General features: G+C 58.7%; 115 protein-coding genes (2 of these 115 only partly in view). 36 read left to right on the top strand and 79 right to left on the bottom strand.

Features of this window, described 5'->3' with window-relative positions:
* The 3 genes from AB5Z05_RS21345 to purH form a co-directional block, all read right to left on the bottom strand.
* Window positions 1–211, bottom strand: partial view of a cytochrome b562 gene (locus AB5Z05_RS21345; protein ID WP_005349056.1) — the 5' portion only. The gene continues 164 nt to the left of window position 1, outside the view; the window shows 211 of its 375 coding nt (coding positions 1–211); the start codon lies at window positions 209–211; its stop codon lies beyond the left edge, outside the window.
* 277 nt (window positions 212–488) lie between these two features.
* Window positions 489–1775 carry a phosphoribosylamine--glycine ligase gene (purD, locus tag AB5Z05_RS21340; protein WP_005341242.1) on the bottom strand — a complete coding sequence of 429 codons (1287 nt, stop codon included), beginning with the start codon at window positions 1773–1775 and terminating at the stop codon, window positions 489–491.
* A gap of 114 nt (window positions 1776–1889) precedes the next feature.
* Window positions 1890–3482 (bottom strand): bifunctional phosphoribosylaminoimidazolecarboxamide formyltransferase/IMP cyclohydrolase, encoded by a 1593-nt coding sequence (gene purH / locus AB5Z05_RS21335; RefSeq protein WP_042084461.1) that lies wholly within the window; start codon window positions 3480–3482, stop codon window positions 1890–1892.
* Between the two features lie 416 nt (window positions 3483–3898).
* Between purH and zntR the strand changes: the two genes are divergently transcribed.
* Complete coding sequence (gene zntR, locus AB5Z05_RS21330) at window positions 3899–4333, top strand: Zn(2+)-responsive transcriptional regulator (protein ID WP_368152943.1); 435 nt, start codon at window positions 3899–3901, stop codon at window positions 4331–4333.
* A 235-nt stretch (window positions 4334–4568) separates the two neighbouring features.
* Window positions 4569–4808 carry a ribosome alternative rescue factor ArfA gene (locus AB5Z05_RS21325; protein ID WP_330124873.1) on the top strand — a complete coding sequence of 80 codons (240 nt, stop codon included), beginning with the start codon at window positions 4569–4571 and terminating at the stop codon, window positions 4806–4808.
* Window positions 4809–4925: 117 nt separating this feature from the next.
* Here AB5Z05_RS21325 and hemW read toward each other — a convergent pair whose 3' ends face one another.
* Together hemW and rdgB are read right to left on the bottom strand one after the other, a co-directional pair.
* Window positions 4926–6071 (bottom strand): radical SAM family heme chaperone HemW, encoded by a 1146-nt coding sequence (gene hemW / locus AB5Z05_RS21320; protein ID WP_368152942.1) that lies wholly within the window; start codon window positions 6069–6071, stop codon window positions 4926–4928.
* Between the two features lie 90 nt (window positions 6072–6161).
* Window positions 6162–6758: an RdgB/HAM1 family non-canonical purine NTP pyrophosphatase gene (rdgB, locus tag AB5Z05_RS21315; RefSeq protein ID WP_362786350.1), complete on the bottom strand. Its 597-nt coding sequence runs from the start codon at window positions 6756–6758 to the stop codon at window positions 6162–6164.
* A gap of 238 nt (window positions 6759–6996) precedes the next feature.
* Here rdgB and AB5Z05_RS21310 point away from each other — a divergent pair, with 238 nt between their 5' ends.
* The 3 genes from AB5Z05_RS21310 to AB5Z05_RS21300 all read left to right on the top strand — a co-directional run bounded on the left by AB5Z05_RS21310 (window position 6997) and on the right by AB5Z05_RS21300 (window position 9903).
* Window positions 6997–8160, top strand: a complete 1164-nt coding sequence (locus AB5Z05_RS21310) for a multidrug effflux MFS transporter (protein WP_042053392.1) — start codon at window positions 6997–6999, stop codon at window positions 8158–8160.
* 135 nt (window positions 8161–8295) lie between these two features.
* Window positions 8296–9345 (top strand): oxidoreductase, encoded by a 1050-nt coding sequence (locus AB5Z05_RS21305; RefSeq protein WP_368152941.1) that lies wholly within the window; start codon window positions 8296–8298, stop codon window positions 9343–9345.
* A 309-nt stretch (window positions 9346–9654) separates the two neighbouring features.
* The gene (locus AB5Z05_RS21300) at window positions 9655–9903 is read left to right on the top strand and encodes a hypothetical protein (protein WP_368152940.1); all 249 of its coding nucleotides are present in this window, start codon (window positions 9655–9657) and stop codon (window positions 9901–9903) included.
* A gap of 62 nt (window positions 9904–9965) precedes the next feature.
* On the opposite strand, the gene rimJ is transcribed toward AB5Z05_RS21300, so the two are convergent.
* Together rimJ and AB5Z05_RS21290 are read right to left on the bottom strand one after the other, a co-directional pair.
* Window positions 9966–10517 (bottom strand): ribosomal protein S5-alanine N-acetyltransferase, encoded by a 552-nt coding sequence (gene rimJ / locus AB5Z05_RS21295; RefSeq protein ID WP_139430045.1) that lies wholly within the window; start codon window positions 10515–10517, stop codon window positions 9966–9968.
* Window positions 10517–11071, bottom strand: a complete 555-nt coding sequence (locus AB5Z05_RS21290) for a GNAT family protein (protein WP_323911614.1) — start codon at window positions 11069–11071, stop codon at window positions 10517–10519. Before AB5Z05_RS21290 ends, rimJ begins: the two co-directional genes overlap by 1 nt.
* Window positions 11072–11417: 346 nt before the next feature.
* Here AB5Z05_RS21290 and AB5Z05_RS21285 point away from each other — a divergent pair, with 346 nt between their 5' ends.
* Entirely contained in the window at window positions 11418–13193 is a 1776-nt protein-coding gene (locus AB5Z05_RS21285) for a M4 family metallopeptidase (RefSeq protein WP_368152939.1), read from the top strand.
* 32 nt (window positions 13194–13225) lie between these two features.
* Here AB5Z05_RS21285 and AB5Z05_RS21280 read toward each other — a convergent pair whose 3' ends face one another.
* Window positions 13226–14119: a LysR family transcriptional regulator gene (locus AB5Z05_RS21280; protein ID WP_005349020.1), complete on the bottom strand. Its 894-nt coding sequence runs from the start codon at window positions 14117–14119 to the stop codon at window positions 13226–13228.
* Window positions 14120–14211: 92 nt separating this feature from the next.
* Between AB5Z05_RS21280 and mdtH the strand changes: the two genes are divergently transcribed.
* Both mdtH and AB5Z05_RS21270 read left to right on the top strand, forming a co-directional pair.
* Window positions 14212–15408, top strand: coding sequence for a multidrug efflux MFS transporter MdtH (mdtH, locus tag AB5Z05_RS21275; protein WP_005340523.1), 1197 nt, complete (start codon window positions 14212–14214; stop codon window positions 15406–15408).
* Between the two features lie 139 nt (window positions 15409–15547).
* A complete protein-coding gene (locus AB5Z05_RS21270) occupies window positions 15548–16459 on the top strand; it encodes a bifunctional helix-turn-helix transcriptional regulator/GNAT family N-acetyltransferase (protein ID WP_005340520.1) in 912 nt (303 codons plus the stop codon).
* Between the two features lie 249 nt (window positions 16460–16708).
* Here AB5Z05_RS21270 and prfC read toward each other — a convergent pair whose 3' ends face one another.
* Entirely contained in the window at window positions 16709–18298 is a 1590-nt protein-coding gene (gene prfC, locus AB5Z05_RS21265; RefSeq protein WP_156152975.1) for a peptide chain release factor 3, read from the bottom strand.
* Window positions 18299–18727: 429 nt separating this feature from the next.
* Between prfC and AB5Z05_RS21260 the strand changes: the two genes are divergently transcribed.
* Entirely contained in the window at window positions 18728–19450 is a 723-nt protein-coding gene (locus tag AB5Z05_RS21260) for an SDR family oxidoreductase (protein WP_335819441.1), read from the top strand.
* 141 nt (window positions 19451–19591) lie between these two features.
* Here the strand turns inward: AB5Z05_RS21260 and AB5Z05_RS21255 are convergent, their stop codons facing one another.
* From AB5Z05_RS21255 to AB5Z05_RS21245, 3 genes are all read right to left on the bottom strand, one after another.
* Window positions 19592–21439: a diguanylate cyclase gene (locus AB5Z05_RS21255; RefSeq protein WP_368152938.1), complete on the bottom strand. Its 1848-nt coding sequence runs from the start codon at window positions 21437–21439 to the stop codon at window positions 19592–19594.
* Window positions 21440–21665: 226 nt separating this feature from the next.
* Window positions 21666–23120 carry an ATPase RavA stimulator ViaA gene (gene viaA / locus AB5Z05_RS21250; RefSeq protein ID WP_368152937.1) on the bottom strand — a complete coding sequence of 485 codons (1455 nt, stop codon included), beginning with the start codon at window positions 23118–23120 and terminating at the stop codon, window positions 21666–21668.
* A gap of 9 nt (window positions 23121–23129) precedes the next feature.
* Window positions 23130–24743 carry an ATPase RavA domain-containing protein gene (locus AB5Z05_RS21245; RefSeq protein WP_368152936.1) on the bottom strand — a complete coding sequence of 538 codons (1614 nt, stop codon included), beginning with the start codon at window positions 24741–24743 and terminating at the stop codon, window positions 23130–23132.
* 314 nt (window positions 24744–25057) lie between these two features.
* Between AB5Z05_RS21245 and AB5Z05_RS21240 the strand changes: the two genes are divergently transcribed.
* Both AB5Z05_RS21240 and rimI read left to right on the top strand, forming a co-directional pair.
* Window positions 25058–25492 carry a DNA polymerase III subunit psi gene (locus tag AB5Z05_RS21240; protein WP_368152935.1) on the top strand — a complete coding sequence of 145 codons (435 nt, stop codon included), beginning with the start codon at window positions 25058–25060 and terminating at the stop codon, window positions 25490–25492.
* Window positions 25493–25601: 109 nt separating this feature from the next.
* On the top strand, window positions 25602–26051 hold the full coding sequence (rimI, locus tag AB5Z05_RS21235; RefSeq protein WP_005340505.1) for a ribosomal protein S18-alanine N-acetyltransferase: 450 nt from the start codon (window positions 25602–25604) through the stop codon (window positions 26049–26051).
* Window positions 26052–26089: 38 nt separating this feature from the next.
* Here the strand turns inward: rimI and AB5Z05_RS21230 are convergent, their stop codons facing one another.
* Entirely contained in the window at window positions 26090–26635 is a 546-nt protein-coding gene (locus AB5Z05_RS21230; RefSeq protein ID WP_216954873.1) for a hypothetical protein, read from the bottom strand.
* A gap of 185 nt (window positions 26636–26820) precedes the next feature.
* On the opposite strand from AB5Z05_RS21230, the gene AB5Z05_RS21225 reads away from it, so the two are divergent.
* On the top strand, window positions 26821–28611 hold the full coding sequence (locus AB5Z05_RS21225; RefSeq protein ID WP_255912012.1) for a long-chain fatty acid--CoA ligase: 1791 nt from the start codon (window positions 26821–26823) through the stop codon (window positions 28609–28611).
* Between the two features lie 81 nt (window positions 28612–28692).
* Here the strand turns inward: AB5Z05_RS21225 and gshA are convergent, their stop codons facing one another.
* The 4 genes from gshA to AB5Z05_RS21205 form a co-directional block, all read right to left on the bottom strand.
* Window positions 28693–30297: a glutamate--cysteine ligase gene (gshA, locus tag AB5Z05_RS21220; RefSeq protein WP_368152934.1), complete on the bottom strand. Its 1605-nt coding sequence runs from the start codon at window positions 30295–30297 to the stop codon at window positions 28693–28695.
* 61 nt (window positions 30298–30358) lie between these two features.
* A complete protein-coding gene (locus AB5Z05_RS21215; protein ID WP_106843913.1) occupies window positions 30359–33172 on the bottom strand; it encodes a pitrilysin family protein in 2814 nt (937 codons plus the stop codon).
* Window positions 33173–33199: 27 nt separating this feature from the next.
* Window positions 33200–33637: a YqaA family protein gene (locus tag AB5Z05_RS21210; protein ID WP_368152933.1), complete on the bottom strand. Its 438-nt coding sequence runs from the start codon at window positions 33635–33637 to the stop codon at window positions 33200–33202.
* Window positions 33634–34611, bottom strand: a complete 978-nt coding sequence (locus AB5Z05_RS21205; RefSeq protein ID WP_368152932.1) for an NADP-dependent oxidoreductase — start codon at window positions 34609–34611, stop codon at window positions 33634–33636. Before AB5Z05_RS21205 ends, AB5Z05_RS21210 begins: the two co-directional genes overlap by 4 nt.
* Before the next feature lie 56 nt (window positions 34612–34667).
* Between AB5Z05_RS21205 and AB5Z05_RS21200 the strand changes: the two genes are divergently transcribed.
* Window positions 34668–34835 (top strand): hypothetical protein, encoded by a 168-nt coding sequence (locus AB5Z05_RS21200; protein ID WP_005308905.1) that lies wholly within the window; start codon window positions 34668–34670, stop codon window positions 34833–34835.
* A 54-nt stretch (window positions 34836–34889) separates the two neighbouring features.
* On the opposite strand, the gene AB5Z05_RS21195 is transcribed toward AB5Z05_RS21200, so the two are convergent.
* Window positions 34890–35900, bottom strand: a complete 1011-nt coding sequence (locus AB5Z05_RS21195; protein ID WP_368152931.1) for a Preprotein translocase subunit SecY — start codon at window positions 35898–35900, stop codon at window positions 34890–34892.
* A 255-nt stretch (window positions 35901–36155) separates the two neighbouring features.
* Here AB5Z05_RS21195 and AB5Z05_RS21190 point away from each other — a divergent pair, with 255 nt between their 5' ends.
* The gene (locus tag AB5Z05_RS21190; RefSeq protein WP_021229026.1) at window positions 36156–36452 is read left to right on the top strand and encodes a hypothetical protein; all 297 of its coding nucleotides are present in this window, start codon (window positions 36156–36158) and stop codon (window positions 36450–36452) included.
* Window positions 36453–36471: 19 nt separating this feature from the next.
* Entirely contained in the window at window positions 36472–36822 is a 351-nt protein-coding gene (locus AB5Z05_RS21185) for a hypothetical protein (RefSeq protein ID WP_064338790.1), read from the top strand.
* Between the two features lie 49 nt (window positions 36823–36871).
* Here the strand turns inward: AB5Z05_RS21185 and AB5Z05_RS21180 are convergent, their stop codons facing one another.
* The 4 genes from AB5Z05_RS21180 to rpsF all read right to left on the bottom strand — a co-directional run bounded on the left by AB5Z05_RS21180 (window position 36872) and on the right by rpsF (window position 38860).
* Window positions 36872–37612 carry a ferredoxin--NADP reductase gene (locus AB5Z05_RS21180; protein ID WP_368152930.1) on the bottom strand — a complete coding sequence of 247 codons (741 nt, stop codon included), beginning with the start codon at window positions 37610–37612 and terminating at the stop codon, window positions 36872–36874.
* 101 nt (window positions 37613–37713) lie between these two features.
* Window positions 37714–38160: a 50S ribosomal protein L9 gene (gene rplI, locus AB5Z05_RS21175; protein WP_005340490.1), complete on the bottom strand. Its 447-nt coding sequence runs from the start codon at window positions 38158–38160 to the stop codon at window positions 37714–37716.
* Between the two features lie 52 nt (window positions 38161–38212).
* Entirely contained in the window at window positions 38213–38443 is a 231-nt protein-coding gene (gene rpsR, locus AB5Z05_RS21170; protein WP_005308890.1) for a 30S ribosomal protein S18, read from the bottom strand.
* 30 nt (window positions 38444–38473) lie between these two features.
* Window positions 38474–38860: a 30S ribosomal protein S6 gene (rpsF, locus tag AB5Z05_RS21165; RefSeq protein WP_005308887.1), complete on the bottom strand. Its 387-nt coding sequence runs from the start codon at window positions 38858–38860 to the stop codon at window positions 38474–38476.
* A 237-nt stretch (window positions 38861–39097) separates the two neighbouring features.
* On the opposite strand from rpsF, the gene AB5Z05_RS21160 reads away from it, so the two are divergent.
* The 3 genes from AB5Z05_RS21160 to AB5Z05_RS21150 all read left to right on the top strand — a co-directional run bounded on the left by AB5Z05_RS21160 (window position 39098) and on the right by AB5Z05_RS21150 (window position 41898).
* On the top strand, window positions 39098–40321 hold the full coding sequence (locus tag AB5Z05_RS21160) for an Nramp family divalent metal transporter (RefSeq protein WP_005358049.1): 1224 nt from the start codon (window positions 39098–39100) through the stop codon (window positions 40319–40321).
* Between the two features lie 111 nt (window positions 40322–40432).
* Entirely contained in the window at window positions 40433–41290 is an 858-nt protein-coding gene (locus AB5Z05_RS21155; protein ID WP_368152929.1) for a hypothetical protein, read from the top strand.
* Window positions 41291–41454: 164 nt separating this feature from the next.
* The gene (locus tag AB5Z05_RS21150; protein ID WP_129504743.1) at window positions 41455–41898 is read left to right on the top strand and encodes a PACE efflux transporter; all 444 of its coding nucleotides are present in this window, start codon (window positions 41455–41457) and stop codon (window positions 41896–41898) included.
* Between the two features lie 128 nt (window positions 41899–42026).
* On the opposite strand, the gene hupA is transcribed toward AB5Z05_RS21150, so the two are convergent.
* On the bottom strand, window positions 42027–42299 hold the full coding sequence (gene hupA / locus AB5Z05_RS21145) for a nucleoid-associated protein HU-alpha (protein ID WP_005340484.1): 273 nt from the start codon (window positions 42297–42299) through the stop codon (window positions 42027–42029).
* Between the two features lie 337 nt (window positions 42300–42636).
* On the opposite strand from hupA, the gene AB5Z05_RS21140 reads away from it, so the two are divergent.
* Entirely contained in the window at window positions 42637–43119 is a 483-nt protein-coding gene (locus AB5Z05_RS21140) for an Rsd/AlgQ family anti-sigma factor (protein WP_005348975.1), read from the top strand.
* A 100-nt stretch (window positions 43120–43219) separates the two neighbouring features.
* Window positions 43220–43600 (top strand): PilZ domain-containing protein, encoded by a 381-nt coding sequence (locus tag AB5Z05_RS21135; RefSeq protein WP_216949671.1) that lies wholly within the window; start codon window positions 43220–43222, stop codon window positions 43598–43600.
* An 81-nt stretch (window positions 43601–43681) separates the two neighbouring features.
* Here AB5Z05_RS21135 and radA read toward each other — a convergent pair whose 3' ends face one another.
* On the bottom strand, window positions 43682–45049 hold the full coding sequence (gene radA / locus AB5Z05_RS21130; protein WP_005340481.1) for a DNA repair protein RadA: 1368 nt from the start codon (window positions 45047–45049) through the stop codon (window positions 43682–43684).
* A 100-nt stretch (window positions 45050–45149) separates the two neighbouring features.
* Here radA and AB5Z05_RS21125 point away from each other — a divergent pair, with 100 nt between their 5' ends.
* A complete protein-coding gene (locus AB5Z05_RS21125) occupies window positions 45150–47528 on the top strand; it encodes a PilZ domain-containing protein (RefSeq protein WP_368152928.1) in 2379 nt (792 codons plus the stop codon).
* Between the two features lie 54 nt (window positions 47529–47582).
* Here AB5Z05_RS21125 and AB5Z05_RS21120 read toward each other — a convergent pair whose 3' ends face one another.
* Together AB5Z05_RS21120 and serB are read right to left on the bottom strand one after the other, a co-directional pair.
* On the bottom strand, window positions 47583–48488 hold the full coding sequence (locus tag AB5Z05_RS21120; RefSeq protein WP_368152927.1) for an alpha/beta fold hydrolase: 906 nt from the start codon (window positions 48486–48488) through the stop codon (window positions 47583–47585).
* A 28-nt stretch (window positions 48489–48516) separates the two neighbouring features.
* Window positions 48517–49527, bottom strand: a complete 1011-nt coding sequence (gene serB, locus AB5Z05_RS21115) for a phosphoserine phosphatase SerB (RefSeq protein WP_368152926.1) — start codon at window positions 49525–49527, stop codon at window positions 48517–48519.
* 120 nt (window positions 49528–49647) lie between these two features.
* On the opposite strand from serB, the gene AB5Z05_RS21110 reads away from it, so the two are divergent.
* The gene (locus tag AB5Z05_RS21110; protein ID WP_005348965.1) at window positions 49648–50268 is read left to right on the top strand and encodes a YtjB family periplasmic protein; all 621 of its coding nucleotides are present in this window, start codon (window positions 49648–49650) and stop codon (window positions 50266–50268) included.
* A 67-nt stretch (window positions 50269–50335) separates the two neighbouring features.
* Here the strand turns inward: AB5Z05_RS21110 and deoD are convergent, their stop codons facing one another.
* The 7 genes from deoD to AB5Z05_RS21075 all read right to left on the bottom strand — a co-directional run bounded on the left by deoD (window position 50336) and on the right by AB5Z05_RS21075 (window position 57557).
* Entirely contained in the window at window positions 50336–51052 is a 717-nt protein-coding gene (gene deoD / locus AB5Z05_RS21105) for a purine-nucleoside phosphorylase (RefSeq protein ID WP_005340471.1), read from the bottom strand.
* A 76-nt stretch (window positions 51053–51128) separates the two neighbouring features.
* Entirely contained in the window at window positions 51129–52337 is a 1209-nt protein-coding gene (locus AB5Z05_RS21100; RefSeq protein ID WP_123173778.1) for a phosphopentomutase, read from the bottom strand.
* Window positions 52338–52351: 14 nt separating this feature from the next.
* On the bottom strand, window positions 52352–53683 hold the full coding sequence (gene deoA, locus AB5Z05_RS21095; protein WP_019445563.1) for a thymidine phosphorylase: 1332 nt from the start codon (window positions 53681–53683) through the stop codon (window positions 52352–52354).
* Window positions 53684–53792: 109 nt separating this feature from the next.
* Window positions 53793–54566, bottom strand: coding sequence for a deoxyribose-phosphate aldolase (gene deoC, locus AB5Z05_RS21090; protein WP_368152925.1), 774 nt, complete (start codon window positions 54564–54566; stop codon window positions 53793–53795).
* Between the two features lie 424 nt (window positions 54567–54990).
* Window positions 54991–55161, bottom strand: coding sequence for a XapX domain-containing protein (locus AB5Z05_RS21085; protein ID WP_005340467.1), 171 nt, complete (start codon window positions 55159–55161; stop codon window positions 54991–54993).
* A 125-nt stretch (window positions 55162–55286) separates the two neighbouring features.
* Complete coding sequence (locus tag AB5Z05_RS21080; RefSeq protein WP_005340466.1) at window positions 55287–56561, bottom strand: NupC/NupG family nucleoside CNT transporter; 1275 nt, start codon at window positions 56559–56561, stop codon at window positions 55287–55289.
* Window positions 56562–56783: 222 nt separating this feature from the next.
* Window positions 56784–57557: a TatD family hydrolase gene (locus tag AB5Z05_RS21075; RefSeq protein WP_368152924.1), complete on the bottom strand. Its 774-nt coding sequence runs from the start codon at window positions 57555–57557 to the stop codon at window positions 56784–56786.
* 41 nt (window positions 57558–57598) lie between these two features.
* Between AB5Z05_RS21075 and AB5Z05_RS21070 the strand changes: the two genes are divergently transcribed.
* Window positions 57599–58237, top strand: a complete 639-nt coding sequence (locus AB5Z05_RS21070; protein ID WP_335863147.1) for a type II secretion system protein — start codon at window positions 57599–57601, stop codon at window positions 58235–58237.
* On the opposite strand, the gene AB5Z05_RS21065 is transcribed toward AB5Z05_RS21070, so the two are convergent.
* The 5 genes from AB5Z05_RS21065 to AB5Z05_RS21045 all read right to left on the bottom strand — a co-directional run bounded on the left by AB5Z05_RS21065 (window position 58206) and on the right by AB5Z05_RS21045 (window position 61714).
* Window positions 58206–58385 (bottom strand): DUF5363 family protein, encoded by a 180-nt coding sequence (locus AB5Z05_RS21065; RefSeq protein ID WP_081250401.1) that lies wholly within the window; start codon window positions 58383–58385, stop codon window positions 58206–58208. The two genes, AB5Z05_RS21070 and AB5Z05_RS21065, sit on opposite strands and share 32 nt — an antisense overlap.
* A gap of 177 nt (window positions 58386–58562) precedes the next feature.
* Complete coding sequence (gene luxS, locus AB5Z05_RS21060; RefSeq protein ID WP_005340462.1) at window positions 58563–59072, bottom strand: S-ribosylhomocysteine lyase; 510 nt, start codon at window positions 59070–59072, stop codon at window positions 58563–58565.
* A gap of 18 nt (window positions 59073–59090) precedes the next feature.
* Window positions 59091–59684: a hypothetical protein gene (locus tag AB5Z05_RS21055; protein WP_368152948.1), complete on the bottom strand. Its 594-nt coding sequence runs from the start codon at window positions 59682–59684 to the stop codon at window positions 59091–59093.
* Between the two features lie 59 nt (window positions 59685–59743).
* Window positions 59744–60082, bottom strand: coding sequence for a nitrogen regulatory protein P-II (gene glnB, locus AB5Z05_RS21050; RefSeq protein ID WP_005308848.1), 339 nt, complete (start codon window positions 60080–60082; stop codon window positions 59744–59746).
* 9 nt (window positions 60083–60091) lie between these two features.
* Window positions 60092–61714 (bottom strand): NAD+ synthase, encoded by a 1623-nt coding sequence (locus AB5Z05_RS21045; RefSeq protein WP_368152923.1) that lies wholly within the window; start codon window positions 61712–61714, stop codon window positions 60092–60094.
* Between the two features lie 11 nt (window positions 61715–61725).
* On the opposite strand from AB5Z05_RS21045, the gene AB5Z05_RS21040 reads away from it, so the two are divergent.
* Window positions 61726–62358: a GspH/FimT family pseudopilin gene (locus AB5Z05_RS21040; RefSeq protein ID WP_330124897.1), complete on the top strand. Its 633-nt coding sequence runs from the start codon at window positions 61726–61728 to the stop codon at window positions 62356–62358.
* Between the two features lie 3 nt (window positions 62359–62361).
* Here AB5Z05_RS21040 and tapY2 read toward each other — a convergent pair whose 3' ends face one another.
* From tapY2 to murJ, 12 genes are all read right to left on the bottom strand, one after another.
* Window positions 62362–62637, bottom strand: a complete 276-nt coding sequence (tapY2, locus tag AB5Z05_RS21035; RefSeq protein ID WP_127006936.1) for a type IVa secretion system protein TapY2 — start codon at window positions 62635–62637, stop codon at window positions 62362–62364.
* Window positions 62634–66245, bottom strand: a complete 3612-nt coding sequence (locus tag AB5Z05_RS21030) for a pilus assembly protein (protein WP_127006938.1) — start codon at window positions 66243–66245, stop codon at window positions 62634–62636. Before AB5Z05_RS21030 ends, tapY2 begins: the two co-directional genes overlap by 4 nt.
* An 11-nt stretch (window positions 66246–66256) precedes the next feature.
* Window positions 66257–66694, bottom strand: coding sequence for a type IVa pilus pseudopilin TppD (gene tppD, locus AB5Z05_RS21025; protein WP_041202403.1), 438 nt, complete (start codon window positions 66692–66694; stop codon window positions 66257–66259).
* Window positions 66694–67677, bottom strand: a complete 984-nt coding sequence (gene tppC, locus AB5Z05_RS21020) for a type IVa pilus pseudopilin TppC (RefSeq protein WP_107683790.1) — start codon at window positions 67675–67677, stop codon at window positions 66694–66696. The genes tppD and tppC overlap by 1 nt, the downstream gene beginning before the upstream one ends.
* Window positions 67674–68240, bottom strand: coding sequence for a type IV pilus modification protein PilV (gene pilV / locus AB5Z05_RS21015; protein WP_159158174.1), 567 nt, complete (start codon window positions 68238–68240; stop codon window positions 67674–67676). Before pilV ends, tppC begins: the two co-directional genes overlap by 4 nt.
* Before the next feature lie 3 nt (window positions 68241–68243).
* A complete protein-coding gene (locus tag AB5Z05_RS21010; RefSeq protein ID WP_115521300.1) occupies window positions 68244–68648 on the bottom strand; it encodes a type IV pilin protein in 405 nt (134 codons plus the stop codon).
* A gap of 110 nt (window positions 68649–68758) precedes the next feature.
* On the bottom strand, window positions 68759–69694 hold the full coding sequence (ispH, locus tag AB5Z05_RS21005) for a 4-hydroxy-3-methylbut-2-enyl diphosphate reductase (protein ID WP_159158173.1): 936 nt from the start codon (window positions 69692–69694) through the stop codon (window positions 68759–68761).
* Window positions 69694–70149, bottom strand: coding sequence for an FKBP-type peptidyl-prolyl cis-trans isomerase (gene fkpB / locus AB5Z05_RS21000; protein ID WP_159158172.1), 456 nt, complete (start codon window positions 70147–70149; stop codon window positions 69694–69696). The genes ispH and fkpB overlap by 1 nt, the downstream gene beginning before the upstream one ends.
* Window positions 70146–70643 (bottom strand): signal peptidase II, encoded by a 498-nt coding sequence (lspA, locus tag AB5Z05_RS20995; RefSeq protein WP_005340447.1) that lies wholly within the window; start codon window positions 70641–70643, stop codon window positions 70146–70148. Before lspA ends, fkpB begins: the two co-directional genes overlap by 4 nt.
* Window positions 70643–73504 carry an isoleucine--tRNA ligase gene (gene ileS, locus AB5Z05_RS20990; protein ID WP_368152922.1) on the bottom strand — a complete coding sequence of 954 codons (2862 nt, stop codon included), beginning with the start codon at window positions 73502–73504 and terminating at the stop codon, window positions 70643–70645. The genes lspA and ileS overlap by 1 nt, the downstream gene beginning before the upstream one ends.
* Complete coding sequence (ribF, locus tag AB5Z05_RS20985) at window positions 73504–74478, bottom strand: bifunctional riboflavin kinase/FAD synthetase (protein WP_368152947.1); 975 nt, start codon at window positions 74476–74478, stop codon at window positions 73504–73506. The genes ileS and ribF overlap by 1 nt, the downstream gene beginning before the upstream one ends.
* A gap of 154 nt (window positions 74479–74632) precedes the next feature.
* Window positions 74633–76195 (bottom strand): murein biosynthesis integral membrane protein MurJ, encoded by a 1563-nt coding sequence (murJ, locus tag AB5Z05_RS20980; protein WP_227273005.1) that lies wholly within the window; start codon window positions 76193–76195, stop codon window positions 74633–74635.
* Window positions 76196–76386: 191 nt separating this feature from the next.
* On the opposite strand from murJ, the gene rpsT reads away from it, so the two are divergent.
* A complete protein-coding gene (gene rpsT, locus AB5Z05_RS20975; protein ID WP_005308808.1) occupies window positions 76387–76650 on the top strand; it encodes a 30S ribosomal protein S20 in 264 nt (87 codons plus the stop codon).
* Window positions 76651–76699: 49 nt separating this feature from the next.
* On the opposite strand, the gene AB5Z05_RS20970 is transcribed toward rpsT, so the two are convergent.
* From AB5Z05_RS20970 to rppH, 8 genes are all read right to left on the bottom strand, one after another.
* Window positions 76700–77002 (bottom strand): metalloregulator ArsR/SmtB family transcription factor, encoded by a 303-nt coding sequence (locus tag AB5Z05_RS20970; protein ID WP_013724128.1) that lies wholly within the window; start codon window positions 77000–77002, stop codon window positions 76700–76702.
* Window positions 77003–77053: 51 nt separating this feature from the next.
* Window positions 77054–77986, bottom strand: coding sequence for a transcriptional activator NhaR (gene nhaR / locus AB5Z05_RS20965; RefSeq protein WP_005340434.1), 933 nt, complete (start codon window positions 77984–77986; stop codon window positions 77054–77056).
* Complete coding sequence (locus tag AB5Z05_RS20960; protein WP_019445581.1) at window positions 77973–78380, bottom strand: hypothetical protein; 408 nt, start codon at window positions 78378–78380, stop codon at window positions 77973–77975. The genes nhaR and AB5Z05_RS20960 overlap by 14 nt, the downstream gene beginning before the upstream one ends.
* Window positions 78377–79567 carry a Na+/H+ antiporter NhaA gene (gene nhaA / locus AB5Z05_RS20955; RefSeq protein ID WP_151286214.1) on the bottom strand — a complete coding sequence of 397 codons (1191 nt, stop codon included), beginning with the start codon at window positions 79565–79567 and terminating at the stop codon, window positions 78377–78379. The genes AB5Z05_RS20960 and nhaA overlap by 4 nt, the downstream gene beginning before the upstream one ends.
* A 223-nt stretch (window positions 79568–79790) precedes the next feature.
* On the bottom strand, window positions 79791–80585 hold the full coding sequence (thyA, locus tag AB5Z05_RS20950; protein WP_005340427.1) for a thymidylate synthase: 795 nt from the start codon (window positions 80583–80585) through the stop codon (window positions 79791–79793).
* On the bottom strand, window positions 80585–81409 hold the full coding sequence (gene lgt / locus AB5Z05_RS20945; protein ID WP_031227775.1) for a prolipoprotein diacylglyceryl transferase: 825 nt from the start codon (window positions 81407–81409) through the stop codon (window positions 80585–80587). Before lgt ends, thyA begins: the two co-directional genes overlap by 1 nt.
* A 67-nt stretch (window positions 81410–81476) precedes the next feature.
* Window positions 81477–83756, bottom strand: a complete 2280-nt coding sequence (ptsP, locus tag AB5Z05_RS20940; protein ID WP_043826126.1) for a phosphoenolpyruvate--protein phosphotransferase — start codon at window positions 83754–83756, stop codon at window positions 81477–81479.
* 14 nt (window positions 83757–83770) lie between these two features.
* Window positions 83771–84298: an RNA pyrophosphohydrolase gene (gene rppH / locus AB5Z05_RS20935; RefSeq protein ID WP_005340421.1), complete on the bottom strand. Its 528-nt coding sequence runs from the start codon at window positions 84296–84298 to the stop codon at window positions 83771–83773.
* A gap of 733 nt (window positions 84299–85031) precedes the next feature.
* Between rppH and mutH the strand changes: the two genes are divergently transcribed.
* Complete coding sequence (mutH, locus tag AB5Z05_RS20930; protein WP_368152921.1) at window positions 85032–85706, top strand: DNA mismatch repair endonuclease MutH; 675 nt, start codon at window positions 85032–85034, stop codon at window positions 85704–85706.
* A gap of 80 nt (window positions 85707–85786) precedes the next feature.
* On the top strand, window positions 85787–86110 hold the full coding sequence (locus AB5Z05_RS20925) for an isoamylase early set domain-containing protein (protein ID WP_005348910.1): 324 nt from the start codon (window positions 85787–85789) through the stop codon (window positions 86108–86110).
* A gap of 108 nt (window positions 86111–86218) precedes the next feature.
* Here AB5Z05_RS20925 and rplS read toward each other — a convergent pair whose 3' ends face one another.
* The 5 genes from rplS to ffh all read right to left on the bottom strand — a co-directional run bounded on the left by rplS (window position 86219) and on the right by ffh (window position 89731).
* Window positions 86219–86566 (bottom strand): 50S ribosomal protein L19, encoded by a 348-nt coding sequence (gene rplS, locus AB5Z05_RS20920; RefSeq protein ID WP_005313505.1) that lies wholly within the window; start codon window positions 86564–86566, stop codon window positions 86219–86221.
* 32 nt (window positions 86567–86598) lie between these two features.
* Window positions 86599–87348 carry a tRNA (guanosine(37)-N1)-methyltransferase TrmD gene (gene trmD, locus AB5Z05_RS20915; protein ID WP_005340400.1) on the bottom strand — a complete coding sequence of 250 codons (750 nt, stop codon included), beginning with the start codon at window positions 87346–87348 and terminating at the stop codon, window positions 86599–86601.
* A gap of 34 nt (window positions 87349–87382) precedes the next feature.
* Complete coding sequence (gene rimM, locus AB5Z05_RS20910) at window positions 87383–87904, bottom strand: ribosome maturation factor RimM (protein ID WP_005340394.1); 522 nt, start codon at window positions 87902–87904, stop codon at window positions 87383–87385.
* Window positions 87905–87928: 24 nt separating this feature from the next.
* Window positions 87929–88177, bottom strand: a complete 249-nt coding sequence (gene rpsP / locus AB5Z05_RS20905) for a 30S ribosomal protein S16 (RefSeq protein WP_005340392.1) — start codon at window positions 88175–88177, stop codon at window positions 87929–87931.
* Window positions 88178–88354: 177 nt separating this feature from the next.
* On the bottom strand, window positions 88355–89731 hold the full coding sequence (ffh, locus tag AB5Z05_RS20900; protein WP_368152920.1) for a signal recognition particle protein: 1377 nt from the start codon (window positions 89729–89731) through the stop codon (window positions 88355–88357).
* A gap of 207 nt (window positions 89732–89938) precedes the next feature.
* Here ffh and ccsA point away from each other — a divergent pair, with 207 nt between their 5' ends.
* The gene (gene ccsA / locus AB5Z05_RS20895) at window positions 89939–90727 is read left to right on the top strand and encodes an inner membrane protein YpjD (RefSeq protein ID WP_149153633.1); all 789 of its coding nucleotides are present in this window, start codon (window positions 89939–89941) and stop codon (window positions 90725–90727) included.
* A gap of 42 nt (window positions 90728–90769) precedes the next feature.
* A complete protein-coding gene (locus AB5Z05_RS20890) occupies window positions 90770–92050 on the top strand; it encodes an HlyC/CorC family transporter (protein ID WP_368152919.1) in 1281 nt (426 codons plus the stop codon).
* 40 nt (window positions 92051–92090) lie between these two features.
* Here the strand turns inward: AB5Z05_RS20890 and AB5Z05_RS20885 are convergent, their stop codons facing one another.
* Window positions 92091–92561: an Rrf2 family transcriptional regulator gene (locus AB5Z05_RS20885; protein ID WP_164537731.1), complete on the bottom strand. Its 471-nt coding sequence runs from the start codon at window positions 92559–92561 to the stop codon at window positions 92091–92093.
* 111 nt (window positions 92562–92672) lie between these two features.
* On the opposite strand from AB5Z05_RS20885, the gene hmpA reads away from it, so the two are divergent.
* A complete protein-coding gene (hmpA, locus tag AB5Z05_RS20880; protein ID WP_368152918.1) occupies window positions 92673–93866 on the top strand; it encodes an NO-inducible flavohemoprotein in 1194 nt (397 codons plus the stop codon).
* 99 nt (window positions 93867–93965) lie between these two features.
* Here hmpA and AB5Z05_RS20875 read toward each other — a convergent pair whose 3' ends face one another.
* The 6 genes from AB5Z05_RS20875 to AB5Z05_RS20850 all read right to left on the bottom strand — a co-directional run bounded on the left by AB5Z05_RS20875 (window position 93966) and on the right by AB5Z05_RS20850 (window position 98922).
* On the bottom strand, window positions 93966–94550 hold the full coding sequence (locus AB5Z05_RS20875) for a tetratricopeptide repeat protein (protein WP_151286247.1): 585 nt from the start codon (window positions 94548–94550) through the stop codon (window positions 93966–93968).
* Between the two features lie 392 nt (window positions 94551–94942).
* Window positions 94943–95878 carry a malate dehydrogenase gene (mdh, locus tag AB5Z05_RS20870; RefSeq protein ID WP_005340384.1) on the bottom strand — a complete coding sequence of 312 codons (936 nt, stop codon included), beginning with the start codon at window positions 95876–95878 and terminating at the stop codon, window positions 94943–94945.
* Between the two features lie 221 nt (window positions 95879–96099).
* A complete protein-coding gene (gene artM / locus AB5Z05_RS20865) occupies window positions 96100–96762 on the bottom strand; it encodes an arginine ABC transporter permease ArtM (protein WP_005348902.1) in 663 nt (220 codons plus the stop codon).
* Window positions 96763–96765: 3 nt separating this feature from the next.
* Window positions 96766–97416, bottom strand: coding sequence for an arginine ABC transporter permease ArtQ (gene artQ, locus AB5Z05_RS20860; RefSeq protein WP_236316904.1), 651 nt, complete (start codon window positions 97414–97416; stop codon window positions 96766–96768).
* Window positions 97417–97419: 3 nt separating this feature from the next.
* Complete coding sequence (locus tag AB5Z05_RS20855; protein WP_019445594.1) at window positions 97420–98157, bottom strand: transporter substrate-binding domain-containing protein; 738 nt, start codon at window positions 98155–98157, stop codon at window positions 97420–97422.
* A 24-nt stretch (window positions 98158–98181) separates the two neighbouring features.
* Entirely contained in the window at window positions 98182–98922 is a 741-nt protein-coding gene (locus AB5Z05_RS20850; RefSeq protein WP_368152917.1) for an ATP-binding cassette domain-containing protein, read from the bottom strand.
* A gap of 201 nt (window positions 98923–99123) precedes the next feature.
* Here AB5Z05_RS20850 and argR point away from each other — a divergent pair, with 201 nt between their 5' ends.
* Window positions 99124–99594 (top strand): transcriptional regulator ArgR, encoded by a 471-nt coding sequence (gene argR, locus AB5Z05_RS20845; RefSeq protein ID WP_005340378.1) that lies wholly within the window; start codon window positions 99124–99126, stop codon window positions 99592–99594.
* 90 nt (window positions 99595–99684) lie between these two features.
* Here the strand turns inward: argR and AB5Z05_RS20840 are convergent, their stop codons facing one another.
* The 5 genes from AB5Z05_RS20840 to glnK all read right to left on the bottom strand — a co-directional run bounded on the left by AB5Z05_RS20840 (window position 99685) and on the right by glnK (window position 105079).
* Window positions 99685–100590 (bottom strand): Dyp-type peroxidase, encoded by a 906-nt coding sequence (locus AB5Z05_RS20840; RefSeq protein ID WP_075116038.1) that lies wholly within the window; start codon window positions 100588–100590, stop codon window positions 99685–99687.
* Window positions 100591–100693: 103 nt separating this feature from the next.
* Window positions 100694–101728, bottom strand: a complete 1035-nt coding sequence (locus AB5Z05_RS20835) for an ABC transporter ATP-binding protein (RefSeq protein WP_368152916.1) — start codon at window positions 101726–101728, stop codon at window positions 100694–100696.
* An 82-nt stretch (window positions 101729–101810) separates the two neighbouring features.
* The gene (locus tag AB5Z05_RS20830; protein ID WP_368152915.1) at window positions 101811–103436 is read right to left on the bottom strand and encodes an ABC transporter permease; all 1626 of its coding nucleotides are present in this window, start codon (window positions 103434–103436) and stop codon (window positions 101811–101813) included.
* A gap of 39 nt (window positions 103437–103475) precedes the next feature.
* Window positions 103476–104483: a Fe(3+) ABC transporter substrate-binding protein gene (locus AB5Z05_RS20825; protein ID WP_021230948.1), complete on the bottom strand. Its 1008-nt coding sequence runs from the start codon at window positions 104481–104483 to the stop codon at window positions 103476–103478.
* Between the two features lie 257 nt (window positions 104484–104740).
* Window positions 104741–105079 carry a P-II family nitrogen regulator gene (glnK, locus tag AB5Z05_RS20820; RefSeq protein WP_005341406.1) on the bottom strand — a complete coding sequence of 113 codons (339 nt, stop codon included), beginning with the start codon at window positions 105077–105079 and terminating at the stop codon, window positions 104741–104743.
* Between the two features lie 201 nt (window positions 105080–105280).
* Between glnK and arfB the strand changes: the two genes are divergently transcribed.
* Window positions 105281–105697, top strand: coding sequence for an alternative ribosome rescue aminoacyl-tRNA hydrolase ArfB (gene arfB, locus AB5Z05_RS20815; protein ID WP_021230947.1), 417 nt, complete (start codon window positions 105281–105283; stop codon window positions 105695–105697).
* A gap of 46 nt (window positions 105698–105743) precedes the next feature.
* Window positions 105744–106235 carry a methylated-DNA--[protein]-cysteine S-methyltransferase gene (locus AB5Z05_RS20810; RefSeq protein WP_139432405.1) on the top strand — a complete coding sequence of 164 codons (492 nt, stop codon included), beginning with the start codon at window positions 105744–105746 and terminating at the stop codon, window positions 106233–106235.
* A 359-nt stretch (window positions 106236–106594) separates the two neighbouring features.
* Here the strand turns inward: AB5Z05_RS20810 and AB5Z05_RS20805 are convergent, their stop codons facing one another.
* The 4 genes from AB5Z05_RS20805 to tapT all read right to left on the bottom strand — a co-directional run bounded on the left by AB5Z05_RS20805 (window position 106595) and on the right by tapT (window position 110208).
* Entirely contained in the window at window positions 106595–107020 is a 426-nt protein-coding gene (locus AB5Z05_RS20805) for a hypothetical protein (RefSeq protein ID WP_005340360.1), read from the bottom strand.
* Window positions 107021–107214: 194 nt separating this feature from the next.
* On the bottom strand, window positions 107215–107988 hold the full coding sequence (gene yaaA, locus AB5Z05_RS20800; RefSeq protein ID WP_236368296.1) for a peroxide stress protein YaaA: 774 nt from the start codon (window positions 107986–107988) through the stop codon (window positions 107215–107217).
* Window positions 107989–108035: 47 nt separating this feature from the next.
* Window positions 108036–109145: a type IVa pilus ATPase TapU gene (gene tapU / locus AB5Z05_RS20795; RefSeq protein WP_368152946.1), complete on the bottom strand. Its 1110-nt coding sequence runs from the start codon at window positions 109143–109145 to the stop codon at window positions 108036–108038.
* Window positions 109146–109173: 28 nt separating this feature from the next.
* Window positions 109174–110208 (bottom strand): type IVa pilus ATPase TapT, encoded by a 1035-nt coding sequence (gene tapT / locus AB5Z05_RS20790; protein ID WP_005340354.1) that lies wholly within the window; start codon window positions 110206–110208, stop codon window positions 109174–109176.
* A gap of 39 nt (window positions 110209–110247) precedes the next feature.
* On the opposite strand from tapT, the gene AB5Z05_RS20785 reads away from it, so the two are divergent.
* The 3 genes from AB5Z05_RS20785 to AB5Z05_RS20775 all read left to right on the top strand — a co-directional run.
* Complete coding sequence (locus tag AB5Z05_RS20785) at window positions 110248–110949, top strand: YggS family pyridoxal phosphate-dependent enzyme (RefSeq protein ID WP_019445603.1); 702 nt, start codon at window positions 110248–110250, stop codon at window positions 110947–110949.
* Window positions 110950–111091: 142 nt separating this feature from the next.
* On the top strand, window positions 111092–111916 hold the full coding sequence (gene proC, locus AB5Z05_RS20780; protein WP_151286204.1) for a pyrroline-5-carboxylate reductase: 825 nt from the start codon (window positions 111092–111094) through the stop codon (window positions 111914–111916).
* A gap of 11 nt (window positions 111917–111927) precedes the next feature.
* Window positions 111928–112409 carry the 5' portion of a YggT family protein gene (locus tag AB5Z05_RS20775; protein ID WP_005340343.1) on the top strand. The gene runs 70 nt beyond the window's last position, so the window shows 482 of its 552 coding nt (coding positions 1–482); the start codon lies at window positions 111928–111930; its stop codon lies beyond the right edge, outside the window.

Here is a 112409-nt window from a genome sequence, read left to right as displayed (position 1 = left end):
CGGCCGGCATGTTCTTCTGCTTGGCCACATCCAGCTGGGCCTTCATCTCGTTGATGTGCTTCTCCATGGTGGCTGCATCATCAGCCTTGACGGCCTGCTTGTAGTTGAAGCCAATCTTCTTCATCGGCTGTTCCAGATCACCCGCCACGGCAGGCAGGGTCATCAGGCCAAACATCAGGGGCAACAGCAGGGGGCGGACGGTTTTCAACATGGGATTTCCTTATATAACGACATGCTCGAATTGTTAGGGGTACTTATGAATCCAAACAAGAATTCATCACCAGCATGATGCCATGACTCATGGTGAAACGTTTGTGAAAAATGCTGTTTTTTGTGGCAAATAGTGACAGATATGCCGCGCTTGTTTGCGCTTGGTAACTGACTGAACGCCGGTGACGCGCACCATGAGGATGGTTGAAAGCGGTAAACAGGGACAAAAAACCCCGCCGTAGCGGGGTCTGAATCAGCTGGCCATTTGCTGGCGTCAGTTACTCCTGTTCGCGAGCAATGGCGCGCCAGCCGATATCCTTGCGGTAGAAGACGCCATCCCACTTGATGCGGCCAGCGAGCTGATAGGCACGCTGCTGGGCTTCTGCCACAGTGTGGCCCAGCGCCGTGGCGCACAACACGCGGCCGCCAGCGGTCAGGCTGGTATCGCCCTCCAGGCGGGTACCGGCATGGAACACCTTCTCGCCCGCCACTTCATCCACCGGCAAGCCGCTGATGGGGTGGTTGGTGCTGTAATCGCCGGGATAGCCTCCCGCCGCCAACACCACGCCGATAGCGGCGCGGGGATCATAGATGGCCTCTTTCTGATCCAGCTTGCCTGCGCAAGCCGCCAGACAGAGCTCTACCAGATCGGACTGCATCCGCAGCATGATGGGCTGGGTCTCGGGATCGCCGAAACGGCAGTTGAACTCGATCACCTTGGGATTGCCTGCGCCGTCGATCATCAGACCGGCGTAGAGGAAACCGGTGTAGACGTTGCCCTCGGCCGCCATGCCGCGCACAGTCGGCATGATCACCTGCTCCATCACGCGTCGATGTACCTCGGCGGTCACTACAGGCGCCGGGGAGTAAGCCCCCATACCGCCGGTGTTGAGGCCGGTATCACCGTCGCCAACCCGCTTGTGATCCTGACTGGTGGCCATCGGCAGCACGTGCTCGCCATCGACCATGACGATGAAGCTGGCCTCTTCCCCCTCCAGAAACTCCTCAATCACCACCCGGGAACCCGCTTCGCCAAAGGCATTGCCGGAGAGCATGTCGCGCACCGCATCTTCCGCCTCCTGCAAGGTCATGGCGACAATCACCCCCTTGCCCGCCGCCAGACCATCGGCCTTGATGACGATGGGGGCGCCCTTCTCGCGCAAGTAGGCGAGTGCTGGCTCCACTTCGGTGAAGTTCTGGTACTCGGCAGTCGGGATGGCGTGACGGGCCAGGAAATCCTTGGTGAAAGCCTTGGAGCCTTCCAGCTGGGCAGCGGCAGCGGTCGGGCCAAAGATGGGCTGACCGGCGGCGCGGAAGGCATCCACCACCCCTTTCACCAGCGGCGCTTCCGGCCCGACGATGGTGAGGCCGACCTGCTTCTCTTTGGCGAAGGCCAGCAGCCCTTCGATATCGGTCGCCTCGATGGCGACGTTCTCGACACCCGGCTCAAGCTGGGTGCCCGCATTGCCCGGCGCCACAAAAACGTGGCGTACCAGCGGGGAGTGTTTGGCCTTCCAGGCCAGGGCGTGTTCGCGGCCACCGTTGCCAATGATCAGTACTTTCATCGTATCGCTCGCTTCTATTTGTGGTCACTGGACGGCCACCCGGGCCGTCAGTCAGTGGAAATAGTCAGTTGAAAAGAGACAACAAAAGGGCCGCCATCGGCAGCCCCTGACCCATCAATGACGGAAATGGCGCATGTTGGTGAAGACCATGCACATACCGTGCTCGTCGGCGGCGTCGATCACCTCCTGATCGCGCATCGAGCCACCCGGCTGGATCACGCAGGAGATACCGGCCTGCGCGGCAGCATCGATACCGTCGCGGAACGGGAAGAAGGCATCGGAGGCCATCACGGAGCCCGCCACGGTCAGCCCTTCGTCCGCCGCCTTGATACCGGCGATTTTGGCCGAATAAACACGGCTCATCTGGCCTGCGCCGACGCCGATGGTCTGGCCATCTTTGGCGTAGACGATGGCGTTGGATTTGACGAACTTGGCCACTTTCCAGCAGAACAGCAGATCTTGCAGCTCTGCCTCGGTCGGCTGGCGCTTGCTGACCACGGTCAGATCACCCAGCGTCACCATGCCGAGATCCCGCTCCTGTACCAGCAGGCCGCCGTTGACGCGCTTGAGGTCAAAGCCTTGCGCCGGTGCCGTCCACTGACCGCATTCGAGCAGACGCACGTTCTGCTTGGCAGCGACCGCATCGCGGGCCTCCTGGCTGACGGTGGGGGCGATGATCACTTCGACAAACTGGCGGGCCACGATGGCTGCGGCAGTGGCACCATCCAGCTCACGGTTGAAGGCGATGATGCCGCCGAAGGCAGAGGTGGGGTCGGTCTGGTAGGCGCGATCGTAGGCACTCAGCAGGTCGTTACCGATGGCTACACCGCAGGGGTTGGCATGCTTGACGATGACGCAGGCCGGCTCGTCGAACTCCTTAACACACTCCAGCGCAGCATCGGTATCGGCGATGTTGTTGTAGGAGAGCGCCTTGCCCTGCAGCTGGATAGCGCTGGAGACAGAACCCGGAGCGGCATGCTCTTCGGCGTAGAAGGCGGCAGCCTGATGGCTGTTTTCGCCGTAACGCATGTCCTGCTTCTTGATGAACTGGCTGTTGAAGGTGCGCGGGAAGCGGGACTCCTCGTCACCCTCCTTGTTGTCACCGTAAGAAGGAACCATGGTGCCGAAGTAGTTGGCGATCATACCGTCGTAGGCAGCAGTGTGCTCGAAGGCGGCGATGGCCAGATCGAAACGGGTCGCCAGTTTCAGGCTGTTGCCGTTGGCATCCATTTCGCGAATAACCCGATCATAGTCGGCAGCTTTGACGACGATGGCGACATCTTTATGGTTTTTGGCGGCAGAACGCACCATGGTCGGGCCGCCGATGTCGATGTTCTCGACCGCATCCGCCAGGGTGCAGCCCGCTTTGGCCACGGTGGCAGCAAAGGGGTAGAGGTTGACGACAACCATGTCGATGGGGGAGATAGCGTGCTGGGCCATGATGGCGTCATCCTGATCCCGACGGCCGAGGATGCCGCCATGAACCTTGGGATGCAGGGTCTTGACCCGGCCATCCATCATTTCAGGGAAACCCGTGTAGTCGGAGACCTCGGTCACCGGCAGACCCGCCTCGCCAAGCAGCTTGGCGGTACCGCCCGTGGAGAGCAGGGCAACACCACGCTCGTTGAGTGCCTTGGCAAATTCCAGAATGCCAGTTTTGTCAGACACACTCAGCAGTGCACGGCGAATGGGTCGAGCTTGTTCCATCACACTATCGTCCTCAACATAACGGGGACCGTTCCATGGGAGGCGAGGCTCAACACAGAGAGTCCCCAAATAAATGGAAGTGGGGGATTTCGCAAACCACTCTCGCCCCAACATCCGGCAAAAGCGTTTTAAGAAATGCCCGCTTGGTGCGGCGCTCTGTTATGGGCGCGTATTCTACACAAAAAATGTGACCTGTGGTGGATTTTTTGAAACAGCAAAGCCTTATTTGGCGCGGCGTTAAACGTTTTCCACTTGATTTTCTCGAAACGTTTGCACTTTCAGTGTTTTATGGGAAAAAGGGTCGCCAGGAGATGTTTATCTGCCCCTTTTATGCCCTTGGCTGGCAATCCATGGGCAAAGGGGTGATAGTGGATTCCGGTTTTTGTGGCGGCATACATTCAAGGGGAGAAAAGAGCATGTATCGGATCGGTGAACTGGCCAAGGCGTGCGGGGTCAAGGCAGATACCCTGCGTTTTTACGAGAAGAACGGGCTTATCTCACCGGGGATCCGCAACGAATCCGGCTACCGCCTCTACAGTGAACAGGACAAGCGGCGGCTGGAGTTCATCATTCGCGCCAAGTCGGTGGGATTCTCGCTGGCCGATATCGGCGAGCTGCTCGACCTCGATACCAACAAGGCCAAAGTCACCTGTCAGGAGGTGAAAGCTATGGCCGACACCAAGCTGGCCCAGGTGGAGCAGAAGATCATCGAACTGACCCGCTTTCGCGACAACCTGCGCGAGCTCTCCAATATCTGCTGCGGCGGGCCGCGCTCGGCGGAGCACTGCGCCATCCTCGAGACACTGGAATCTGGCGCCCCGGCCCATCACGAGCATCACAGCCACGACTAGCATGACCCGGTTCACGGCTGACATGGTACGCCTGACTGAGCGTGCCTAGCTCAGAGTGACTGACTCGGCGTGCCCGACGCATTGCTCCGGCGGCGATTTGGTGACAAAATCGCCGCGTTTTTAACCGGTGCCAGTGCATCCGGTTGCCGGGCGCTCATCTGAACAGGCGCCCGCAGCGAAAACCGCCATCCAGACACAAGCATCAACACACCAAGAAAAAAGAAGAGGAGCCATCATGGCCAAGATCCGGATCGACCAACCCGCCCTCCCCCGTGAGGAAAATGCGCAAGGGGGCAGCTATGCCCATCAGCGCGGCGAGATAAAGGATAACCATCTGCATGCCCTGCTCTCCGATCCCCTGTTTCGCAGCCGGGTCGAGCGCAACAAGAAGGGCAAGGGGAGTTACCAGCGCAAGGCCAAATTCGGCAAGCGGTGGGAGCCCGGCCAACAGCAGATGATCCGCGTCTGCTGCTGAGCGGGTTTCTACCGACCATAAACAATCAGGGCGCCATTGGCGCCCTGATTGTTTTGACAGAAGAAGCGATTTGGCAACGCCAACTCACTGCCTCAACAGCGCGTCTCAACAGGCCACTCACTCATCCATAAACAGTTCGAGCAACACGTTGAGATAGCGATGGCCGAGAGAAGTGAGCTGCCAGCTATCCCCCAGATCCTCGATAAGCTCCTTGCTCCGGGCGATGGCGAGCACCGTCTCGACCCGCTCCAGCGGCAAGCCGGTATAGGCCTCGAACTCCGCCTTGGGGGCAGGTTCAAACAGGCGGAAGCGGTTCATAAAGTATTCGAGCGGCAGATCGTCTGCCGTCACCTGCCACTGCTCGTCCAGATAGGGGCGACTCTTGTCCAGATACCCTTTCGGATGCTTCACCTTGGCGGTGCGCAGGATCTGCTGAGCCGCGAGATCAGTCACCTTGCCGTGAGCACCACAGCCGATCCCCAGATAGTCGCCAAAGCGCCAGTAGTTGAGGTTGTGATGGCACTGGTAGCCCTCTTTGGCATAAGCCGAGATCTCGTACTGGCGATAACCGCTGGCGGTGAGCATGGCGTGGCCCTGCTCGTAGATGTCCCACAGGGTGTCATCTTCCGGCAGCTTGGGCGGTTTGGAGGCAAAGGCCGTGTTCGGCTCTATGGTGAGCTGATACCAGGAGAGGTGCGGCGGGGCGCAGTCGATAGCCTGCTGCAGGTCATAAAGGGCATCGTCCAGACTCTGATCCGGCAGACCGTGCATCAGATCCAGATTGAAGGTGGGCAACTTGATGGCGTGGGCCAGTGCGGCGGCCTTGCGCGCCTCTTCCGGGCCGTGAATGCGGCCGAGGCGGGTCAGCTTCTCCTGCTGGAAGCTCTGCACCCCGATGGAGATACGGTTGATGCCGGCGCGCTGGAAACCGGCGAACTTGTCCGCTTCCACCGTGCCCGGGTTGGCCTCCATGGTAATCTCGCAATCTGCAGTGAGCGGAATGCGGGCTCGCACCCCGTCTAGCAAGGCTTGCATCGCCTCCACCGTCAGCAGGCTGGGGGTGCCGCCGCCGATAAAGATCGAGGAGAGCGGCCGCCCCTGCGCCCACTTCAGATCCTGATCCAGATCTTCCAGCAGGGCGGCGACATATTCGAGGTGAGGCAACTCCCCCTTCTGGGCATGGGAGTTGAAGTCACAGTAAGGGCACTTCTGGACGCACCAGGGCACATGAATATAGAGAGAGAGCGGCGGCAGTTGCAGCATGGGGCTTCCAATAAAACGGGGGCTCAAGGCCCCCATTGTAGATGACTATGTGTAATTGACCGTGTGTAACCGACAAGGTGGCGAAGTGACTCAGTGCGCCGCAGCCAGCGCCGCTTTGAGCTTGGCCAGCGCCTGACCGCGATGGCTCAGCTGGTTTTTCAGCTCGGCGGGCATCTGGGCGGCGGTGCAGTCTTGATCCGGCACGAAGAATACCGGGTCATAGCCAAAGCCATGTTGACCGCGCGGCTCGTCGATGATCATCCCTTCCCAGCTCGCCTGACAGATGATGGGGGTGGGATCGTCAGCGTGGCGCATATAGACCAGCACACACCAGAAGCGGGCGCTCTTCAGGTACTCGGGGGCACCTTGCAGCTCACCGAGCAGCTTCTCGATGTTGGCCTTGTCGCCGGCACCCACACCGGCAAAGCGGGCGGAGTAAACGCCGGGGCGCCCTTGCAGCAGATCAACTTCCAGACCGGAATCATCGGCCACGGCGGGCAGACCGGTAATGCGGGCGGCGTGGCGGGCCTTGATGATGGCATTCTCGACGAAGGTGGTACCGGTCTCATCGGCATCGGAGACCGCAAACTCGCTCTGTGGGATCACCTGGATCTTCATATCGGCCAACATGGCGGCCAATTCCTTCACCTTTTTCTGGTTACCTGTTGCCAGGACAAGCTTGTTCATCGAGCACCTCCGCAAAAATAATCTGCGCATTCTATGCGGCGCAAGCGTTTAGTAAAAGCGTCAATTACACCCGCTGTGATGGGGTTACGGGGGATTTGCCGCCATCGAATAACCTGCTTTTTAATACATGTTTCCATAATGGAATAACCAAAGTGATTAAATACCATTTCTATTCATTACTGTGAGTCAGTAGACTCGCGCCCCAATTCATTAACCTGGCTGACTAAAGAGGTGACAGATGCCATTGATACTTTTGCTCGTACTACTGGTGCTGTTCAGTCCGCTGGCTATCGACATCTACCTGCCCGCCATTCCGCAGATGGCCGAGCAGCTGGGCGCCGAAGTAACTCTGATGCAGGGCACCATCACCTGGTTCCTGTTCAGCATGGGACTGGGGCAACTGCTTGTTGGCCCGCTGGCCGATCGCTACGGTCGCAAGCCCATCGCGCTGGGCGGCGTGCTGCTCTATGGCCTGAGCGCGCTGGGGGCCGGTTTTGCCGCCAGCCTCGGCGAATTGATGCTGGCGCGAGTGCTGCAGGGCTTCGGCGCCTGCGCTACTTCGGTCGCCGCCTTCTCGGTGGTACGTGATAGCTACGGCCCGAAAAAGAGCGGCCAGATGATCTCCTACCTCAATGGCGCCATCTGCTTTATTCCGGCGCTGGCCCCCCTGCTCGGTGGCTGGCTCACCGCCAAGGCGGGTTGGTCTGCCAACTTCTGGTTTATGGCCGGTTACGCGCTCATCGTCGGCAGCTGGCTGATGTGGCGGATGCCGGAGACCCGCCCGGAAGAGACCCGCAGCGAAGGGGCCCTCATCAGCTGGTCTCGCTACAGCCCGGTGCTGCGCTCCCCCAGCTTCCTGTTCAACGCGGCGCTGTGCATGCTGGCGATGGCGGTGATCCTCGCTTATGTCACCGCCGCACCGGTGCAGCTGATGGTGAAACTGGGGCTCGATATGAGCGGCTTTAGCTACTGGTTTACCGCCAACGCCGCGCTCAACATCTTGGCCTGCTTTATGGCGCCGCGCTTTATTGCCAAGGTGGGGCCAAGACGCACCCTGCGCATCGGCCTGCTGGTGTTGATGCTCTCGGCCATCACCCTGACTTTGGCCATGCACATAGAACATCCGCTGGCGATGATGGGGCCGGTATTCCTCTCCAGCATCGGCTTTGCCATGATCCTAGGCGCTGCCGCCGGGATGGCGCTGGCACCGTTCGGCCACTGCGCCGGTACCGCCGCCGCCCTGCTCGGCCTGTTCCAGATGAGCGGATCCGGCGCGTTGGTTGGCCTGACCGGCGCCCTGATGCACGACCCGCTCAGCCAGCTGGCGCTGCATATGTGGCTGCTGCTGCCACCTCTGGTGATGCTGATGACCCGGCGCGGTCGCCGCTTGTGTTTGCAATAAATCCTGTGCTCTGATGGGCACACTCAGGGGGCCATCGGCCCCCTTCTCGTTTGTATCGCCTTTACAGCATATGGCCATCCGGCAGAGAGCCGGCGATGGCAACCCCACTCACTCGATGTCAGCGGAGAACTCCCGATGAGCCACACTCTCAACGCAGCCCTGGTGGGCTATGGCTTTGCAGGCAAGACCTTCCACGCCCCCTTCCTCTCCACCACGCCCGGTTTATCCCTGAGCTGGGTGGTGAGCCGCGATGCCGCCAAGGTGCAGGCCGATCTGCCCGGCTGTCGGGTCGGTTCACTGGAAGAAGTGCTGAGCGATGAGACCGTCGATCTGGTAGTGATCGCCACCCCCAACGATACCCATGCCCCCCTCGCCCGCCAGGCGCTGCTGGCAGGCAAATATGTGGTGATCGACAAGCCCTTTGCTCTGGATCTGGCAGAAGCGAAAGCACTGGTCGAACTGGCCGAAAAGCAGCAGCGGCTGCTCAGTATCTTCCACAACCGTCGTTGGGACGGGGATTTCCTTACCGTGCGCCGTTTGATTGCCGAAGGGACGCTGGGGCAGATCGCCCAGTTCGAATCCCACTTCGATCGCTATCGCCCCGAAGTGCGCCAGCGCTGGCGCGAAGCGGGCGGCCCGGGTTCCGGCCTCTGGTTCGATCTCGGCCCCCATGTACTGGATCAGGCGCTGCAGCTGTTCGGCCAGCCGGACTGGTTGCAGGCCGATCTGGCCGAGCAGCGCCCCGGCGCACTGGCGGACGACTACTTCCATGTGGTGCTGGGTTACGGTGCTCTGCGGGTTATTTTGCATGGCAGCTGTCTGGTTTCAGCCACCATGCCGCGCTTTGTCATTCACGGCAGCCAGGGTTCGTTCGTGAAATTCGGTATGGATGTGCAGGAAGATCAGCTCAAGCAGGGCTTGCGGCCCCCGGCGGCGGATTGGGGCATGGATAGCGAACCCGGTCAGCTCAGCCGCATTGTCGATGGTCAGTTACAGCAGCAGAGCGTGGTGGGTGAGCCGGGGGATTATGGCGCCTACTATCGCGGTGTCTGCGCCGCCATCAAGGGCGAGGGAAGCAATCCGGTGCCAGCAAGTGAAGCGCTGGCGGTGATGGCGCTGCTGGATCTGGCTCGTCAGAGCCACCTTGAGGGAAAACGGCTGCCCTGTCAGAAGCTGTCTGACTAAGGTGCGAGTCATCGGCCGCTATTGTTCAACCTTGACCTTGTTAAACCGCCATAAGATGGCAGCAAAGTGGTGTTTTATTGTGCAATTAGCACCATTTGACGGCATCTTGTATTGATATCAGTCGTTGCAGTGGAGCTTTTTATCCACGGCACGAAAAAATGTCATTGTGATATCCGTTTTCATCGGTAACTAATGGGGCTATATTGCGCCCGCCTGCTGCCTCCCGGCTTCTTGTTTCAATACCGGGCAACGGTGGGCGCTGTGATGGTTGCACAGACCATCTCTCCATCTTTTTTTGAGGGAATGCACATGAACAAAGTACTGGTAGCCGGTATCCTGGGTCTGATGTTGACTGCTTGCGGTCAGAAAGAAGAAAAAGCTGCCGCTCCTGCTGCTGCTCCGGCCGCCGAAGTTGCTGCCACTGTAGAAAAAGCCGCTAGCGAAGCCACCTCTACCGTAGAGAAGGCCACCTCCGAAGCGACTGCAACCGTAGAAAAAGCTGCTACCGAAGCCGCTACCAAGGTTGAAGCTGCAGTGAGCGATACCAAGGCCAACTAAGCCTGCACCTCATTCGAAGACGGGTCCGAAGGCAACTTCGGACCCGTTTTTTTATCTGTCGCTCAGGGGGCCGGATTAATCAGCGAGGTGAGGATGTGATCCTCCCAGCGACCATTGATCATCAGATACGCCCGCGCGAATCCCTCCCGCTCGAAGCCAAGCCGCTCCAGCAGGGCGCCACTGCGCTGATTGGCAGGCATATAGCAAGCCATGATGCGATGCAGATCGTGCTCCTGAAACAGGTAGTCGATGGCGGCTGACAGCACCTCTCCCATCACCCCCTGCCCCTGATGCTGCTGGTCGATGGCATAGCCCAGATGACACGCCTTGAAGACCCCCATCAGGATATTGCTGAAGTTGCAGGTGGCGATCACCCGCTCGCCAGCCGGATCGAGGGCCACCAGATTGACGCCGGTGCCGTTGAAGAACTGGCTGTAGCTGTCCTGCAGCCGGGCATGCCAGTAAGAGAGGGTGTAAAAGTGCTCGTCCCGAAGCGGCTCCCAGGGGGTGAGATGGTCACGGTTGCGCCGGTAGAAGTCGAGCATCATGGGGGCCCGATCCGGCGACAGTATAGTCAGGTGGGTGCGGGCCGTCTTGATATGTGGCAGCGACATCAGGACTCCCTCTGTCTTAGCCACTCATCGCGCAGCAAGCTGTAGTGGGCATGGTCCACAATCCGGTTGCCCAGTCGCTCTGCGCGCCGGGTCACCCCCTCCAGCTGCATCCCGAGCCGTTCACAGACCGCTCTGCTGGGCTCGTTATCGGTAGCGGCGCTGATCTCCACCTTCTCCATCCCCATCTCCTCGAAGGCGTGGTGGATCAGGGCCTGACAGGCCCGGGTGATGATACCGTTGCCCTGCCAGCGCTCCGCCAGCCAGTAACCGATGACCACCTTGCCAAGGTCGTGATCGATGCTGTTGTAACCTATGACCCCCACCACCTCCCCCTGATACTCGATGGCGGTGGTGAGCCCCTCGCCCCGGGCGAACTTCTCGATGGCACTGCGAATGAAGAGGGCGCTGTCGACAGGGCGCTGGATCAGTGGCGGCCAGGGTAGCCACTGGGAGAGGTACTCCCGGTTGCCATTGCAGAGGGCAAACAGTTCGCTCGCCATATCGGGCTGCAAGAAGAGCAGCGCAAGCTCGTCGTCCAACTGCCATGAAAACATGGGATTCTCCTTTCAAATCAGTGATCAAATCGCGAACCAGCACCCAATGTAGCCAATCGCCACTGGCCGCGCCAGCCACTTTTACGGCCCTCCTCCGGCAGGCTTCGCAGAGAGTGACTGCGCACGATCTCTCCTCCCTCAAAAGAGGAGGGTAGGTGTCTGAAACCGGATAATGCTCTCCACATGACGCCGATAAATGCCCCAAAACGGCACTTTGGCAGATCCTGCTACCCCTTTGTGCTGTGCTGTCACTTTTGACAGGGGGCACTTTCCCTCACCGGCACTAGCTTCAAAACGCCCGACCTTCGGTCGGTTTATCAACCTCATCGATTTAAGGAAAGAAGAGATGAATAAAATTTATCTGGCCGTTGCGCTGGCCTGCTGGGGAAGCGCCGCACTGGCGGCGCAAGAGGTAGAGATCAACGTAACGGCAAACGGCATCCAGGCCATGACCGGCCTCAGTGCCGCGAGTGGTACCTTGCAGCTGGAAGATGGCGAGTTTCGTCAGGTGCGGGTGGTCAAGCTGCCCAACGGCCAGCAGCGGATCCGCTACGAGCAGGTCTGGAACGGCATCCCGGTAATGGGTCAGGTGGTGGTAGCTGACAAGAGCCTGAACGGCCAGCTGCAACAAGCCAGCGGGCGCATGCTGCGCCAGATCGATCAGGATGTGGCAAGCCCGGCCGCCACCCTCTCGCCACAGGATGCAACAAGCAAGGCCAAGGCGGGCAGCAAGGGGAGCAACGAGCAGGTCAAACTCTACGTGATGCAGGATGAGAACGGGCTGGCTCGGCTGGTTTATCAGGTCTCCTTCATCACCGAAGGTGACAAGCCAAGCCGCCCCTTCGTCATACTTGATGCCCAGAGCGGTGAGGAGCTCAAACGCTGGGAGGGGATCAACCACAAGGATGCCACCGGCCCGGGGGGCAACATCAAGACCGGCAAATACGTCTACGGCACCGATTTTGGCCCGCTCATCGTCGATGACAACTGCCGGATGACCAGCCCCAACGTCGATACCATCAACCTCAACCACGCCACCTCTGGCGGCGCCATCCACCAGTTCACCTGCCCGGAGAACCAGGTCAAGGAGATCAACGGCGCCTACTCGCCCCTCAACGACGCCCACTACTTCGGCAACGTGGTGTTCGACATGTACCGCAACTGGTACAACACGGCGCCCCTCACCTTCAAACTGAAGATGCGGGTTCACTACAGCAAGAATTACGAGAACGCCTTCTGGGATGGCAGCCAGATGACCTTCGGTGACGGCGCCACCACCTTCCACCCGCTGGTGAGCCTCGATGTGGCGGCCCACGAGGTGAGCCACGGCTTTACCGAGCAGAACTCGGGGCTGGTCTATTCGGGACAATCCGGCGGCATCAACGAGGCCTTCTCCGATATGGCGGGGGAAGCGGCAGAGTTCTACATGAAGGGGAGCAACGACTGGCTGGTCGGCGCCCAGATCTTCAAAGGCAACGGCTCCCTGCGCTACTTCGAGGATCCGACCCGGGATGGCAGATCCATCGGCCATGCCGCGGATTATCAGGAGGGGATGGATGTACACCACAGCTCAGGGGTCTATAACCGCGCCTTCTACCTGCTCGCCACCAGCAGTGGCTGGAACACCCGCAAGGCATTTGAAGTGTTCTTGCTGGCCAACCGCCTCTACTGGGGCGCCAACACCAACTACCAGCAAGGGGCCTGCGGCGTCAGCCGGGCGACCGCCGACCTGGGTTACAGTCAGGCGGATGTGGCACGTGCCTTCCAGACCGTCGGGGTCGATGCCAGCTGCGGCACCACGCCGCCACCGAGCGACAACGTACTGCAAAACGGCGTGCCGGTGAGCAACCTCGCCGCCAGCAAGGGTGGCAAGCTCAACTACACCCTGAACGTACCGGCAGGCACCAGGTCGCTGCAGATCAGCAGCAGCGGCGGCACCGGAGATGCCGACCTCTACGTCCGCTTTGGCTCTGCCCCCACCAGCAGCAGCTACGACTGCCGTCCCTACAAGGGGGGCAATAACGAAAGCTGTTCGTTCACCAATCCCAAGGCAGGTACCTGGTACGTCCAGCTCTCCGGCTTTGCTGCATTCAGTGGCGTGACCCTCAAGGCCAGCTACTGATCCACCCGATGCGGGCCTTGTCCCGCATCGTTCTACTCATTGCGCCACCGTTTCGCCAGCGTGCGAGCGGTGGCCAACACGGTTTCCCGGGCCGGGTTGGGCCGCTTGCCACCGCGCCACGCCATCATCACATCCCAATGCTCTTGCGGCAGATTGCGCACATCTAGCCTGACCAGCCGCCCCACCTCCAGATCCCGCTTGATGGCCAGCTCCGGCATCAGGGTGATAAATCCGTGCTCCAGCGCCAGATCCCGCGCCGCACTGGCGGGCTGCACCGCATGCAGGGGGCTGGCCGCCCTCCGTAGCCGCCGCAACTGCTGGATAAAGACGTCACACCCCGGCCCCCAGACCTGAGGCGCCAGCCGCTGGTCGGCAATATCCTCCAGGGTGAGGCCGTGACAACCGGCCAGCGGATGCAATGGCGAGGCGATAGCGATGATGGGGGAGCAACAGAGCAGCTCCATCTGCAGACCCGCAACCGGCGGGCGCTTGAGCACAAAGCCGATATCGGCCTCGCCGGTCAGTAGCGACTGCATGATCTCGCCGGAGTGATCCGTGGTGCAGCGGATCTCGAACGGCTCGTCCACCAGCTCCATCAATAACGAGCCAAACACCACCGAAGTGAGGGATGGCAGGCTGGAGAGACGGATACAAGGCAGCGCAGGCGCCCCCTGCAGTGCCAGCCGCCCTTCGCTCAGGATCGCCAGCGCAGAGCGGGCCGATGGCAGAAACTCCTCGCAGGCACGGGTCGGCGTCACCCCGCGCCGATGACGCTGAAACAGCGGCGCCCCGAGGCTCTCCTCCAGTTGGGCAATCCGCTGGCTCACCAGCGGCTGTGACCAGCCACGAATGGCCGCCGCCTGACTGAAGCTGCCCAGCTCGGCCACATCCAGCAGCAGTTGCAGATCGTCCAGATCCATAGACATAAATAATCCTGATATGAAATATAGGTAGTTGTCGTCTACCACTATATCTAAACCCTCTCCAGAATGAAGGTATCTGTGAATGAGAGGGCGTTATGGTCGATAGGGCGAGGTTTTGGGGACGCTGGTTTCTGGCGCTGGATACCACACTGGTGATCCTGGGTTTCTTTGTGGTGATGCCGATGATCAGCCTGCGCTTCGTCGATCAACTCGGCTGGGCGGCCGGTCTGGTGGGGCTGGCCCTCGGCCTGCGCCAGCTGACCCAGCAGGGGCTGGGGATTTTCGGCGGCTCGCTGGCCGACCGCTTTGGCGCCCGCCCGCTCATCGTCACCGGCATGCTGTTGCGCGCCGTCGGCTTTGCCACCCTGGCCTGGGCCGACAGCGGCGCCATGCTGATCTTCTCCTGCTTCCTCTCGGGTCTGGGCGGTTGCCTGTTCGACCCGCCACGGGCGGCACTGGTGATCAAGTTCACCCGTCCCCATGAACGGGGCCGCTTTATCTCCCTGCTGATGATGCTGGAGAGTGCGGGAGCCGTCACCGGTGCCCTGCTAGGCAGCTGGCTGCTGCGCTTTGACTTCACCTACGTCTGCCTGCTGGGTGCCGGGCTCTTCACCCTGGCGGCTCTCTGCAACTGGACCCTGCTGCCCGCCTACCGCCTCTCGGTCAAACCGACCCCGATGCGGGAAGGGTTGGGACAGGTGCTGGCGGATCGCGCCTTCTGCCGACTGGTGCTGATCTTAAGCGGCTACTACATGCTGTGGGTACAGGTGATGCTGATTTTTCCCATTCTGGTCAAGCAGCTCTCCGGCACCACCACGGCGGTGGGCTGGATGTACAGCCTGGAAACGGCGCTGTCACTGGCGCTGCTCTACCCTATCGCCCGTTTCAGCGAGCGGCGCTATCGGCTGGAGAGCCGGCTGATGGCAGGTATCCTGCTGATGACGGTGGGGATCGGGCTGGTCGCCTTTGTCAGCACCCTCTCCGGCATCTTCGTACTGCTGGCCTGCTTCTATCTGGGGATCATCATCTGTGAACCGGCCCGGGAGACCCTGATGACCCGGCTTGCCAACCCCACAGCCCGCGGCAGCTACATGGGCTTCAGCCGCCTCGGACTGGCGCTGGGAGGCATGACCGGCTATGTGGGCGGCGGCTCCCTCTATGACTTCTCGCTGCAACAGGGACAACCAGCCCTTCCCTGGCTGGTGCTCGGTACCATAGGCGTCGCCACCATGTTGCTGCTGGCCCGCTGCTTCTCCCGCCGCCCGGAGCTGGCTATCAGAGCCGCCGCCTGACGCCCCCCCTGCCTACGGCAGCCCCGCCTACGGTGCTGCCGCTCACCCCATATTCTGCAAGTCATCACAGCAAAAGGTTGCGAATTACAACTTTCACGCTATTTTAGTTGTCACACACAACTAAAAAGGAAGCCACGATATGGATCCCCGTCCCCTGCGCGCCCTGTCGCGCGATCTGGTTCGCGAACTCGGCATGCTCTCCCAGCAGTGCGGCAATCTGGCCCTCACCCCCATCGAGGCTCACCTGCTGATCGAGCTGGAGAACGCCCCGGCCACCAATCAGCAGCTGGCAGAAAAGCTGCACATCGACAAATCCAACGCCAGCCGTCCGCTGGCCCGCCTCGCCGAGCGGGAGCTCATCAGCTGGCACCCGCACCCCTCCGACGGCCGCAGCAAGGAGGCCCGCCTCACCGTCAACGGTCAAGGGATGCTGCTGGAGTTGCACCGGGAGATGGACGGGGCGATGGAAGAGATGCTGGCGCAGTTGAGCCTGCCCGAGCGGGAGCAGCTGTGGCAAGGGCTGCGGCTCTATCGCAGCGCCCTCTCCCGCGCCCGCCGCCAGCGGGGTTACCAGATCCGTCCCATCACGGCGGCGGACAATGCCCAGATCGCCTTGGTAATTCGCGCCGTCTCGGCCGAATATGGCCTCACCGCCGACAAGGGGTATGGGGTCTCGGATCCCAATCTCGATACCCTCTCCCAGAGCTATCAGGGGGAGAAGAGCCGCTACTGGGTTATCGAAGGGCCGGACGGTTCCATCCTCGGCGGTGGTGGTATCGCGCCATTGGCGGGAGAAGAGGGAGTCTGCGAGCTGCAGAAGATGTACTTTATGCCCGCCCTGCGCGGACTGGGCCTTGGCAAGCGGCTGGTGTTGCAGGCACTGGATGCCGCTCGCGGTTTGGGCTATCGACGCTGCTATCTGGAGACCACTGAGGTACTGCGCGAAGCCACCAGCCTCTATGAATCACTGGGCTTTGAACATCTGCCAGGCCCCCTTGGCTGCACCGGCCACGGGGATTGCGAGATCTGCATGGTGCTGACACTGGGGTAGCCACCCCTCATCCCCAACCCTTCTCCCGCAAGGGGAGAAGGGGGCAAAAACACTTCCGCGATCTTTCAGTCAGACCTCCGATGGTGCCCTCTCCCTCCGGGAGAGGGCTAGGGTGAGGGCTGCTTACGACTGGTATATGCTGAACCATTCCCCCTGTATCCCTCCTTAAACAGGCAAACGGTACAAAACAAGAGACCCCGCCGAAGCGGGGTCTCTTTGATTATCTGCCAACAGGCAAACAAACCGTTATCAGTGCTCGCGAGTCTGACGGAACTCCACGTCGGGGTGGCGCTCCTGTGCCAGGCGCAGGTTGACCATGGTCGGCGCGATATAGGTGAGGTTGTCACCGCCATCGAGGGCCAGGTTGACCTCGTTCTTGCGCTTGAACTCTTCGAACTTCTTGACGTCGGTCCCTTCCACCCAGCGGGCGGTGGAGACGTTGACCGCCTCGTAGATGGCCTCGACGTTGTACTCGCTCTTCAGACGAGAAACCACCACGTCGAACTGCAGCACACCGACCGCACCGACGATGAGATCGTTGCTGATCAGCGGACGGAACACCTGCACCGCGCCCTCTTCGGAGAGCTGTACCAGCCCCTTGAGCAGCTGCTTCTGCTTGAGCGGATCGCGCAGGCGGATGCGGCGGAACAGTTCCGGTGCAAAGTTCGGGATACCGGTGAACTTGAGATCCTCACCCTGGGTGAAGGTGTCGCCGATCTGGATGGTACCGTGGTTGTGCAGACCGATGATGTCGCCGGCGAAGGCGTCTTCCGCCTGCTCCCGGTCACCAGCCATAAAGGTCACGGCGTCGGAGATGTTCACATCCTTGCCGATGCGCACGTGGCGCATCTTCATGCCCTTGCTGTAGGTGCCTGATACGATACGCATAAAGGCGATACGGTCGCGGTGTTTCGGGTCCATGTTTGCCTGGATCTTGAACACGAAGCCGGAGAACTTCTCCTCGGTCGCTACCACTTCACGGCTCTCGGCCTTGCGCGGCATGGGCGCCGGCGCCCAGTCGGTCAGGCCATCCAGCATGTGGTCGACACCGAAGTTGCCAAGCGCAGTACCGAAGAAGACCGGGGTCATCTCGCCAGCGATAAAGGCGTCGTGATCGAACTCGGGAGAGGCGCCCTGCACCAGCTCCAGCTCGTCACGCAGCTGCTGGGCCAGATCTTCGCCGACGGCGGCATCCAGATCCGGGTTGTTCAGCCCCTTGACCACCCGCTTCTCCTGGATGGTGTGGCCCTGACCGGTCTGATACAGATAGGTCTCATCCTTGTAGAGGTGGTAAACACCCTTGAAGGATTTGCCACAGCCGATGGGCCAGGTGATGGGGGCGCACATGATCTTCAGCTCGCGCTCCACCTCGTCCATCACTTCCATCGGATCGCGCACTTCGCGGTCCAGCTTGTTCATGAAGGTGAGGATGGGGGTATCGCGCAGACGGGTCACTTCCATCAGCTTGCGAGTCCGGTCTTCAACACCCTTGGCGGCGTCGATGACCATCAGGCAGCAGTCGACCGCCGTCAGGGTACGGTAGGTATCTTCGGAGAAGTCCTCGTGACCCGGGGTGTCGAGCAGGTTGACCAGACAGTCGGCATAGGGGAACTGCATCACCGAGGTAGTAATGGAGATACCACGCTGCTTCTCCATCTCCATCCAGTCGGATTTGGCATGCTGGCCCGAGCCACGGCCCTTGACGGTACCGGCGCGCTGAATGGCCTGTCCGAACAGCAGGACTTTTTCAGTGATGGTGGTTTTACCCGCATCCGGGTGCGAAATGATCGCAAAAGTGCGTCTCTTGGAGACTTCACTCAGAAATTCAGCAGACATAATTCAACGTTCTTCTATTGAGCGGTGGCATCAGCCACCGTGGGAATAAATCCGGAATGCCGCTCACGGCACATGTATACGCAACGAAAGCCACGCCAGCTGGCGTGTTGCCAACCTGGTGGAGAGAGGGAGGAGGGTTGCGTTACATGGGTCTTCTCGCCTGAGTCAAAGCAAAATTGCGCGACATTATACCCGCGCGAGTGAAAAATACCCAGCCTGACAAGAGATGATAATTTGGCCGCACATCCGTTCCACAGGTTCCAACTGAACAGAAAATCAAACACTCCGAATCGGATGGCAGCATCCGGACCACGTGGACTTGGCCCCCTCCCCATGCCAGCAACAACCACTCTTGATAAATTTTCATACTTGGACTTTCCCTATCCAGCTACAAATATGTAAATCGTATCTACATAATGGAGAGGTCATTACATGAAACATTCCACCCTGCACAATCAACAGATCGTCATTATCGGTGGTACCTCGGGTCTTGGCCTGGCCACCGCCCAACAAGCGATCGAGCAAGGCGCCAAGGTCATTATCGGCGGTTCCAGCCGTGAGCAGCTTGCCACTGCGCTGGCTGAACTGGGTCCAAGTGCCAGTGGCCATCAACTGGATATTCTCGACGTCGACTCCGTCAATCACTTTTTCAACCAGCTGGATTCGCTGGATCATCTCGTCATTACCGCCGCCGTCATGCGACCAGGCAGCTTTCTCACCGCTGCCATCGAAGACTTGAAAATCAACATGGACAGCCGCTTCTGGGGAAGTGTTCATGCGATCCGCGCCGCAGCACCCAAACTGTCCGAACGCGGCTCCATCGTGCTCACGTCCGGGATGGTGACGCGCCGCCCACAACTAGGTAAAGCACTCCCTGCCGTTGCAGCTGGCGCGGTTGAAACGCTGGCTCACAGTCTGGTTACCGAGCTGACCCCCCGTCGGATCAACGTCATCAACCCGGGCCCCATGCGCACTCCCATGCTGCTTAAAGCACTGGGCAATGACCCACAAAAAGTGGCTACCGTGGCGCAAAGCCTGCCGTTGAAACGCTTGGGAGAGGGAGAGGATTATGCGCAGGCCGCACTGTTCCTGATGAGCAACAACAACATGAATGGTGAGGTGCTTCATCTCAATGGTGGCAGCGCCTGGGCATAACGCCCTTCTGACGGTCTTCTGCGCTCGCGCTTGCCAATCTGTCATCGCAGGCAAGAACGAGCGCAGGGGGCGAGTCTCATCGCCGTATCAGTGTGCTCCCCAATAGCGATGACACCCTGGTGAGTGACAATACCCAGCCCGTCACTCGTCTGTCTCCACCCGGTTGCGCCCCGCCTCTTTCGCACGATACAGCGCGTTGTCGGCACGCTGGATCAAGGCCGCCAGATCCTGATCATCGTCTCGCAGAGAGGCACATCCGATACTGATGGTTACCGGGTACGACATGCCGGGCAGCGCCCGGTTGGCGACCGTGTGACGGATCCGCTCAGCCACCCGGCACGCCTCTTCAAGGCTGGTATCCGGCAGCAGGATCAAGAACTCCTCTCCGCCGGTACGCCCCAACTGATCCTGGTGTCGCAGCTGTCGATCTGCCGCCCGAGAGACCCATTGCAGCACCCTGTCTCCTTGATGATGGCCCAGGGTATCGTTGATCCGCTTGAAGTGATCGATATCGAACACCAGCAGACAAAATGGCGTGCCCTGCCTGCGAGCCTGCGCCAACATATCGCTGCCCTGCCGCAGCACCCGACGGCGGTTGTTGATGCCGGTCAGCTCATCGGTAAAGGCCAGACGACGCATCCGACGGTTGCGATCAAGCAGCCACCCCATCGTCAGCAACGCCAGTACCCCGCAAAGCACCATCACCACCAGCAGCCAGAAACGACGCTCCTTGACCTGCTCCAGCTCCTGCTGCTGCAACTGCTGCTCGACTCGCAGTCGCTCGTTCTCCCCCTCCTGACGGGCCAACTCGAACTCGCCGCGAACCCAGGCAGTGCTCTGTTCCCGTAACAGCTGATCGAGCCGCTGCTCCTGCACCAGATGCTCCCGCAATGCAGCCAGCGCCGCCGGATAGTCGCCTTGCAACTCGAGCGCCCGACTGCGTACCCAGTAGAGCTCGAGCAAAAAGCGTACGTGCCCTTCCACCTTCAAAATCGGCTCAATCTTCTCAAGCGCACGCAAGGCTGGCGCCGGTTCCTGCTCTTCGACTCTCAACCTCGCCCGCACCAGCTCGAGATGCGCATGGAGGATGGGGTCAACATCGGGAGAGAGCACCTTCGCCGCTTGTGCCAACAAGCGTCCGGCATCAGCGGGGCGATCCAGCCCGAGCAGAGCCTCGGCCTGCATCACCATGCGTTCGGCATGCTCAATCAGATATTGAGGCTGATTATAAAAGGCCGCACTGCGTTCAAGCTCGCCCAGCGCATCCTGATAACGCCCGGTCTGCAGATAGACCATCGCCAGTTGATCACTTAGCCTTGCCGAGCCAAATCCATCGTGGCTCCTGGCAAAATGCTCGCTCAACCGGTTGAGGGTGGCGAGCGCTTCGGCATAGAGGCCCATACGACGAAATGTGGCTGCAATCTCGAGCTGCGCCTGGTGATACCAGGTGGGCAACCCCAGCTGCTCATAGATACTGTGAGCCTTGGTGAGATCCATCAGCCCCTGGCCTGAGACCCCCTGAAAAGACAGCATGGCCCCCCGGCGGGCCAGCGCCAGCGCCTCCAGCTTTGGCAAGGCGGCCTCTCTTGCCAGCCGCAGCCCCTCTTCGTAATCGTGACGAGCCTTCGCTACCTCGCCGAGCAGCTGATTGAACCAGCCGCGGCAAATCGTCAGCTCCGCCACGGCGGCGTCATCACCCTGCTCGCGCGCAATGGCCAGCATCCGCTCCGCATTGGCGATGGCGGTTCGGGACTCCTGCATGTCATCGGCCGATTGGGCCCAGCAAGCCAGACGACTGATCCGCATCTGCTGCGACGGCGGATAGGCGTTGCCGTCCCGCTGCAAACGGGCAACGCGCTCCCGCAGCAACTCGATCGGCTGGTAGACCCGCTCCATCCCTCCCAGTTCATTTTCCAACTGCTCGGGGGACAAGGGTTTGGCTGCCAGCCCGAACGCCGCCAGCAACAGCAGCAAGGCAAGTCGGCTCATACACACTCCGGATCAATGGGAAAGATCATCGGGCAAGCCGATGCCGGAAAATCACCATCTTTCCCCTGTAACAATGGTTGTAAAGGCTATCACCCGGACAGAGAGCCCGAATGGCAGGCTAGTCACATTTTACTGCGATATCATCGCGTTGGAATAAAAGCGGGGACGCACAGCGAAAAAGAGGGGGCGGGATAACAACCCAAGAGGGGTTGCCCCCTCCCGGTCACTAGTGATGCTGCCAGCGCCGCAGCAGCCGGCCGCGCAGGCCGCAATCGAGCAGCCAGCTGTTGTCAAATACCCGCAGCAGCGCCTGCTTGGCGTGGCGGGACATGGCGACGGCGTGAAAACGGGTCTGGCGCTGGCGATAGCGGTTCATCTGATCGAGCAGGGGATGAGGCAGGCTCTGGGCTATAAAATCGGAGATGACCAGCACATCCGCCTTGGCAAAGGCGGGATCATCTAGCTTGGCCAGCGCTTTTTCCAGACAAGGCACCAGATCGGTACCGCCGTGAAAACTCATGGAGAGGAAGCGCTCCGCCTTGTCCAGACCGGTCTCGGCGGTGATCTCGAGGGTCGCCACCTCGGTGGAGAAGAGCATCAGGTAGCAGCCGCGCTTCTCATCCATCGCCACCTTGAGCAACGCCAGAAACAGCGCCTTGGCACACTCCTCGGGATAACCGCCCATAGAGCCCGAAGTATCAACGCAGACGATAAAGGGGCCCCGTTGCTGCAACTGCTGGCCACCCTGCTCCGGGGTGCGCAGCATGATGCGCTGACGCGGCAAGGTGCCACGTGACTGGTAGCTGAGCAGACGCCGCTCCAGATAGCGGCGATAGAACTCCAGCTCCAGCTCCGGCAGCCCCAGCATCACAGCTTCACTTGGCAATAACCGCATCAGATCGCTCGCCTGATGGATACCCACCAGATCGTCCGGCACATCGTCGCTGGGTGCTGGCTCCAACTCCAGCACCTGAACCGGCGGCACAGGTTGCTCCTGCGCCCGCCGATCCCGCTCGCTGCGCCCGAGCAGGCCGGCAATCTCCGCCAGCAAAGGCTCGCGCTGCAACATGCGGGCGTATTGCTTGACCAGCACCAGACTGCGCTTGTGCCAGTGCCCCTGAGCCAGATCCCACAAACCACCGGCGGAGATCTGGTTGGGGTCGAGGGCATCGGCCAGGGTGCGGCTCGCCAGCAACTGATCTTCAATCTCCTGACGCTGCTTCTCCCGCTCCGCTTCGGCGATCTGCTGCTGCAGTTGCAGCAGGCTTCCCACCAGACTGGCGCGCCACTTGTCGATAAAGAGCTGGCGCAGCCCCTCGGTGGGGTGAGCAGCCAGCTGACGCACCAAGGATCTGGCCTCACCGGCGAAGGGGCTGTACTGCTCCAGCGACTCCAGCAGGCCGGGCAGGCGACCAATCAGCTCGGTCATCGGCAGTTGCCGATGCACCTGATAGAGCAGGTACTCCTGCTCCAGCGCCACCGGCACCGGCTTGTGGCGGATCTCCTCGCCAAGCTGCTCACCCCAGCTCTGCAGGCGCTTTTTCAATAACTTGCCCTGTAGCGGGGAGCGTTTGATAAATTCGGAAATCTTGGGCGAGGCCGCCAGCAGGAGCGCCACCTCACCCGCAAGCTCCCCTTCGCCAATCAGGAGCCCCAGATCCAGCATGCCGATCTCAAGCATGGGTGCTCCTTACTCGTCCAGCCTTGGCAACCGCTCGCGCCACTGGGTCAGCTCGCTGCGCAGCAGTTCGAGATCCCGGTTCAGCACGAAGAAGCTGTCTTCCACCTGCTGCAACCAGCGTGAGTCGATAAAGAGGTGTTGTTGGTGACGCTCGAACAGGCTGCGCTGCTGCTTGAGCATCTGCATCACCTTGCCGACCTGAACCAGCAGCTCGTCGAGCGACTGCAACCAGGGCGCCAGCACCACCTCGGGGATGGCGTTGCGCTCCATCAGCACCAACGGGATCTGCTGGCGCTGGATATCGAGCACCTGCAGCCGCAGCTCATCGTCCAGCACCAGCTCGTAATGCCCCTCTTTCGGGTTGCCGAACTCATAACCCACCAGCGCCTCACCGGTGGGATGCCAATGGGAGAGCAAGGTGCGATCGAACACCAGCGTACGGGTGAGTCGCTCGGGATCGCTGCCATCCAGCGGCGCCGGGGTGAGCAGATGGAAGTGCACCTGCTTGCCAAAGGGTCTGGCATTGGCAAGCGGGATCTCGATGCCCCGGGCCCGCCGACCAAACCACTGCTTGCGTTGCCGGGCCTTTGTGCAAAGGCGCTGAGCCACGCTCTGTTTGAGCTGTTTGAATTGATCCCGCAGCGCCAGCAGCTGGCGGGTCATCGCCAGTTGCTGATAGCCGTAGAGACGGGAAAACTCGGTCATCATCTCCAGCAGGGCGGTGCGGGACTCCTCGTCATGCCAGAGACAATCCTTGAACAGCAGCAGATCTACCGGTGCGACCTCATCGCGACCATTGAAGAAGGCACTCGCCTTGATAAGCCGTACCGCCTTCTTCCAGCGGCGATCCGACACATAGCAGCGATGGGCCAGCTGACTGTCGAGCTGCTGGCGCAGCTGATAGATAAGCTCGAAACAGGCATCCGGCAAACGCACCTGTTCAATCTGGCTCTGCCACTGCTCGTACTCATCCCCTCGGATCTGCAGGGATTCCGGCAGGTTCTGGTGGGCGTGGCCATCGCTGGCCAGCATGGATTGAAAGTTGGCTTTCTCCTGCACCCGGTCCATCCAGATCCGCACCAGCATCCGGTCGTAGAGCGCTTCCAGCCCGCTGTCCTGCGCTGGCAGCTCGTTGGACGCGGTCACCAGCAAGCGCATCGGGATGGGGTGCTGGCTGTCGCCGTTGCGAAACTGCCGCTCGTTGATGGCGGTGAGCAGGGTGTTGAGGATGGCAGGGCCCGCCTTCCAGATCTCGTCGAGGAACACCACTTCGGCCTCAGGCAGATAACCTGTGGTGAGACGCAGATATTTGCCATCCTCTTTCAGCGCCTGAATGGAGAGGGGGCCAAACACCTCCTCCGGCGTACTGAAACGGGTCATCAGGTATTCAAAGTGGCGGGCGTCGTGAAAGGCCAGCTTGAGGCGGCGGGCGATCAGGCTCTTGGCAATACCGGGTGGCCCCAGCAAGAAGACACTCTCGCCACTGAGGGCAGCCAGCAGACCGAGGCGCAAAGCATCTTGCCGTTCGTAGAGTCCCTCACCGAGGGCGGCCAGCAGCCGGGGCAAGCGCTCCTGTATGGGAATAAGACGCGCAGGATTCTGGGCTTGAGCTAAAGACGACATAGAGAGTGTTCCGAAGCTGGGATGATGTTAGCCCCAAGGCGCGATATCCATTTGCTCGACCTTGGGTTTTGTCTTGTTATGATGTTTATTCTGGTATCTCTTGCCGCACAATACCCGCCTCTGGCAGGAAAAAACGCAAAGGCAGTGCGATACCGTATCGGCAGCGTGCTGCGCCCATGCATGGCCAGTGTCGTGATGAGTACCATGCCCGCATGCGCCAGATGATGCGTTGCAAAGGGTGCAGCAAAAGCGGTTCGAGTGTACCCTGCGCAACACAATTTTCCCCAATGCAGATCAAGAGTGAGTCGCCTCAAATGCAAGATCCCGTTCGTCAGAGCATGTTGGCCCGCATGGGCATTCAAAGCTGGCAACTGCGTCGTCCGGCATTGCTGGGGGCAGATCTCGCGCCCGAGTTTGCGCAAGATGCCGTGCAGCCAGACCAGACGGCACCGGCCACCAGTGCTCCGCTGCCCAGCGGCAAACTCTGGTTGCTGGCGCCTCAGCTGCCTGCCACCACGCTGCTGGCGGATATCTGCCAGCTGCTCGGCATGACCCCCGACGAGGTCTCACTGCTCAGCGAGCTGCCGCCTGCCGATCTACAATCGGCGGGCGCCTCCCCTCTGCTCTGGCTGACGGAAGCCAACTCCGAGCGGCCAAATGCGCTGATCTGCCCGCTCACCCCCAGCGCCGCGCAAAAGCGCGCCCTGTGGCAACAGCTGCGCCAGCACCTTGCGGCCAACGCGGCGTGATCCTGCATCATGCCGCCAAGACCCACTGTGATGCTGCTCTTTTTACCTGATTTTACAAATGCCGCCTCTGCCAACCCCAGTGCCCAACATCTTGCCATCCGGAGCCCCCATGCCTGAGTTTCGTCCCCTGCTCGAGAGCGATTTCGACCTTGTCTACCCCATCGAGCAAGCCGCTCACAAGGAGCCGTGGAGTGAGGCCAACCTGCTCTCCTGCTTCGGCCCTCGCTATCTCAACGGCTTGATGCTGGTCGATGGTCGCCCGGCGGGCTTCTATATCTCGGATCTGGTGGCCGGTGACAGCTCGCTGATGAATATCTGCGTGCATCCGGCGTTTCAAGGCAAGGGGTTGGGACGGGCGCTGTTGCAGGCCTATCTGGCGCGCAGCAAGCAAGCCGGGGCAGAGGCCTGGTTTCTCGAGGTGCGGGCCGGTAACCAGACCGCCATCAACCTCTACGAGAGCGCCGGTTTTGCCGAGTATTGCCGCCGCGCCGACTACTACGGCACCGGCAATGACCGGGAAGATGCGGTGTTGATGTCGCGACTGTTCGATTTCGGCTGATCCAGCCTGTTCGTCGCGCCCAAGCCTTTTGTCCCCCCTCAATCGAGGGGGGCGTTGTCCAGCGCGGGATCCTGCAAGGCCAGGGTGGTATGCACCACCGCCTCGAATCCGGCACCGGAGAGCGGCATATAGAAGCCACGCAGCCAGGTTTTCCCCGGCATCCAGATCTGGTCGATATCCACCACTATCTTGATGGGTCTGAGGGGCTGGCCCGGCTGTTGAATATAGATGCCTGGCGGCGTGGCGACTTTGGGAAAGCGGCGCAGGATCTGCTCGCTGCCATCCCCCTTGCCCGGGTTGAGCCGCACCTTCACCAGCCGGGCAAGCGGGCCAGCCATCTCCTTGCTCTGCCAGAATTTCTTCTCCAGATCGCCGCAGCGGCGGCACTTGGGGGTCTCCAGCACATAGAGCAGCGGATAGCCCAACGCCAGCGCCTGTTGCTGCGCCTGCTGATACCCCTCGGCCCCCTGATACCAGGGATTGGCGGGCCCCTGTGATGACGTTCCGGCAAAGAACCAAAACGCAACGCCCCCCACCACCATCAGCCCAACCGCGGCCAACGCCCCTTTCACCCACAGATTCATATCATTAACCCTCTCTCTGCCTCCTAGCAGTATCGGCCAGTCTGCGCAAAGGGAGAGCTATTTGCGCTCTTTGTGATCCAAGACAAACGGCGAACACTTGTAAGCCGTAATGTTGGAGTTTAAACTCTAGCCCGATTTTTAGTGCCCTCGCGGGCGTACAACTGTAATTAAAGGATGTTTAACTGATGCCGAAGCTTCATCTGGTTCGACTGATGCGTGAACGTATTGCCCAGCTTGGCAACAAGGCTGCCCTGCGGGTTCAGCAAGATGGCCAGTGGCGCGCCATCGGCTGGCGTACTCTGGGCCAGGCCATGGACTACTGCGCACAGGCGCTGATCCGGGCCGGCCACCAGCCAACCGAAATGGTCGGCATCTATGCCCGCAACATGCCGGAGTGGACCCAGGCCGATCTCGGCATCCTTGCCGCCCGCGGCGTCAGCGTCCCTATCTACCCCACCAGCACGCTCGATCAGCTGCGCTACATCGTCAAAGATGCCGGCATCAAGGTGCTGTTCGTTGGCGAACAACCTCAGTTCGATCAGGCGCTGCAACTGATTGAAAGCGGCGAGATCCGCCAGCTCATCGCCCTCGACGGCAACGTCAACCTGCGCGGCTGCGAGCAGGCGAGCCACTTCCAGACATTTCTGGTCTCCGGCAACCATCAGCCCAGCGAGCAGGAGCTGCGAGTACGGGAAACCCAGTACCGGATGGATGACCTGCTGACCCTGATCTACACCTCCGGCACCACGGGTGAACCCAAGGGGGTCATGCTCGACTTCAGCAACATCGCCGCCTGTTTCGAGATGCACAACAGTCGCCTCGACCTCAATCAGCAGGATGTTTCGCTCTGCATGCTGCCGCTCAGCCACGTGTTTGAGCGGGCTTGGAGCTATTACGTGCTCTACTGCGGTGCCGAGAACGTCTATATCCGCGATCCGCAGAAGGTGATGGATGTGATTGGCGAGGTGCAGCCGACCGTGATGTGCGCCGTGCCGCGCCTATACGAGAAGGCCTATGCCATGATCCAGGCCAAAGTTGCTCAGGCTCCGGCTCTGCGTCGCGCCCTGTTTGGCTGGGCGACCAAGGTCGGAAAACAGATGGTTGCCACCCGTCAGGCGGGCAAGTCCGCTTCCCCGCTGCTCTACGGCCAGCTCTGGCTCGCCGAGCGACTGGTGTTTCGCAAGCTGCGCGCCCGCTTTGGCGGCCGCACCCGCTTCCTGCCGGTGGCGGGCGCCCGTCTGGCCGACGATGTGAACCTCTTCTTCCAGGCGATGGGACTCAACCTCAAGTACGGCTACGGTATGACCGAAACCACCGCCACCGTCTGCTGCTACGAGGATAGCCAGTTCAAGCTCGGCTCCATCGGCACGGCACTGAACGGCATCGAGGTGAAGCTGGGTGAGAACAACGAACTGCTGGTGCGCTCCCCGACCGTGATGCGCGGCTACTACAACAAGCCGGACGCGACCGCCGAGGTGATGACCGAGGATGGCTTCCTGCGTACCGGCGATGCCGGTGAGCTCGACAGCCAGGGCAATATCTACTTCACCGAGCGCCTCAAGGAGCTGATGAAGACCTCCAACGGCAAGTACGTGGCCCCGCAACTGGTGGAAGGGACCATCGGCAAGGATCGCTTTATCGAGCAGATCGCCATCGTCGCCGATGCCCGTCACTTCGTCTCGGCGCTGATCGTCCCCTGCTTCGAGTCGCTGGAGGAGTACGCCCGCTCCATCAACCTGCAGTACCAGTGCAAGACCGAGCTGCTGCGCCACTCCCGGGTGATGGAGTTCTTCGAAGCCCGCATCGCCGACTTGCAAAAAGAGCTGGCCAAGTTCGAGCAGGTGAAGAAGTTCACCCTGCTGCCGAGCGCCTTCTCCATGGAGCTGGGTGAGCTGACCCCCACCATGAAGCTGCGCCGCAAGATCATCGAGGCCAAGTACCAGAGCGAAATCGAGGCAATGTATAACCACGTCTGATATCGCTCAGGTTCAGAGAAATCAAAAAGCCGCTCACTCGAGCGGCTTTTTGTTGGCACTTTGGTCGGTTCGAACCCGCCTTCAGGCCGTAGTGGTAGTGGTAGTGGTACCGAAGTAGTCGGCCAGGAAGTCATCAAACGACAGGCTGTCGCTGCGCTCGCGTTCGCGCTGCTTGGCCAGCGAATCCTTCGCCTCACCGGCAAAGTAGGCTTCATCCCAATATTGCAGCTCCCCTGCCAGTAGATCCTCGCGATAGCGGGTCGCCAGCTTGTCACCGTAGCAGCCGTTGTCCTTGCCGCTCTCCAGCAGCTCCTTGAGCATGCGGGCGGAGTAGGTGAGCTCGGGGTTGAGCAGCTTCTCGCGGTGCATCGCCAGCGTCTCGCGATAGCGGTTGCGGCCGCAGCAGCGATCCAGCAGATCGGCCACCTGAGCCAGCTCGTCGAACAGTTTGAGGCCGTACTCTTTGAGGCCAATGGCATTGCCCTGCTCATCTTCCAGCGTCAGGCCGGGACGACGCCCTTCCAGCACCACCTTGTTCTGGTTGCGGCGGTTGCGGGCAATCTCCTCGTCACTCAGCACCGGAGAGGGGCGCAGCAGGCACCAGACCAGGAACAGGTCGAAGAAGCGGATCTGATCCGCATCGATGCCGAGCGGGGTGAAGGGGTTGACGTCCACAGTCCGCAGCTCGATGTATTCGATGCCGCGCTGATCCAGCGCATCCGAGGGCTTCTCGCCGCTGCGCGGGGTGCGCTTGGGGCGGATCGGGGCGTAGAGCTCATTCTCCAGCTGCAACACGTTGTCGTTAAGCTGACGATACTCCCCATCCACCTTGACCCCGATCTTGGCAAAGTCGGGATTGTGGGTGTTGATGGCGCGGCGCAGGCTGCTGACATAGGCCGGCAGATTGTCGTGGCTGATCTTGAGCCCAGCCTGGGCGCTGTTGGTGTAACCGAGATCGGAGAGACGCAGCGCGGTGGCGTAAGGTAGATAGAGGGTGCCCTTGCCGGTCTTCTCGAACGGCAGGTTGCTCTTGCGCCCTTTGAGGAAGGATTCGCAGATGGCCGGGGAGGCGCCGAACAGATAGGGCACCAGCCAGCCGAAGCGGTAGACGTTGCGAATAAGCCCCATGTACTTGTCGGAGATAAAGCGCTGGCTGCAGCACCCTTCGCACACCAGATCCTGCCACTCGCTCCAGAAGCTGTCTGGCATGGAGAAGTTGAAGTGCACCCCGGCGATCACCTGCATCAGGCTGCCGTAGCGGTTCTTCAAGCCCTGACGGTAGAGGGTCTTCATTTTGCCGATATTGGAGCTGCCGTAGTGAGCCAGCCGGATGCTCTCTTCCCCACCGACGAAGCAGGGCATGGAGAGTGGCCAGATCCGCTCGTCACCCAGATGTTGAATCACATGGTGATGGATGTCGCCAAGCTGCTCCATCAGGCTGTCGATGGAGTCGGTGGCCGGGGTAATGAACTCCAGCAGACTCTCCGAGTAGTCGGTGGTGATATTGGGATGGGTCAGGGCCGAGCCCAGCACCCGGGGATGGTCACTCTGTGCGAGTCGGCCATCCGGCGTGATGCGCAGGCATTCACGTTCGATCCCGCGCCGGATCCCCTTGAGCGCGGTGAGGCGCTCCGGTGATCCCAACGCATTCAGCAACTCGGTGAGCGACAAGCTTGTTGTAGTCATATTCACGGCTCATGTGAGGCCGCCCCATCCGGGGCGGCTCTTGATTTTTATAAAGCGTCAGTTACGGCAACTGCAGCGGATAGATGGGAAGATGAAGCTCCTTCAGGGGTTTTTCAAGCTTTTGCTTGTCTCCCACCACCACGATCACCATGTCGGCCGGATTGAGCCAACGGGCGGCACTGGCCTTCAGCGCCTCGGGCGACACCGTTTTGATCAGGTTGTTCTGGGCCTGCACATAGTCCGGCTTCAGGTCATACATCACCATCTGCAGCAGGAAGCCCGCCTTCTGGCCGAGGGTCTCGTAGGAGAGGGCATCCTGCTGGGAGACCGCGCTGCGCATATAGGCCAGCTCGACCGGGGTCGGGCCGCTCTTGCGGTAGTTGTCCATCTCCTTGAGGAACTGGCGGATGGCATCCACAGTCGCATCGGCCCGCACATTGGCGCCGGTGGCGAAGGTGCCCACCTCGCGGTTGGCGGAGAAGCCGGAGCTGGCGCCGTAGGTGTAACCCTTGTCTTCCCGCAGGTTGAGGTTGATGCGGCTGTTGAAGTTGCCACCCAGATTGAAGTTCATCAGCCCGGCGGTGAAGTAATCCCCCGTGGTATCGAACGGCATGGCGCGACGACCGATGCGGATCACCGACTGGGGCGCCCCCGGCTTGTCGACCAGATAGATGCCCGGCTTGGCCTGCTCACCCTTGAGCTTGAGATCTCCCAGAGTCGGCGTGGCCCCCTTCCACTCGGTCAGGAAGCCAAGTTGCTCCTCGATCTGCTTCTGGTCCACATCACCGACCACCACCACTTTGGCGTTGGTGGGGTTGTAGTAGGCCTGATAGAAGTGCTTCACGTCCGCTAGGGTTAGCTTGGCCACATCGGCCGCTACCCCGTCGGTAGGTTGACCGAGGCGGTTCTGCTTGCCGTAGACCAGCTCGCGGAACGCCTGCCCGGCCAGCCACTCGGGCTGCTGCTGGGCCTGTTGCATCCCTTGCAGCAGCTGCGCCTTGACCCGCTCGAAGTCAGCCTCCCGCATGCCCGGGCGCTCCAGCACCTCGCGCACCAGCGCCAGCGTCTGGGGCAGCTTGTCCGCCAGCGAGCTGACGGTGATGAGGTTGTTGTACTGGGCGCTGGAGACATCGATGGAAGATCCCAGCTTTTGCAGCTCGTCGCTCAGCTGAGCCTCGGTCAGGCGCACCGTGCCCTGCCCCATCATGGCGGCGGTCAGATTGGCCAGCCCCAATTGCCCTTTATCTTCGGCACGAATGCCGCCCGGCAGGGCAATCATGATGGAGACTGCGGGGATCTCGTCACTCTTGGTGCCAATAATCTCGATGTTCTTGTCGAGCTTGCCGTGCCAGATGGCGGGCACCTTGACGCTCACCGCCTCACTCGCCTTGGGCTGCACGCTGCGATCGAAATTGTCTTTTACCGGTCGTTCGGCCAGCGCCTCGTCATGCTTGCTGTAATCCGGCAGCTCGCGCTTGGCGGGGGTAAAGTTCGGGGTGGCAACCTGCCACTCTGTCTTGCCCTTGGGCACCACGCTCAGCACCACCGCAGGCTTGCCCGCGATGAACTTGTCGTAGGCGGCCTTCACCTGCTCAGGAGTCACCTTGCCGATGGCATCGAGAGTCTTGAACACATAGTTGGGATCCTGGGCAAACACCTGACCCATGGCGAGCTGGCTCACCTTGCCGGAGACGCTGTCCAGCCCCCAGATGGCAGAGGCGCGGTACTTGGCGATCGCCTTCTCCAGATCTTCCGGCTTGAGACCGCGCTGGGCGAACTCGCCGATCACCTTGTCCACCTCCCCCTTGAGGGTCTTGAGGCTGCCATCCTGTGACGGATTGGGATAGGCGTAGACGGTAAGGGTACAGGCCAGCTCTTCGCAGTAGTGGGACGCCCCCACATCGATCGCCTTGCCGGTTTTCACCAGCGACTGGTAGAGCATGGAGCTGGCGGAACCGCCGAGTACGTCGGCAAACATGTCGAGTGCCGGCTCCTGCGGATCGCCAAGGGAGACGGTGGGGTAGCTGATATAGAGCAGCGGCAGGTGTACCTTGTCCTGCAGCGTCACGTAGCGGGTCTCGGGCAGAGTCACCGGCTTTGGCGTCGGCTCGGCCACGTCCGGGCCGCGCGGGATGGAGCCGAAGTACTTCTCGATCCACTCGAGGGCCTGCTTGCTGTCAAAGTCGCCGCCCAGAGTCAGGGTGGCGTTGTTGGGGCCATACCAGCGCAGGAAGAACTGCTTGAGGTCGTTCACATCGACCCGGTCGAGATCTTCCACGTAACCGATAGGCTGCCAGGAGTAGGGGTGAGTACGCGGATAGAGCGCCTCCCCCACCTTCTCGCTCACCAGCCCGTACGGCTGGTTATCGACCCGCTGGGCCCGCTCGTTCTTGACGGTGGCGCGCTGGATCTCGAACTTCTTCTGGCTCACCGCATCGAGCAGGAAGCCCATCCGGTCCGCCTCCAGCCAGAGCACTTTTTCCAGCTGGTTGGCAGGCACTGTCTCGTAGTAGTTGGTGCGATCCTTGTTGGTGGTGCCGTTCATGTCGCCACCGGCCTCGTTGATGATCCGCATATGCTCCTGATCACCGACGTGTTTCGAGCCCTGGAACATCATGTGCTCGAAGAAGTGGGCGAAACCGGACTTGCCGACCGTCTCGCGGGATGAGCCGACGTGATAGGTCACATCGAGGTGTACCAGCGGATCGGAGCGATCGGGGGCCAGGATCACGGTCAGGCCGTTGTCCAGCTTGTACATCTGGTAGGGGATGGCGAGCTTGCCCTCCTCCTTGCCCTGTTCGGCGATCAGGGTCGGTGCCGCCAGCACCGGCAGGGTGAAGCCCAGCAGAATCGTTAAAGGTATGACTTTGTTCACGGTAACCTCGTGAGTGACAAAAACAGGCTAGAAAATGTGACTGGCCAGCAGAAAAACCAGGGCATAACGGAACAATTTGCCGAGCCCGATCAGAATGAGAGAGCGCCAGAAGGAGAGGCGCAGCCAACCGGCCAACAGACAGAGACCATCACCGACCACCGGCGTCCAGGCAAGCAGCAGACACCAGTGACCATGTTGTTTGAGCCAGCCTAAGGCTTTTTGTTCCCCACGGCCTTGAAAATCTTCCGGTTTTTTCTTGAAGGTGGCGAGCCAGCCGAGCCACCAGGTGGTCATGGAGCCGAGGGTATTGCCCAGCGTCGCCCACAGCAACAGGCTCGCCATGCTCCACTCCCCCTTGGCCACCATGGCCCCCAGCAGCACTTCGGAGCTGCCGGGCAGCAGGGTGGCGGAGGTAAAGGCGCTTAAAAAGAGCCCCCCCAGCCCCATCTCCATCATCTCGCTCATCCGGGATAGCCGTCGGCCGCAGGCATCCGCAGCAGCAGCTTGCCGCGCACATGGCCCCCTTCGATGGCCTGATGGGCCAGCGCCCCCTCGGCCAGGGGGAATTCACCGGCTAGGGTGACCTTTACCTCCCCCTGACGCAGCAGCATCAACATCTGACCCAGCTGCTTCTGGTCAGGGTGAACCAGCATGCCGACCACTTCGATCCCCGCCGCAGCCCCAGCATCCTTGATCTGCTGGGCAGTTATGGTGGGTACCGTCACCAAGCGGCCACCCGGTTTGACACAGGCCAGCGCCGCCTTGCCACTCTCGCCACCCACCAGATCCAGCACCAGATCGACCTGACCGGCCTCTGCCACCACCCGTGCGGGCCAGTTCGCATCGTGGTAATCCACCATCCAGCGCGCCCCCAGTGCGTGCAGGAAGCCATGGTTTTCCGGGCTTGCGGTAGCCACCACCTCGGCGCTATAGGCGCTGGCAAACTGCACCGCCAGATGGCCGACACCGCCGGCACCGGCGAGGATCAATACCCGCTGACCGCTCTGGAGGCCGCCGTGTTCAAGCAGCCCCTGCCAGGCGGTGAGACCGGCCAGCGGCAACGCCGCCCCCTGCTGAAGGCTCACCCCGTCAAGTTTCACCAGCTCATGCTCGCTCGCCACCACGGATTCAGCATAACCACCGGCAGCAAGGGGAAAACCGACCATGCCGCACACCCGATCCCCCTCGATCAGCGAGGTCACACCGGGGCCTATCTTCTCCACCACGCCGGAGATGTCATAACCCGGCGTCCAGGGCAGCTTGTCCTTGTTCTGGGCCGCCGCCCAGCCAAGACCGGCGCGAGTTTTGGCATCGATGGGGTTCACCCCCGCAAAGCAGATGCGTACCCGCACTTCGCCATCGGCTGGCACCTTATCGAGGGAAGGGTTGAGCTTGAGTACCGAGGGGTCACCGAATGCGGTAATCTGTAGTTGCGTCATTGCACAATCCATCCTGTTGATTGATCAAGGGTCAACAGAATAACAGCGAGGACACCATGGCTCGAATGTTTCTTATTCCTCTGTTGCTGGCACTGGGGTGGTGGGCGTTTCTGCTCTACTTCCGCATCCCGCTCAAACAGGGGGCCAAGGGGTTTTACTGGATCATCGGCATCGGTGGCGGACTGGCCGCCTTCCTCAGCCTGATGATGGTGCTGACTCACTGAGTGCAACAGCCACTCGATAACGAAAAAGGCCACCGAGTTTCGGTGGCCTTCTCACTATCCGGGTTGCTGCTCCAGCGCCGGATTGAGGTAGTAGTGGCGATTGCTCCCCTGCCCCAGCACCCCTTGCGACAGCAGATGGTGGAACACCCGATCCACCTCCTCCAGCGAGAGTGACAGCGCCTGTGCCACCGAGCGCTTGCTGCACTTGAGCTCACCGCTCATCAGCGCACCGCGCACCTGCGCCAGCACTTCGGGGGCGGGCTCGGGGGGCATGATGGGCTCTGGCTGGGCTGCCATCGCCAACGCAGCCTGTGCCTCTTCGCGAGCTTGATCCTGCTGCCAGCGCCACATCCGGCGAAAGCGGTTCTCCTCGCCGATCAGACTGACGAAAAAGGCACCGAACACGTCGAGCAACACCGAGAGGAAGCAGACCAGCAGGAACTGCACCTGACTGATGCTCATCCCTACCCCGTCCGCCAGACTGCTCATCAGCCCCAGCATGGAGGATTGTTCGTTGACCGGCTTGGCATCGCGCTGCTGGCGCAGCTCATCCTGCTGCAAGCGCAGCTTGGTGTTGGCATGCTGCAACGAGGAGACGCCACTGGAGATGCGCTCCAGCTCGATGTATTTGCGGGCCGCCTCTTCGTTGAGCTGGATCTGCCGCTCGATGCTGGCGATCTGCTGGTCGAAACGGGCCAGCTCCCGCTCGTGGCGCGCCTGCTGGCTCAGCACCGTGTTGGTGGCACTGTTGATGCCACCGATACTGCCGCCGATGGAGATGGCCGCAAGCACGCTGTAAAACAGCAGCGACCAGAAGGCACCACTCAAATCCCGCCGCGCCTTGCGCTCGCCGTACTCGTACCAGACGTAAAACTTGCCCAGCTCGAAGATGATGGCCAAGCCGCCGAACAGCCACTTCATCAGCGGGTTGTCATCGATGGAGAGGAACAGCAGCAGCGAGAAGATAATGGAAGCCAGAATGGCCAACCCGGTGAAACTGTATACCGTCGTCAGAGCAAACCACCCCTTGGGGTAGCGCAATGTGGAGGAGTCCTGTGTGGTCATGATGAAGGGGTGTGCTGTGCAGGAAAAGTTGGCTGCCGATTATAGTCGCCAGACTCGCCCAGAGAAGGGCAAATGACTGAATTCCTTCAGATTGGCAACCAGCTGCCCAGAGTGCGACCAAAACGGACAAATCGGCAGCAGAAAAGCGATACAATCCCTCCCTGACTTGATCATGTAGTTAGATGGGGAACAGTTCCGCCCGGGTTCAGCTCCGGTCTGTACACTCATCCACCGTTGCAATTATCCGAGGCCATCATGAACAGTAAGACCACTTTGCTACTCTCCCTTCTTCTGGTTACCGGCAGCGCCGCAGCGACCCAGCAATATCAAGAGAGCAGTGGCTCCGAATTCTCCGTCGATGAGCTTAAATTCAATCTGGACTGGGATGACAAGCAGTTCGGCTGGACCCAGAACGACTGCCTCGACTTGGGGGTCGGCGAAACCGCCCCGGCCGACTGCAGGGCGGTCAAATTCAATCTGGAAGATGAAGAGAACCGCAACCAGCCACCGCAAACAAACCAGATCCCTGCCAACTCGCAGAGTGGCCAATAACGACAGGAGTACCCTTGCGATGACCCAAGCCAAACACAACCCTGTTATCCAGCGTGGCGCCCTGTGGCTCTCCCTGCTGATGGCGCATGGCATCGCGGTTGCGGCGCCGCCAAGCAAAAATAGCGATGGCATCAAGATCTCCGGTGATGACATCAAGATCAATCTCGATTGGGATGACAAAGAGTACGACTGGTGGCAGGACAACTGCCTGGATCTTGGCATTGGCGACAGCAGGATCAAACTCAACTGCGACAAGATGGATGGCAAGTACCGGGATCACTACAACCGCAGCATCCACAGCGGCAATAACCCCGGGCAAGGTCACGACAAACAGAAAGATAAAAACAAGGGCAACGGCAAGAAGAACTGAACGCCCTCTCCTGATGCAGCAGGGGCCTGGCGCCCCTGTGCTGATTGTTTTACCAATAATTCTCCGCACTGATATTGCCCGGCGCCCGCCGCAGATTCTTGGCCAACCCCAGCGCCAGCAAGGTCTGCTGGGTCTCTTTCACCATCTCCGGATTGCCGCAGATCAGCACCTGACTCAGCTCGGGTGAGAACTCCAATCCCACCCGCTGCTGCAGCTGACCATTGGCAATCGCCGCCGGGATCCGCCCTGCCATTGCATCGGGCCAGGGCTCGCGGCTGACAAAGGGGACATAGCGAAAGCGCTCGCCATATTGCTCGGCAAAGCTGGCGATCAAATCCTGATAGCTCAGCTCTTCGCCTTTGCGCACCCCGTGCACCAGCACCAGATTCTCGAAACGGTTAAACGCCTCACCCTCGGCCAGCATGGATAGGAAGGGGCCGATGGCAGTGCCGGTCGAGAGCAGCCAGAGATCGCGCCCGGCGGGCACCTCATCCAGCGTCAGAAAGCCTGTGGCCTGGGATTGTACCAGCAGGGTGTCACCTGCTTGTAGCGAGCCGAGCGAGGGGGTCAGCTCACCGCTCGGGATCTCGACCAGATAGAACTCGTGGTATGGCGCAGAGGGAGGATTGACGAAGGAGTAGGCGCGCTGAATGCGACGATCGCCCTGCTCGAGAGCCAGCTTGGTGAATTGGCCTGCCTTGTAGGGAGCCAGCTCGGCCGCTACCCGCAGGGAGAACAGGGTGGGTGTCCATTCGATGCGTTCGATGACGCGGCCTTCTACCCAAGCCATAGGGATCTCCTCCAGTGGAACAGACCTTCACTCTACCCCCGGGCCGGAAAATAAAAAACCCGCGCAAAAGCGCGGGTTTTTTCTGCAAAAGCGAATCGCTATTACAGGGCAACAACCTGGATCTGTACGGTTGCTTTAACGTCAGCGTGCAGCTGAACAGCAACTTCGTAGTCACCGGTGTTACGCAGAACGTTGCCCATGCGGACTTCGCTCTTGGCAACGGCTACGCCGGCAGCAGTGATGGCTTCAGCCACGTCACGGGTACCGATGGAACCGAACAGCTTACCTTCGTCGCCAGACTTGGAAGCGATAACCACGGTAGCCAGTTCGGCCAGCTTGGCAGCACGCTCTTCAGCAGCAGCTTTGTTGGCAGCCAGTTTGGCTTCCAGCTCAGCGCGACGAGCACCGAAAGCTTCGATGTTGGCCTTGGTGGCCATAACAGCTTTGCCTTGCGGGATCAGGTAGTTACGGGCATAACCAGATTTCACGGAAACTTGGTCACCCAGACCGCCCAGTTTGGCGATTTTGTCGAGCAGGATAACTTGCATTACCTTTCCTCTATAAATTTCGTTGAGTTAGGCTTAAGTGCCGGGCCGATTCTTACTTGTTGTGCAGATCGGTGTACGGCAGCAGAGCCAGGTAACGAGCACGCTTGATGGCGCGTGCCAGCTGACGCTGATACTTGGCGCGGGTACCGGTGATACGGCTCGGTACGATCTTGCCAGATTCAGTGATGTAGTTTTTCAGAGTAACGATATCTTTGTAGTCGATCTCGGTAACGTTCTCGGCGGTGAAGCGGCAGAACTTACGACGACGGAAATAACGTGCCATGGCCTTTATCCTCTAGTCAGTGATCCAGAATTACTCTTCGGAAGCAGCTTCAGTAGCTTCTTCGCGGCGCTCGTCGTCACGACGGGTGAAGCGCTCTTCTTTGGCCTTGGCCATCGGAGAAACTTCAGTCACGGCGTGCTTGGTGCGCATGATCATGTTGCGGATAACGGCATCGTTGAAGCGGAAGTTGGTTTCCAGCTCATCGATAACGGCTTGCTCTGCTTCTACGTTCATCAGAACGTAGTGGGCTTTGTGCAGTTTGTCGATCGGGTAAGCCAGCTGACGACGGCCCCAATCTTCCAGGCGATGAATGGTACCACCGGAGGTGGTGATGGCGCCGGTGTAACGCTCGATCATGCCGGGAACTTGCTCGCTCTGGTCCGGATGAACCATGAAGACGATTTCGTAATGACGCATTTTAGCTCCTTACGGATTAATTCAGCCTCCGCCCAGGTGCAGCCAGACCTCGGAGGCAAGGAACATAAAGGTGTTTAGTCGCTGCTTTTCTAGGGCGGCGTATTGTACGAAATCACATCCCTCACTGCAACTGACTGCCTTAAATGTTTTTCCCGATGGAAATCATCAGAAACAACAATTGATAATGATTATCACTTAGATCTATTCTCTCTCCATATCCTTATGGAGGGTGATGCCATGCAACCCGCACTGACGACTACGATTCCAGCCCGCAAATTCAAACTGACCCTGCTCGGGCCTGCCTTTATCGCCGCCATCGGCTATATCGACCCGGGCAACTTCGCCACCAATATTCAGGCGGGCTCTACCTTTGGCTACCAACTGCTCTGGGTGGTGGTATGGGCCAACCTGATGGCCATGCTGGTGCAGACCCTCTCGGCCAAACTTGGTATCGTCACCGGCAAGAATCTGGCGGAGCACATCCGCGACCGACTGCCAAAACCGGCGGTCTGGGCCTACTGGGTACAGGCAGAGATCATCGCCATGGCCACCGATCTCGCCGAATTTATCGGCGCCGCAGTCGGCTTCAAGCTGCTGCTTGGCGTGACCTTGCTTGAAGGAGCCTGTATCACCGCCGTAGTGACCTGGGGGATCCTGATGCTGCAATCCCGTGGTCAGAAACCGCTGGAGTTCGTGGTCGGTGGCCTGCTGCTGTTTGTCGCGGCGGCCTACATCGTCGAGCTGATCTTCTCCCGCCCCCATCTGCCCAGCCTGCTGGAGGGCGCCCTCTTCCCCGGTTTGCCCAACAGCGATGCCGTCTATCTGGCCGCCGGTGTGCTCGGTGCTACCGTGATGCCCCACGTTATCTACCTGCACTCGGCACTGACCCAGCACACGCAGGATCAGGGTTCAGTCAGCCAGCGGCTGCACACCACCCGGGTCGATGTGGCGATTGCCATGACTATCGCCGGCTTCGTCAATCTGGCGATGATGGCGATGGCGGCCGCTGCGTTCCACAGCTCGGGCCACCAGCAGGTGGCGGAGCTGGAATCCGCCTATCAGACCCTCACTCCGCTGCTGGGTCAGGCTGCCGCCACCCTGTTTGGCCTCTCGCTGGTCGCCTCCGGCATCAGCTCTACCGTGGTAGGCACGTTGGCCGGGCAAGTGGTGATGCAGGGGTTTGTCCGCTTTACCATCCCGCTCTGGCTGCGTCGCGCCATCACCATGGCTCCCGCCTTCGTGGTGATCGCCATGGGGCTCAACACCACCGAAATTCTGGTGTTGAGTCAGGTGATCCTGAGCTTTGGCATCGCGCTGGCCCTGATCCCGCTGTTGATGCTGACCGGCGATCGGGCGCTGATGGGGCAACATCGCAACCATCCGGTCACACAAGCCATCGGCCGCCTTATCGTTGCGCTGGTGATCGGGCTCAACGCCTATCTGCTGGTTGCCATGATCTAGCGAACCGTAAAACCGAGAAGAGGGGCTCATTAACTCTGGTTAATGAGCCTCTTCGCACTTTGGCGTATGCTGCCGCTTTCTCTTCTCATTTATCGTTGCGGGAGCCTTGCCATGGAACATACCCGAGCCAGCTTCGTACTGGGCCATCATCAGGAGCAGGCCAGCGTGGTCTGCTGCCAGCGTGGCGACACAACACTGCTGGTCACCGACCTCACCCCCTTTCATCCCCAGAGCCACCTCTGGCCCGATCAGCCGGGGGATGTGGGACATGTTCGCTGGGAAGGAGGCGAAGCCACCATTGGCCCTTGCCGAATGGGGGCCATTAGCCCGGATGGCGAGCTGTTCGTCGATACTGCCATTCCGGTCAAACGGGGCGCTGAGGGGTGGCGTTTCGTGGTGGTCCATCCACTGATCGGTGACCACGCACTGGCCGTTGGCAGCCAGGTCGAATTGCAAGTAGATAGCGCTGCCCGCCACGCCCTGAGTCTGGGCCATAGCGGCTGCCATCTGGCCGCGATGGCCCTCAACCGGGTACTCATCCCCTACTGGCGCAAGGAGGTAAGCGAGCGCGATGCACTGGGCCAGCCCGACTTCGATCGTCTTGCTATTCAAAGCTCGCGGGTCGAGCCTTGCGGATCACGGGAGCAGTACCGCATCGGCAAGAGCCTGCGCAAGAAGGGCGTCAACAGCGAGGCGCTGCTGGCAGATCTGGCGCTGATTGAAGAGAAGGCCAACCAGCAGCTGGCCGACTGGATCGCTGCCGGGAGCGAGATCCGCCGCAGCCGCGCTGGCGAGGCGATCATCGATTCCCGTTACTGGCACTGCATGCTGGAAGGCCAGGAGGTGACCATTCCCTGTGGTGGCACCCATGTTGCCTCGCTCGCCGAGTTGGGAGAGGTCAAGGTAGAGCTCACTCAAGTGGAAGAGGGCTTTGCCATGCTGACCCGGGTCAAGCCAACCGGCGCCTGAGTTGCAGACTTGACCACTCAGGGCTCACGCCCAAATTGGCAATAGAGAAGTATCGCAAATGAGGGGGCATCATCATGCCCCTCAACGCCAGTCATGACGGGCCGATGCTTCTCTTCTAACCACTCACTGATTAGAATGCGCCTCCCACAGGAGGCACATCACCCATGAGTAGTACCCAACTACGCACCACCCCGGATCGACTTCGTTACCTGGTTCTCTACGAAGGCATCGGGCTGGCACTGGTCGCACCGCTGATCAGCCAGCTGTTCGGTCAGAGCGTCGCCGAGGTCGGTTCGCTGGCCATCTTCTTCTCCATCGTCGCCACTGCCTGGACCTACGGCTGGAACCTGTTGTTCGACAAGGGGTTGCTCAAACTGTGCGGGCGCACCAACAAACGACCACTGGACCGCTTCCTGCATGCGTTTGGCTATGAGGCGAGCTTTATGATGCTCTCCCTCCCCTGCGTCATGTTCTGGCTCGATTTGGGAGTGTGGGACGCCCTGATGCTGGATCTCGGCTTCGTCGCCTTCTACCTCGTCTACATCATGGTCTTTACCTGGGCCTATGAGCGGATCTGGCCGCTGCCATCCAACCCGCAGACGGCATAAGGCCTCAGCCGCAACGAGGCCGACAGAAGGAAAAGTCAGGAAGGACTAGCTAGGAAGGATGGGAGGATCCCATAAAAACAATGCCAGTCAGCGAGCTGACTGGCATTGGACAAAACAGACTTTCGGACTTACTTGACGGCGTCTTTCAGAGCCTTGCCAGCCACGAATGAAGGCACGTTGGCAGCAGCAATCTGGATCTCTTTACCAGTTTGCGGGTTACGACCGGTGCGGCCTGCGCGGTGGGTGACCTTGAAGGTGCCAAAACCGACCAGTTGCACAGCATCGCCTTCTTTCAAGCTCTGGGTAATACCATTGATGATCTCTTCCAGAGCCACTTTGGCCTGAGCTTTGCTCAGATCTGCTTTGGCGGCAATCGCATCGACAAGTTGAGCTTTGTTCATAACATTTCCTTTATGATCGGGCATTTAGCGCTGGGTCACTCTATGCAAAAAAAAACGCACAGGCAAAGCCTTTATCGAGCCGAACGCGTCAAACGCTGGGGTTTTCATCAAGATCTGCGGAAATAGTCACATTCCACACGCGAAAAACCGTGAGCAGGCCTGAAACCTGCTAGCACGCAGACACAATCCGCTGACTATTTCTTCGCCACTTAACATTATCCCCCCATGGCTATTGACGCTTGCCCAGATTTTCCCTAGTTATAGGTTGTGTCACTGCTCAAACGGCTCGGAATACCGAACAATCGGCCAGCCTTTGCCCCACGGAGGGATAGGGATTATGTTGACGAAACTGGAACAGACCAAGCAGGCGCTGGCAGGCAAGCATAAGGCTATCGACGACTGGCTGGATGCAAGGCAAGCGTTGCTGGTCGGATACATGCAGCTTGCAGGCCTCACTCCGGCGCGGACCAAGCAACGCAGCCTGCCCAAAACAGAAGAGCTGCATCAGTTTTGCGACCGCCTGGTCGACTATGTCAGTGCAGGCCATTTCGAGATCTACCACCACGTCGTCACCGCCTTCGAGCAAGCCAGCGGCGAAACACTGGAGCTGGCCAAGCGCATCTATCCCCATATTCGTAACAGCACAGAATTCGCCCTCGAGTTCAACGACAAATACAGTGATGCCGACGAGGCCCAATTGCTGCTACTGGATGATGATCTCAACGAGTTGGGTCCGGTTCTGGAAGAGCGGTTCAAGCAGGAGGACCGCTTGGTCAAGGCGCTTCATGTAGTGGAATCCTTGAGTACCCAGCAAGCCTGAATGCCATTTTCGGAGCAAGTTCAAGATACTGGCAACCAAGGTGGATTACACTCAGAGCAATGACCCTAGCGTCCACACTTATTGCATACAGGAGATGAGCATGTCTGAGCGCCGCCGTTTTGCACGGATCCTCTACTTGACCATGGCAGAACTCACCCAGGGGGAACAGAAGTGGCAGACCCAGCTTGTCGACGTCTCCTTGCAGGGAGCCCTGCTGATCCGCCCCGACGGCTGGGAGAGCCGTGACAACAAGGAGTACCAGCTCAGCTTTATCCTGAGCGGTAGCGATATCGAGATCAAAATGCAGGTCGAGCTGACCCACGAAGCCAGCAAAAAGCTGGGGTTCTACTGCCACCACATCGATATCGACAGTGCCACCCACCTCAAGCGGATGATCGAGCTCAACGTTGGTGACGAAGAGCTGCTCCACCGCGAGCTGGAACAACTACTGAGCGAGCATCTGGAACATAGCCAGCCCTGATGGCAGGTTCCAGCCCATAAAAAAGAGCGCCGAGGCGCTCTTTTTCCGTTGTGCTGTTGTCTCGATTGCAATGCTGAGGGATTACAGCGCCTCGAGTGCCTCAGACAGCTTCTTGACCGGCACCACTTCCATCCCTTCGATGGGATGCTTGGGGGCATTGGCGTGCGGCACAATAGCACGGCGGAAACCGTGCTTGGCTGCCTCCTGCAACCGCTCCTGGCCGGATGGCACCGGGCGAATTTCACCGGAAAGACCCACTTCGCCGAACACCACCAGATCCTTGGGCAGCGCTTGGTCCCGGAAGCTGGAGACCATCGCCAGCAGCAGTGCCAAGTCAGCACTGGTCTCCTCGACCTTGACTCCGCCGACCACGTTGATGAAGACATCCTGATCCGCCATCTGCAGCCCACCATGACGGTGCAGCACCGCCAGCAACATGGCGAGCCGGTTGTGATCCATCCCCACCGCCACCCGGCGCGGGTTGGAGAGCTGGGAGTAGTCCACCAGCGCCTGCAACTCCACCAGCAGCGGCCGGGTGCCCTCCCAGATAACCATGACGATGGAACCGGGCGCCTGCTCCTGCCCCCGGCTGAGGAAGATGGCGGAGGGGTTGCTCACCTCGCGCATCCCCTGCTCGGTCATGGCAAAAACCCCCAGCTCGTTGACCGCACCAAAGCGGTTCTTGTGAGAGCGCAGGGTACGAAAACGGGAGTCATGGCCACCATCAAGCAGCACAGAGCAGTCGATGCAGTGTTCCAGCACCTTGGGGCCCGCAAGACTGCCATCCTTGGTCACATGGCCCACCATGAAGATGGCCACATGATTCTGCTTGGCGTAGCGGGTCAGCAACGCAGCCGCTTCGCGCACCTGTGAGACAGAACCGGGGGAGGATTGCACATCCGCCACATGCATCACCTGAATGGAGTCGATCACCATGATCTGCGGCTGCTCCTGCTGGGCAATCAGGCAGATCTGCTCGACGCTGGTCTCGGAGAGCATCCGCAGCTTGTCGGTGGGCAGCCCAAGGCGGTTGGCCCGCATCGCGACTTGCTGGAGCGACTCCTCGCCGGTGACATAGAGGGTTTTCATCCGCTCTGCGAGACCACACATGGTCTGCAGCAGCAGGGTGGACTTGCCCGCCCCCGGGTTTCCGCCGATCAGAATGGCCGAGCCGGGCACCACACCGCCACCAAGTACCCGATCCAGCTCCTTGAAACCTGAGGTAAAACGGGGAATTTCGGTGGTGGCGATCTCTGCCAATGTCTGTACCTGACTGCCGACCGCGCCGGCATAACCGGTGTAACGGGCACTCTTGCCAGCGGGACTCACCGAACCGAGGCGCACCTCGGTAATGGTATTCCACTCCTTGCACTCGCTGCATTGACCTTGCCAGCGTGTGAAGTCGGCACCACATTCGGAACAAACATAAGCAGTTTTATTTTTGGCCATTGATAACTCGGGGACAGGATGAATTCCTGCTTGATATACTTGTTTGCGACCGACAGATCAAACCCAGAATCGGAAAAGTGACTTTCCGTGGCAGGAACAAATGGATTCAGAACACCAGCAACATCTGATTGAACAACTCGTCCCCTTGCTGCGGGAGAAAGATTTCGAGGAGATCTTCAACCGCATGACCCAGGAGGAAAACAGCAACAGCCGTTTTCTGATCAAGATGGAGCTCAAGCGCAAGTGCTCCCCCTGCCGCAGGGTCATCGACATGCGCGATGAGCTGGAGGATGAGTGCCTGGTGCATGAGTTCGACGGCATCACTCACTTCATGCCCGCCGATGCGATAGCCCTGTTCCAGTCCCAGTGCTATCTCTACCGCGATATCTATACCCTCGGCGTCTACGAGGCGCTGCAACAGTGGCAAAAGCAGCACCACAACGCCCGCGTGGATGGTCAGCTGTCGCCGCCGGCCAGCCCCTTCCGGCAATATGATGTCAACACCATTGCCTTTGCCAGCTACTACGGCCGCCGTCAGGAGCGGATGCACTTCAGCTCGCCGGTGCTGATCAAGTTTCAGGACGGAGAGAAGTTGTTCGCCAAGAGTTCCGATCTCTCGCTGGGTGGCATGAGAGTCTCGGTACCCTATCTGCCTAACTATCACACCGGCGCCCAGGTGGAGGTCTTCTTTACCGGACTGGAGCGGGACACCCCCAATCCGGTGCTGCACCAGCCGGTCGGCTATCAGATCCTCGGCGAAGAGAGCAAAGAGGGGAAATACTGGCTGCGGCTGGTGCGCTCCGGCGAACAGCCCGCCTTCGATACCTTCCTCAGCGACTTTATCGATGCCAACAAGATCCGCTATCGGGTCAGCGTCGACTATCTGCTCTCCGCCGCCATCATCAAGGGGTATGAGCAGTTCTATCTGCCGCGGATGACCGGCATGCCGCTCTTCTTCGGCACCGGCGACAGCCCCAATCTCGAGATAGCCCTGCGTACGGAAAACAACCAGCACCTGCTGGAGTATTGGCGCGATGAGAAAAACCGCGATGCCCTCGCGGGGCTTTTCAGCGCAGAGCGGATGAAACGGCTCTGCCCGGCCCCCGGCACCACCACCGAGACCATCATCTACTGCTTTACCCACACGGTGCGCAGCCACATCTACTTCTTCTCCGCCACCACCGAGGAGCTGCGCCAGAGTGGCCTCACCGCCCTCTTCTTCCAGGTGGGATCACGCCGCCCCAGCTGGCGTGTCTACAAGTTCACGCTGGAGGCATGCGATCTGGTCGAGGCGGATGTGGGACAACTGCAGGGGCAGGACAACCCGCAGTTGCAAGATATCCTGCTGCTCGAGCGGCTCAAGCAGATCGGCTATTGCGGCCTGTTGCAGGAGATCGGCCTGGAGTCCCAGCGGGAAGAGTTCCATCAGGAAGGGGTCAGCAACAACGCCAACGAGCTGCAACGCTTTGGTCACGAGCAGGGGGTTGCCCCGTTCGAGATCGAGACCCTGCACTATGTTCAGCTGCGCAAGGAGTCGCGCTACATCCACAAGACGGCGGTCGCCATCCATCACAACGGCAAATCCTGGATCGGCTGGACTCGCGACATCTCGACTCACGGCCTGCAAATCGAGCTGGAAGATGCCTTTATCGGCGAGAAGAACGATGTGGTGACCATCGCCCTGCCCCGCTTGCAGGAGCTCTCCAAGAGCATGGATTTGCAGCGCCTCTCCTACCGGCTGGTCAGTCTCAATATGACCCGCACCGTGCTGCACCTCTGCATCGAAGGGGATTCGGATCGCCATACCGGCCGCCAGTTCTTCAGCCTGCTGATCGAGAGCAACCAGAACAAGCTCAAGGCGGCGCAGGAGCAGCGCCGCTATCGCGGGCTGGCACGGGCCCTGCGCAACATCTATACCCACCACCTGTTCAACTCGCCGGTCTACGTCAACAAGCTGAAGGGCGCCCCCAAACCGGCCTCCATCGGCAAGTCTCTGCAACCGCGCAGTCTGCAGCGCCTGCTGCAAGCCTGTGCCGAGCTGCCGGAGCAGGAGAACCTCTATCCGCTGTTTCAGGGGGAGCTGCTCAAGGAGCTGCTGATGAACCCGCTGCGCGCCATCGAGCGGGAGGACAAACCGAGAGAAGACGAGGTCTATATCGCCAGCATCCAGACCAAGGCCGGCCTGCCCATCTTCAGCAGCCGGCTGGCCAGCAGCTTTGCCAACCTCAAAGAGAAGCGTCAGTTCATCGAGCTGGCGCACCAACAGGGGGAGTTCTACTCGGTGCTGGTCGGCATCTCCCGTACCGGACGGCCCGACACCAACTTCATCGCCAACGAGCTGGACTACATCGCCAAGTTCGCCATCCACAAGGCGCGCAAGCTGGAAGAAGAGCTGTGGAGCGTGGTGGGGGTGGGCGAACTGACCGATACCACCCAGGCCACCCTGTTCCGCTTTGGCATCACGCCGCCGCTGAACTGAAGATCCGGAAACAGACAAAAATGAAACAGGGCGCTCGAGGCGCCCTGTTTTTTGTCATGCCGCCTGCGGGTTGAGCAGCCAGTCGAGGATCTGGGGGAAGTGATCCTCCAGGGCCTGCGGGGCGGTCAGCATATTGATGTGGTCGTAATCGAGGCGGTTGCCGTTGTCCCGCCCCAATCGGGTGTGACGAGTGGCCGATCCCATCTCGTCGCTGAAACGGCGCACATCGGTCGGGTGACCCAGCACCTTGTCCGCTTTGGCCGAGATCATCCAGAGCGGTGGCCAGTTGACCCGTGCCGCCGCCTCGTCATAGGCAAAACCGTCGTGAGGATCCTGCCAAGGGCCGCACTTGACCCAAGGGATGGTCTCCTGCAGATAGCGCAGCGGCTCGTCGTCAGCACCGATCTTCAGATTACGAGCCGCCAGAAAACCACGGCGGCGGGCCAGCCAGGGGGCCAGCCGATTCCAGATCAGATCCACCTTCAGCCAGCGCTCAGGATTGTGCACCGACACACCGCGCTTGGTGCCAAAAAACAGCAGACTGGCCACCTGATCCGCCAGCTCGGGGAAGCGCACCAGGGTCGAGGCCATGATGACGCCGCCCCAGGAGTGAGCCACCCAGTGCACCTTGAAGCCGTGGTGGCGCGCGGCAATCCAGCGGTGCAGAGCGGGCAGATCTTCAGTAATGAGTTCATGCTGACCGTGCTCCGCCTGCTCGGCGATGGCGGGGGTACTGAGCCCGCGCCCGCGCAGATCGGCGACATAGACCTGAAAGCCGTGGCGAGCCAGAAAGCAGGCCAGCCCCTTGCCCGATTCGGTATAGAAAATCCGCCCGTTCTCGATGGCGCCGTGCACCATCAGGATCGGCTCTCCATGCACGGCGACCCGGGGTTTGATGTGGCGAACATGCAATTGATGGCCACCACAGGGGATAAACAGAGACTGCTGCAACAATTCCATTTTTATTGGTTTCCTCCTTGAAACACTGTCAGCGCTTGTCCCAACGTTGCTCGCTGCAGGCCCGCGCCGCCAGCAGGCAGATCACCCCCTCCAGATCGTGATGATTGAGGGTGGCCGCCGCCTGCGCCCGCACCAGCAGCTTGGCGTGAATGGCGATGCCAAGGCCCGCGATCCCCATCATTTTGAGATCGTTGGCACCATCGCCGATGGCCACGGTCTGGGCGGCAGCGATGCCGTACTCCTGAGCAAGCTGCTGCAACACCTCGGCCTTGACGCTGGCATCAACGATGCGCCCGCTCACCTTGCCGCTCAGCTGGCCCCCCTCCACCGCCAGCTCGTTGGCGAAGATGGCATCGAGCCCCAGATCGCGCTGCAACTGGCCAGCAAAACGGGTAAAACCGCCGGAGGCGATGGCCACCTTCCAACCCGCCCCTTTGAGGGTATCGACCATCAGCTGCAAGCCCGGCATCCAGGGCATCCATGCCGCCACCTCGTCGAGAATGGTGACCGGCGCCCCTGCCAGAAGGGCCACCCGATTGCGCAGGCTGTCGGAAAACTCCAGCTTGCCCTGCATCGCCGCGGCCGTCACTGCCGCCACCTGCTCGCCAACCCCGGCAAGTCGGGCAATCTCGTCTATACACTCGATGCGGATCGCGGTGGAGTCCATATCCATCACCAGCAGGCCGGGCTCGTTCAGGGTCGGTAGCGCGGGCAGATGGCAGAGATCGATCTCCCACTCACCGCTCTTGAGCTCGGCCACCAGCTCGGCAGAGAAGCGATCGCAGCCAAGCAGCAGCAACGGCACGCCCGCCACCTCGGTGGGAGGATAGAGGGTGGCCGCCAACCCCTGCGCTGCCAACAATGGAGACAAATGCGCCAGATGGGAGGCGCCCAGCCCCTTGCCAAACAGCACCAACCAGCCGCCAGCCTGCGGAGTCTCTGTCGGTTGCAACGCATCTGCGCTGAGCTGCCAACAGGGTGAGCCGGACAACAACGCGGGCCAATCGGATAACAGAGGGGGGAGCCGGGACAACAACATAAGGGATACGCCTTCCTTGGTGATCAGGGGGTTAACAATGCTGGCCCAGAGTAGCGTATTGCTTTTTGTACAGGCAAGCGCCAAGATCCCGCCACTCCTTGTTACCATGAGGTCTCGCGCTTGCAGCGTCATCTTCCCATCAAACGTGTTCTCAGCCTGGGTGCCGGTATCCTGCTCGGATGCTGGGTGCTCGGTGTGCTTATTCATATGCAGGGTGAAAGCCAGGCCTCGCTGCACAGCGAAGCGCGCAACCGGGCACAGGCGCTGGTCGCCTATGCCGCCCGCGACATGAAACGCTGGATCAAGGAAGAGAAGAGCAGCGAGCTGGAGCGGCTGGCGCGAGATCTGGCTGCGGAGCCGGAGATCCTCGATGCCACCCTCTACGACGGACGCGGCATTCCCCTCGCCCAATCGGAGCAGGCGGTGCCGCTGGAGAGCCTGCTGCCCATCGGCAGCGATAACAAGTCACTGCCGGAGCAGGGAAAGGGGCGGATCCAGTTCGTGCAGGAGATCCGGGATGGCGAGCAGACCATCGGCTTCCTGCGCATCACCCTGGAAGAGCAGCAGATGCTGGCAGACAAGGACACCCGGCTCAAGGTGGTGCAAGAGAAACAGCGGCTGATGCTGCTGGTTGCCCTGCTGGCCGGAGTGCTCATCTCCTACGGCGTGCGCCGTAACTACATGCGGGTGCGCAAGCACAAGAAAAAGAGTACGCCCCCCGCGCCACCTCCGGAAAATTGATGGCGCAACCAGAGAGCAGATACTAAAACGGCGGCCAGAAGGCCGCCGTTTCTTATTCGCAAAGGAATTATTTGTCGCCCAGCAGGACGGAATCCAGCGCGATCTCGATCATGTCGTTGAAGGTCAGCTGACGCTCTTCAGAGGTGGTCTGCTCACCGGTACGGATATGGTCAGAGACGGTGCAGATGGTCAGTGCCTTGGCACCGTACTCTGCGGCCACGCCGTAGATACCGGCAGCTTCCATCTCGACACCCAGGATGCCGTACTTTTCCATGACGTCGAACATGGAGGGGTCCGGAGTGTAGAACAGGTCGGCGGAGAAGATGTTACCGACGCGCACGGCAACGCCCTTGTTCTTGGCGGCCTGCACGGCATTGGCAACCAGGTCGAAGTCAGCGATGGCAGCGAAGTCGTGATCCTTGAAGCGCAGACGGTTTACTTTGGAGTCGGTGCAAGCACCCATACCGATCACCACGTCACGCAGTTTCACATCTTCACGCACGGCACCGCAGGAGCCCACGCGGATCAGGGTCTTCACACCGTAATCGGTGATCAGCTCTTTTGCGTAGATGGAGCAGGACGGGATACCCATGCCATGACCCATGACGGAGATACGACGGCCCTTGTAGGTACCGGTAAAGCCGAACATGTTGCGCACGTCGCAGATCTGCTCAACGTTCTCCAGGAAAGTTTCAGCGATGTACTTGGCACGCAGGGGGTCGCCCGGCATCAGCACGGTATCAGCAAAGGCGCCATCTTTCGCATTGATATGAGGAGTTGCCATTCTCTTGATTCCTTCACACTAGGTTGAGTTTTATTGTTTTATAAATTGCCCGCCGCCGAAGTGGCGGGCGGGTAAATTACAGGAAGCTGGTACCGTACGCCAGTTTCGGCAGGCCGTGGTAAGCCGCGATGCTCTGGCCGATATCGGCAAAGGTCTCGCGACGACCGACGGAGCCAGCCTTGACCGGCTTGCCGAAGAACAGCACCGGAATGTATTCGCGGGTGTGGTCGGTACCACCCCAGGTCGGGTCACAGCCGTGATCGGCAGTCAGCACCACCACGTCGCCATCTTGCAGCAGATCAAACAGCTCCGGCAGGCGGGAATCGAAATACTCCAGCGCACCGGCATAACCGGCAACGTCACGGCGGTGGCCGTAGGAGGAGTCGAAGTCGACGAAGTTGGTGAAGACGATGGTGTTGTCACCGGCCGCTTTCACCTCTTCCAGCGTGCGATCCCACAACTCGGTCAGACCGGTCCCTTTCACCTGCTTGGTGATGCCCTGTTGGGCATAGATGTCGGCAATCTTGCCGATGGAGACCACCTGACCGCCCGCATCTTTCATGTAATCCAGCACGGTCGGCGCCGGCGGCAGCACTGAGTAGTCGTGACGGTTGCCGGTACGCTTGAAGTTGCCCTTGCCAGTACCTACGAACGGACGCGCAATCACGCGGCCGATGTTGTAGGGCTCCAGCAGCTCGCGCACTATGTGGCACAGCTCATAGAGCTTCTCGAGGCCGTAGGTCTCTTCGTGGCAGGCAATCTGGAATACGGAATCGGCAGAGGTGTAGAGGATCGGCTTGCCGGTCTTCATGTGCTCTTCGCCCAGATCGTCCAGCACCTGGGTACCCGAAGCGTGGCAGTTGCCCAGATAACCCGGCAGACCGGCCTTCTCGACGATGGCGTCCAGCAGCTCCTGCGGGAAGCTGTTGTGGTGATCCTTGAAGTAGCCCCACTCGAATAGTACGGGCACACCGGCGATCTCCCAGTGACCGGACGGGGTGTCCTTGCCGGAGGAGAGCTCCTGAGCAAAGCCGTAGGCACCGACCACCTCGATATCTTTTTTCAGCCCTTCCGGGAAGTAGCCGGAAGCCTGCTCGCAGGCGTGGCCCAGACCCAGCTTGTTGAGGTTGGGCAGATTGAGGGCACCACGGCCTTCAATTTCACCTGCCGCACACGCCTTGGCGATATGGCCAAGGGTGTTGGCGCCCACATCTCCGAACTTGTCGGCGTCGGCAGCTGCGCCAATACCGAAAGAGTCCATCATCAGAATAAAGGTACGTTTCATGGGTCTTCCCCTTGTTACAAATCGGCCAGGGTGATACGGCGGTACACTTCAGGCAGTGCTTCCGGCCGCTCGCCACCAATCCGGACAGCCGCCTGCACCATGCTGGCAGCCTGAGCATATTGCTCTTCAGTCTGAGCGTGGATCATCGCGATCGGCTTGTCAGCATCGACGCTTTGACCCAGGCGGATAAAGTCGGTCAGACCGACCGCATAATCAAGTTTGTCACCGGCAGCGCGCCGACCACCGCCCATGGCGACCACAGCCAGACCCAGTTCGCGGGTATCCATGGCTGTCACAAAACCGCTGTTGGCCGCGTAGACCGGGCGCACGATGGCAGCCTTGGGCAGGTAAGCGTCATAACGCTCCATAAAATCGGCCGGGCCACCGAGACCTGTCACCATGCGACCGAAGATCTCGGCCGCCTTACCGTTATCCAGCACCGCCTGCAGCTTGGTGCGGGCATCGCGCTCGTCGCTGGCCAGACCGGCGGAGATCAGCATCTCGGCGCACAGCGCCATGGTCACTTCGTGGATGCGCGGGTTGCGATATTCACCGGTCAGGTAGCGCACCGCTTCACGCACTTCCACCGCGTTACCGGCGCTGGAGGCCAGCACCTGGTTCATATCGGTCAAGAGCGCAGAGGTGCGGCAACCGGCACCGTTGGCCACGGCCACAATGCTCTTGGCCAGCTCTTCGGACGCTTCGAAGGTCGGCATAAAGGCGCCGGAGCCCACTTTCACATCCATCACCAGCGCTTCGAGCCCGGAGGCGAGCTTCTTGGAGAGGATGGAGCCGGTGATCATGGCGACAGATTCGACGGTGGCGGTGATGTCCCGTACTGCATAGATACGCTTGTCAGCGGGGGCGAGATCGCCGGTCTGGCCGATGATGGCGACACCCGCCTCTTTCACCACTTTCAGGAAACGATCGTTGTCGACCGAGGTCTGGTAGCCGGGAATGGCGTCCAGCTTGTCGAGGGTACCGCCGGTGTGGCCCAGGCCACGGCCGGAGATCATCGGCACGAAACCGCCGCACGCAGCGACCATCGGGCCAAGCATCAGGGAGACAACGTCCCCCACCCCGCCGGTGGAGTGCTTGTCGACAATCGGGCCACCCAGATTGAGGTGATCCCAGGTCAGCACCATGCCGGAGTCGCGCATGGCGCAGGTCAGGGCAACCCGCTCATCCATGGTCATGTCTTTGAAGTAGACCGCCATCGCCAGCGCCGCAATCTGCCCCTCGCCGATGGTGTTATTGGTAATGCCCTGAACGAAGAATTGAATCTCTTGGGTACTGAGCGCTTCACCGTTGCGCTTCTTGCGAATAATTTCTTGAGGCAAAAACATCTTTCATTCCCTCCGCCATTGCTGGCGTTACACAAGCCTGAATCCTTGCCCGCACACCGCATGGTGGGGGCTAACAGGGCGGACAGCAGTCCGCCCTCTCATCAACCTATTAGTAACCGCTGGTGTTGGCCGGCTTGTCGCCATGCCCCAGAGTGGCCAGCAGACTGGCCAGCAGGCTGGATGCACCAAAGCGGAAGGTACGGGCGGATACCCAGTCGTTGCCGAGGATCTCTTCGGCCATGGTCAGGTACTGACCGGCAACGGCGGCATCTTTCACGCCACCAGCTGGCTTGAAGCCGACTTTCGGATTCTTGGCCTTGATCACTTCCATCATGATGCGTGCCGCTTCTGGGGTCGCATTGACCGGCACCTTGCCGGTGGAGGTCTTGATGAAGTCGGCACCGGCATCGATACAGATTTCGGAAGCGCGACGGATCAGCGCCTCTTCTTTCAGCTCGCCGGTTTCGATGATCACTTTCAGCAGCACGTTGGCACCGCAGGCCTCTTTACAGGCTTTGACCAGATCAAAACCAATCTGTTCATTACCAGCCATGAAGGCGCGATACGGGAACACCACGTCCACTTCGTCAGCACCGTAGGCGACTGCGGCACGGGTTTCGGCCACGGCGATCTCGATGTCGTCGTTGCCGTGCGGGAAGTTGGTCACGGTCGCAATGCGTACGTCGGCAGCGCCGATCTCACGCAGGGTCTTGCGAGCGATAGGGATAAAACGGGGGTAGATGCAGACGGCGGCGGTCAGGCCAGCCGGTGACTTGGCCTTATGGCACAGGTCGATCACCTTCTGATCGGTGTCGTCATCGTTCAGGGTGGTCAGGTCCATCAGGTTCAGGGCGCGCTGAGCGGCCACTTTCAGATCAGTCATTCTGTTCTCCAAAGTCTCGATTTAATCCAGATAACCGGGCACCACCATACCATCCAGCGATGGATGCACAGGCAGTAATCCCCAGCTATACGGGAATGGAATTACAGTGCGAAGGCACCGGCACTATCGGGATGCTATTCAAAACACCCTGCAGGCACTGCGACTGTAAATAAGGCAAGAGCCCTGTCACTTTCTTACAAAAGTGCGGACTTGGTTCCATGAAGACTTGAGAAAGGCCGACAACATCTGACCCGACTTCCCAATCAATTCCATTTGACCGCCAACACCCGATTTCATCGAGTATTAGTCATTGCCAGCACCCTGCTGGCAATGCCTATTTCAGCCGAGATACCCCCTGTTTGCAAGCCGGATTTGCCAATTTCAGAGGTACCTCACATCTGGCAAATCCAGGTCTAAAAAAGCCTTACGAAAAGAAACGGGTCAGGATCCAGGAGTAGGCCAATCCCCCCAGATAGACCCCGACGATCCCCATTACCCCGGACAAAACGGGAGGCGCCGGGATCGGCAATTTGAGGAAAGAAAACAACAAACCGACTATAAAGCCGGCCACCATCGCCAGTAGCACTTCATTCATATAACCTCCGATTTGACTCATTTTATTATTAGTTTAGATAGGAAAACGGTTGTCACCGCTCCATACGCGAACGCCACGGCAGATGCCGTGGCGTTCGTGTTTATACCCTGTCAGTCAGGCGGCGATTACATGCCGGACAGTGCCAGGAAGAAGCCTGCGATGGTTGCAGACATCAGGTTGGACAGAGAGCCAGCCAGTACGGCTTTCAGACCAAAGCGTGCAATGGTACCGCGGCGGTTCGGCGCCATGGACCCCAGACCACCCAGCAGGATGGCAACAGAGGAGAGGTTGGCAAAACCACACAGCGCGAAGGAGATGATCGCCTTGGTGTGATCGGACATGGCCACACCGTTGATCAGCACTTCGTCTTTAAGGTACGGAGCGAAGTTCAGGTAAGCAACGAACTCGTTCACTACCAGCTTCTGACCGATGAAGGAACCGGCAACCACTGCTTCATTCCAGGGCACACCGATCAGGAAGGCCAGCGGGGAGAAGATCCAACCCAGCAGCAGTTCCAGAGAGAGTTGCGGATAACCGAACCAGCCACCCACACCGGAGAAGATACCGTTGATCATGGCGATCAGACCGATGAAGGCCAGCAGCATGGCGCCGACGTTCAGGGCCAGTTGCATACCGGCAGAGGCGCCAGCAGCAGCAGCGTCAATGACGTTGGCAGGCTTGTCATCCAGCTCGGCATCGGCAGAGCTTTCGTCGTAGTTCGGGGTCTCGGTCTCGGGAACCAGCAGCTTGGCGAACAGCAGACCACCCGGTGCAGCCATGAAGGAGGCAGCAATCAGGTACTCCATCTTCACGCCCATGGAGGCGTAACCGGCCAGTACGGAACCGGCAACGGAAGCCAGACCACCACACATGACGGCGAACAGCTCGGAGTCAGTCATCTTGGCGATGTAGGGACGAACTACCAGCGGCGCTTCGGTCTGACCGACGAAGATGTTGGCGGTTGCAGAGAGGGATTCGGTGCGGGAAGTACCCAGTACTTTCTGCAGACCGCCGCCCAGCAACTTGATGACCATCTGCATGATGCCCAGGTAGTAGAGCACTGCAATCAGGGAAGAGAAGAAGATGATGACCGGCAGAACACGGAAGGCAAAGACAAAGCCGCCGCCACCGAACACTTCAAACATCTTGTTGCTGACCAGACCGCCAAACAGGAAGTCGATCCCGTTCTGGCCGTAGCTGATCACGCTGGATACCGCGTCGGACACGCCGACCAGGATATCGCGACCAACCGGAACATAGAGAACAAACGCCCCCAGACCGGCTTGAATTGCGAACGCACCGACAACGGTACGGACGTTGATTGCCTTGCGATTGCTGGAGAACAGCACCGCGATAAGGACGAGCGTCGCCATCCCTACCAGACCCATGAACAAATTCATTATTATCTTCCTCTAGTAGCACCTGACTTGTTAGTGAGTTGTTATTAAACCCAACTAATCAAGGGGAGCGCATTATACTAATTAAAGTCCGATAAAATAGAATGCTGGTCACATTTTATCGTTATCAAAATGTCCAAGTGTCACAAAATTAGACAGCAAACGATTTTTACGCTCATTTTTTTTCCTGACAACTAAATCAGGTGTTGCGAAATTGTTTCATAGCTATTGGTCGTGATGGAAAATATGCCGGGCAGTTTCAAATAACACCTTGGCAACATCTGCCGATGGTTCATCCCGCAATGTCATCAATATTTCCGCTATTTTCGGCAGCGCTTCCGGGGTATTCCGGGTGCCTTGCTCACCTTGTAAGGGCATATCGGGCGAATCGGTTTCCAGCACCAGGGCCTCGAGCGGCATGGCCCGAAATACCTCTCGCGTCTTGTTCGCCCGTTCAAAACTGATCACCCCGCCCACCCCGAGTCGAAAGCCCAGTTGCCAGAAAGCCTCCGCCTGCTGCAACGAACCGCTGAAAGCATGGATCACCCCGCCACGAGGCGGCTTGAAACGGCGCAACAGCTTGGCCACAGTGTCATTGGCACGCACCGAGTGGATCATCAGGGGAAGCCCGGCATCAGCAGCCAGCCGGACCTGAGCCTCAAACAGCGCAAGCTGCCCCTCCTGCGGCACGTGAGAACGGAGGTCAAGCCCGCACTCGCCAATGGCCACCAGCCCTGCAGGCTGGCTCATCACCAGCGTTCGCAGCCGCTCCATCACCCCCTCCCGCTGTTCACCGGCATACCAGGGATGAATGCCCAGACCATAAAAGAGGCCGTCATGTTGCTCTGCCAGTGCCATCACACGAGTCCAGTTATCCTCTGCGATGGCAGGAATGATATACTCCGTCACCCCTAATGCCAGACAACGGGCCAGCAGTGCCTCCCTGTCCTGGTCAAACACCGGAAAGTCGAGATGGCAATGGGTATCTATCAGCTGCATATCACTCACACCTGTTTGCGGTATTTAATGGGTCATTGAACATGATGAACAACAGAAACAACGGCTTTACCCTGATTGAACTGGTGCTGGTGATCATAGTGCTGGGGATCTTGGCCGTCACCGCCCTGCCCCGATTTATCAATATCAAGGATGATGCCCTGAAAAGCACGGTCTCGGCGACCGCAGGCAGCTTTGCCAGTGCAGTTCAGCTGGCTCATGCTGGCTGGGCGGTGAAAGTGCAGGGGCAAGCGATCGCGCTATATAACCTGAGCAGTTTTGGCAACAGCACGATAGACATCAACCGCTATGGCTGGCCGGCGGGGACAAACGAGGATTACTACAAACCGGCAGACACCCCCTATAAGACCGGCGCAGGCAACCATATCTCGGTCAATAATGCTGAGGATTGCGAGTTGCTATTTAATAACCTGCTAGATGGCAGCCAAACTGTTGCCAGTGTAGAGCTCAACAGCGGAGTTATTCCAGAAGGGGTTGATTACCTGTCCAGCGATATTAAAACAAAGCATAAAGATGAAGATGAACCGAACGAAGAACACAATAACTGCCGCTATATCCTGCGCGACTCAATCAACCGCTTCCAGACCAGCTCGGATTATCGAAACGGCCTTGGCTTCGAGTACAACAGTGTTACCGGCGCCGTGACCCGCAATTTTGATTGAGCTCAGCCTCTTCTGCGCAAGCTCGCTCTTTGCTTGAATCATCATCATAACGAACCGGCGTGCAGCAGCGCCGGTTCTCCTGAGTGAGCCCCCACTCCTCACACCATGCATCGTAACGGGCCAGCCAACGCAGCAATATCCCCTTCATCGTCACACCTCCGCCAACAGGTTCAGGTCAAAAACCATCCTAATCAGAGTCGGCAAGGGGAGCAAGTCATCCCCATAACCGCGATCAGGCGGAATAAAAAAGAGCCGGTCAGCATGGCTGACCGGCTCTTTTAACATTCCCTGAAGAGGTTATCCGATGAGCGGCAGCTCATCAGCCTCACAGACTCTTCAGCTTCTCTTCCGGCAGGGCCAGCTCGTCGTTGTGGTTGACGCCGATACCGCGCTCCAGCACATGACGGGCGATGGCGTGCGCTTCTTCCAGCGAGTGCATGCTGTAGGTGCCGCACTGATACTCGTTCAGCTCGGGGATCTTGGCCTGATCCTGCACGGTCAGCACGTCGCTCATGGCTGCCTGCCAGGCTGCGCCAACACGGGCTTCGTCCGGCGCGCCGATCAGGCTCATGTAGAAGCCGGTACGGCAACCCATGGGGGAGATGTCGATGATCTCCACGCCATTGCCGTTCAGGTGATCACGCATAAAACCGGCGAACAGGTGCTCCAGCGTATGGATACCGCGCTCAGAGAGGATCTCCTGGTTAGGCACACAGAAACGCAGGTCGAACACGGTAATAGTGTCCTTGTTCGGGGTCTGCATGGTCTTGGCCACACGCACCGCTGGCGCCTCCATACGGGTGTGGTCAACGGTAAAACTGTCCAATAACGGCATTTCTGACTCCTGATTTGGTTACCAGAACCAGCCCCCACGGGAGAGCTGATCCTTGCATTGACGGTACTGGGCGCCGTAGCGCTGGGCGCGAGCTTCCACTTTGCGAGAGGTCTTCATCAACCACTCCTTGCTGCGATAGCTGCCACGCCGGTAGCCACCCCACCCTTCGTGATAGTTGAGGTACTGGCCATAGGCATCCCACTTGGAGGTGCCATTGAGCCGCTGGGCTTTGTTAGTGTACCAACCCATAAAATCGATGGCGTCGGCAAAATCATCGCGGTCACTCCAGCTGTTGCCGGTTTCCCGCTGGTAATCCGCCCAGGTTTCATCTTTGACCTGAGCATAACCATAAGCCGAACTGGCCCGCCCGGTCGGGATGAAGAGGAAATACTGCATCGGCGGCTGAGCATCATGTACGTACGAGGACTCCTGATACATCATGGCCATCACCACATGGATCGGCGTCCCCCACTTCTCGTTCATCTTGAGCGCGGCCTTGTGCCAGTCAGGCTTCTCGCGAAAGATCTGGCACAGATTCTCCGGCTGGGCCGGTGGACGGGTACTGCAAGCAGTCAGGCCCGCCAACAGGCTTGCGACCACCACAAAGCGCATCCACCCCATCAAATGAGGCCACACTTCACGCCTCTGGTCAGGTAAAGATATAGCCAAGGTCAGATCGCGTCTTCGTTCTCTTCGCCGGTACGGATACGAATGACACGCTCCACCTCGCAGACGAAGATCTTGCCATCACCAATCTTGCCGGTACGGGCGGTGTTCTGGATCGCTTCCAGACAGGCATCGAGATCCTCGTCCTGCACCACCAGCTCCACCTTCACTTTCGGCAGGAAGTCGACCATATATTCAGCGCCGCGATAGAGCTCGGTATGGCCCTTCTGGCGGCCGAAGCCTTTGACTTCGGATACGGTCATGCCGTTGATGCCGATCTCGGCCAGGGCCTCGCGCACATCGTCCAGCTTGAACGGTTTGATGATGGCTTCAATCTTCTTCATGGTGACTCCTTACCAGTTCTGTTTGCCGAACCCGGATGTAATGGGGTAACGGCGATCCTTACCAAAGTTGCGAGCCGTAATGCGGGGCCCGACCGCCGCCTGACGGCGCTTGTATTCGTTGAGATCCACCAGGCGGATCACCTTGCGCACCACCGCTTCCTCGAAGCCTTCTGCCACCATGTCGGCGACCGAGGCATCCTCTTCCACGTAACGCTTGAGGATGGCATCCAGGATGTCGTATGGCGGCAGGCTGTCCTGATCCACCTGATCCGGTGCCAGCTCTGCTGAAGGGGGGCGGTCGATAACCCGCTGCGGGATCACGTAGTCGACCGAGTTGCGATATTCGCACAACTTGAAAACCAGCGTCTTGGGCACATCTTTCAGCACGTCGAAACCGCCCGCCATGTCACCGTACAGGGTGGCATAACCCACAGCCATTTCACTCTTGTTGCCAGTGGTCAGCACGATACGACGACGCTTGTTGGAGAGCGCCATCAGCAGCACACCGCGGCAGCGGGCCTGCAGGTTCTCTTCTGTGGTATCGCGGGCGGTACCTTCAAACAGTGGTGCCAGCTGGGCCATAAACCCTTCGAACATCGGCTCGATGGAGATGATGTTGAACTCAACCCCCATCCGCTCGGCCTGCTCCTTGGCATCTTCCACACTCATCTGTGCTGTGTAGCGGAACGGCATCATCACCGCCTGCACCTTGTCGGCCCCGATGGCATCGGCCGCGATAGCCAGCGTCAGCGCCGAGTCGATCCCGCCGGAGAGACCCAGCACAGCGCCGTGAAAGCCGTTCTTGGTGACATAGTCGCGCACTGCCAGCACCAGTGCCTGATAGGTCTCGGCCAACGGCTCGAGCGGCGCCGCGGGTTCCCGCTCCTTCACCGGCTGGCCATCAGCAAAACGTACCAGCGCCAGCTCTTCGGCAAACGGGGCCAGCTTGTGGGTCAACTCACCCTGGCTGCTGAACACCTTGGAGCAGCCGTCGAAAATCAGCTCGTCCTGACCGCACACCTGATTGAGGTAGACCAGCGGCAGACCGGTCTGATCGCAGCGCTCGGCCATCAGCTCGCGGCGGATCCAAGGTTTTTCCTGATCATAGGGCGAGGCGTTGATGGTGAGCAGCAGTTCGGCCCCTGCCGCCTTGGCGGCCAGCGCCGGACCCGGCTGCCACAGATCTTCACAGATGAGCAGCCCCAGCTGGTGACCCCGGAACGGCACCACGCAGGTCTCGCTTGCAGCGGTAAAGTAGCGCTTCTCATCAAACACGCCGTAGTTGGGCAAATCCTGCTTGAAGTAACGGGCAATCAGCTGGCCCTGCTCATAGAGGGAAGCCACGTTGTAGAGCGCCTCTCCTTCACGCCAAGGGTGACCCACCAAAATGGCACAGTTGCCCTGCCATTTGGCAACACGAGCCAACGCGGCTTCGACCCGGATCATCAGATCGGCGCGCAGCAGCAGATCTTCCGGTGGATAGCCGGTCAGGGCCAGCTCGGAGCAGACCAGCAGATCGGCACCTTGCTGCTCGGCCTGAGCCGCCGCAGCGAGCACTTTGTCAGTGTTATCTTCGATGGCGCCTACCGTCAGATTCAACTGGGCAAGCATCAGAGAGAGGGCTTTTGCCATGGCGATGCATCTTGAATTCGAAAATGATGGGGAATGATAAAGAAAAGGGGGGCAATCTGCCAGTTCAAGACAGGCGTAACCGTGTGACAGCAACCAGCGGGAAGGATAAGCTGTACATAGTCACGGAACGACAGGCCTTCGCAGATATGAAAAACGCCGGATTTACCCTGATGGAGTTGATGATAGCCATTGCGCTGGGCGTCATTCTGTTGGGGATTGGTATTCCTTCTTTGGGCTCTCTGCTTAAAGACAGCACGGCTAACTATGAAAGCGAGCGGTTGATTAAGCTCCTGCGCTTTGCCCGCACCCAAGCTATCAGTGACCAGCAAACCGTCACCGCATGCCTAATAAACAACAATAACGAGTGTGTTGAACAGGATCCGGTTCAATTATTGGTTTTCATCGATGATGACGGTAATGCCGAGCTGGACGAAGGGGAAGTAGAACTCGCACGCACACCAGCTTTTACTCCAGATACCACCATCAGTTCAACCAGACCCCGAGTCTTGTTTGCCGCTGATGGAACCAGCCTAGGTACCAATATGACCGTAAGGGTCTGCATCAGCGAAGAACCCAGAGTTGATGTTGTAATCGCAGCATCAGGTCGCAGCAGTAAATCCGAAACCACCAGCATTTGCCCTTGACCACTATCTTGGCTGCAGTTTCTCTTGCCGTTGCGCAGCCTCAAGATTGAATGGCTGTTCGGTTGGCTGACACTCGATAACTCTCTTCACCATCAGGAGTTGCCCATTCAGTTCAAACCCTTTCTTTTGAAAGACGATTTCAGCACTCTGGCTATCCTTTATCGTTCCCTGAATAACGACATAGGTATCATTTGCCAACTCGACATAGCATTTTCTATCCACGACAGCATAGACATTGGCCGCATTTGACAACGCCATCAGCCAGAGGATCATTTTCATTGTGGCTCATCCTCATACAGGTATATTTTCTTGGGCGTCATATCCATTTCAGCCTCCTCCGCACCTTCCGAACACTCCCCCTCGCCGGTACAGCGCTCAGGAACCCCTTCTCCTTCGTCTTTGAGAATCACCTCTTCACCTGGGGCTCCGCCAATAATCCGGATCTTTGAATCATCACCAGCATGGATCACCAGATCATCGGCCACCTTGTTATTGACTTCCACATAGCGTTCCGGGATTTCATTACCATCCTGATCCACCACATATTTGAAAGAGGTACCGTAATGCATGTCGACCATATACTGCCGCATCGCGCCTATCGACTGGATCGTACACTCCTCGAATGACTGAACCTGCGGTAAAAAAGAGGTAAAATAGAGCTTGCCTTGCAGCACAACACCAGACCCCATCGACTTCTCTCCTGACTCGGCTAGCCAATATTTCCAACCCAATTTACTGGTAATGGCAGCTCTCAAACTAAGCAGGTCATTGGTGTCCGTGACACCAGCCAGAGGATCAACCGATACGTCATACAAGTCCGTCATCGTGATAGGGGCTGGAGCAGCAGTGTTATAACTCTTGGTAACTACCCCGTAGTCACGCAACATAAAATAGGCGTTTTGCACGGTAGACTCGGACGATGGGCGGTTTCGATCACCAGAACCAATCAGCACTGCATCGAATGGCCTATCTTTGAACGAGAAATAATCTTCGCCACTAATTACCGTCTTGGTCACTTGCTTGTTGATAGTACGTACCAATACAGGCTGAGTGAAAAAGCGGCGGTCATTAGCCTGTACATCATCAGACCCAAGACTGGCAAACTTGAAAACACTCCAGGAGCTAGTACTGGTTGAAGGCATATCCAGGCGCCAGATATTGCCGCCTGTATCACCAGCATAAATTCGGTCAGTTTTCCCATCACCATCACTGTCTAGAGTGGAAACTGACCCCGGCATGCTATCAACCATCGCAGTCACCTGCTTGTTGGTACTGGAGCCAGCTCCAGGTGTTGCGCTGAACACAAGAGCACCACTATCGGCATCGACCATGTAGACGCCCATACCCTTGCTGTCAGAGCTACCTATCCCGACTTTACTCTTATTGGCATCGTAACCACCGGAAAAAACCATCACCAATCGCTTGTTGCTCGGAGGAGCATCCCAAGGAATATAAGCCACCTCCGGTACTGACCAGGTTTCCCCCAGTAATGAGAAGCCCGCAGTCTGACTATTGATCGTCCATTTCAAGCTGGGGGCATCTGGGTTGGTAATATCAAGTGCATAGTAGCTACTACCACCCCCTCGCAAACCGAAAAGCAGCCAGACAAAGTCTCCCTCTGATGCCTTGATAACACCATTCCTATTGGCATCCTTAATCAACGCAACCGGTGAAGCATCAACACCGTAGATATGATCGCCAGACTCGGCATTGAGACGTAGAGCTTCTTGCCTGGGCAACAGCTCATAGGGGATCATGGCCCAGCTTTCATCAACCGTACTACCGAGATCTTTGAACATATGCAGGAAACCAGCATTGGTTCCCATCAGGATCCGCAAGTCAGGGGTACAGGTGCTCTGGCCTGAAGCAATGGAGCAACCATAATTGACCACCAATGGACGAGAGTGCAGGGGGTCTCCCACTATGTATGGCCGAATGGTGGTACTGGCATCATAATCTTCATCGTCCACATCGACACCTTTTGTCCAGTCGATCTGTCCGTCAAGTTCGGTGGCACTGGCCAACCGCATGTAACTAGCCAAGTTGTCGGCAGAGCCTGCGATCGACACCAAATTGGCTTTGTTAAAAGCATCCAATCGCTTGGGCGATGCAACCGTATTGATCACATAAAGATTGCGATTGGTCTTCTCTGCCAGCATGGCCTGCACGCCGCCCTTGGCAACCAGATTGCCATCCCGTTCCGATGACCAATAGGTCTGAGCCTGATCCAGAATGGAACCATCTACCTTGATGGCGGGCAAACCGTTAACATCTGCCACATACCCATCACCAGACAAAACTAGCTTCTTCAGGTTACCCTTCCAGCGCGGCCCTGTATCAGGCTCGAACATGGCGTAATAGATATTATTGAGGCTGCGAGTCCGGTCAAAGTTGTTAGTGGTAATAGCTGGCGACACCAGAGAGGTGTTTATCCGCAAAATGGCTAACAGGGAAGATCGCAACGCCTGAGTGAGCGCTTCAGCACTGACCGCAGGGTAATATTGACCGCCTCCACGTCTCGCCGTTTCTGCCAGCAGATTGCCCGCCCCAGAGATCGCGTCATCACCAAACCCCACGGTAAACGTGGTAACAGTCTGCTTGCCGGGCGATGAAGTATTTACATCCTTGTTCTTCATGTAGCCAGCCATCGCTGCCAGATAGCTCTTGGAAGTGCCGGAACCATATCCCACTGTTGAGCCGTAGGCCGCCCGTTCATCTGGGCTTAGCGAATCCGTCAACGCTTTTACTGCACTATCAGCAGCCGTATCGCTGGTCGGAGCACCATCAGTGACATAGATGACATAGCCATTATTTGAACATTTGTCATAAGGCGAGGTGTAAGTACCTTCCGGATCTTCAGCAAGCTTGTCCCGCGTACCACCTTGCTTGCCATAGAGCACGGATTGCCCTCCGTAGAAACGGTAGGCTTCATAGAGGGTTTCACATAATGGCGTATTGGTCGTAGCCGACAGGTCTTCCACAGTATTGAGCAAGTCCTGTTCGGCAGTAATGGTGCCGACAATATCGTCGTTACTGAGGATGCGACGCACCACTCTGCCACCATTGGTGCTGGTACTATTGTTGGTATTGAAGATGGCCAAGCCGAAATCAACCCCAGGAGTGGAGGAGATCACCGACTTGACTGCATCCTTGGCGATACGTAAGCGCGATTCAACGGCATAACCCGTCGGCCCGTAATACCAGCGGATATAGTTGGCAGTGTAGAGAGTTACACTGGTATTGCTACCCGATGTGGCATTATTCGCATTAGCTGTGTAATACCACTCGCCGCGAGTGTTGCTGGTTTTGTCGACCGGATAACCATCGCCGACCGCCCCCACCACCAGCGTTCCGTTGAAAGGATTGGCAGGATTGCGGTTCTGAATATCCTGCTTGCAGTCGACAATGGTGATGTCATCTTCGTACTTGCCAGAGATGGTCTCCCAATCCCCCTGACGAGGTAATCCATTGCGATAACTTGAATAGACATACGTCCAGACTTGGGACTGAAAATAACCGACCGTGCTTAGGGGGGTCTTTGATGAGGCGCAAGCATTGATGCTGTCGCGAAAACGCCGAGAACTATTGATGGCGGGCACAGAACCATCGGTCGAATAATAGATATAATTAAGCGAGTTACTGGTATCAGGATCTCGGTTCAGCGCTGGGTAGACAGTGGCAGGATTATACTTTTCCCGCTCCAGCTCCATGGTTTCGGCCATACTGCCAGAGTTGTCGAAGATAATCAGCACCTTGGGCCGATAATCTCCCGCTTTCGAGAAGTCATAGATGAACAGTTCGGTATCATCCGAGTAAGCATCGCTGGCGACAGCTGGCACACTAAGTGCACACAGGGCCATCAGCCACAGTTTTCCATGATGTAACATCGCTGTCGCTCCTATTCAGCCGTCTTTAACAATGGCTGTTCGACTCCAACCGTCCACGTCATAGGACGCCCCTGTTTTCCGTACGTTTGGCTTGCCTCTAGCTCTACATAACGGCAGGCTGGTATGACGTTCTTGCTGGTCGCGTCAAATCGGCGCTTGCACACTGTTTCACTTCTATATTGCATGGTGGCGTTACCCATAGAGCCACTCACTGTTGACGTTGCCGTCGAAACAGAAGGCATCTGAGCAATCTGGGTAGCAAGCCCTGCTTGCTGCATGGCGCCACCTATGATGCCCTCTACTCTGTGTTCGACTTGCTGTAACGCTGCCGCCGCTCCACTAGCACGTAAATCCATGCCCCCAGATTGCATCAACACCACGGCAATCAAAGTCAAAGGGGCCAGAATCACCAGCGCCACGATCAATGCCACGCCACGTGAATGCTTCACTACCCACCTCCCGCCATCACCATGGGATTACGCAGTACCACAGTACTTTCCAGCAACAAGCGTCGAAACCCATCCCCATTGCCAGCCACGCTGATATCTCCCAGTTGATAGACATTGTTGTTGGTATAGCGACTGGATGCCTGCAGCGAGCGCACAAGCAAAAAAACACGGACTGCGATGACCCGCCCCTCGCCCCACTCTTGCGAGGTGACTGCATCTATGGAGGAGAACTTGTCTACACGCCCATCTGGCACATTGCTTGTATCGACCCCAAACAACAGCACCATGCGTTCAATACCATCAACCAAAGCCCCAGATATCAACCAAGAACCGCCATCAGCAGTGAGGATACGCTTGCGCAGTTCAAAACCCCCACGACCATTAGGCGAGAGGTAATAGACATGATGCTGGTACTCCCAAATCTGACGCATCGGCATGGCAGCCTCGGAAGGCGCAGCCTCATTACCTCTGAATAAATGAGCCTGTTGAGTATTGGTGGCCATATAGAAACGATTGGCATCCAGTCCTCCTGTCACCGGATTGCCAATCAGGCGCTTGATACTGATAACATCCGAGCCGGCAACGCGAGTAGAGGATGAGATACAGGCAAAACCACTCATGGTGCCTGCAGCACTGATATGAGTAACCCACAGCGGGCGTACTGGAAAAAGGTTGGAGGGTAGACTCCCTTCATTTCTCTCATCCAGACAGTCATTTGTCACGGCAGCATCAGCAGACAAAGTGAGCTCATCACCCGCAATCAGAGCCCCCCCCGTGAAATCCCCCCAAAACCCGGCCCAGCGTAAATCCTGAGTGATGAGACGCATGGCAATTCGACCATTTTCGAGCAGCTCACTCTGATCGAAGGACTCATTGGTGGTAGCGCGTGAGGCCACAAAAATACTCATCACCCCACCGAGCAGAAAAACACCAATCACCATTGCGATGAGCCATTCAACCAGCGTAAACCCATGATGTTTCATAGCGTCGTCATCAGAACGAACTGACGCCTCGTTAAATCAACACCTGCAATTCCACATGCCGTCGTAATCGTTGACGCAACGCCATTTGCCCCATCATGAGATGATTCACGTCCAGCCCAAAAAATTGAGACCGTCAATGCATTGCTGGCTCCCTTGATAATGCAGCCGGTGGGATTTTGTAATGTTGCTCCGGCCCCAGAAGCAGCACTTCCCATTAATGACTGTCGCCAATAATAGAGATCGAGATCCCGTAACTGAGCATCGCTACAGCTGCTCATAGTGCCATTTTCATTAGCGCAAGATGGCAATGATGAAGTGCCAGCGCTGACAATCCAGGTATTGTTAGTTTGCGACTCCCAGGCTCCACGGTTGACTCTGAGCCTCTCAACCATATCGTTAGCCAACCAGCTGGCTATTGTGCGCTGTCGGGCTTCATATCCGGAAAACTTCGACTGAGCCTGCATAGCAACCAGTCCCAGCAAGCCAAATGACAACACTACTGCCGCTATCATCACCTCCAGCAGGCTGAATCCTCTCTCATGTGGTGAAACATGAATGGCCATGGGCTATTCCCAACAGCTATTGCTAGCTGCACCAGAAGCAGTTTTGACGCCCAACTGATTAATGGAAAACACTGTGCAATCGGTATCGTTGGCTTGGGCTGTCGTCGCGCCAGCACTGGCTGACAAGGTGTAGGTGTTGCCTGATACGGCAATGGATAATTGATACAGGCCATTCTCAGATGCACTACTGATACCAAGAGCAGCTGCAGAGGATGCATACTGATTGAAATCCATAAAATAGGTTTCTTGCCGATTGGCTGCATTGAGCAGCATGGCCTTGGCTTCGACACGATGACTGGTCAGCACATATTGCTGATAGGCGGGATAAGCGATGGTGCCAAGAATCGCCACGATGGCGATGACAATCATCAACTCAATAAGAGAAAAACCACGAAAGTATCCAATCATATCCCATCCTTGGTGACAGACTGCTTCATAAGTTTAACGCCGAGCCTGTCTCATGAACAAACCCGGCGTCATTATCAACACACTTTATTCTTAAGCCTTCCTGGCTGCACTCAAATTATTCTAAGTTCGGGAGGAACCTCAAAGACTACGTTCTCTTCACGGCCAGGATGCTCGGCAACAACCTTGCCACCCAGCTCCCGCAGGCGGGCAATCACGTTTTGCACCAGCACCTCGGGGGCAGATGCGCCAGCAGTGACGCCGATCGCCTTCACCCCTTCCAGCCAGCTCGCCTCGATCATCGACGCATCGTCGATAAGATAGGCTCTGGCGCCCACCTTCTCGGCCAGCTCACGCAGACGGTTGGAGTTGGAGGAGTTGCGAGACCCCACCACCAGCATGGCGTCCACCAGCCCCGCCATCTCCCGCACCGCATCCTGACGGTTTTGGGTGGCGTAGCAGATATCGTCCTTGCGCGGCCCCTGGATCTTGGGGAAGTGCTTGCGCAGCGCATCGATCACGTCAGAGGTCTCATCCACACTCAGAGTGGTCTGGGTAACGAAGCAGAGGTCATCCGGATTCTTCACCTTGAGCCTGGCCACATCTTCCGGTGTCTCCACCAGATACATGCCACCTTCGCGATTCTCGTATTGTCCCATGGTCCCGATCACCTCGGGGTGACCGGCGTGGCCGATGAGCACAGCCTCGGAGCCCTTGCGGCTGGCGCGATGAACCTCCATGTGCACCTTGGTCACCAGCGGACAGGTGGCATCGAATACTTTGAGGGCGCGGGACTTGGCCATCTCGCGCACTGTCTTGGCCACGCCGTGAGCAGAGAAGATGACGATGCTGTCGTCAGGCACCTCGTCCAGCTCCTCGACGAAGACAGCGCCCGCATCTTTCAACTTGTTCACCACATACCTGTTATGCACCACTTCGTGGCGGACATAGATGGGGGCACCGAACTTCTCCAGCGCACTCTCGACAATGCTGATGGCGCGATCAACACCGGCGCAAAAACCGCGAGGGTTAGCGAGCAGAATATCCATTAATGCATCTTCTCCTCATCATCATCAACGCCCAAAATCTCCACCTCGAAGGTCACGGTATGACCGGCCAGCGGGTGGTTGAAATCGACCGTGACCGACATACCGGCTACCGCCCGGATGATGCCCGGCAGCTCGCTGCCATTGGGCTGATCGAACAGGATGATGGTGCCGACTTTTGGCTCCACATCGGCGCCAAATTTGGCACGGTCGAGATGGTAGATGTTGTCGGGGTTGGAGAGGCCAAAGGCCTCTTCCGGCGCCAGCGTAAAGCTCTTGCTCTCCCCTTCGCTCAGCCCCAGCAGACACTGCTCGAAGGTGGGGGTCAGGCTGCCATCGCCCATCCGCAGGCGGGCAGGTTTGCCGTGCAGCGCCGTGCTGTCGGCAACCGAGCCATCTTCCAGCTTGATGGAGAAGTGGAACAGCACGCTGCTGTTAGCGGTGATCTGCTGGCTCATGCCTGCTCCTTTTTCTCACCACGGAAACCGTCCAGCACGATCATGGCGGCCCCGATAAAGATAAAGCTGTCGGCCAGATTGAATGCCGGCCAGTGCGCACGCTGCCAGTAGAAGTCGAGGAAATCGACCACATGGCCCAACACCAGTCGATCAAAGACGTTGCCGAGGGCGCCGCCGATGATGAGTGAATAGGCGATACCGCTCCAACGCTGGGTCACCGACTGCTTGCGCAGCCAGTGGATCAGCAATCCACAGATGGCAAAAGCCAGCACCGCGAAGAACCAGCGCTGCCAGCCCCCCTGATCAGCCAGAAAGCTGAATGCGGCGCCCTTGTTGTAGACGTGAACCAGATTGAAGAAGGGGGTGATCTCCACCCCCGGGTAACCAAATGGCAGCAACTTGACCACGGCGAGCTTGCTCGCCTGGTCCAGTACAAAGGCCAGCACTGCCAGCCACAGCCAACGCAGGCCGCTTTTATGTTGAGTCATGTTCATCAGGCAAATTGACGAGTTTCGCCGTCACCCTCAACGTTGGTCACACAGCGACCACAGATCTCTTCGTGACCCGCGATGGTGCCCACATCTTCCACATGGTGCCAGCAGCGGTCGCACTTGGCGGCGGCAGACTGGGCCACGCTCAGCCACAGGTCATCACGCTCGGTCGCCACAGAGCCTTCCGGCGCAGTGTCAGCCACCACCACCTTGGCTTTGGAGGTGAGCAGCACGAAGCGCAGCTCATCAGCCAGGGCATTCAGGCGTGCAGCCAGCTCCGGCTTGGCGAACAGGGTCAGTTCGGCCTGCAGGGAACCGCCGATACGCTTCTCGCCACGGGCCACTTCCAGAGCCTTGTTCACTTCACCACGCACGGTGAGGATCTCGGCCCAGAACTCGTCGTTGAGGGTTTCACCCGCTTCCAGCCCGAACAGGCCGTCGTACCACTCTTCGGTGAAGACGAACTCGCCGCGCTCACCCGGCAGCAGGGCCCAGATTTCATCAGCGGTGAAGCTCATGATCGGCGCCATCCAGCGCACCATGGCCTCGGCAATGTGATAGAGGGCGGTCTGGCAGGAGCGACGGGCCAGGCTGTCAGCCTTGGCGGTGTACTGGCGATCCTTGATGACGTCCAGATAGAAGGAGCCCATCTCGATGGAGCAGAACTGCATCAGCTTCTGGGTTACACCGTGGAAGTTGTACTCGTCGAATGCCGCCATGATCTCGGCCTGTACCGCTTTGGCACGACCCACAGCCCAACGATCCACCACTACCATGTCGGCAGGCGCCACCATGTCGGTCGCCGGATTGAAGCCGTTCAGGTTGGCCAGCAGGAAGCGGGCGGTGTTGCGAATACGACGATAAGCATCGGCAGAGCGCTTGAGGATCTCGTCGGAGACAGTCATCTCGCCGGTGTAGTCAGTGCTCGCTACCCACAGACGCAGGATGTCGGCACCCAGCTTGTTCATCACGTCCTGCGGGCTGACCACGTTGCCGATGGACTTGGACATCTTGCGACCCTGACCATCCACAGTGAAGCCGTGAGTCAGCACCTGGTTGTAGGGAGCCTTGTCTTTCATGGCCACACCGATCATCAGGGAGGACATGAACCAGCCACGGTGCTGGTCAGAACCTTCCAGATACATGTCGGCCGGCTTGCCATTGAACTCGGGACGGGCATCAACCACGGAAGCGTGGGTAGAACCGGAGTCAAACCAGACGTCCAGAGTGTCAGGCACCTTGTCATACATGTCGGCGTCGCTACCCAGCAGCTCGGCCTTGTCCAGATCCCACCATGCCTGGATGCCGGACTGCTCGACCCGCTTGGCTACTTCATGCATCAGGCGCACGGATTCCGGGTGCAGTTCCTGGGTCTCTTTGTGGACGAACAGGGAGATGGGCACACCCCAGGTGCGCTGACGGGAGATACACCAGTCAGGACGGTTCTCGACCATCGCCTGAATGCGGTTTTTACCCCAAGCCGGTACCCAGCCGCTCTGGCCTTGCTGGGCAATACCGTCCTTCTCGATGCGCTCGATCTCTTCCAGTGCGCGCTTGCGCAGACCCTTCTGCTCCATGCTGATGAACCACTGTGGAGTAGCACGGAAGATGATCGGGGTCTTGTGACGCCAGCAGTGCGGATAGGAGTGGTTGAACACCTTGTGATGCAGCAGGGCGCCGCGCTCGGTCAGCACTTCGATCACGGAGGCATTGGCCTTGAACACATGCTGGCCGGCAAACAGTTCGGTATCCGGCAGGTAAACACCGTTGCTGCCAACCGGGTTGGCCACTTCCAGACCGTACTTCTGACCGACCACGAAGTCTTCCTGACCGTGGCCAGGGGCGGTGTGTACGGCGCCGGTACCGGCATCCAGGGTGACGTGATCACCCAGAACCACCGGCACATCGAAGCTGTAGAAGGGGTGGTTGAAGCGCAGCAACTCGAGCGCGGCGCCCTTGGCATAGCCCAGATTGTGGAACTTCTCGATACCGGCGCGATCCATCACATCCTTGACCAGCTCGGCGGCCAGGATCAGACGCTCGGGGTGCTCACCTTCAACCTGCACCAGTGCGTAATCCAGATCGGCGTGCATGGCGATGGCGCGGTTGGCTGGCAGGGTCCACGGAGTGGTGGTCCAGATCACCGCAGAGATCGGGCCCTTGCCGGTGTGGCCTTCGGCACAATCAAACTTGGCGGCAACGCCCGCCTCGTCGACCGCCTTGAAGCGCACGTCGATGGAGGGGGAGTTCTTGTCGTAGTACTCAACTTCGGCTTCAGCCAGCGCGGAGCCGCAATCGGTACACCAGTGCACCGGCTTGGAGCCTTTGTGCAAGTGGCCGTTTTCAACGATCTTGGCCATGGAGCGGATGATGTTGGCTTCGGTGCCAAAATCCATGGTCAGGTAGGGGTGTTCCCAGTCGCCCAGCACACCCAGACGGATGAAGTCGGTCTTCTGCGCTTCGATCTGGGTCTTGGCGTATTTGCGGCACTCGGCGCGGAATTCGGCAGCGGAAACCTTCTCGCCCGGCTTGCCGACCATGCCTTCTACTTTCAGTTCGATAGGCAGACCGTGGCAATCCCAACCCGGCACATAGGGGGAATCGAAACCGGAGAGGCCCTTGGACTTGATGATGATGTCTTTGAGGATCTTGTTGACCGAGTGACCGATGTGAATGTTGCCGTTCGCATAGGGGGGGCCATCATGCAGAATGAAAGAAGGCTTGCCCGCTTTGGCGCGGCGAATAGCGCCGTAGAGATCCTGATCGTACCAACGTTTCAGCATGTTGGGTTCGCGCTTGGCCAGATCGCCACGCATCGGAAACTCGGTTTCCGGAAGATTCAGGGTGTGTTTATAGTCGCTCATCAGTCCTGGGTTCCCTTCTTTTCTAAAAGAGTGCTGGGTAAATTGAATTGTGGCAGCCCGAACCAGGCTCGGGCCGCCAGGGCATCTCGTTCGATCTGCTCTTTCAAGGCAGTGAAAGAGGCAAATTTCTGCTCTTCGCGCAGCTTGTGGCGAAGCAGCACCTTGACCTGCTGACCATATAGATCACCAGAAAAATCAAATAGATGTACTTCCAATCTGGCTTGTGTACCGCTCAAGGTTGGCCGTACACCCACATTGGCTACACCGGGGAAGGTCTTGCCGGAACATATCACTTCCACCGCAAACACGCCACCGACCGGGATCACCTGGCGCTTGAGGGCCAGATTGGCGGTGGGAAAACCTATGGTGCGTCCCAACTTGTCGCCGTGGGCCACCCGGCCGCTGATGGTATAGGGACGGCCAAGCATCAGCTCCACCTCCGCCATCCTGCCCGCTTTCAAGGCCTCACGTACTAGTGTGCTGCTGACCCGCTGCCGTTCGAGCTGGAAGCTCTGGGTACTGATCACCTCGAAGCCGAAGCGATGACCCGCCTCCTCCAGCAGGTGGAAATCCCCTTCCCGCCCCTTGCCGAAGCGAAAATCATCGCCGACCACCAGATAGCGCACTCCGAGCTTCTCCACCAGCAACTGCTCGATGAATGTCGAGGCCGCCTGCTCGGCAAAGCGGTAGCTGAAGCGCACACAGAGCATGCGGTCGATCTGCAGACCCTTGAGCGCTTCATACTTCTCGCGCAACCGGCTCAGGCGCGCCGGCGCCTCGCTACCGGCAAACAGCTCCAGCGGCTGCGGCTCAAACAGCATGACGCAGGCGGGCAATCCCAGCTGGGCCGCTTTCTCCTTGAGACGTGCCAATACCGCATGGTGACCCTGATGAACCCCATCAAAGTTGCCAATGGTTAATACACATCCCCGGTGACGGGGCTTGAGATTGTGAATGCCGCGAATAAGCTCCATCAGTGCCTTGTGCGTTGCTGCCATGGAAATCGGCGGATTATATATCAGGCAGCAGGCAGGGTCAGCCCTCATAGCCTGATTTCAACTATCCGGGCCCAATCACGCCCCCTGCGGCGCCATGAGGCACTATCCCCATGGCGCCGCAGGATCACGGCTACTGCTGCCCCGATTTAAGGTGACGCGGCCGAATGCCCAGCAGCAGCAACACCACGGCATAGACCGCAGCCCCCAGCGACAGCAGCATGGTCAGCTGCAAACTGGCCTTGCCCATGCTCCATGCGCCCCACTGGGCCAAATCTGGCGACAGATAGGCGAGCACGCCCCCCATCAGCACGCTGGCGACCAGCAGCTTAAGGCAGAACACGCCAGTATGGCAGGAGGGACGATAGACGCTCTGCTGGTACAACCCCTTGAACAGCAAGGCCGCATTCAGAGTGCCCGAGCAGGCGGTCGAGAGCGCCAGCCCCACGTAACCGAGCGGGTAGATGAAGATGAGGTTGCAGACCATGTTGGCAATCATCGACATCACCCCGATCCGCACCGGCGTTTTGGTGTCCTGACGGGCGTAGTAACCGGGCGCCAGCACCTTGATCAGCATCAGGGAGAGCAGACCGGTAGTGGAGGCCAGCAGGCTGGCGCTCGACATGGCCACTTCATGCAGGCCAAATTCGCCGCGCATGAACAGCACTCGCAAAATGGGCTCGCGCATGACCGCAATGCCTATCATGGCGGGCAGGCCGAGCAGCATCACCATCCGCACCCCCCAATCCATGGTGCGGGAGAAGTCGGCCGGATCGGCATCCACATGCTTTTTCGCCAGCGCAGGCAGGATCACGGTACTGATGGCTACCGCAAACAGCCCGAGGGGGAACTCCAGCAGGCGATCCGAGTAGTAGAGATAGCTGATGGCACCGGTCGCCAGGAAGGAAGCCAGCATGGTGTTGACCAGCAGGTTGATCTGGCTGACCGAGACCCCGAACAGGGCCGGGAGCATCAGGGTGCGGATCTTCACCACCCCCGGGTGATTCCATCCCCACTTGGGCCATACCAGCATGTTGATTTGGCGCAAAAAGGGGTACTGGAACAGAAACTGCACCAAACCACCCAAAAAGACACCAATCGCCAGCGAGATCTCAGGTTTGTCCATCAGCGGTGCAATCCACCAGGCCGCCGCAATCATGGTGATGTTGAGAAACACCGGCGTGAACGACGAGACCGCAAAGCGGCCGAAGGTGTTGAGGATGGCTCCCGCCATGGCGGTAAAAGTGATAAACCAGAGGTAGGGGAAGGTGATTTTGAGCATCAGACTGGCGAGCTCGAACTTCTCGGCCGCAGGGCCGCCATGCAGCCAGTCCCAGAACCAGCCCCAGCCAAACAGCGCGGTCAGCACACCCGACCCCAGCACACCGAGCAGGGTGACCACAGTCACTATCCCCCCCAGCGTGCCCGCCACCGCCGCCAGCAATTCACGCACTTCCCCCTCGTCGCCATTTTTCTTGTACTCCGTCATCACGGGAACAAAGGCCTGGTTGAAGGCACCTTCGGCGAACAGACGACGCAGAAAGTTGGGAATGCGATTGGCAAAAAAGAAGACGTCGGCGGCCACCCCGGCACCAAGCAGATTTGCGATGACTACATCGCGAACCAAGCCCATTACGCGGGATGCCAGCGTCATTCCGGACACTATCATGCCGGATTTGATCAATTTCTTACTCAAGACGAGGCCTCTGGAACTGTCAGAATGAAAAGAATGCTGCTAGAATCGGCCGACAGTTTAACCGTCTCCCTACTGACACACCACCGGGAGGCGGTGTTTATTTGCACAAATCATTTGACAATATGTGGTTGGAAGGGCATATTTCCGGGCCTTTTCAATACACTCGCTAAGACAGTTTTAGGAGTTTTACCTTGGCTAACATCAAATCTGCTAAGAAGCGCGCTCTTCAGTCAGAAAAACGCCGTCAGCACAACGCCAGCCGTCGTTCCATGACCCGTACCTACCTGAAGAAAGTCATTGCTGCTATCGCCTCTGGCGACAAAGCTGCCGCGACTGCCGCTTTCGCTGTTGCTCAGCCGATCATGGATCGTATGGCGACCAAAGGCCTGATCCACAAGAACAAAGCTGCTCGTCACAAGAGCCGCCTGTCTGCCCAGATCAAAGCTATGGCTTAATCAGCTTCTGCTGATCAAAGCTGAAAAAACCGGCCTTAGTGCCGGTTTTTTATTTATCTGCGCTGCAATAAAGTCGATGCAGCAAACTGATCATTTCACGCACCTCATGGCTGCGCAGCGAATAGTAGACCGTCTGGGCCTCTTTGCGCGTCGTCACCAGCTCATCCCGCCGCAGCAGCGCAAGATGCTGTGACAAGGCCGACTGACTCAATCCCAGTCGCTCGTTGAGCTCCCCCACCGACAGTTCGCGCTCCAGCAACTGGCACAGAATAAACAGCCGCCGTTCGTTGGCCAGCGCCTTGAGCAAGGCCACCGCTTTACTCGCATTGGCTTCCATCTCTTCAAGTTGCATCACATCTCTCCTCTACCACTCATCGTCGATGATACGTGGTGACGGGTCGTTTTAAAACGACAGGGTGGCCGGCTGGATGGCGGAGAAGTTCTCCTGGCCGGAAAAGAGAAAGGTAAAATCGCTCTCGCAGACTCGCTTCACCGCCGGATGCTGGATCATCCGCTCGGCGAAGATGACGTAATACTCCTCCATCAGATCCTGAGTTTCCCCGATCAGCATCACCCCCTCCCCCTCGAGGATCTCCTCCCGATAGATAGTCGGGGCCATGAAAATCCCCTGATTGAAAAAGCCAAACGCCTTCATCAAGGCGGCATCATCAAACTCGCCAAGAATGCTGGGGGAGACACCTTGCTGCTCGAACCACTGGGTCAGCTGACGCCCCATGGCAGTACGGCGACCGGGGATCAACAGCTTGCGCTCCTCCAGACAGGCGGGAAAGGGCTTCTCGGGCAGCGGCGCCTTGCAGAAGAAGCTGACGCCACAGCCGCCCAGCCGTTTGGAGAGCAGGCCCGCATGCTGGCTGGAGTCCACCGGACAGTCGGAGAGGATCATATCGAGCTTGTGCTCGCTCAGCTGCTCCAGCAGCAGTTCGTGGGTCGATTCGAAACAGCGCAGATGGATGGAACCATCATTGGGGATGACAGAGAGCAGCACGCGGCTGGCAAGGCGCTTGGAGAGGGCATCGGCGATGCCGACGTCGAACAGGATCTGGCTCTCCTTGCGGTAGTTGACGATATCGAGCATCTCGTAGGAGAGGCTGAACATCTTGTCGGCATAACGAAATACCAGCTGGCCCAGCTCGGTTGCCTCAAGGGAGCGCCCCTTGCGTTTGAGCAGCTTGCCACCGAGGCGCTGCTCCAGCAGCTTGATCTGGCCGGTGACGGTTTGCGGGGTCAAAAAAAGGGCTTCCGCTGCCTGGGTAACGGAGCCCTTCTTCTGAGTCATCCAGAAATAGTAGAGATGGTTGTAGTTAAGGTGTGACATCCGATGGGGTTCCCGCTTGACGCGGACTCCGGTAGCAGCTGAGTTCAACCGCCAGAATGTCATACATGTCGCTAACCGAGTCAACCTTGTTCGCGCCAAACTGCTCCATCAGACTGGCCTTGAGGCGTGCCTTGTCAGGCATCCGGTCAGCGCAATAACGCTTGTTGGAACGCTTTACCATCTCGCCAGCCCGGCTGCTCAGCGCCCGCTCGGAGAAGGTCTCGCCAAAGCGCGCCTTGGCCTGCTTGTCCCCCAGCAGCAGGGCGCTGTCTACCACCCCGTTGAGATAGGCAGAGCAGTTCGCCGAAGCGGCGTCCTGCTTGCAATCCTCCAGCCCGCCGGCCCAGGCAGCGGGGCTCAACAACAGCATCAACAACCCTGTATGCAGCTTCATAGTCCCTCCGTACTCTGTTCCCCTTCACCCTTGGGAAGGGCCATGCGCAAGGCCAGATAGCCGACTACCGCCGCCATGGTGGAGCCCACCAGGATCCCGAGGCGAGAGTAGCTGCCGTAATCCAGCCCACCGTGCTCGAAGGCGAGAGACGCGATAAACATCGACATGGTGAACCCGATGCCACAGAGGATGCTGACCGCAAAAATCTGCTTGAAGTTGACCCCGGGCGGCAACTGGGCGATGCCCAGCTTGACCGACAGCCAGCTGATGGTGAACACCCCGAGCGGCTTGCCGATAAACAGCCCCAGCATGATCCCCATAGGTACCGGACTCAGCAGGGAGGAGAGACCAATCCCCTCCAGCGATACCCCGGCGTTGGCAAAGGCAAACAGCGGCAGGATCAGATAGGCACTCCAGGGGTGCAACTTGTGCTCCAGATACTTGAGCGGCGAGGCGTAACGCTTGCCGTTAAGCGGAACCATAAAGCCCACTACCACGCCTGCCAAGGTCGCATGGACGCCAGACTTCAGCACCGCAACCCAGAGCACCAGACCAACCAGCATGTAGAGGCTGATCCTGTCCTCACCACGGCGATTCATCCAAAGCAGAGTGAGGGTTGCCAGAATACCTATGGCCAGCGCCTCCAGCGACAGCTGCTGGGTATAGAAAAGCGCGATGATGATGATGACACCGAGGTCATCCATGATGGCCAGCGCCAACAGGAATACCTTGAGGCTCACCGGCACCCGCTTGCCGAGCAGCGCCATCACCCCGAGGGCAAAGGCAATATCGGTCGCAGCCGGAATTGCCCAGCCAGCGCGCGCCACTTCATCCGAATAGTTGAAAAAGGCGTAGATCAAGGCCGGAGCCAGCATGCCGCCCACCGCCGCAATAGCCGGGAAGGTCGCCTGAACCCGGGTCGAGAGCGCCCCTTCCAGCATTTCACGCTTCACTTCCAGACCAACCAGCAGGAAGAAGATCGCCATAAAGCCATCGTTGATCCAGAGCAGCAGCGGCTTGTTGATGTCGAGGGCCGCGATGCGCACCTGCACCGGCGTGTCGAGAAACGCCTGATACCCGCCAGCCAGCGCGGTATTGGCTAAAATCATTGCCAGCATGGCAGCCATGATCAGAATAATTCCGGAGGCGGCCTCCAGCTTCAGGAACTTTTTGATTACGTCACTCATGGTTAAATTTTCCACCGTATTGCTTTGGTTTGAGTCTATCTCCTGCAACAACCAATGGAAAATCGTTTCTTGCTGCTCAATACAACGAAAAAACCGAAGGCAAAATAGAACATACCTGCTATAAGCAGGTTTTTCCTCGTCTCTGGCTACCGTCTTATTAATCAATAAAATGAATTTTCAATTATTTAACTGCATAAAAAAGGCGCCTTGAGGCGCCTTGCTATCAGATGGCGACGGGCGCCTTGATGCCGGGATGGGGGTCATAACCCTCGATCTCGAAATCCTCGAACTTGTAATCGAAGATGGAGTCAGGTTTGCGCTTGATCACCAGGGTCGGCAGCGGGCGCGGCTCGCGGGAGAGTTGCAAGGCTGTCTGCTCCATGTGGTTGGAGTAGAGATGCACATCACCGCCAGTCCAGACGAAGTCACCCACTTCCAGATTGCACTGCTGGGCCATCATGTGGGTCAGCAGGGCGTAGCTGGCGATGTTGAACGGCAGGCCGAGGAACACATCACAACTGCGCTGGTAGAGCTGGCAGGAGAGCTTGCCGTCCGCCACATAGAACTGGAAGAAGGCGTGGCAGGGAGCCAGCGCCATCTTGTCCAGTTCACCCACGTTCCAGGCGGATACGATGATGCGGCGCGAATCAGGGTTATGCTTGATGTCATCCACCGCCTTCTGGATCTGGTCGATGACAGACCCGTCAGCCGCAGGCCAGGAGCGCCACTGAGCGCCGTAAACCGGCCCCAGATCGCCATTCTCGTCGGCCCACTCATCCCAGATGCTGACGCCATTTTCCTTCAGATAAGCGGTATTGGTATCGCCATTGAGGAACCAGAGCAGCTCGTGAATGATGGAGCGCAGGTGGCACTTCTTGGTGGTCACCAGCGGGAACCCCTCCGCCAGATTGAAGCGCATCTGATGGCCGAACAGGGAGACAGTACCGGTGCCGGTACGGTCAGACTTGACGGTCCCCTCATCGAGGATTTTCTGCATCAGGTCGAGATAAGCTCGCATTATTTCGCCTCCTTCACGGCATTACCGAACAACTGCGGACGCTTGTAGGCGGCCCAGATCATCAGGGCACCGGCGATAATCATCGGTGTGGAGAGGATCTGGCCCATGCTGATCTCCTGGAAGTAGAGACCAAGCTGGCTGTCCGGCTGGCGCACAAACTCCACCAGGAAGCGGAACAGGCCGTAGAACAGCAGGAACATGCCGGAGATGGCGCCGCGCGGCGGATTCTTGCGCCAGAACAGGTTGAGGATGATGAACAGCACCACCCCTTCCAGTGCGAACTGGTAGAGCTGGGAGGGGTGACGCGGCTCGGGGCCAGCCTCCGGGAAGATGATGGCCCAGGGTACATCGGTGACCCGGCCCCACAGCTCGCCGTTGAGGAAGTTGCCAATCCGGCCAACACCGAGACCAAACGGAATGAGCGGTGCCACAAAGTCGGCCACGGTGAAGAAGTGGCGCTTGGTCTTGTGGGCAAACCAGATCATCGCGGTGATTACCCCGATCAGACCACCGTGGAACGACATACCGCCGGTCCAGATCTTGAACAGGTAGGTGGGATCCGCGAGGAAGAGATCGAAGTTGTAGAACAGCACGTAACCGACACGGCCACCGAGGATCACCCCGAGGAAACCGTAAAACAGCAGATCCGACACTTCGTTGCGGGTCCAGCCGCTGTTCGGTGCATCGGCGCGACGGCCGGCAAGCCACATGGCAAACGCGAAACCGAACAGGTACATGAGACCATACCAGCGTACCGATAGTGGTCCCAAACTGAATGCTACGGGATCAATCTGCGAGAAAACCCAATATCCATCGTGCTGCATATGCGGCCCCAGTCAAAATAAAAGCCGCATTTTCCGATCATTCGTCAGCAGGGACAAGGCATGATTATCAATCACTCTGTTTCGATTTATGACCGGCTCGCAGCAAACCGCCCAAACCATGCTCCTCCAGATAGCGGGCAAACAGGCCGCGCAGTACGTGGGGGTTGTCATGTTTGAGGCCATCGGCCATCAGTTCGGTCAACTCGCTCAGGGTGGATTGACGCAGCACGTACTTGATCCGGGCGATGTTGTGGGTGTTCATACTGAAGCGGCGATAGCCCATGGCCAGCAGCAGCAATACACCGACCGGATCACCGGCCAGTTCGCCACACACCGACACCGGCTTCTGGTAACGGTGGGAAGCATCAACCAGCTTTTGCAGGGCGCGGATCACCGCAGGATGGAAGGCATCGTAGATGTTGGCAACCCGGGAATTGTTGCGATCTACCGCCAGCAGGTACTGGGTCAGGTCGTTACTGCCCACCGACCAGAAGTCGATGAGCGGCGCCATCTCCGGCAAGATAAAGAGGGCTGAGGGCACCTCGATCATCACCCCGAGGCTGGGGTAGCGGATCACTGCATCGCGGCTCGCCGCCTCTTCCGACACCTCTCGCCACGCCTGATCCAGCAGACGACGGGAGGCCTTGATTTCGCTGACGCTGCTGATCATCGGCAGCATGATGGCCAGATTGTCCAGCCCTTCACTGGCCCGCAGCATAGCCTTGAGCTGCACCAAAAACAGTTCGGGGTGATCCAGGGTGATCCGGATCCCCCGCCAGCCAAGGAAGGGGTTTTCCTCGACGATGGGGAAATAGGGTAACGGCTTGTCGCCGCCCACATCCAGCGTCCGCATGCAGACCGGCCGGTTGCGGTAGGTCTCCAGAATGCCGCGATAGCGGGCAGTCTGCTCCCACTCGGAGGGGAAGCTCTCCTGCAGCATAAAGGGGATCTCGGTGCGATAGAGCCCGACCCCGTCCGCCAGCTGATTGAGGGAGATCTCGGTATCGGCGCTGAGACCGGCGTTGAGCAACAGGGAGACCTTGGTGCCGTCGGCCGTCTCGGATGGCAGGTTATCGACGCTGCGCACCAGGGTATCGAGCGCCCGCTCTTCGCTCAGCAGCTGACGATACTCGGTCAGGATCACCTGATTGGGCTCGATGAAGAGATCGCCGCTGTAGCCATCGACAACCAGCATGCGACCACCAATGTCACCAAGGGGCAAATCGACCCCCATGATGGCGGCGACCCCCATGGCACGGGCCAGAATGGCCGCGTGGGAGTTGGTCCCCCCCTTGAGCGAGACCACCCCGGTCAGATACTCGCGAGGCACTTCTGCCAGAATGGTGGCGGTCACCTCGTCGGCAACCAGCACCACCGGCTCACCGATGGAGATATGTTCCGGCTCATTCTGCACCAGTCGGCTGATCAGCCGCTGGGCAATATCCTTCACGTCGGTGGAGCGCTCCTGCAAGTAGGGATCCTTCATCCCCTTGAACTGCTCGATCAAGCGATCGCTGATCAGCTTGACCGCAGATACCGCAGTCCAGTGCTCCTTGCTCACCTTGTTGCGAATAGGCTTGATGTAGCCTGGATCGTTCAGCAGATGGAGATAGATATCGAAGATCGCCACCGAATCCTGGCTGTAGCTCTCGCGAAAACGCAGCGCCAGACTCTCCAGATCGTGACGAACCTCCTCCACGGCCAGCTCCAGCCGCGCCAGCTGGCTGGCATGGTCTTCATCCTTGCGCGGGGTAATGGACGAGAGCGCCTTGCGGGGCCGCCACACCCAGGCCTTGGCCATGGCGATGCCGCTGGCACCGGCAATACCACGCAGTGGCTTGCTCCAGTCGGTCTTCTGCAACCACCCCTTAGCCTGCGCCTGGGCAATCCGCGCCGCCAGCTGGGCCGCCAGGGTGACCATGAAGGACTCTTCCCCCTCATCGAAGCGGCGACTCTCCTTCTGCTGCACCACCAGAATGCCGACCACCTGACGCTGGTGCATGATGGGGGCACCGAGGAAGGAGCGGAACGCCTCTTCGGCCACATCGGGCAAGAATTTGAAACTGGGATGCGCAGGGGCATCAGCCAGGTTGATCAGCTCTTCCCGCTGACCCACCAGACCGACGATGCCCTGCTCGTAGGGCAGGGTCACCTTGCCGACTGCGGACGGGGCCAAGCCGTCGGTAGCCGCCAGGCGATAGCGGCGCACCTCGGGTTCCGAGACATAGACGGAGCAGCAGTCCACTGCCATGGCGTGCCGAGTCTGGCTCACCAATGCTTGCAAGGCCTGCTCGAGGGTATTGGCCTCGGCCATGCTCTCGACGATACGTCTCAGTTCCGTTAACAACTAATCTGTGCTCCTTAACGGGCGCGATTGCGTCGCCCATCCTTCTTGTTGACCTGCACTGCCGGCACTGGCATCGCCAGCGGGGCAAACTCTTTCATGACCCGGCGGTAAACCTCCCGCTTGAACGAGACGACCTGACGCACCGGGTACCAGAAGCTGACCCAACGCCAGTCGTCAAATTCGGGATGGCCATGACAGCCGAACTGGATCCGCGACTCCTTGCCCGAATTCAGCTGTAACAAGAACCATTTTTGTTTTTGGCCAATACAGACCGGTGAACTGTCCCAGCGGACAAGACGTTTGGGTAAACGGTACTTTAGCCAGTTACGACTGGTGGCCATGATGGTCACATCTTCGGGCTTGAGGCCAATCTCCTCATACAGCTCTCGATACATGGCCTGCTCTGGCGTTTCACCATCATCAACCCCCCCCTGCGGAAACTGCCAGGAGTGCTGCCCATAGCGTTTAGCCCACAACACTTGTCCTTCACGGTTACAGATCACGATACCGACATTGGGACGAAATCCGTCGCCATCAATCACGTGATCACCTTATAAAGGCTGAATCTATAAGGAGATTGTTCCACATTCACTCCGTGGCAGCAAACAAGGAGTGAATCCCCTGTTTCATGAATAACTTTCGATTTCAAACATACTTATAAACAAATCCAAGGATCCGCGCCCCCAAGTTGCCCACCCAGGCTGTGCATAAAGCTGTTAGCAAACGGGTATATACAGTACTTTTTAACTGTACGCGAAAAGTGCCTCTCAGTATCACCACTCGGCATAAAATATAAAAAATCATTATTTTTTATAAACTTGAGATAAAGCAACTGGATCTAGATCCATGCTCCCCCAAGAGTCAGATCCATGATCCGGATTGTGAACAAGTTCAACTGCTCAAAGATCCACCGCGGCGAAATTATCCACAGGAGTGGCACAATATCTACCCTGTTTACCCTGTAAAAATGGGGTGGCATTCACAATTTTTTGTAACATATCAGCGACTCCAACCACTTTCATCCACTTATCCAAGATTTCTGTGGATAACTGTGTGTAACATCATGCACAAACCCTTGGACAACTATTTCGAGGTCAAACCAGACCTGGAACACTACTCGATAAAATAGACAAAACCCTTTAAAATCATAACGATGAGCTGATAGCTCCCAAATTCTCTGCATTTGATCTTATCCACTCAGGATCGGTTATAAAAACAGCGATCCTTCTCGGGATCCTCCCCTGTTAGAATATGGCGAGCAAGATGGAGCCAAACATGCCAAGTAATCCCCAATCCGAGCAGGAGTTATTGAGCCGCGCCTATGCCATGGCTGGCTTCACGCTGGCGCAGCTGGCCGCCGAGGCTGGTGTCGCTGTGCCCAAAGACCTGCGCCGTGACAAGGGGTGGGTCGGCCAGTTGATCGAGCTGCAACTGGGGGCCAGCGCCGGGAGCAAGCCGGAGCAGGACTTCCCGGAGCTGGGGATCGAGCTCAAGACGATCCCCGTGGATCCTCAAGGCAAACCGCTGGAGACCACCTTCGTCTGCGTCGCCCAGCTGATCGGCGTCAGCGGCCAGCGCTGGGAGGAGTCCAACGTGCGCAACAAGCTCTCCCGGGTGCTCTGGATCCCGGTGGAAGGCAGTCGGGAGATCCCGGTTGGCGAGCGGCGGGTCGGCATGCCGCTGATGTGGAGCCCGAATGAAGAGGAAGATCGGCTACTGCGTCAGGACTGGGAGGAGCTGATGGACATGATAGTGCTGGGAGAAGTGGAGCAGATCAGCGCACGCCACGGCCAGGTGATGCAACTGCGGCCCAAGGCGGCCAACAACAAGGCGCTGACTCGCGCCATCGGCCGCGATGGTCAACCCATCATGACCCTGCCCCGCGGCTTCTATCTCAAGATCGACTTCACCCACAGTCTGCTGCAACGCTATTTTGCCTTGCCGACTTGATCTGCCTTATCAACATCTTTGTCATATGGTGGTATAAAAATAGACAGGAGCCATTTTTAACTCACAGACAAGGAGGCGTCATGCCACTGATCAAACAGTTTTTGAAGTCCAAGCCCGAGGTCAAGGTGACCTTTGCAGTAGAGAAAGAGGCGGCTGCAGGGGCGGAACAGGTGATGCTGATCGGCGAGTTCACCCAGTGGCAACCGGTCGAGCTGAAACGCATGAAGAGCGGCGAGTTCAAAGCCACCCTCAATCTGCCGACCGACGGCCCGGGGTACTTCGAATATTGCTACCAGCTCATCACCCCGGCAGGGGAAACCCTCTACGAGAATGACTGGGCAGCGGATGACTATGTGCCAGGCCCCTTCGGGCGAGACAACTCGGTGGTACGGGTCATCCAGTAACGGCAACCAGAGAGCCAATAGACGGATACAAAAAAGGCTCGCCATTGGCGAGCCTTTTCACTACCTGTCGAGCTATTTGCCGACATACCGACACCAATTCGAATTGAATTAGTTGAGCTTCTCTTTGATACGAGCAGCTTTGCCGGACAGGTTGCGCAGGTAGTACAGTTTGGCGCGGCGAACATCACCACGACGCTTCAGTTCTACACTGTGGATCAGCGGAGAGTGAGTCTGGAATACACGCTCAACACCTTCGCCGTTGGAGATCTTGCGAACGGTGAAAGCAGAGTGCAGACCGCGGTTACGCTTGGCAATAACGATGCCTTCGAAAGCCTGCAGACGCTCTTTACCACCTTCTTTAACACGAACTTGAACACGTACAGTGTCGCCCTGGGCAAAAGCCGGGATGTCGGTACGCAGTTGCTCTTGTTCAAGCTGCTGAATAATCTTGCTCATTGTCTTTCCTTACCTAGGATAAACTGAAAACTCTACTTAACGCTGTCACGCACTTCGCGGACATACTCGGCAAGAAGTGATTCTTGCTCGTCAGTCAGAGCTAGGTTGTTAATAAGTTCCGGCCTTCTTTGCCAGGTTCGTCCGAGCGACTGCTTGAGACGCCAGCGTCGAATCACTTCGTGATTGCCGCTTGTCAGCGCCTCGGGCACCGCCAATCCATCCAACACCTCCGGCCGAGTATAGTGGGGATGATCCAGCAAGCCATCCGTAAAGGAGTCCTGCTCGGCACTGGCCTGATCACCCAAAACCCCCGGAACCAGACGCGAAACCGCATCGATCAGGGTCATGGCAGGCAACTCGCCACCACTTAACACGTAATCCCCGATAGACCACTCTTCGTCGACTTCGGTTTGTATCACGCGTTCATCGATACCTTCGTATCGACCGGCTACCAGAATCAGTTTCTGATTCGTCGCCAACTCGGTTACGCCCGCTTGAGTCAGCTTGCGTCCCTGAGGAGAGAGATAGATGACTTTCGCCCCGTCTCCCGCCGCTTGCTTGGCTGCATGAATCGCGTCACGCAGCGGCTGAACCATCATTAACATGCCGGGCCCACCACCATAAGGACGATCATCGACCGTACGGTGTTTGTCGTGGGTAAACTCCCGGGGGTTCCAGCACTCAATCTGCAGCAGGCCACTCTTGACGGCCCGACCCGTTACCCCGTGCTCGGTAATGGCTCGGAACATTTCAGGGAAGAGGCTAATGACCCCAATCCACATAAGAAACCTCCGGCACCCGTGTTAGCGCGGGAAACTAGAAACCAGGATCCCAATCAACTTCGATTGTTCGAGCAGTCAGATCAATATTCTTGATCACCTGCTCTTCCAGGAACGGAATCAACCGCTCCTTTGCACCAAAGGCATCTTTTACATTGGCCTCAACCACCAACACATCGTTGGAGCCGGTTTCCATCAATTCGGTCACCTTGCCCAGGTCGTATCCCTTGGTGGTCACCACGGAGCAACCAATCAGGTCACGCCAGTAGAACTCACCTTCAGGCAACGCAGGCAACAGATCAGCGGGTACGCCAATCTCGACATTGGTCAATGCCAGGGCATCTTCGCGCACATCGATACCATCGAGTTTGCAGATCAGACCCTTGTTGTGACGTTTCCAGGATGAAACCCGAATTTCACGCCACGCCCCGTTCTGATTAATCAGCCAGGGGTTGTAATCGAAAATCGCTTCGGCAACATCGGTGAAGGAGTTCACTTTAAGCCAGCCCTTGATGCCATAAACGGTACCCAGGGTGCCCAGAACTACAGGTTTTTCCACCTTAACTCCTTACCGTTGGGCTGATTAAGCAGCTTTTTTAGCGTCTTTGATCAGCTTGGCAACGCGGTCAGAAACAGCGGCACCAGTAGCAACCCAATGCTCGATACGAGCCAGGTCCAGGTTCAGCTTTTCAGCTTGACCAGCAGCAACCGGGTTGAAGAAACCAACGCGCTCGATGAAGCGACCGTCACGGGCGCAACGGCTGTCAGAAACTACTACCTGGTAGAACGGACGCTTTTTCGCGCCACCACGTTGTAAACGAATGGTTACCATATCGTCCTCATTAACATCTAATGAACAAGGCCCGCAAACACGCGGACCCTAGCTTAAAATAAGCCGCGTAATTCTACTTGGATTCGTAATAATTGCAACCAAGCCAGCCATTTTTTGCGCAGAGCGGCAAGGAAAAGGGGCCTGCAACTGCAGACCCCCATCAACACGCAGGCCGAATCAGAACGGGCCGCGACCGCCACCGAACCCGGGGGGCATCATGTTCTTCATCTGACTCATCATCTTGCGCATGCCGCCCTTGCCGGACATTTTCTTCATCATGCGCTGCATCTCGGTGAACTGCTTGAGCAGCTTGTTCACATCCTGCACCTGCATGCCGGAACCTGCGGCGATACGGCGTTTGCGGGAACCCTTGATGAGATCGGGGTGAGCACGCTCCTTGGGCGTCATGGAGCTGATGATCGCCTCCATTCGCACGGTGAGCTTGTCATCCATCTGATCTTTCACGTTATCCGGCAGACCGGACATGCCGGGCAGCTTGTCGAGCATGCCCATCATGCCGCCCATGTTGCGCATCTGGGCCAGCTGCTCGCGAAAATCTTCCAGATCGAAACCCTTGCCACTCTTGACCTTGCTGGCCAGCTTGGCCGCTTTCTCTTTATCGACGTTGCGCTCGACCTCTTCGATAAGAGAGAGCACATCGCCCATACCGAGGATGCGGGAGGCGAGACGATCCGGGTGGAACGGCTCCAGCGCATCGGTCTTTTCACCCATACCGATAAACTTGACCGGCTTGCCGGTGATGTGACGCACCGACAGGGCAGCACCACCACGGGCATCGCCGTCCGCCTTGGTAAGGATCACACCGGTAAGCGGCAGCGCTTCGTTGAACGCCTTGGCGGTGTTGGCGGCATCCTGACCGGTCATGGCATCCACCACGAACAGGGTCTCAACCGGCTTGATGGTGGCATGCAGATCCTGGATCTCGGCCATCATGTCGCTATCAACGTGCAGACGACCGGCAGTATCGACGATCACCACGTCATAGAATTTCTTGCGCGCCTGATCGATGGCGGCGGTGGCGATATCGACCGGCTTCTGGCTGGCATCGCTAGGGAAGAAGTCGACACCGATGTCATTGGCCAGGGTTTCCAGCTGTTTGATCGCCGCCGGACGATAGACGTCGGCACTGACTACCAGCACCTTCTTCTTGCTGCGCTCTTTGAGCAGCTTGGCCAGTTTGCCAACTGTGGTGGTCTTACCGGCCCCCTGCAGACCGGCCATCAGGATGATCGCAGGCGGCTGGGCAGCCAGGTTGAGCTGTTCGTTGGCCTCCCCCATTACGGTGACCAGTTCACCGTGCACAATCTTGATGAATGCCTGGCCCGGGCTCAGGGATTTGGCCACTTCCTGGCCGACTGCGCGCTCTTTGACACGCGCTACGAAATCACGCACGACCGGCAGGGCGACATCCGCCTCGAGCAGCGCCATGCGGACTTCACGCAGGGTTTCCTTGATATTGTCTTCGGTCAGGCGACCACGGCCACTGACATTGCGCAAGGTGCGCGAGAGTCGTTCAGTCAAATTCTCAAACATGACGGATTCCGGTTCTTGGCGTAATAAATTGGGGGCATTATAACCCAGAGCGGGCGCGAGGACGATTATTCACCGCACCGCACCGCAGCAGCAGGGACCTTCTCCCTATATATGGGCAGATCGGCCGTTGCACAACTGGCGAGCACTTCTCGTGCAAGGTATACTGCCCCTCTTACCCTCAAAAGCTTGTGCAACAACGACCTGGTTATGATCGTAATCTCTGTTCTGGCCCTGGCGTTTTATCTGCTGGCCATCATCGCCTCCCTGCATCTGTTACTGAGCGCCAAGCCGGTGGGACAGCGCTCCCTGTTTGCCTGTATCGGATTGGCCCTGATCGCCCATGCCAGCGCCCTCGGTTCAGAGGTATTGCAGAGTTACGGCCAGAACCTGAGCATGCTCAACGTTGCCTCGCTGGTCAGCCTCATCATCAGCTGCTTCATGACCTGCGTGACCCGCCGCTTCAACGGCTGGATCCTGCTGCCGGTGGTCTACAGCTTCTCGGCCCTGCTGCTGGCTGCCAGCGCCTTGATCCCGGGTCGCTACATAACTCATCTGGAGGCCCATCCCCAACTGTTGCTGCACATCGGCCTCGCCCTGATGGCATACTCGGTATTGATGATCGCCTGTCTGTTTGCGCTGCAACTCGCCTGTCTGGACAAACAGCTTAAATCTCGAAAAATCAGCAACCTGCCAGCCATGCCGCCACTGATGACGGTGGAGAAACGGCTGTTTCAGTTGATCTCTGCAGGGGTGCTGCTACTGACACTCTCCATCGCCTCCGGCCTCTTCTTTCTCGAAGATATGTTCGCCCAGGGCAAGTCTCACAAGGCAGTGCTCTCCATCCTGGCATGGTGTGTCTACGTGTTGCTGCTGTGGGGTCATCACACCTATGGCTGGCGCGGCCGCAAAGTCATCACGCTCAGTCTGATCGGCAGCGTCATCCTGACTCTTGCCTACTTTGGCAGTCGCTTCGTCAAAGAAGTGCTGTTGAGCTGACACCTATACTCTTTTAGCCATACCATCCAACAGGAGCCCTTTTTGGACAGCATCTCAACGAGTACATTACTGATTGTTCTCGTTATCTTGATCCTTCTTTCCGCCTTTTTCTCCAGTGCCGAAACCGGTCTGATGTCCATCAACCGCTACAAGCTGCGGCATATGGCACAGACCAAACACAAAGCCGCACGTCGCGTCGAGCAACTGCTCGCCCGCCCCGATCGCCTGCTGGGGCTGATCCTGATCGGCAACAATCTGGTCAATATCCTCGCCTCCGCCATCGCCACCATCGTCTGTATCCGGCTGTTTGGTGATCTCGGGGTCGCCATCGCTACCTTCGGCCTGACCCTGGTGGTACTGGTATTCGGTGAAGTGACCCCCAAGACGCTGGCCGCCATGTTCCCGGAGAAGATCGCCTATCCCGCCTCCTGGATCCTCAAGGGGCTGATGGTGCCGCTCTCGCCGCTGGTCTGGCTGATCAACGGCATCACCAGCGGCCTGCTCAAGATGCTGAAGATCAATCCCAACAAGGATGACTCCCTCAACACCGAGGAGCTGCGCACCATAGTCAATGAGGCGGGTAACCTGATCCCCCAGCGTCATCAGGAGATGCTGTTGAGCATTCTGGATCTCGACAAGATGCTGGTCGAGGACATCATGGTGCCGCGCAGCGATATCTACGCCATCGACATCAACGATGACTGGAAGAGCATCCAGCGCCAGCTGGCCCACTGCGCTCACACCAAGATCCTGCTCTATCGCGACAATATCGATGACGTTGTCGGCTTTTTACACGCACGCGATGCCCTTAGACTGGTAGCCAGGGACCAGTTCAATAAATCGAGCCTGTTGCGTGAAGTGGACGAGATCTACTTCATTCCGGAAGGAACGCCGCTCAACGTGCAGCTGGCCAAATTCCAGCGCAACAAGGAGCGAATTGGCCTGATCGTCGACGAATACGGCGACATTCAGGGGTTGATCACCCTGGACGATATTCTGGAAGAGATCGTGGGCGACTTCACCACCTCCATGACGCCAGCGCCGAGCGACGAGATCCACCCCCAGTCAGATGGTTCTTATCTGGTCGAAGGCTCAGCCAATATTCGTGAGCTGAACAAGGAGATGAACTGGCACCTGCCCATCGACGGCCCGCGCACCCTCAACGGTCTGATCCTCGAATATCTGGAGGAGATCCCCCAGCCCAACATCGGGATCCGGCTGGCCGGCTATCCTATCGAGATCCTCGATGTGGAGAACAACATGGTGAAGATGGCGCGGATTATGCCGGCATCGTACCGGGCGGAGTCGGATTCGCAAGATTGAAAAAGGGCTGCCAGTGGCAGCCCTTTTCTATTGCTCATCGTTACTGTTCATCTTCATCATCCGGCTCCAGCACCAGCGTCGGGATCAACTCGCCAAACACCCTCTGTAGCTCGTCACGGTTGGCCAGCAGGTCTTGCAGCGTATAGCTGTCCATCACCGCCAGAAACGCATCCATCGCCTCTTTCAGCGCACTCTTGAGCAGACAGACAGAGACGATGTGACAAGCGGGCGAACCGCAGTCAATGCCGTCCAGATTGCCTTCCAGCGCCCTGATCACCTGCCCGATATTGATGCTAGCGGGATCGCAAGCCATACGAATACCGCCATTCTTGCCACGCTGGGATTGCAGATAGCCCAGCTTCACCAGCTGATTGACCACCTTCACCATGTGGTTGCGGGAAACACCATACAGGGCCGATACCTTGGCAACGCTCGACAACTCCCCTTCCGGCAGGGTGGCAAGATAGAGCAGGGCTCTCAATCCGAAATCTGTATAACTGGTTAGTCTCATAAAACCTGATTAGCGCGATGCGAAAAGTGGAGTATTGATTCAAATCAAATAAACATCTAGGATGCCACTTATTAAATGACATTTTATATGTTCAATTAGAACGAGGCCCCTATGCTAGATCAAACCACCGTTGCCGTCATCAAAAGCACCATTCCGCTGCTCGAATCGGCAGGCCCTGCCCTCACCCAGCACTTCTACCAGCGGATGTTCAGCCATAACCCGGAGCTGAAAGATATCTTCAACCTGGCCCACCAACGCAGTGGCGGCCAGCCGCTGGCCCTGTTCAATGCAGTCGCCGCGTATGCAAAGAATATCGACAATCTGGGAGCGCTCGCCGGTGCGGTCGAGCGGATTGCGCACAAACATACCGGATTCCTGATCCAGCCGGAACAATATCACATTGTAGGTAGTCATCTCTTGGCCACGCTCAAAGAATTGGGCGGAAGTGCGGTCACCGACGAGGTGCTGGAGGCATGGGGCAAGGCGTATGGCGTGCTGGCCGACATCTTCATCGGCCGCGAGCGGGAGATCTATCAGGAGAAGGCCAATCAGGATGGCGGCTGGCAAGGTACCCGCACCTTCATCATCAAGGAGAAGCGAGCCGAGAGCGACCTCATCACCTCCTTCCTGCTGGCGCCGGAAGATGGCAAGCCGGTGCTGACCTTCAAACCGGGCCAATACCTCAGCATCAAGCTGGTTCACCCCGAGCTGGAATATCAGGAAATCCGCCAATACTCCCTCTCCGATGCCCCCAACGGGCAGGATTACCGCATCAGCGTCAAGCGTGAGCCGCAGGGTCAGGTCTCCAACCTGCTGCACGATCACCTGCAGGCGGGTGACAAGATCGAGGTAATGCCCCCCACCGGCGATTTCTACCTAAAAGCCGACAGCCAGACCCCGGTGGTACTGCTCTCAGCCGGTGTCGGCGTGACGCCGATGATGAGCATGCTCAACCAGCTGCTGGCGAACGGCCATCAGGCTGATGTCACCTGGCTGCACGCCTGCGAACAGGGCGCTGTACACGCCTTCCGGGAGGATATTCAGCAAAAATCCCGCCAGCATCCCAACTTGCTGAGCCGGGTCTGGTATCGGGAGCCGGAGGCCAGCGATGTACAGGGTGAAGATTACGACCTGGCCGGCACCATGGATCTGACTGCCGTGAAGGAGCGCATCACGCCAGAGGCCCACTACTACTTCTGTGGCCCTGTCGGCTTCATGCAAGAGATCAAGCGGCAGCTGCTAGCGGCTGGGGTACCAACGGGGCAGCTCCATTACGAAGTTTTTGGCCCCCATCAAGATCTCTAAGGCACGGGCAGCCATATAACAGAGGGAGGTTCCGGCCTGTCATGGCACGGCGGCTGGAACCGGACCCACAGGTGCAGATCTGTGGGTCATTTTTTTGGATCAGTGCATCGCCTTGGCGCGGGCCACCACGTTGGCCGGCATCCGGTTGCCAAGACGGTTGAGCAGACTCGCCGCCTTCTGGTGCAGCGCCTTGTCACCGATGACAGCACCATGGAGCCAACGGTAGGCATCCTCATAATCAAGCGGACTGCCCATCCCCTGCAACAGCATCTCGACCCACTCGATGCGAGCCCGCAGAAAACCGAGGCTGGCTGCCTCGCGCATCAGAGTTTCGGCTCGCACCAAATCCTTCTGCACCAAAGTTCCTTTCCAGTAGTAGCGACCCAACTGCTCCAGCGCCGGCGCCAACCCCTGATTGGCCGCCTCCCACATATATTGCACCCCGATCTCGGCATTGGGTTTGGTGCAGACACCCCACGCCAGCATATCCCCCCAGAGGAATTGATAGGCCGGGATCTTCATCACCGAGGCGCGTGCTTCGATATCCTGAGTCAGCTGACAGCGATCCTGCTTCACCTGAGTGAGGTGGCGCCCCTGCTCAATCCAGTTGAGCAGCTCGTCCTGACGATAGAGCGGCACCGCCTGCAACTCGCCAGCGGCCAGAGGTGCGGGAGGCGCCACCACAGCGGCAGGTTCAGCCGGTTTTGGCAGCGGTGCGGCCTCCTCGCCACTGCTGGCAACAGGCGTGACTGGCTCGGCCGGAAGCAAGACGGGGACGGCCTCAGAGGGCGCAGGCGTAGCAGAGACAGGGGCCGTTGCCACCGCAGCACTGCTTGCGGTCGGTGCCGATGCACTTGCTGCAGGCGCATCGCTTGATACGGCAGCCGATACCGCCTCGGCACCATAGAGGGGCGCGGTGAATGCACCGACAAGAATGAGAAGGGTAAGGGGTTTCATCATAAGGATCTCCTGCTGCACTCTGTTATCGGCACCAACCCCCATCCCCTTAGCCTGCCGGGCGGATCTCATCAATACAAAAGGGAGCCGAAGCTCCCTTGTTGGCACGGTTGACTCGCTTATTTGACGAAATCGACACCCAACTGGATATCGGCTTTCAGGGTAGCCAGCATGCCTTCCATCGCTTCCTGCTCGAAGGCGCTCAGCTTGCCGTAATCCAGTACGGTTTCGACACCGTTCTTGCCCAGCAGTACCGGCTGTGCGAAGAAGGTGGCGTGCTCGCCGTTGCCTTCAACGTAGGCGCACTCAACAACGTTGGCTTCGCCCTGCAGACCCTTGATGAGGGAGAGACCAAAACGGCACGCCGCCTGACCCATGGAGAGAGTGGCAGAACCGCCACCGGCCTTGGCTTCAACCACTTCGGTACCGGCATTCTGGATGCGCTTGGTCATGGCAGCCACTTCTTCAGCGGTGAAGGAGGCGCCTTCAATCTGGGAGAGCAGCGGCAGAATGGTGACGCCACTGTGACCACCGATCACATTGACGCGAACCTTGTCGATGTTCAACCCTTTGGCAGCGGCCACGAAGGTCTCGGCGCGGATCACGTCCAAGGTGGTGACACCGAACAGGCGACGCTTGTCATAGACACCGGCTTTCTTCAGCACTTCGGCGGCGATGGCCACAGTGGTGTTGACCGGGTTGGTGATGATGCCGATCAGTGCTTTCGGGCAAGTGGCCGCGCACTTCTCGACCAGATTCTTGACGATACCGGCGTTGATATTGAACAGGTCGGAGCGATCCATCCCCGGCTTGCGTGCCACACCGGCGGAGATCAGCACCACATCGGCCCCGACCAGCGCAGGAGTCGGATCTTCACCGCAGAAGCCCTTGATGGCAACGTCGGTAGGAATATGACTGAGGTCAACGGCCACACCCGGGGTGACCGGGGCGATGTCATACAGGCTCAGCTCGGAGCCAGCCGGCAGACGGTTTTTCAACAGCAGAGCGAGGGCTTGACCGATGCCACCAGCGGCACCCAGAACGGCAACTTTCATGATCAACTCCATGTTTAAGCGTAGGTTTAAGGTTGTTTGTTGTTGTGCGCCCAACCTTAATGGATCCCCCCATAAAAAACAATCTGATAACAGTTGCAGTCATGGGTTCTGTGAGCCACGAAACATGCGGGAGCAAAAATTGGAGGGAAATACAAAAAGTTGGAGGAGAAGCACAGTTTTTCTGCACTTCTCCCTACCATAAAGAGGTAGATCTGAAGGTCTCAGGATTGGAATGCCAACGCCCGTTTTTCACACCAGCGAAAACCAATTGTTAACAATCCGTTCATCGCCAGATAAAGCCCGCCAGCCACCCCGAACACCGCCAAGGTATCGTAGGTCTGGGCATTCAACCCCTGCGCCAGCCCCATAATGTCCATGATGGTGATAGTACTGGCGAGGGAGCTCCCCTTGAGCACCAGGATCACCTCGTTGGAGTAGGCAGGCACCAGATGACGGGCGGCGTGGCGCACCTTCATCCACAAGGTCTGGCGGCCATTAAAACCAAGCGCCCGGCACGCCTCCACCTCACCAGCCGGGATGGCATCGAGCGCCCCCTTGAACAACCGAGTGGAGTAGGCCGCCGTGTTGAGACCCAGCGCCAGCACGGCGCAGAACCAGGGCTGCTTGAGCAACGGCCAGAGCGGGCTGGCTTTCAGCCACTCAAACTGGCCCGGCCCATAGTAAATCAGGAAGATCTGAATGAGCAGCGGCGTCCCGGTAAAGAGCAGCACCCACAGTTGCACCAGCTGGGTCGCCACCGGCAGGCGCAGCTCCAACACCCAGGTCATCAGGGCTGCCAACACAATCCCCAGCAGCAGGCTGAATAGGGTCAGCTCCAGCGTGGTAACCAGACCGCCCAGCAACGTAACGAGATACTCTTGCATCAGTTAGCCTCCGTAGCGGCGGGTGTAGCGGGCAGCCAGCCCGAGGCCATATTCACTCACCAGACTGATGGCCAGATAGATGAGGGCGGCGGCGGCATACCAGGTGAACGGCTCATAGGTACTGGCCGAGGCCATCTGGGCCTGACGCATCATCTCGTTGACCCCGATAAGCGACACCAGCGCGGTATCTTTCAGCAATACCAACCACTGGTTGCCGAGACCCGGCAAGGCATGACGCCACGCCTGCGGCAACACGATGCGAAAGAAGATGTGGCTCTTGCTCAAACCCAGCGCCAGCGCCGCCAGCCGTTGACCTGAAGGCACCGCATTGAGCGCCGCCCGCAGGGTCTGGGTCGCATAGCTGGCGAACAGCAGGGAGAGCGCCAGCACGCCACAGGCGAACGGGCTGAACTCCACATACTCGCCAGTGATGAGGAACAGCACCTGGGTCGAGCCGAAGTAGATGAACAGCACCACCAGCAACTCGGGCAGACCACGGATCAGCGTGGTCAGAGTGGCCACCGGCCACACCAGCGCACGCTGCTTGCTGAGCTCGGCGGCACTAAACGCCAGTGCCAATACCATGCCCCCGACCAGTGATACCAAGGCCAGCCCGAGGGTCATCCAGGCTGCATCCAACAACAGGCTCAACATGGCTTACTGCGCGAAGTATTTGTCGAAGATTTTCTGATAGGTGCCGTTGGCCTTGATCTCGGCCAGCCCCTTGTTCAGCTGGGTCAGCAGCTCCTGATTGCCCTTGGCGACCGCGATGCCAAAGCCGGTACCGAAGTACTTGGCATCGGTCACTGGCGCACCCACCACCGCATACTCCTTGTGCTGCTTCAGCCAATCGGCAGCAACGGCGGTATCAGCAAACACACCGTCGGTACGGCCATTCATCATGTCGAGGAAGGCGCTCTGGTAGCTGGCGTACGGTACGGTCAGCAGGCCCTTGCTCACCCAGTTATCCACCAGATAGGACTGGTGAGAGGTACCGTTCTGCACGCCGACTGTCTTGTCTACCATCTCTTCCGGCCCCTTGAAGGCCCCTTTCTTGGCGACGAATACTGCCGAGTTCTCGTAGTAGATGTCAGAGAAATCGACCTGCGCGGAGCGCTCAGGGGTTACGTCCATGGCGGCGATGGCAGCATCGTAGCGACGGAATTTGAGGCTGGGGATCAGGCTGTCAAAGGCCTGGTTGTGGAAGCTGCACTCCAGCTTGGCCTGCTCGCAGATGGCGCGGGCCAGATCGATGTCAAAACCCTGAAACTCGTTCTTGTCATCCAGATATTCGAACGGTGCGTAGGTGGCTTCGGTGGCGAACTTGATCTCTTTGGCCATGACGGAGGTACTCAACAGACCCATGGCAGCAACCAACAACAGACTCTTTTTCATGACAGCTTCCTTATCGATTCAATATCAATGCATCAAGAATTCGGCAAACCGGCTGGTTTGCGGGGATTGGAAAATGGCAGCGGTGCCGGATTCGATGATCCGCCCCTTCTCCAGATAAATCACCTGGCTGGCTACCTTGCGGGCAAAGTCGACCTCGTGGGTCACCACCACCTGGGTAATGCCGGTCTGGCTCAGGTTACGGATGATCTCGGCCACCTCCTTGGTGATCTCGGGATCGAGGGCGGCGGTCGGCTCGTCAAACAGCAGCACTTCCGGGTCCATCATCAGGGTACGGGCAATGGCCACCCGCTGCTGCTGGCCGCCGGAGAGACGTGCCGGCCAGGCATCGCGCTTGTCGGCCAGTTGCAGCTGGGCCAGCAGATAGGCCCCCTTCTCGATAGCGGCCTCCTTGCTCATGCCGAGCACCTTGACCGGCGCTTCAGTCAGATTCTCCATCACAGTGAGATGTGGCCAGAGATTGTACTGCTGGAACACCATGCCCACCTTGCGACGCAGCAGTTGGGACTGGCGGTTGAATTCGGCAGCAGAGAGGGCGCTCGGGAAAGAAAATTCACTTTCACCAATCCGCAGAACACCCGCATCCGGGGTATCCAGCAGATTCATCATCCGTAGCAGGGAACTCTTGCCAGCACCGCTCGGGCCCAGCAACACCAAGGTTTCACCGGGAGATGTCCGAAAGCTGACCTGTTGCAGAACCGGCACCTTGTGCCAGGACTTCTCGATACCTATTAACTCAATACCCATACAGCCCAATTGAATAAGTTTTCAAAATTTCATCCCGATTCTATCCCTAATAAAGGTTGATGCAAGCCATTTTTGAATCAATATGCAGAACAAGCGCCGCTTCCTTGCAAAAAACGGCATATGAATGCAAAATGGCCCCGCTGTTCGTATCTGCCGCCTGTATCGCACAGGCCGCCACACCTCCTCATTCGTGAGACCAAGATGAAACACAACGACAAGCAAGAAAAACTGGCCAAGGCCTTTAAAGCCTTGCTGAAAGAAGAGCGCTTTGGCTCCCAGGCAGAAATCGTCACCGCCCTGCAAGAGCTGGGCTTCGAGAACATCAACCAGTCCAAGGTATCGCGCATGCTAAGCCGCTTCGGCGCCGTTCGCACTCGCAACGCCAAGATGGAGATGGTCTACTGCCTGCCGGTGGAACTGGGCGTGCCCACCACCTCCAGCCCGCTCAAGAATCTGGTACTGGACGTCGATCACAACGGCGCACTGGTGGTGATCCACACCAGCCCGGGCGCAGCCCAGCTGATCGCCCGCCTGCTCGACTCCCTCGGCAAGGCAGAGGGGATCCTCGGCACCATCGCCGGTGATGACACCATCTTCATCACCCCGACCAGCGACACCGATATCGAAGAGCTCTACCTCTCCGCCCTCGAGCTGTTCGAACAGACGCCGTAATGGCCGCTACCGCGTCATAGCGGTCAAGCCAGAACGAAAAATCCCGGCCAAGGCCGGGATTTTTGTTTTCTGAGTCTTCGTCAGGCGGGCTTATTTGCCCTGCGCCATCAGAAAACCTTCAGATGGGGCGAAGAAGGCCGCGCCGGTCACTGCCTTGGTAAAGCGCAACAGGTGATCGAAGTGGCTGCCCTCCCCCTTGTACATGCTGGCCAGCATGGCGTTGAAGTGCTGCGGTGTGCGGCAGCAGGAGATGAAGTAGAGCCCCTGCTCGGTCATGGTGCCCCAGGGCATGCTCTGGCGCAGGATCTCCATGGACTCCCCTTTCGGCGTCTTGAGATTGACCCGCTTGATGTGGGCGGTCAGCGGCTTGGCGGCAGACTCATACTCGATGTTGTCGGGCTTGGTGCGACCGATAATGTCTTCCTGCTCTTTTTGCGCCAGCTTCTCCCAGTCGCTCATGGCGTGTACCCAGCGCTGAACGTGGATGTAAGAGCCACCGGCAAACTCGCCTTCCGCCAGCAGCGCCACTTCGGCACGGTGCTCATCCTGCGGGTTCTCGGTGCCGTCAACGAAACCGGTCAGGTCACGGCAATCCAGATTGCGGAAACCGCGCACCTCTTCGGCCAGTTCGACCAGTCCGGCCAGCAGTGCCATCACTCGGTGACCAGCGTGGTGCAGCACATCCACCCGATCGGCGCGCAGCTGAATAAAGAGATCAAACGGGGTGTTGGGGGCCTCCTGACCGTTGGCGGATTGCGCCATAAAGCTGCGGAACTGGGGCGGACGGGCGGCAGGGTAGAGACCATCCCAGGCATCGGCGCCAACGGCAACCAGACCGCTGAAACCGGCATCGGGGAAATCGGCGGCGACCGCCTGCCACAGGGCGGGCAGTTTGGCCAGACGGCCGACCAGTTCGGCGGCATCGCCGGTACGATTGAACATCAGATAGAGGGCGTGCAGATTCGGCTCTGCGCAGATCCCGGCTTGGGCTTTCATATATCTCTCCCCTGAGTAGGCGTTAGCGTTACGGGCTATTTGCGTTGCGCGATTATAAACCAGAGTGGATCCAGTTCTTTGATTTCACGACGATATCACGCGTTCAGGGCAAAGGGTCAAACAACACCAATCCATGGGGAGCGACCTTGATCCGTGCCCGCATCCCATCAAGGGGCTCGCCAATGCTCGCCTCCAGCTGCAGATCGCCACACTCGAACAGCACCCGGCAGTGGTGGCCGAGGAACTGCTGCTCCACCACCTTGAGCTCCCCATCTGCGGCGCTCTCCAGCAGCAGTTGCTGGGGTCTGAGCATCAGCTGCAACTGCTCACCCACCGCACGGCCATGAGGCTCACTGCCACAAATGACCCCGAGCGCCGTCTGCACGCACTGGCTGTCCACCACCTCGGCAGCCAGATAGTTGACCCCGCCGAGAAACTCCGCCACGAAGCGGTTTTGCGGGCGGCGATAGAGCTGCTCAGGCTGGCCCACCTGCTCGATGTGACCGGCGCGAAACAGCGCCAGCCGATCGGCGAAGGCGAACGCCTCCTCCTTGCTGTGGCTGACGAAGATGGCGCCGATCCCCTGCTGCTTGAGCAGGGCGCGGATCTCGAGGATCAACTTCATCCGCACCTGGGTATCGATGTTGGAGAAGGGCTCATCCAGCAGCATCAGCCGCGGCTTGCACACCAGCGCCCGGGCGATGGCTACCCGCTGCTGCTGGCCACCGGAGAGCTGGTGCGGATAGCGATCCCCCAGCCCCTGCAGATTGACCAGCGCCAGCGCCTCGTCCACCTGCTGCTGGCGGGCGCGGCGATCAAGTTTGGTCAGGCCAAAGCCGACATTGTCGGCCACCGTCAGGTGGGGGAAGAGGGCGTAATCCTGAAAGATCATGCCGATGTTGCGCGCCTCGGGCGGCACGCTGGCACCCGGCCCGTCGAGCAGGGTATCGCCGAGGCGAATCGAGCCCTCAGCCAACGGCAGCAGCCCTGCGATGGCCTTGAGCAGCGTGGTCTTGCCGCAGCCACTGGCCCCCAGCAGGCAGACGATCTCGTTGTCTGCCACCGTCAGGGAGAGCAGCTCCAACACATTGCGGCCGTTGTAACGGCAGCTGACATTTTCAACCTGCAAACAGGACAAGGCTGACTTCCTCTCTTTTCTGGCGGCGCGCTGCCTTTCGGTTCAGCACACCGCATGCAATTTCATTGACCGATGCGGCGACTCAGTGGCCCGGACTGTCCAGACTGCGGTTGACCCAGATCAGCGGCAACAGCCCCACCAGCACAATGACGATAGCCCCCAGCGCGCCGCGCTCCAGCATCTCGTCCGAGACGAATTGGTAGACGTGGGTCGCCAGGGTATCGAAGTTGAAGGGCCGCAGCAGCAGAGCGGCAGGCAGCTCCTTCATGGATTCGATGAATACCAGCATGGCACCGGCAAACAGACCCCGGCGCACCAGCGGCAGATGAACCCGCCGCAGCATGCCGCCATCCCCTTGCCCCAGAGAGCGGGCCGCCATGTCGAGGCTGGGGGAGATCTTGCCCATGCTGCTCTCCACCGAGCCGATGGCGATGGCCACGAAGCGCACCAGATAGCCGAACACGATGGCGGTGATGGTACCGGTCAGCAGCAAGCCCGGCCCCTGACGCCCGAGCCACTCGGCCAGATCGTTGATGGCAAAGTCGAGGGCGGTGAGCGGCACCAGCACCCCGATGGCGAGCACGGTGCCCGGCATGGCGTAACCCATGGCGGCGATGCGCAGGGGCAGCAAACTCTTGAACCCGCCATCGAGACGGCGGAAGAAGCCGAGCAGCAGGGCGATGCCCATCGCCAGCAGAGCGGTCAGCGCCGAGATAGCCAAGCTGTTGCCGGCGAAGCGGACAAACTCCGGCGTCCACGACAACTCGAAGTAGCGCACCCCGTAATCGAGCAGGATGACGAACGGCAAAGCGAAACCGGCCAGCACCAGCCCCCAGCACCAGAGACCCGCCAACCAGCGGCTCATCCCCTTAAGCGGATAGCGCAGCGGCTGCTCATGGCCCATGGACTTCTGGAACACCTGCTGTCGACTGCGCGAGCGACGCTCCAGCGCGATCAGCAGCACCACCGCCAGCAGCATCAGGCAGGAGAGTTTGGCCGCGGTGGCCAGACTACCGTAGCCGAGCCAGGTGTCGTAGACAGCTGTGGTCAGGGTGTTGATGGCAAAGAAGTGGACGGTGGCGAAATCGGCCAGCGTCTCCATGGCCACCAACGATACCGCCACCATGATGGCGGGGCGCGCCAGCGGCAGACTGAGGCGGCGAAAGCTCTGCCACGGGGTACAGCCGAGCAGGCGGCTGGAGTGGATCAGGCTGACTGACTGCTCGAGAAAAGAGGCGCGGGTCAGCAGATAGACATAGGGGAACAGCACCAGCGCCAGCACCCAGGCGGCGCCGCCAAGGGAGCGAATGGCCGGAAACCAGTAATCGGCCGGACTGTTCCAGCCAAAGAGTGCTCGCAACCCGGCCTGTAGCGGGCCCGAGTAGTCGAGCAAGTCGGTATAGACGTAGGCGACGATATAGGAGGGCATGGCCATCGGCAGCATCAAGGCCCATTGCAGGGCACGCCGCCCTGGCACCTGACACATGGCCACCAGCCAGGCGGTGGGCACGCCAAATAGCAGGCTTAGCAGCACCACGCCGACCACCAGCCCCAGGGTATTGCCCAGATAATCGAGCAGCACGGTATCGGCGAGGTGGCGAAACAGCTCCCCCTCAGCCGAGAAGGCAGAGAAAAGCAGGGCTATAACCGGTAAACCCAGCAGCAGGGCGGTGGCCCAGCTGCCGGTCATCCATCCAAAATTTTTCATGAGACCACAGATGTTGATGGGGCCGTTGGCCCCATCTGATTACAAGTCGAACTTCACTTCATCCAGCAACTGCAAGGCGTCCTTGCGGTGCTTGGCGTAATCGCTGACCGGTAGTGCGTCAGACTTGAAACTGCCCCAGGACTTGACCATGGCGGAAGGCTCGACTCCGGCCTTGACCGGATATTCGGCGTTCACATCCGCATACATGTGCTGGGCGGTGTCGCCAGCCAGAAACTCCATCAGCTTCTGGGCCTCGGCCTTATTCTTGGCATACTTGGTCATGGCCACGCCACTCACGTTGACGTGTGCACCGCGGTCAGCCTGGTTCGGGAAGTTGATATAGACCGCATCCGCCCAGGACTTCTGCGCAGGATCTTTCAACATGGCGCCCAGATAATAGCTGTTGCCGAGCGACACGTCACAGATACCATCCTTGATCGCCTTGACCTGATCCCGGTCATTGCCCTGCGGCTTGCGCGCCAGGTTGGCCTTGACCCCTTCCAGCCAGGTTTTGGTCTCGGCCATGCCGTGATGGGCAATCATGGAGGAGACCAGCGCCACATTGTACTCATGCTTGCCGCTACGGGTGCAGATTTTCCCTTTGAATTCCGGTTTGGCCAGATCTTCGTAACTGATGGTCTCGAGCTTACCGAGGCGATCCTTGCTGGAGTAGATGGCGCGAACCCGGGTGGTCAGGGCGAACCAGCGATTCTCCGGATCACGATAGATGGCGGGGATGTTCTCCTGCAGGATCTTGCTATCCACCGGCTGCACCAACCCCTTGTCCACCAGATCGGTCAGACGGCTGATATCGACGGTCAGCATCAGGTCGGCCGGAGAGAGCTTGCCTTCCCGCTCCAGACGCTCGTTCAATCCCTCTTTGGCGAACACCACGTTCACCTTGATGCCAGATTCCTTCTCGAACTGCTGGATGATGGGCTTGATCAGCTCATCCTGCCGGTTGGAGTAGACATTCACTTCCCCGGCCGCCAATGCAGACTGAGCTGCCAACGCAGAGAAAGCCAGTGCCAACATCTTCATTTTCATCATCCATTCCTTGATTAGCTATACAGAGTGATAACGATTTCCGTTTGCATTCTGCATACATCTTATAAGCGGATCAAGAAAGCTCGCCGTCGCCACATCACATATTTAATCGCCCATAAATGAAAAGGGCCGGATGGAATCCCATTCGGCCTCTTCTGAACAAAACGTTATGTTGGTCAGGCTTCAATAAGCGCCTACTCCCTCGGGATGCCCGAGGTCGGGAGGTCAACAGATCTGTACGTCACTGATGCGGTTCATCACAGCGCCTCGTCGTCACTCTCGCCGGTGCGGATGCGCACCGCTTGCAGCAAGTCGTAGACAAAGATCTTGCCGTCGCCGATCTTGCCGGTATAGGCCGCCTTGCAGATCGCCTCGATCACCCCTTCCACGTTATCATCAGCGGTGGCAATCTCCAGCTTCACCTTGGGCAGGAAGTCGACCTGATACTCGGCTCCCCGGTATAATTCGGTGTGTCCCTTCTGGCGGCCAAATCCCTTGACCTCGGACACGGTCAGCCCTTCCACCCCCAGGTTGGCAATAGCCTCGCGGACATCGTCCAACTTGAACGGTTTGATAATCGCACTAATCAGCTTCATCTGGTTGCTCCCAATCCATGGTGTGTCATGAATCGGGTTTCAATTCTTATGCCAAGTATTTTTATTGTTTTATTTCATATAGATAGAGTTTAATGCCTGCGCCATTCGCCAGGCACACCCCCATAACCGGCCAGCACGCCCCATAATGAGGCACCATGCTGCAGCGGTCAGCGGGTATGCACCAAACAAGAGCAAAACAGCATGTTAGTTATCTCCAACAGCGTCACGATTCCCTGGCATGAGCTGCAATTTCAGACCATGCGGGCACAGGGCAACGGCGGACAGCACGTCAACAAGACCGACTCCGCCGTCTGGCTGCGCTTCGATTACCGCAACTCTCCCAGCCTGACGCCCCTCTACAAGGAGGGTCTCGACAAGCTGAGCGACAGCCGGGTACACGATGGCTTTATCCTGATCCGGGTCGAGAGCCATCGCAGCCAGGACATGAACCGCAAGGAGGCGATGAGCCGTCTGGTGGAGTTGCTGAAAAAAGCAGCCTGGCGCCCCAAGGCCCGCCATGCCACCAAGCCGACCCGCAGCTCCCAGCGCAAGCGGGTCGATGCCAAAAAGCGCAAGGGGGATATCAAATCCGCCCGCGGCAAACCGGTTCTGGACTGAGCCAACCCCCAGCCCCCAGCCCCCTGCCCCCAAAGGATGTCAGCCGATGAGATACAGTTTTTGCGACAGCGCCCACGGCCCCCTGCTCATTGCCATCAATCAGGATGGTCTGCGCCACGTGGAGTTCATGCACGGGGAGCGCCCCGTCATGCCGCAAACTGACTGGCAACGGGATGACAAGGCGCTGGCCCCCTATCTCGCCCAGTTCACCGCCTATTTCGCCGGAAAGTTGCAGCAGTTCGATCTGCCCATGGCAGCGAAGGGCACTCCGTTTCAGCAAACGGTATGGAACGCTTTGTGCGATATCCCCTATGGCGAGACCGTGAGCTATCTCGAGATTGCCCAGGCGATAGGCAATCCCAAGGCGGTGCGGGCGGTAGGCGCTGCCAATGGCCGCAATCCGCTCAGCATCATAGTACCCTGCCATCGGGTGATCGGACGCAGCGGCGAGCTGACCGGCTATGCTGGCGGCATTCCCATCAAGCGCTGGTTGCTGGCTCTGGAACAGACTGGCACAACATTCGAGCTGGCCCCATGAGACGATAAGCGCCTTGGAGAGGGCGGGACAATATGGTGGCCAAAATGAAAAGGCTTTCAGCCAGTAGCCACGCTTTGCTGACAAGATGAACAGAAAATGAAGAATCGCCTCAGAACTACTTCAGATTGAGCTTGGCATGATGGCTCCATACTTGAATGGCACGGCTCATTCGCTGATTCAAGTAGCACCCATGTGACGCTTCCAATCTGTCTTTTTCCCCGCGCCTCCTCTGAGGCGCTTTTTTTGTGCCGACACAACAGGCCACCACCCGGCTTGAGTGGCCTGAACGCCACAAAATCTGCGCCCGCCCAAAAACCAAGAGGCGAAGGATCATCCTTCGCCTCTGACGTAACAGCTGGCTACTCGCTCTGGGGCAGAAACTGCAGTTCCGGCGCCGAGGAGGTCAGCACATCGGCGCAATAATCCCAGGTCGAGATACGATAGTGCTGCAGATCTTCATCCAGATGCAGGCCGTCCGACTCCTGATGGAACCAGCTGGCAAAACGGGATGGGGTGATGAGCTGGATCTGCTCTTCGATGGCATGACTATCCTTCCCCTCGGCCAGATCGCAATCTTCGATAACCCTCAGGGCGTAGATATGGCGAAAATAGACCCGGCAGAGGATTTGCGGGGGCAGATCGATGCTGCGTGCCCGCCCCAGCATGATGGTCAGAGAGTCGCTCCAGAGATCCTGATGCAGCTCGGCAACGACCAGCCCGGGTGGGAGCTGGCGGGACGGAGCCCAAGGGACGGCAACCTGCCGAATGGCATTTTTCTGTTCCATATTCACCTCGCAACGACTCGCTCCCTGTCTTGAGTCTATCTGAACCACATAGTCCCGGCGAAGGCAATCGATGGACAATAAAAACGGCAATAAAAAAGCCGACGTATCAAACGTCGGCGAATAAAAAGTGCTTACAACAGAGGATTCACATATTCAGACCCACGGGTCGAAAGATTGGTTCCCTCTTTTTGTAATTAATTTTCGGCGCGTTTAAACATCAGGATATTGGCGTCCGACTCTTCCGGTACGAAGTAGTAGCCCTCGGCGTTGAAACCGGTCAGCTGCTCCACCTCGGTCAGACGGTGCTTGATGATGTGGCGAGCCATCATGCCGCGCGCCTTCTTGGCGTAGAAGCTGATGATCTTGAACTGGCCGTTCTTCTCATCCTTGAACACCGGTGTGACAATCCGCCCTTTCAGGCTCTTGGGGCGTACCGACTTGAAATACTCGTCGGAGGCCAGATTGATCAACACTTCATCCCCCTGCGCTGCCAGCGCGTCGTTGAGATGGTGAGTGATCACCTCCCCCCAGAACTGGTAGAGATCCTTGCCGCGATCGTTGTCGAGCTTGGTCCCCATCTCCAGTCGATAGGGCATCATCAGGTCGAGGGGACGCAACACGCCATAGAGGCCTGAGAGCATCCGCAGGTGTGCCTGAGCGAAGTCAAAATCGGCCTCGCTGAAATCCTCTACCGCCAAACCGGTGTAGACATCCCCCTTGAAAGCCAGCAGTGCCTGACGGGCGTTGGCGGGGGTGAAATCTGGCTGCCACTCGGCAAACCGGGCGGCATTGAGACCGGCCAGCTTGTCACTGATCTTCATCAGAGTGGCGATCTGGTCAGGGCTCAGTTGGCGGGCCCGGCTAATCAGTTCGGCAGAGTGATCCAGCAGCTCGGGTTGGGTGAAACGGGGTGTCACCAGCGGTGACTCGTAATCCAGCGTCTTGGCCGGGGAAACCACAATCAGCATAACATTCCTTTATGGCGAGGGGCCGAACGGCGGAGCGGCCCCATGATTCATTCATCCAGCGTCACATTGTCCAGCGTACCGGTACCGAGCCGCTCGCGACCGGAGAGTTTGATCAGCAGTCGCAGGTCGTTGGCCGAGTCGGCGTGGGCGAGTGCCTCACTGTAGCCAATCTGGCCGGCGCAGAACAGGCTGAAGAGCGCCTGATCGAAGGTCTGCATACCCAGCTCGGTCGATTTGGTCATCACCTCCTTGAGGCGATGCATCTCTCCCTTGCGAATAATGTCGGTGATGAGCGGGGTATTAAGCAGGATCTCGAACGCAGCGCAGCGCCGCTTGCCATCCATACTCGGCACCAGCTGCTGGGCGACGATGGCCTTGAGGTTGAAAGAGAGATCGAACAGGAATTGGCGGTGTTTGTCTTGCGGCACCAGATGGAGGATGCGATCCAGCGCCTGGTTGGCATTGTTGGCATGCAAAGTGGCGAGACAAAGATGTCCCGTCTCGGCGAACTGCAGGGCAAACTCCATGGTCTCCTGACTTCGGATCTCGCCGATCAGGATCACGTCCGGCGCCTGACGCAGCGAACTTTTCAGCGCCACATCGAACGACTCGGTGTCGATCCCCACCTCTCGCTGGGTCACCAGACTGCGACCATGCTGATGAACGAACTCCACCGGATCTTCCACCGTCAGAATGTGACCATCGGCATGCTGGTTGCGATAGCCGATCATCGCTGCCTGGGTGGTCGATTTGCCCGCTCCGGTGGCGCCGACAAACAGCACCAGTCCCCGCTTGGCCATCACCACCTCTTGCAGGATCTTGGGTAGCTGCAAATCTTCAAAGGTGGGAATGCGGGTCTCGATACGTCGCACCACCATGCCGGGCAGCTCCTGCTGCCAGAAGGCGCTGACCCGAAAACGGCCAAGCGCCTCGCGATAGATCGCGTAGTTGGCCTCCTTGGTGCGGATATAGCGCTCGAAGTGATCGCTGCTGAGGGTATCCCTGACCAGCGTCAGCGCACCCTTCTTGTCGAGGGCTTCGCCTCCCAGCGACACCAGATGGCCATTCACCTTGAGGGTGGGCGGCGAGCCCACCGTCACAAACAGATCCGATCCCTTTCGCTCGACCAGCTCGCTCAGCAGATCATCCAGATTCATCATCTATCCCTCCCTGGGTGCGAGTCTCTTAAATGCTGTTGGGATCAACAGCCTTGGCCTTGGCATCGAGGGATGCCACCACGCCACGACTCACCAGCTGCTTGAGGCTCTGATCCATGGTCTGCATGCCGTGGGTCATCCCGGTCTGGATCACCGAGTAGAGCTGGGCAATCTTGTCCTCCCGGATGAGGTTACGCACCGCTGGAATGCCCATCATGATCTCGTGGGCCGCCACCCGACCGCCACCGATACGCTTGAGCAGGGTCTGGGAGATGACCGCCCGCAGGGATTCGGAGAGCATGGAGCGCACCATGTCCTTCTCCGCACCGGGGAAGACGTCGATGATACGGTCTATGGTCTTGGCCGCCGACGAGGTGTGCAGGGTGCCAAACACCAGATGGCCGGTTTCGGCGGCGGTCATGGCCAAACGAATGGTCTCAAGGTCGCGCATCTCGCCCACCAGAATGATGTCCGGGTCTTCCCGCAGGGCCGAGCGCAGGGCGTTGCTGAAGCTCTTGGTATCTCGATGTACTTCCCGCTGGTTCACCAGACAACGCTTGTTCTCGTGGACGAATTCGATGGGGTCTTCGATGGTGAGAATGTGGTGATGGAAGTTTTCGTTGATGTAGTTGACCATGGCCGCCAGGGTGGTCGACTTACCGGAACCGGTCGGGCCGGTCACCAACACCAGACCCCGCGGGAACTCGGCGATCTTGCGGAAGATCTCCGGCGCATCGAGATCCTCGAGGCTCAGCACCGTGCTGGGGATGGTACGAAATACCGCGCCCGAGCCGCGCGCCTGCTGGAAGGCGTTAACCCGGAAACGGGCCAGATTGGGCACCTCGAACGAGAAGTCGACCTCGAAGTTCTCCTCCAGCTCCTTGCGCTGATGGTCGTTCATGATGTCGTAAATAAGGGCATGCACTTCCCGGTGTTCCAGGGCGGGCAAATTGATCTTGCGAACCTCACCATCAACCCTGATCATCGGGGGAACCCCGGCCGAGAGGTGTAGATCCGAGGCTTTATGCTTTACACTGAAAGCCAATAACTCTGTGATATCCATAGACTTGTCATTCTCCCATCACAAGATCACTAACGAAATATGAACCAGATTGCCCAGCACCTGTTTCAGGTAAAGGAACGCATTGCCCAGGCCGCCGAACGGGCGAGCCGCAACCTGCAGCAGATCCGCCTGCTGGCCGTGAGCAAGACCAAACCGGTCGAGGCCATCATGGCCGCCCATGCCGCAGGTCAGCGCTGCTTTGGTGAATCCTACGCCCAGGAAGCAGCGGCCAAGATCGATACCTTGCGCCAGCAGCCGGAATATAGCGACATAGAGTGGCACTTTATCGGCCCTTTGCAATCGAACAAATCCAAACTGGTCGCCGAACGGTTCGACTGGGTGCAGAGCGTGGATCGGGACAAGCTGATCGACCGCCTCAACAACCAGCGCCCAACTACAATGGCACCGCTAAATGTTTGTCTGCAAATCAATATTAGCGGAGAGAGCAGTAAATCCGGAACGTCGGAACAAGAGATTTTCCGCCTTGCCGAGCTGGTCTCCCACAGTGAGCGGCTGGTGCTGCGGGGGCTGATGGCCATTCCCGAGCACACCAGTGACGAGGGCGTACTGGCCGCCCAAATGACCCGTATGCAGACTCTGTTCACCGAGCTTGCGCGACAATACCCCACGGTGGATACCCTCTCGATGGGGATGACCGAGGATCTTGAACTGGCGATAGCCCACGGCAGCACCATGGTGCGGGTCGGCACCGCCATCTTCGGCGCCCGTGACTACTCATAGGCAAGGCCCGCGGATAACCAATAAGTCCGCCTCTTACCGCGACTTCATCAACAGGAGCGTTTGATGGAACACCGAATTCTGGCGTCAGGTGGTGCAGGCAGCGCCAACCTCGCCGCGACCCCATATGCTACAGGAGCATCTGATGCAGCATAGAACGCTGGCCTTTATCGGCGCGGGCAACATGAGCCGCAGCATCATCGCCGGACTGGTCAAGTCGGGTTATCCCGCCGGGCAGATCACGGCTGCCAACCCCAGTCTGCCCAAGCTGGAGGCGCTGGCGAGCGAACATGGCATTCGCATCACCCAGAATAATGCCGAGGCGGCCCGTGACGCCGAAGTGATCGTGCTGGCGGTCAAACCGCAGCTGATGGCCGGCATGCTGTCAGCACTGGTTGAAGAGTTGGGCTCCCTTGAGGGCAAGCTGCTCATCTCCATCGCGGCGGGCATCAAGGTGGCGCGCCTTGGCGAGATGGCCGGTGGCCACGACTGCATCATCCGCACCATGCCCAATACCCCTGCCCTGCTTGGTCTGGGCATGACCGGCCTCTATGCACCCGAACATATTGCCGCCGCGGATCGCGACTTTGCCGAGCAGATGATGCAGGCGGTCGGCAAAACCCTCTGGGTGGAGCAGGAGTCTGGCATCAACGGCGTCATCGCCGCGGCGGGCAGTGCTCCGGCCTACTTCTTCCTCTTTATGCAGGCGATCGCCGAAGAGGCTGAGGCGATGGGCTTCTCGCCCGATCAGGCACGCCTGCTGGTGCAGCAGACCGCGCTGGGTGCAGCCACCATGGTGGAGCAGAACCCTGAGCTGGCGCTGCAAACCCTGCGTGAGCAGGTCACCAGCAAGGGCGGCACCACAGCCGAAGCCATCAAGACATTCCAGCAGCAGGGGCTGATGCCGCTGACTGCGCAAGCCATGCAGGCGGCCGTTGCTCGCGCCACCGAAATGGAAACCCTCTTCTAACAGGAGCCCAGATGAACACTGCTTACTTTCTGATTAACACCGTTTTCGATCTCTACCTGATGGTGATCCTGCTGCGCGTCTGGCTGCAGTGGGCCCGCGCCGACTTCTACAACCCGATGAGCCAGATGGTGGTCAAGCTGACCAATCCGCTGGTGATCCCGCTGCGCCGCGTTATCCCGGGCTTTGGCGGCATCGATCTCGCTTCCGTGGTGCTGGCGCTGGCTGTCGCCTTCCTCAAGCTGGCCCTGCTCAAGAGTATGAACGTGCTGCTGGCGGACTGGCTCAGCATCAGCCTGTTTGCCGCGCTGACCGTGCTGAAAAAAGCGGGCTCGATGATCTTCTGGGTACTGCTGATCCGCGCCATCCTGAGCTGGGTCAGCCAGGGCCGCAACCCCATCGAATACGTGATGCATCAGCTGACCGAGCCCTTCCTCGCCCCTATCCGCCGCGTACTGCCGGCACTGGGCGGACTGGATCTCTCGGTGCTGGTCGC

The sequence above is a fragment of the Aeromonas sp. R2-4 genome (genome assembly GCF_040908365.1).
Lineage (GTDB): Bacteria > Pseudomonadota > Gammaproteobacteria > Enterobacterales > Aeromonadaceae > Aeromonas > Aeromonas veronii.
The sequence above is the reverse complement of the archived record's forward strand: the minus strand, read 5'-3'. Positions and strand labels throughout refer to the sequence as shown.

Coding starts and splice junctions, on each gene's coding strand:
- purD (WP_005341242.1), bottom strand. CDS start 1,775: ATGAAAGTACTGATCATTGGCAACGGTGGCCGCGAACACGCCCTGGCC.
- purH (WP_042084461.1), bottom strand. CDS start 3,482: ATGGAACAAGCTCGACCCATTCGCCGTGCACTGCTGAGTGTGTCTGAC.
- zntR (WP_368152943.1), top strand. CDS start 3,899: ATGTATCGGATCGGTGAACTGGCCAAGGCGTGCGGGGTCAAGGCAGAT.
- AB5Z05_RS21325 (WP_330124873.1), top strand. CDS start 4,569: ATGGCCAAGATCCGGATCGACCAACCCGCCCTCCCCCGTGAGGAAAAT.
- hemW (WP_368152942.1), bottom strand. CDS start 6,071: ATGCTGCAACTGCCGCCGCTCTCTCTCTATATTCATGTGCCCTGGTGC.
- rdgB (WP_362786350.1), bottom strand. CDS start 6,758: ATGAACAAGCTTGTCCTGGCAACAGGTAACCAGAAAAAGGTGAAGGAA.
- AB5Z05_RS21310 (WP_042053392.1), top strand. CDS start 6,997: ATGCCATTGATACTTTTGCTCGTACTACTGGTGCTGTTCAGTCCGCTG.
- AB5Z05_RS21305 (WP_368152941.1), top strand. CDS start 8,296: ATGAGCCACACTCTCAACGCAGCCCTGGTGGGCTATGGCTTTGCAGGC.
- AB5Z05_RS21300 (WP_368152940.1), top strand. CDS start 9,655: ATGAACAAAGTACTGGTAGCCGGTATCCTGGGTCTGATGTTGACTGCT.
- rimJ (WP_139430045.1), bottom strand. CDS start 10,517: ATGTCGCTGCCACATATCAAGACGGCCCGCACCCACCTGACTATACTG.
- AB5Z05_RS21290 (WP_323911614.1), bottom strand. CDS start 11,071: ATGTTTTCATGGCAGTTGGACGACGAGCTTGCGCTGCTCTTCTTGCAG.
- AB5Z05_RS21285 (WP_368152939.1), top strand. CDS start 11,418: ATGAATAAAATTTATCTGGCCGTTGCGCTGGCCTGCTGGGGAAGCGCC.
- AB5Z05_RS21280 (WP_005349020.1), bottom strand. CDS start 14,119: ATGTCTATGGATCTGGACGATCTGCAACTGCTGCTGGATGTGGCCGAG.
- mdtH (WP_005340523.1), top strand. CDS start 14,212: ATGGTCGATAGGGCGAGGTTTTGGGGACGCTGGTTTCTGGCGCTGGAT.
- AB5Z05_RS21270 (WP_005340520.1), top strand. CDS start 15,548: ATGGATCCCCGTCCCCTGCGCGCCCTGTCGCGCGATCTGGTTCGCGAA.
- AB5Z05_RS21260 (WP_335819441.1), top strand. CDS start 18,728: ATGAAACATTCCACCCTGCACAATCAACAGATCGTCATTATCGGTGGT.
- AB5Z05_RS21255 (WP_368152938.1), bottom strand. CDS start 21,439: ATGAGCCGACTTGCCTTGCTGCTGTTGCTGGCGGCGTTCGGGCTGGCA.
- viaA (WP_368152937.1), bottom strand. CDS start 23,120: ATGCTTGAGATCGGCATGCTGGATCTGGGGCTCCTGATTGGCGAAGGG.
- AB5Z05_RS21245 (WP_368152936.1), bottom strand. CDS start 24,743: ATGTCGTCTTTAGCTCAAGCCCAGAATCCTGCGCGTCTTATTCCCATA.
- AB5Z05_RS21240 (WP_368152935.1), top strand. CDS start 25,058: ATGCAAGATCCCGTTCGTCAGAGCATGTTGGCCCGCATGGGCATTCAA.
- rimI (WP_005340505.1), top strand. CDS start 25,602: ATGCCTGAGTTTCGTCCCCTGCTCGAGAGCGATTTCGACCTTGTCTAC.
- AB5Z05_RS21230 (WP_216954873.1), bottom strand. CDS start 26,635: ATGAATCTGTGGGTGAAAGGGGCGTTGGCCGCGGTTGGGCTGATGGTG.
- AB5Z05_RS21225 (WP_255912012.1), top strand. CDS start 26,821: ATGCCGAAGCTTCATCTGGTTCGACTGATGCGTGAACGTATTGCCCAG.
- gshA (WP_368152934.1), bottom strand. CDS start 30,297: ATGACTACAACAAGCTTGTCGCTCACCGAGTTGCTGAATGCGTTGGGA.
- AB5Z05_RS21210 (WP_368152933.1), bottom strand. CDS start 33,637: ATGAGCGAGATGATGGAGATGGGGCTGGGGGGGCTCTTTTTAAGCGCC.
- AB5Z05_RS21205 (WP_368152932.1), bottom strand. CDS start 34,611: ATGACGCAACTACAGATTACCGCATTCGGTGACCCCTCGGTACTCAAG.
- AB5Z05_RS21200 (WP_005308905.1), top strand. CDS start 34,668: ATGGCTCGAATGTTTCTTATTCCTCTGTTGCTGGCACTGGGGTGGTGG.
- AB5Z05_RS21195 (WP_368152931.1), bottom strand. CDS start 35,900: ATGACCACACAGGACTCCTCCACATTGCGCTACCCCAAGGGGTGGTTT.
- AB5Z05_RS21190 (WP_021229026.1), top strand. CDS start 36,156: ATGAACAGTAAGACCACTTTGCTACTCTCCCTTCTTCTGGTTACCGGC.
- AB5Z05_RS21185 (WP_064338790.1), top strand. CDS start 36,472: ATGACCCAAGCCAAACACAACCCTGTTATCCAGCGTGGCGCCCTGTGG.
- AB5Z05_RS21180 (WP_368152930.1), bottom strand. CDS start 37,612: ATGGCTTGGGTAGAAGGCCGCGTCATCGAACGCATCGAATGGACACCC.
- rplI (WP_005340490.1), bottom strand. CDS start 38,160: ATGCAAGTTATCCTGCTCGACAAAATCGCCAAACTGGGCGGTCTGGGT.
- rpsR (WP_005308890.1), bottom strand. CDS start 38,443: ATGGCACGTTATTTCCGTCGTCGTAAGTTCTGCCGCTTCACCGCCGAG.
- rpsF (WP_005308887.1), bottom strand. CDS start 38,860: ATGCGTCATTACGAAATCGTCTTCATGGTTCATCCGGACCAGAGCGAG.
- AB5Z05_RS21160 (WP_005358049.1), top strand. CDS start 39,098: ATGCAACCCGCACTGACGACTACGATTCCAGCCCGCAAATTCAAACTG.
- AB5Z05_RS21155 (WP_368152929.1), top strand. CDS start 40,433: ATGGAACATACCCGAGCCAGCTTCGTACTGGGCCATCATCAGGAGCAG.
- AB5Z05_RS21150 (WP_129504743.1), top strand. CDS start 41,455: ATGAGTAGTACCCAACTACGCACCACCCCGGATCGACTTCGTTACCTG.
- hupA (WP_005340484.1), bottom strand. CDS start 42,299: ATGAACAAAGCTCAACTTGTCGATGCGATTGCCGCCAAAGCAGATCTG.
- AB5Z05_RS21140 (WP_005348975.1), top strand. CDS start 42,637: ATGTTGACGAAACTGGAACAGACCAAGCAGGCGCTGGCAGGCAAGCAT.
- AB5Z05_RS21135 (WP_216949671.1), top strand. CDS start 43,220: ATGTCTGAGCGCCGCCGTTTTGCACGGATCCTCTACTTGACCATGGCA.
- radA (WP_005340481.1), bottom strand. CDS start 45,049: ATGGCCAAAAATAAAACTGCTTATGTTTGTTCCGAATGTGGTGCCGAC.
- AB5Z05_RS21125 (WP_368152928.1), top strand. CDS start 45,150: ATGGATTCAGAACACCAGCAACATCTGATTGAACAACTCGTCCCCTTG.
- AB5Z05_RS21120 (WP_368152927.1), bottom strand. CDS start 48,488: ATGGAATTGTTGCAGCAGTCTCTGTTTATCCCCTGTGGTGGCCATCAA.
- serB (WP_368152926.1), bottom strand. CDS start 49,527: ATGTTGTTGTCCCGGCTCCCCCCTCTGTTATCCGATTGGCCCGCGTTG.
- deoD (WP_005340471.1), bottom strand. CDS start 51,052: ATGGCAACTCCTCATATCAATGCGAAAGATGGCGCCTTTGCTGATACC.
- AB5Z05_RS21100 (WP_123173778.1), bottom strand. CDS start 52,337: ATGAAACGTACCTTTATTCTGATGATGGACTCTTTCGGTATTGGCGCA.
- deoA (WP_019445563.1), bottom strand. CDS start 53,683: ATGTTTTTGCCTCAAGAAATTATTCGCAAGAAGCGCAACGGTGAAGCG.
- deoC (WP_368152925.1), bottom strand. CDS start 54,566: ATGACTGATCTGAAAGTGGCCGCTCAGCGCGCCCTGAACCTGATGGAC.
- AB5Z05_RS21085 (WP_005340467.1), bottom strand. CDS start 55,161: ATGAATGAAGTGCTACTGGCGATGGTGGCCGGCTTTATAGTCGGTTTG.
- AB5Z05_RS21080 (WP_005340466.1), bottom strand. CDS start 56,561: ATGAATTTGTTCATGGGTCTGGTAGGGATGGCGACGCTCGTCCTTATC.
- AB5Z05_RS21075 (WP_368152924.1), bottom strand. CDS start 57,557: ATGCAGCTGATAGATACCCATTGCCATCTCGACTTTCCGGTGTTTGAC.
- AB5Z05_RS21070 (WP_335863147.1), top strand. CDS start 57,599: ATGATGAACAACAGAAACAACGGCTTTACCCTGATTGAACTGGTGCTG.
- AB5Z05_RS21065 (WP_081250401.1), bottom strand. CDS start 58,385: ATGAAGGGGATATTGCTGCGTTGGCTGGCCCGTTACGATGCATGGTGT.
- luxS (WP_005340462.1), bottom strand. CDS start 59,072: ATGCCGTTATTGGACAGTTTTACCGTTGACCACACCCGTATGGAGGCG.
- AB5Z05_RS21055 (WP_368152948.1), bottom strand. CDS start 59,684: ATGCGCTTTGTGGTGGTCGCAAGCCTGTTGGCGGGCCTGACTGCTTGC.
- glnB (WP_005308848.1), bottom strand. CDS start 60,082: ATGAAGAAGATTGAAGCCATCATCAAACCGTTCAAGCTGGACGATGTG.
- AB5Z05_RS21045 (WP_368152923.1), bottom strand. CDS start 61,714: ATGGCAAAAGCCCTCTCTCTGATGCTTGCCCAGTTGAATCTGACGGTA.
- tapY2 (WP_127006936.1), bottom strand. CDS start 62,637: ATGAAAATGATCCTCTGGCTGATGGCGTTGTCAAATGCGGCCAATGTC.
- AB5Z05_RS21030 (WP_127006938.1), bottom strand. CDS start 66,245: ATGTTACATCATGGAAAACTGTGGCTGATGGCCCTGTGTGCACTTAGT.
- tppC (WP_107683790.1), bottom strand. CDS start 67,677: ATGAAACATCATGGGTTTACGCTGGTTGAATGGCTCATCGCAATGGTG.
- pilV (WP_159158174.1), bottom strand. CDS start 68,240: ATGGCCATTCATGTTTCACCACATGAGAGAGGATTCAGCCTGCTGGAG.
- AB5Z05_RS21010 (WP_115521300.1), bottom strand. CDS start 68,648: ATGATTGGATACTTTCGTGGTTTTTCTCTTATTGAGTTGATGATTGTC.
- ispH (WP_159158173.1), bottom strand. CDS start 69,694: ATGGATATTCTGCTCGCTAACCCTCGCGGTTTTTGCGCCGGTGTTGAT.
- fkpB (WP_159158172.1), bottom strand. CDS start 70,149: ATGAGCCAGCAGATCACCGCTAACAGCAGCGTGCTGTTCCACTTCTCC.
- lspA (WP_005340447.1), bottom strand. CDS start 70,643: ATGAACATGACTCAACATAAAAGCGGCCTGCGTTGGCTGTGGCTGGCA.
- ileS (WP_368152922.1), bottom strand. CDS start 73,504: ATGAGCGACTATAAACACACCCTGAATCTTCCGGAAACCGAGTTTCCG.
- ribF (WP_368152947.1), bottom strand. CDS start 74,478: ATGGAGCTTATTCGCGGCATTCACAATCTCAAGCCCCGTCACCGGGGA.
- AB5Z05_RS20970 (WP_013724128.1), bottom strand. CDS start 77,002: ATGCAACTTGAAGAGATGGAAGCCAATGCGAGTAAAGCGGTGGCCTTG.
- nhaR (WP_005340434.1), bottom strand. CDS start 77,986: ATGTCACACCTTAACTACAACCATCTCTACTATTTCTGGATGACTCAG.
- AB5Z05_RS20960 (WP_019445581.1), bottom strand. CDS start 78,380: ATGAAGCTGCATACAGGGTTGTTGATGCTGTTGTTGAGCCCCGCTGCC.
- nhaA (WP_151286214.1), bottom strand. CDS start 79,567: ATGAGTGACGTAATCAAAAAGTTCCTGAAGCTGGAGGCCGCCTCCGGA.
- thyA (WP_005340427.1), bottom strand. CDS start 80,585: ATGCGAGCTTATCTCGACCTGATGCAGAAAATCCTCGATGAGGGGACC.
- lgt (WP_031227775.1), bottom strand. CDS start 81,409: ATGCAGCACGATGGATATTGGGTTTTCTCGCAGATTGATCCCGTAGCA.
- mutH (WP_368152921.1), top strand. CDS start 85,032: ATGCCAAGTAATCCCCAATCCGAGCAGGAGTTATTGAGCCGCGCCTAT.
- AB5Z05_RS20925 (WP_005348910.1), top strand. CDS start 85,787: ATGCCACTGATCAAACAGTTTTTGAAGTCCAAGCCCGAGGTCAAGGTG.
- rplS (WP_005313505.1), bottom strand. CDS start 86,566: ATGAGCAAGATTATTCAGCAGCTTGAACAAGAGCAACTGCGTACCGAC.
- trmD (WP_005340400.1), bottom strand. CDS start 87,348: ATGTGGATTGGGGTCATTAGCCTCTTCCCTGAAATGTTCCGAGCCATT.
- rpsP (WP_005340392.1), bottom strand. CDS start 88,177: ATGGTAACCATTCGTTTACAACGTGGTGGCGCGAAAAAGCGTCCGTTC.
- ffh (WP_368152920.1), bottom strand. CDS start 89,731: ATGTTTGAGAATTTGACTGAACGACTCTCGCGCACCTTGCGCAATGTC.
- ccsA (WP_149153633.1), top strand. CDS start 89,939: ATGATCGTAATCTCTGTTCTGGCCCTGGCGTTTTATCTGCTGGCCATC.
- AB5Z05_RS20885 (WP_164537731.1), bottom strand. CDS start 92,561: ATGAGACTAACCAGTTATACAGATTTCGGATTGAGAGCCCTGCTCTAT.
- hmpA (WP_368152918.1), top strand. CDS start 92,673: ATGCTAGATCAAACCACCGTTGCCGTCATCAAAAGCACCATTCCGCTG.
- mdh (WP_005340384.1), bottom strand. CDS start 95,878: ATGAAAGTTGCCGTTCTGGGTGCCGCTGGTGGCATCGGTCAAGCCCTC.
- artM (WP_005348902.1), bottom strand. CDS start 96,762: ATGCAAGAGTATCTCGTTACGTTGCTGGGCGGTCTGGTTACCACGCTG.
- artQ (WP_236316904.1), bottom strand. CDS start 97,416: ATGTTGAGCCTGTTGTTGGATGCAGCCTGGATGACCCTCGGGCTGGCC.
- AB5Z05_RS20855 (WP_019445594.1), bottom strand. CDS start 98,157: ATGAAAAAGAGTCTGTTGTTGGTTGCTGCCATGGGTCTGTTGAGTACC.
- AB5Z05_RS20850 (WP_368152917.1), bottom strand. CDS start 98,922: ATGGGTATTGAGTTAATAGGTATCGAGAAGTCCTGGCACAAGGTGCCG.
- argR (WP_005340378.1), top strand. CDS start 99,124: ATGAAACACAACGACAAGCAAGAAAAACTGGCCAAGGCCTTTAAAGCC.
- AB5Z05_RS20840 (WP_075116038.1), bottom strand. CDS start 100,590: ATGAAAGCCCAAGCCGGGATCTGCGCAGAGCCGAATCTGCACGCCCTC.
- AB5Z05_RS20830 (WP_368152915.1), bottom strand. CDS start 103,436: ATGAAAAATTTTGGATGGATGACCGGCAGCTGGGCCACCGCCCTGCTG.
- AB5Z05_RS20825 (WP_021230948.1), bottom strand. CDS start 104,483: ATGAAAATGAAGATGTTGGCACTGGCTTTCTCTGCGTTGGCAGCTCAG.
- glnK (WP_005341406.1), bottom strand. CDS start 105,079: ATGAAGCTGATTAGTGCGATTATCAAACCGTTCAAGTTGGACGATGTC.
- arfB (WP_021230947.1), top strand. CDS start 105,281: ATGTTAGTTATCTCCAACAGCGTCACGATTCCCTGGCATGAGCTGCAA.
- AB5Z05_RS20810 (WP_139432405.1), top strand. CDS start 105,744: ATGAGATACAGTTTTTGCGACAGCGCCCACGGCCCCCTGCTCATTGCC.
- AB5Z05_RS20805 (WP_005340360.1), bottom strand. CDS start 107,020: ATGGAACAGAAAAATGCCATTCGGCAGGTTGCCGTCCCTTGGGCTCCG.
- yaaA (WP_236368296.1), bottom strand. CDS start 107,988: ATGCTGATTGTGGTTTCCCCGGCCAAGACGCTGGATTACGAGTCACCG.
- tapU (WP_368152946.1), bottom strand. CDS start 109,145: ATGAATCTGGATGATCTGCTGAGCGAGCTGGTCGAGCGAAAGGGATCG.
- tapT (WP_005340354.1), bottom strand. CDS start 110,208: ATGGATATCACAGAGTTATTGGCTTTCAGTGTAAAGCATAAAGCCTCG.
- AB5Z05_RS20785 (WP_019445603.1), top strand. CDS start 110,248: ATGAACCAGATTGCCCAGCACCTGTTTCAGGTAAAGGAACGCATTGCC.
- proC (WP_151286204.1), top strand. CDS start 111,092: ATGCAGCATAGAACGCTGGCCTTTATCGGCGCGGGCAACATGAGCCGC.